Source organism: Umezawaea endophytica (genome assembly GCF_025061645.1).
Lineage (GTDB): Bacteria > Actinomycetota > Actinomycetes > Mycobacteriales > Pseudonocardiaceae > Umezawaea > Umezawaea endophytica.
Genome location: NZ_JANYMP010000041.1, coordinates 1 through 82907, shown reverse-complemented (window position 1 = coordinate 82907; position 82907 = coordinate 1). Strand labels below are relative to the sequence as shown.

Annotated in this window: 80 protein-coding genes, 4 tRNA genes and 2 pseudogenes; 41 read left to right on the top strand and 45 right to left on the bottom strand. The window is 68.6% G+C overall.

Annotated elements, in window-relative coordinates; genetic code table 11:
- Nucleotides 1-123: 123 nt before the first annotated feature.
- The 7 genes and pseudogenes from NZH93_RS51435 to NZH93_RS45535 form a co-directional block, all read left to right on the top strand.
- Nucleotides 124-217, top strand: a pseudogene (locus NZH93_RS51435) (transposase family protein); the annotation flags it as partial.
- Nucleotides 218-307: 90 nt separating this feature from the next.
- Nucleotides 308-622: a hypothetical protein gene (locus NZH93_RS45560; RefSeq protein ID WP_259629595.1), complete on the top strand. Its 315-nt coding sequence runs from the start codon at nucleotides 308-310 to the stop codon at nucleotides 620-622.
- A gap of 1521 nt (nucleotides 623-2143) precedes the next feature.
- On the top strand, nucleotides 2144-2587 hold the full coding sequence (locus NZH93_RS45555) for a hypothetical protein (protein WP_259629594.1): 444 nt from the start codon (nucleotides 2144-2146) through the stop codon (nucleotides 2585-2587).
- 185 nt (nucleotides 2588-2772) lie between these two features.
- Nucleotides 2773-3480, top strand: a complete 708-nt coding sequence (locus tag NZH93_RS45550) for a DDE-type integrase/transposase/recombinase (protein ID WP_372506999.1) — start codon at nucleotides 2773-2775, stop codon at nucleotides 3478-3480.
- A 211-nt stretch (nucleotides 3481-3691) separates the two neighbouring features.
- A complete protein-coding gene (locus NZH93_RS45545) occupies nucleotides 3692-4519 on the top strand; it encodes a hypothetical protein (RefSeq protein WP_259629593.1) in 828 nt (275 codons plus the stop codon).
- A 133-nt stretch (nucleotides 4520-4652) separates the two neighbouring features.
- Nucleotides 4653-5375, top strand: coding sequence for a hypothetical protein (locus NZH93_RS45540; RefSeq protein ID WP_259629592.1), 723 nt, complete (start codon nucleotides 4653-4655; stop codon nucleotides 5373-5375).
- Between the two features lie 95 nt (nucleotides 5376-5470).
- On the top strand, nucleotides 5471-5740 hold the full coding sequence (locus NZH93_RS45535; protein WP_259629591.1) for an integrase core domain-containing protein: 270 nt from the start codon (nucleotides 5471-5473) through the stop codon (nucleotides 5738-5740).
- Nucleotides 5741-6112: 372 nt separating this feature from the next.
- On the opposite strand, the gene NZH93_RS45530 is transcribed toward NZH93_RS45535, so the two are convergent.
- Together NZH93_RS45530 and NZH93_RS45525 are read right to left on the bottom strand one after the other, a co-directional pair.
- A complete protein-coding gene (locus tag NZH93_RS45530; protein ID WP_259629590.1) occupies nucleotides 6113-9481 on the bottom strand; it encodes a P-loop NTPase family protein in 3369 nt (1122 codons plus the stop codon).
- 1138 nt (nucleotides 9482-10619) lie between these two features.
- Complete coding sequence (locus NZH93_RS45525) at nucleotides 10620-10796, bottom strand: hypothetical protein (protein WP_259629589.1); 177 nt, start codon at nucleotides 10794-10796, stop codon at nucleotides 10620-10622.
- Nucleotides 10797-11029: 233 nt separating this feature from the next.
- On the opposite strand from NZH93_RS45525, the gene NZH93_RS45520 reads away from it, so the two are divergent.
- Nucleotides 11030-11626 carry a helix-turn-helix domain-containing protein gene (locus NZH93_RS45520; protein WP_259629588.1) on the top strand — a complete coding sequence of 199 codons (597 nt, stop codon included), beginning with the start codon at nucleotides 11030-11032 and terminating at the stop codon, nucleotides 11624-11626.
- A gap of 361 nt (nucleotides 11627-11987) precedes the next feature.
- Here the strand turns inward: NZH93_RS45520 and NZH93_RS45515 are convergent, their stop codons facing one another.
- Complete coding sequence (locus NZH93_RS45515; RefSeq protein ID WP_259629587.1) at nucleotides 11988-13130, bottom strand: hypothetical protein; 1143 nt, start codon at nucleotides 13128-13130, stop codon at nucleotides 11988-11990.
- Entirely contained in the window at nucleotides 13127-13711 is a 585-nt protein-coding gene (locus NZH93_RS45510; protein ID WP_259629586.1) for an RNA polymerase sigma factor, read from the bottom strand. The genes NZH93_RS45515 and NZH93_RS45510 overlap by 4 nt, the downstream gene beginning before the upstream one ends.
- 737 nt (nucleotides 13712-14448) lie before the next feature.
- Between NZH93_RS45510 and NZH93_RS45505 the strand changes: the two genes are divergently transcribed.
- Together NZH93_RS45505 and NZH93_RS45500 are read left to right on the top strand one after the other, a co-directional pair.
- Nucleotides 14449-14763: a hypothetical protein gene (locus NZH93_RS45505; protein WP_259629585.1), complete on the top strand. Its 315-nt coding sequence runs from the start codon at nucleotides 14449-14451 to the stop codon at nucleotides 14761-14763.
- Between the two features lie 13 nt (nucleotides 14764-14776).
- Complete coding sequence (locus NZH93_RS45500; RefSeq protein ID WP_259629584.1) at nucleotides 14777-14980, top strand: hypothetical protein; 204 nt, start codon at nucleotides 14777-14779, stop codon at nucleotides 14978-14980.
- 636 nt (nucleotides 14981-15616) lie between these two features.
- Here NZH93_RS45500 and NZH93_RS45495 read toward each other — a convergent pair.
- Nucleotides 15617-15886: a hypothetical protein gene (locus tag NZH93_RS45495; protein WP_259629583.1), complete on the bottom strand. Its 270-nt coding sequence runs from the start codon at nucleotides 15884-15886 to the stop codon at nucleotides 15617-15619.
- A gap of 468 nt (nucleotides 15887-16354) precedes the next feature.
- Between NZH93_RS45495 and NZH93_RS45490 the strand changes: the two genes are divergently transcribed.
- The gene (locus tag NZH93_RS45490; protein ID WP_259629582.1) at nucleotides 16355-17980 is read left to right on the top strand and encodes a pentapeptide repeat-containing protein; all 1626 of its coding nucleotides are present in this window, start codon (nucleotides 16355-16357) and stop codon (nucleotides 17978-17980) included.
- A gap of 124 nt (nucleotides 17981-18104) precedes the next feature.
- Here the strand turns inward: NZH93_RS45490 and NZH93_RS45485 are convergent, their stop codons facing one another.
- On the bottom strand, nucleotides 18105-18290 hold the full coding sequence (locus tag NZH93_RS45485; protein WP_259629581.1) for a hypothetical protein: 186 nt from the start codon (nucleotides 18288-18290) through the stop codon (nucleotides 18105-18107).
- Nucleotides 18291-18307: 17 nt separating this feature from the next.
- Between NZH93_RS45485 and NZH93_RS45480 the strand changes: the two genes are divergently transcribed.
- The 6 genes and pseudogenes from NZH93_RS45480 (at nucleotide 18308) to NZH93_RS45455 (ending at nucleotide 25122) form a co-directional block, all read left to right on the top strand.
- Nucleotides 18308-18787, top strand: coding sequence for a hypothetical protein (locus NZH93_RS45480; protein ID WP_259629580.1), 480 nt, complete (start codon nucleotides 18308-18310; stop codon nucleotides 18785-18787).
- Complete coding sequence (locus tag NZH93_RS45475; RefSeq protein ID WP_259629579.1) at nucleotides 18763-19326, top strand: hypothetical protein; 564 nt, start codon at nucleotides 18763-18765, stop codon at nucleotides 19324-19326. Before NZH93_RS45480 ends, NZH93_RS45475 begins: the two co-directional genes overlap by 25 nt.
- Before the next feature lie 353 nt (nucleotides 19327-19679).
- The gene (locus NZH93_RS45470) at nucleotides 19680-21578 is read left to right on the top strand and encodes an ATP-dependent nuclease (RefSeq protein WP_259629578.1); all 1899 of its coding nucleotides are present in this window, start codon (nucleotides 19680-19682) and stop codon (nucleotides 21576-21578) included.
- A complete protein-coding gene (locus NZH93_RS45465) occupies nucleotides 21575-23107 on the top strand; it encodes a UvrD-helicase domain-containing protein (RefSeq protein ID WP_259629577.1) in 1533 nt (510 codons plus the stop codon). The genes NZH93_RS45470 and NZH93_RS45465 overlap by 4 nt, the downstream gene beginning before the upstream one ends.
- Nucleotides 23108-23575: 468 nt before the next feature.
- Nucleotides 23576-23911 (top strand): annotated as a pseudogene (locus NZH93_RS45460) (transposase); the annotation flags it as partial.
- Between the two features lie 89 nt (nucleotides 23912-24000).
- Complete coding sequence (locus tag NZH93_RS45455; RefSeq protein WP_259629576.1) at nucleotides 24001-25122, top strand: tyrosine-type recombinase/integrase; 1122 nt, start codon at nucleotides 24001-24003, stop codon at nucleotides 25120-25122.
- Nucleotides 25123-25229: 107 nt separating this feature from the next.
- On the opposite strand, the gene NZH93_RS45450 is transcribed toward NZH93_RS45455, so the two are convergent.
- The 4 genes from NZH93_RS45450 to NZH93_RS45435 all read right to left on the bottom strand — a co-directional run bounded on the left by NZH93_RS45450 (nucleotide 25230) and on the right by NZH93_RS45435 (nucleotide 26077).
- A tRNA-Val gene (locus NZH93_RS45450) sits at nucleotides 25230-25301 on the bottom strand.
- Between the two features lies 1 nt (nucleotide 25302).
- Nucleotides 25303-25374 (bottom strand) — tRNA-Cys (locus NZH93_RS45445).
- Between the two features lie 56 nt (nucleotides 25375-25430).
- A tRNA-Gly gene (locus NZH93_RS45440) sits at nucleotides 25431-25503 on the bottom strand.
- Between the two features lie 148 nt (nucleotides 25504-25651).
- Nucleotides 25652-26077, bottom strand: a complete 426-nt coding sequence (locus NZH93_RS45435) for an SsgA family sporulation/cell division regulator (protein WP_106189084.1) — start codon at nucleotides 26075-26077, stop codon at nucleotides 25652-25654.
- Between the two features lie 242 nt (nucleotides 26078-26319).
- Here NZH93_RS45435 and NZH93_RS45430 point away from each other — a divergent pair, with 242 nt between their 5' ends.
- The 5 genes from NZH93_RS45430 to NZH93_RS45410 all read left to right on the top strand — a co-directional run bounded on the left by NZH93_RS45430 (nucleotide 26320) and on the right by NZH93_RS45410 (nucleotide 29099).
- Nucleotides 26320-27015: an RNA polymerase sigma factor gene (locus NZH93_RS45430; RefSeq protein WP_259629575.1), complete on the top strand. Its 696-nt coding sequence runs from the start codon at nucleotides 26320-26322 to the stop codon at nucleotides 27013-27015.
- A complete protein-coding gene (locus NZH93_RS45425; protein ID WP_259629574.1) occupies nucleotides 27012-27830 on the top strand; it encodes an anti-sigma factor in 819 nt (272 codons plus the stop codon). The genes NZH93_RS45430 and NZH93_RS45425 overlap by 4 nt, the downstream gene beginning before the upstream one ends.
- Nucleotides 27831-27852: 22 nt before the next feature.
- Nucleotides 27853-28308, top strand: a complete 456-nt coding sequence (locus NZH93_RS45420) for a TIGR02611 family protein (RefSeq protein WP_259629573.1) — start codon at nucleotides 27853-27855, stop codon at nucleotides 28306-28308.
- Between the two features lie 53 nt (nucleotides 28309-28361).
- Nucleotides 28362-28433: transfer RNA gene (locus tag NZH93_RS45415), tRNA-Val, on the top strand.
- A gap of 192 nt (nucleotides 28434-28625) precedes the next feature.
- Nucleotides 28626-29099, top strand: coding sequence for a YybH family protein (locus tag NZH93_RS45410; protein WP_259629572.1), 474 nt, complete (start codon nucleotides 28626-28628; stop codon nucleotides 29097-29099).
- On the opposite strand, the gene NZH93_RS45405 is transcribed toward NZH93_RS45410, so the two are convergent.
- From NZH93_RS45405 to NZH93_RS45380, 6 genes are read right to left on the bottom strand one after another with little or no spacing between them, the layout of a single operon-like run.
- Nucleotides 29048-29383: an antibiotic biosynthesis monooxygenase family protein gene (locus NZH93_RS45405; protein WP_259629571.1), complete on the bottom strand. Its 336-nt coding sequence runs from the start codon at nucleotides 29381-29383 to the stop codon at nucleotides 29048-29050. The genes NZH93_RS45410 and NZH93_RS45405 overlap by 52 nt on opposite strands.
- A gap of 11 nt (nucleotides 29384-29394) precedes the next feature.
- Entirely contained in the window at nucleotides 29395-30132 is a 738-nt protein-coding gene (locus tag NZH93_RS45400) for an SDR family NAD(P)-dependent oxidoreductase (protein ID WP_259629570.1), read from the bottom strand.
- A complete protein-coding gene (locus tag NZH93_RS45395) occupies nucleotides 30129-30449 on the bottom strand; it encodes a TcmI family type II polyketide cyclase (protein WP_259629569.1) in 321 nt (106 codons plus the stop codon). The genes NZH93_RS45400 and NZH93_RS45395 overlap by 4 nt, the downstream gene beginning before the upstream one ends.
- An 18-nt stretch (nucleotides 30450-30467) precedes the next feature.
- The gene (locus NZH93_RS45390; protein ID WP_259629568.1) at nucleotides 30468-31481 is read right to left on the bottom strand and encodes a class I SAM-dependent methyltransferase; all 1014 of its coding nucleotides are present in this window, start codon (nucleotides 31479-31481) and stop codon (nucleotides 30468-30470) included.
- A gap of 5 nt (nucleotides 31482-31486) precedes the next feature.
- Entirely contained in the window at nucleotides 31487-32845 is a 1359-nt protein-coding gene (gene accC, locus NZH93_RS45385; RefSeq protein WP_259629567.1) for an acetyl-CoA carboxylase biotin carboxylase subunit, read from the bottom strand.
- 16 nt (nucleotides 32846-32861) lie between these two features.
- A complete protein-coding gene (locus NZH93_RS45380) occupies nucleotides 32862-33323 on the bottom strand; it encodes an anthrone oxygenase family protein (RefSeq protein WP_259629566.1) in 462 nt (153 codons plus the stop codon).
- A gap of 268 nt (nucleotides 33324-33591) precedes the next feature.
- Between NZH93_RS45380 and NZH93_RS45375 the strand changes: the two genes are divergently transcribed.
- The 6 genes from NZH93_RS45375 to NZH93_RS45350 are packed head-to-tail and all read left to right on the top strand — an operon-like array spanning nucleotide 33592 to nucleotide 40643.
- Nucleotides 33592-34020 carry a cupin domain-containing protein gene (locus tag NZH93_RS45375; RefSeq protein ID WP_259629565.1) on the top strand — a complete coding sequence of 143 codons (429 nt, stop codon included), beginning with the start codon at nucleotides 33592-33594 and terminating at the stop codon, nucleotides 34018-34020.
- Complete coding sequence (locus NZH93_RS45370) at nucleotides 34017-35285, top strand: beta-ketoacyl-[acyl-carrier-protein] synthase family protein (RefSeq protein WP_259629564.1); 1269 nt, start codon at nucleotides 34017-34019, stop codon at nucleotides 35283-35285. The genes NZH93_RS45375 and NZH93_RS45370 overlap by 4 nt, the downstream gene beginning before the upstream one ends.
- Nucleotides 35282-36487: a ketosynthase chain-length factor gene (locus NZH93_RS45365; RefSeq protein ID WP_259629563.1), complete on the top strand. Its 1206-nt coding sequence runs from the start codon at nucleotides 35282-35284 to the stop codon at nucleotides 36485-36487. Before NZH93_RS45370 ends, NZH93_RS45365 begins: the two co-directional genes overlap by 4 nt.
- Nucleotides 36488-36518: 31 nt before the next feature.
- Nucleotides 36519-38957, top strand: coding sequence for a PEP/pyruvate-binding domain-containing protein (locus tag NZH93_RS45360; protein ID WP_259629562.1), 2439 nt, complete (start codon nucleotides 36519-36521; stop codon nucleotides 38955-38957).
- Between the two features lie 3 nt (nucleotides 38958-38960).
- The gene (locus NZH93_RS45355; RefSeq protein ID WP_259629561.1) at nucleotides 38961-39980 is read left to right on the top strand and encodes a methyltransferase; all 1020 of its coding nucleotides are present in this window, start codon (nucleotides 38961-38963) and stop codon (nucleotides 39978-39980) included.
- Nucleotides 39981-40007: 27 nt separating this feature from the next.
- Nucleotides 40008-40643 (top strand): AfsR/SARP family transcriptional regulator, encoded by a 636-nt coding sequence (locus NZH93_RS45350; protein ID WP_259629560.1) that lies wholly within the window; start codon nucleotides 40008-40010, stop codon nucleotides 40641-40643.
- Between the two features lie 62 nt (nucleotides 40644-40705).
- Here the strand turns inward: NZH93_RS45350 and NZH93_RS45345 are convergent, their stop codons facing one another.
- The 12 genes from NZH93_RS45345 to NZH93_RS45290 form a co-directional block, all read right to left on the bottom strand.
- Entirely contained in the window at nucleotides 40706-41140 is a 435-nt protein-coding gene (locus NZH93_RS45345; RefSeq protein ID WP_259629559.1) for an acetyl-CoA carboxylase biotin carboxyl carrier protein, read from the bottom strand.
- Nucleotides 41133-42818 (bottom strand): acetyl-CoA carboxylase carboxyl transferase subunit alpha, encoded by a 1686-nt coding sequence (gene accA, locus NZH93_RS45340; RefSeq protein ID WP_259629558.1) that lies wholly within the window; start codon nucleotides 42816-42818, stop codon nucleotides 41133-41135. Before accA ends, NZH93_RS45345 begins: the two co-directional genes overlap by 8 nt.
- Before the next feature lie 8 nt (nucleotides 42819-42826).
- Nucleotides 42827-43291 (bottom strand): SRPBCC family protein, encoded by a 465-nt coding sequence (locus NZH93_RS45335; protein WP_259629557.1) that lies wholly within the window; start codon nucleotides 43289-43291, stop codon nucleotides 42827-42829.
- Nucleotide 43292: 1 nt separating this feature from the next.
- Entirely contained in the window at nucleotides 43293-43568 is a 276-nt protein-coding gene (locus NZH93_RS45330) for an acyl carrier protein (protein ID WP_259629556.1), read from the bottom strand.
- Between the two features lie 87 nt (nucleotides 43569-43655).
- Entirely contained in the window at nucleotides 43656-44474 is an 819-nt protein-coding gene (locus tag NZH93_RS45325; RefSeq protein WP_259629555.1) for a hypothetical protein, read from the bottom strand.
- Between the two features lie 48 nt (nucleotides 44475-44522).
- The gene (locus NZH93_RS45320; protein WP_259629554.1) at nucleotides 44523-46400 is read right to left on the bottom strand and encodes an AfsR/SARP family transcriptional regulator; all 1878 of its coding nucleotides are present in this window, start codon (nucleotides 46398-46400) and stop codon (nucleotides 44523-44525) included.
- Between the two features lie 166 nt (nucleotides 46401-46566).
- Nucleotides 46567-47841: an FAD-dependent oxidoreductase gene (locus NZH93_RS45315; RefSeq protein WP_259629553.1), complete on the bottom strand. Its 1275-nt coding sequence runs from the start codon at nucleotides 47839-47841 to the stop codon at nucleotides 46567-46569.
- On the bottom strand, nucleotides 47838-48086 hold the full coding sequence (locus NZH93_RS51115) for a ferredoxin family protein (RefSeq protein ID WP_259629552.1): 249 nt from the start codon (nucleotides 48084-48086) through the stop codon (nucleotides 47838-47840). Before NZH93_RS51115 ends, NZH93_RS45315 begins: the two co-directional genes overlap by 4 nt.
- A 13-nt stretch (nucleotides 48087-48099) precedes the next feature.
- The gene (locus NZH93_RS45305) at nucleotides 48100-48729 is read right to left on the bottom strand and encodes a hypothetical protein (protein ID WP_259629551.1); all 630 of its coding nucleotides are present in this window, start codon (nucleotides 48727-48729) and stop codon (nucleotides 48100-48102) included.
- A 229-nt stretch (nucleotides 48730-48958) separates the two neighbouring features.
- The gene (locus tag NZH93_RS45300; protein WP_259629550.1) at nucleotides 48959-49387 is read right to left on the bottom strand and encodes a MarR family winged helix-turn-helix transcriptional regulator; all 429 of its coding nucleotides are present in this window, start codon (nucleotides 49385-49387) and stop codon (nucleotides 48959-48961) included.
- A gap of 10 nt (nucleotides 49388-49397) precedes the next feature.
- A complete protein-coding gene (locus tag NZH93_RS45295) occupies nucleotides 49398-49721 on the bottom strand; it encodes an antibiotic biosynthesis monooxygenase family protein (protein ID WP_259629549.1) in 324 nt (107 codons plus the stop codon).
- Nucleotides 49722-49824: 103 nt separating this feature from the next.
- On the bottom strand, nucleotides 49825-50325 hold the full coding sequence (locus tag NZH93_RS45290) for a MarR family winged helix-turn-helix transcriptional regulator (protein WP_259629548.1): 501 nt from the start codon (nucleotides 50323-50325) through the stop codon (nucleotides 49825-49827).
- A gap of 73 nt (nucleotides 50326-50398) precedes the next feature.
- Here NZH93_RS45290 and NZH93_RS45285 point away from each other — a divergent pair, with 73 nt between their 5' ends.
- The 3 genes from NZH93_RS45285 to NZH93_RS45275 all read left to right on the top strand — a co-directional run bounded on the left by NZH93_RS45285 (nucleotide 50399) and on the right by NZH93_RS45275 (nucleotide 53963).
- A complete protein-coding gene (locus tag NZH93_RS45285) occupies nucleotides 50399-51715 on the top strand; it encodes an MFS transporter (protein ID WP_259629547.1) in 1317 nt (438 codons plus the stop codon).
- Entirely contained in the window at nucleotides 51712-52392 is a 681-nt protein-coding gene (locus NZH93_RS45280) for a choice-of-anchor P family protein (protein WP_259629546.1), read from the top strand. Before NZH93_RS45285 ends, NZH93_RS45280 begins: the two co-directional genes overlap by 4 nt.
- Nucleotides 52393-52568: 176 nt before the next feature.
- A complete protein-coding gene (locus tag NZH93_RS45275) occupies nucleotides 52569-53963 on the top strand; it encodes an alpha/beta hydrolase family protein (protein ID WP_259629545.1) in 1395 nt (464 codons plus the stop codon).
- A gap of 46 nt (nucleotides 53964-54009) precedes the next feature.
- Here the strand turns inward: NZH93_RS45275 and bla are convergent, their stop codons facing one another.
- On the bottom strand, nucleotides 54010-54909 hold the full coding sequence (gene bla, locus NZH93_RS45270) for a class A beta-lactamase (protein WP_259629544.1): 900 nt from the start codon (nucleotides 54907-54909) through the stop codon (nucleotides 54010-54012).
- Nucleotides 54910-55015: 106 nt separating this feature from the next.
- Here bla and NZH93_RS45265 point away from each other — a divergent pair, with 106 nt between their 5' ends.
- Nucleotides 55016-55891 (top strand): LysR family transcriptional regulator, encoded by an 876-nt coding sequence (locus tag NZH93_RS45265; RefSeq protein WP_259629543.1) that lies wholly within the window; start codon nucleotides 55016-55018, stop codon nucleotides 55889-55891.
- On the top strand, nucleotides 55888-56787 hold the full coding sequence (locus tag NZH93_RS45260) for a serine hydrolase (RefSeq protein ID WP_259629542.1): 900 nt from the start codon (nucleotides 55888-55890) through the stop codon (nucleotides 56785-56787). The genes NZH93_RS45265 and NZH93_RS45260 overlap by 4 nt, the downstream gene beginning before the upstream one ends.
- Here the strand turns inward: NZH93_RS45260 and NZH93_RS45255 are convergent.
- Together NZH93_RS45255 and NZH93_RS45250 are read right to left on the bottom strand one after the other, a co-directional pair.
- Nucleotides 56784-57464 carry an alpha/beta fold hydrolase gene (locus NZH93_RS45255; protein ID WP_259629541.1) on the bottom strand — a complete coding sequence of 227 codons (681 nt, stop codon included), beginning with the start codon at nucleotides 57462-57464 and terminating at the stop codon, nucleotides 56784-56786. The two genes, NZH93_RS45260 and NZH93_RS45255, sit on opposite strands and share 4 nt — an antisense overlap.
- Entirely contained in the window at nucleotides 57461-58261 is an 801-nt protein-coding gene (locus NZH93_RS45250; RefSeq protein ID WP_259629540.1) for a DinB family protein, read from the bottom strand. Before NZH93_RS45250 ends, NZH93_RS45255 begins: the two co-directional genes overlap by 4 nt.
- A 54-nt stretch (nucleotides 58262-58315) precedes the next feature.
- Between NZH93_RS45250 and NZH93_RS45245 the strand changes: the two genes are divergently transcribed.
- Both NZH93_RS45245 and NZH93_RS45240 read left to right on the top strand, forming a co-directional pair.
- The gene (locus tag NZH93_RS45245) at nucleotides 58316-59263 is read left to right on the top strand and encodes a helix-turn-helix transcriptional regulator (RefSeq protein WP_259629539.1); all 948 of its coding nucleotides are present in this window, start codon (nucleotides 58316-58318) and stop codon (nucleotides 59261-59263) included.
- A gap of 303 nt (nucleotides 59264-59566) precedes the next feature.
- Nucleotides 59567-60028: a hypothetical protein gene (locus tag NZH93_RS45240; RefSeq protein WP_259629538.1), complete on the top strand. Its 462-nt coding sequence runs from the start codon at nucleotides 59567-59569 to the stop codon at nucleotides 60026-60028.
- Here the strand turns inward: NZH93_RS45240 and NZH93_RS45235 are convergent.
- The 6 genes from NZH93_RS45235 to NZH93_RS45210 are packed head-to-tail and all read right to left on the bottom strand — an operon-like array spanning nucleotide 60000 to nucleotide 67172.
- Nucleotides 60000-60827 carry a sugar phosphate isomerase/epimerase family protein gene (locus tag NZH93_RS45235; protein WP_259629537.1) on the bottom strand — a complete coding sequence of 276 codons (828 nt, stop codon included), beginning with the start codon at nucleotides 60825-60827 and terminating at the stop codon, nucleotides 60000-60002. The genes NZH93_RS45240 and NZH93_RS45235 overlap by 29 nt on opposite strands.
- Complete coding sequence (locus NZH93_RS45230) at nucleotides 60824-61972, bottom strand: dihydrodipicolinate synthase family protein (RefSeq protein ID WP_259629536.1); 1149 nt, start codon at nucleotides 61970-61972, stop codon at nucleotides 60824-60826. Before NZH93_RS45230 ends, NZH93_RS45235 begins: the two co-directional genes overlap by 4 nt.
- Nucleotides 61969-63105, bottom strand: coding sequence for a Gfo/Idh/MocA family protein (locus NZH93_RS45225; RefSeq protein ID WP_259629535.1), 1137 nt, complete (start codon nucleotides 63103-63105; stop codon nucleotides 61969-61971). The genes NZH93_RS45230 and NZH93_RS45225 overlap by 4 nt, the downstream gene beginning before the upstream one ends.
- A gap of 51 nt (nucleotides 63106-63156) precedes the next feature.
- Nucleotides 63157-63921: a sugar phosphate isomerase/epimerase family protein gene (locus NZH93_RS45220; protein ID WP_259629534.1), complete on the bottom strand. Its 765-nt coding sequence runs from the start codon at nucleotides 63919-63921 to the stop codon at nucleotides 63157-63159.
- A 51-nt stretch (nucleotides 63922-63972) separates the two neighbouring features.
- Nucleotides 63973-64914, bottom strand: coding sequence for a glycoside hydrolase family 6 protein (locus NZH93_RS45215; protein ID WP_259629533.1), 942 nt, complete (start codon nucleotides 64912-64914; stop codon nucleotides 63973-63975).
- 47 nt (nucleotides 64915-64961) lie between these two features.
- The gene (locus NZH93_RS45210) at nucleotides 64962-67172 is read right to left on the bottom strand and encodes a glycoside hydrolase family 9 protein (protein ID WP_259629532.1); all 2211 of its coding nucleotides are present in this window, start codon (nucleotides 67170-67172) and stop codon (nucleotides 64962-64964) included.
- A 292-nt stretch (nucleotides 67173-67464) separates the two neighbouring features.
- Here NZH93_RS45210 and NZH93_RS45205 point away from each other — a divergent pair, with 292 nt between their 5' ends.
- From NZH93_RS45205 to NZH93_RS45190, 4 genes are all read left to right on the top strand, one after another.
- Nucleotides 67465-68748: an ABC transporter substrate-binding protein gene (locus NZH93_RS45205; protein ID WP_259629531.1), complete on the top strand. Its 1284-nt coding sequence runs from the start codon at nucleotides 67465-67467 to the stop codon at nucleotides 68746-68748.
- A 64-nt stretch (nucleotides 68749-68812) separates the two neighbouring features.
- Nucleotides 68813-69769 (top strand): carbohydrate ABC transporter permease, encoded by a 957-nt coding sequence (locus tag NZH93_RS45200; protein ID WP_259629530.1) that lies wholly within the window; start codon nucleotides 68813-68815, stop codon nucleotides 69767-69769.
- Between the two features lie 2 nt (nucleotides 69770-69771).
- Nucleotides 69772-70593 carry a carbohydrate ABC transporter permease gene (locus NZH93_RS45195; RefSeq protein ID WP_259629529.1) on the top strand — a complete coding sequence of 274 codons (822 nt, stop codon included), beginning with the start codon at nucleotides 69772-69774 and terminating at the stop codon, nucleotides 70591-70593.
- A 79-nt stretch (nucleotides 70594-70672) separates the two neighbouring features.
- Nucleotides 70673-71674, top strand: coding sequence for a LacI family DNA-binding transcriptional regulator (locus tag NZH93_RS45190; RefSeq protein ID WP_259629528.1), 1002 nt, complete (start codon nucleotides 70673-70675; stop codon nucleotides 71672-71674).
- Here NZH93_RS45190 and NZH93_RS45185 read toward each other — a convergent pair.
- From NZH93_RS45185 to NZH93_RS45155, 7 genes are all read right to left on the bottom strand, one after another.
- Entirely contained in the window at nucleotides 71658-73454 is a 1797-nt protein-coding gene (locus NZH93_RS45185) for a DUF2264 domain-containing protein (protein WP_259629527.1), read from the bottom strand. The two genes, NZH93_RS45190 and NZH93_RS45185, sit on opposite strands and share 17 nt — an antisense overlap.
- A complete protein-coding gene (locus tag NZH93_RS45180; protein ID WP_259629526.1) occupies nucleotides 73451-74419 on the bottom strand; it encodes a hydroxyacid dehydrogenase in 969 nt (322 codons plus the stop codon). Before NZH93_RS45180 ends, NZH93_RS45185 begins: the two co-directional genes overlap by 4 nt.
- A 337-nt stretch (nucleotides 74420-74756) precedes the next feature.
- Nucleotides 74757-75821: a substrate-binding domain-containing protein gene (locus tag NZH93_RS45175; protein WP_259629525.1), complete on the bottom strand. Its 1065-nt coding sequence runs from the start codon at nucleotides 75819-75821 to the stop codon at nucleotides 74757-74759.
- 324 nt (nucleotides 75822-76145) lie between these two features.
- Complete coding sequence (locus tag NZH93_RS45170; protein ID WP_259629524.1) at nucleotides 76146-77117, bottom strand: hypothetical protein; 972 nt, start codon at nucleotides 77115-77117, stop codon at nucleotides 76146-76148.
- Nucleotides 77118-77231: 114 nt separating this feature from the next.
- Entirely contained in the window at nucleotides 77232-77948 is a 717-nt protein-coding gene (locus NZH93_RS45165; RefSeq protein WP_259629523.1) for an HNH endonuclease family protein, read from the bottom strand.
- Nucleotides 77949-78049: 101 nt separating this feature from the next.
- A complete protein-coding gene (locus tag NZH93_RS45160) occupies nucleotides 78050-79291 on the bottom strand; it encodes an alpha/beta hydrolase family protein (RefSeq protein WP_259629522.1) in 1242 nt (413 codons plus the stop codon).
- Between the two features lie 123 nt (nucleotides 79292-79414).
- Nucleotides 79415-80632 (bottom strand): globin domain-containing protein, encoded by a 1218-nt coding sequence (locus tag NZH93_RS45155; protein WP_259629521.1) that lies wholly within the window; start codon nucleotides 80630-80632, stop codon nucleotides 79415-79417.
- A 134-nt stretch (nucleotides 80633-80766) separates the two neighbouring features.
- On the opposite strand from NZH93_RS45155, the gene NZH93_RS45150 reads away from it, so the two are divergent.
- Complete coding sequence (locus NZH93_RS45150; RefSeq protein WP_259629520.1) at nucleotides 80767-81198, top strand: RrF2 family transcriptional regulator; 432 nt, start codon at nucleotides 80767-80769, stop codon at nucleotides 81196-81198.
- Here the strand turns inward: NZH93_RS45150 and NZH93_RS45145 are convergent.
- Nucleotides 81179-82510, bottom strand: a complete 1332-nt coding sequence (locus tag NZH93_RS45145; protein ID WP_259629519.1) for an MFS transporter — start codon at nucleotides 82508-82510, stop codon at nucleotides 81179-81181. The genes NZH93_RS45150 and NZH93_RS45145 overlap by 20 nt on opposite strands.
- A 44-nt stretch (nucleotides 82511-82554) precedes the next feature.
- Between NZH93_RS45145 and NZH93_RS45140 the strand changes: the two genes are divergently transcribed.
- Nucleotides 82555-82907, top strand: a 353-nt coding sequence (locus NZH93_RS45140; protein ID WP_259629518.1) for an ArsR/SmtB family transcription factor, incomplete at its 3' end; no start/stop codon positions are given.

Sequence of the window (82907 nt, the reverse complement as noted above, 5' to 3'; positions counted from 1 at the left end):
CTTCACAATTTCCGAGGACCTCACCCGCCGATGACATCATCTCTCATCACCGCACTGACCGTCACCACCAGCACCCTCACAGTCCCGGCCACCGATGGCGAACAGCATGGCCTGCCACACGCCTTGTCGAAGGTGCCCGATCCGCGTGACCCGCGCGGGATCCTCTACCCACTGTCGGCACTACTTGCCGTCGCCGTCTGCGCGCTCCCGGCCGGAGCATCGTCGTTCGCGGCGATCACCGACTGGCCGCGCGACCTCGACGACCATTGTGCTTGCCGAAAATGCCATCCGCGCAGGTCAAGAAGGCATGGCGGTACACGGTGATAACGCCGCCCAGTCACTGGTGTTGTCGAACATCTCAGGCAATCCCACGCTGAGACAGATCTCGACAACCACGCCACAGACGAACCCGCCCAGTGCCGCCGAAGAAGATCCGGCACCATCGCGGCTGAGAACGTGTAACCCGTCATGCCATCGCGTCGATACAAGGCAGACCGACGACGAAGGGAACAGGGCGGCGAGGCGTGCTCGAGCTGATCGTGTTCTGGCGTTCGCGCTGGGCACGCTGCTGGTATGCGGAGTCATCAACACCGCGCTGGCGATCATCGACCAGACCTTGTGAGCATGGGGCGTCGGCTGTACGTGCCTGACAGCCGTGTTGCTCGTAGCAAGGAGGTGGCTTCACCCTCCGAGCCGCAGACGCTCACCCGAGGTGGCTCCGCCGCAACACACGACCCTCGTCCTGTTTGCCCGCGATGACATCAATGCCGCCGACCGACCTTCGCCCGTCACGACACCGAAGTGAGCGCCCGCCCATGGGACAAGCACACGCCGCCCCCGCCATCGTCGCAGCCAAACACGCACGAGTTCGGGAACCGCACGTAGCACCACTGTCGGAACTGGCGGACAAGATCGCGGCAGCCAAAGGACTCCCCGCAGGTGCGGTCCCCTACCCGGACCCCGACTTCGGTGGCATCCACGCCCGAGCCCTGTTTCTCCTCGACAACCCCGGACCACGAGCCACAATCGGCACCGGCGGATCAGGACTGCTCAGCATCGACAACAACGACCCCAGCGCAGCCCGAGCACACGCCGCCTACCCTCAATTCCACCTCGACTGCAGCCTGTGCCTGCACTGGAACGTCTGTCCCTTCCCCACCACACTCGACCAGTCCAGCACCACCGAACGCACCCGCGCCGCACGCCACACCACAGAACTACTCCGCCTACTGCCCCGCCTGGAACTCGTCGTGCTCCTCGGACGCGCGGCCGAGGACGGATGGCGCCGAGCAGCCGTACACCGTGACGATCTCACCGTCCTCACCGCACCACACCCGTCCAACCGCGGCATCAACTCAGTACCAGGCAACCAAGAGCGCTTCCTGGCCACGATGAAACGTGTCGCCAACGACCTCAGCTACCCACCACAACACCCCGATAAACCCATACCGGCCCCACGTATGTGATCACCTTGGAACGCACCACGACACCGGCGCAGTTAACCGCCGTTACCTGCGGTTTCGCGCCGTTAGACGCAGTTGAGCGCAGTTCGGAAGAGCGCAACTGTGTCAACGTAAATCCCAAAGAGCCCTGACCAGCGGAAACAGAGACAACCCACGTAAACATGGTGCCATAGCAGGACGTTCGGAGCAGTTCAGCACCGTTCAGCGCGTCCCGCTGCTCCCAATCCGCTCCCACAGCCGTGCTCCCACACCAACCCCATCCCACGGTAACTGCATCACTCCACATAGGCCGGGAAACAGAACCGTTGCGCCGCCTGGATTGTGCACGCAGGCCTCGAAGTGCCCTCCCTCAACGTCTATCCACACAGGCCTGCGACCGCTACGAGTCATCGCCTCCACGAGCGAACGAACCCATGTCATCAAGAGCATCTTGAGCGACTCCGCCCAACACCGGATCCGAGAGCAGTCGCTTCACGAGAGCAACATCAACCCGCTGATCGATGGCGCCGTGGAGTCGAGCGACGTACCCCAAGCACGTAGACAAACACTGCCACACCACCTGACCAGAACGGATGATATTTTCGGCTAGCACAAGGTCAGCGAGACCCTCTTGGTCAGACTGATGTGAGACACCCTGTATGAGGGTGGGTTCATGATCGAGGGCGGGATCGGAGATCCTCATGACCGTGACCTCGCCACCCGGCAAGCAGCCTCAGCACTCCCACCACGGCCACCAGGCCGATCCGGCACCACGTCCGTCCCGGCGGGTGTTCACCCCGCGGTACAAGCTGGACATGGTCACCGAATACGAGAGCGCCCCCAACGGCGAGAAAGGCGCAATCCTGCGGCGCGAAGGCCTTTACTCCTTCCACATCATCGAATGGACTAGAGCACGTGACGCAGGACGCCTGACCGGTCAACCCGCGGACCCCGGCCCCTCGACGACACCACCCAGGAAATCCGCCGAACAGATCGAGCTGGAGAAACTGCGGCGCCAGAATCACAAGCTGACCTCCGATCTGACCAAGACCCGGATGGCGCTCGACATCATGGGAAAAGCACACGCGCTCTTGCAGGAACTCGCCGAGAGCGAACAGGACGACAGACCGCCCGGGAAGTCCTGACCACCACGTTCACCGACCTGCGTGCGGTCGACATCCCGGTGACGAAATCCTGTGCCCTGACGGGATTGTCGCGGGCGACGCACTATCGACACCTCAACCCGAGCGGTCCGGTGCACGGGCCGTGGCCGGCACGGAGGCCGCCGCCGCAGGCCCTGGACGCAGGTGAACGCGCCCAGGTACGCGGGATGCTGACCGGGCCGGCCTACCGGAACCTGGCGATCCCGCAGGTGTGGGCACGCGAACTGGACCAGGGCCGGTACTGGTGTTCGGTCTCCACGATGTACCGGATCGCCCGTGCCGCGGGCCAGGTCCGCGAACGCCGCCGGGTGGCCACCCATCCGGCCAGGATCCGATCCGAACTCCTGGCCCGCGGTCCGGATGAGGTGTGGTCCTGGGACATCACCGCGCTGAAAGGACCGGTGAAAGGGGTCTGGTACAAGTGCTACGTCGTGTTGGACATCTTCTCCCGCTACGTCACCGGGTGGCTGGTCGCGGCCGCAGAGGACGCGGTACTGGCCAAGGACTTCCTGGCCGATGCCATCGCCCGCAACGGTGCGCGGCCGCACACGATCCACGCCGATCGCGGTGGTGCGATGGTGTCCAAACCGGTCTCGGAACTCCTGGTGGGCCTGGGTGTCCTGCGGTCGCATTCCCGTCCTCGAACCTCGAACGACAACCCGTATTCCGAAGCGCAGTTCAAGACCTTGAAGTACATGCCCGACTTTCCCGACCGGTTCGGATCCCTGGCCGACGCCCGCGTGTTCTGCGAGGGCTTCTTCCTGGCCTACAACCATGAGCACCGTCATTCCGGCATCGGGATGCACACTCCCGCGTCGGTGCACTTCGGGACCGCGGAGCAGATCCACGACCAACGCCAGGTCGTTCTCGACTAGGCCTACGCCCGACATCCGGAACGTTTCACACGCCGTCCTCGTCCGCCCGAACTGCCCGAGGTGGCCTGGATCAACCAGCCCGTCGAGCAACCACAACCGGTCCCTAGACACCACCTGTCTCATCGAACTTGACAACTACCGAGACAGGGCGCGTGACCACCCGGTTGATAAGTACTGGTAATTCGTTGCTCACTGCTTCACACTGAGCTATATGGAGCGCTCAGATATCCAGGGAAGCATCGTTACCGTGATCCCTCAGCACACGATCTTGTGGGCTGTTGACGCTCTCGTTCAGAACCTGAGTGCCGACGAAATTACAAGCCTTCGCGTTCGATCGGGAGAACATCTGGCCGCGATCATTACGACGGCGTTCATGTTCTCGACACCGACTGAGATAGATAGCTCTGGTGGCGCTGATCTTGTGTTCGACGTAGCGGCTGCCTCTGATTCCTCTACTGCCAAAATGCTGACCGCAGGCGCCAAGCTGGCAGCGTTCGAGGCTAAGTCGATAACTGGCGATTTCAGGCGATTTGACGCCCAGCTTGACCAGATGCGACAACGTGGAGAAGACACGTCCAACACCTGGCACGAGGTCACTGTCAAAAGCGCGAATACGATCCTAAATGAAGCGCGACCGCAAATATTGCGAGCAAGAGATCAGCTACTCAAGAAAGTTGCTCCGACCGATTCGCGCAACGTTTTCCTGCTGGTCCATCCACTAGATCAGCTGGCCATCGAGTGCGTAGACGACAACCCGGTGATCGGCCACCTTCTCGATCCAATTGACTACCTGGACGATGTCGATACCCTGTGGGTTCTATGGGTTCCCGATCATCTCACCGTGTGGTCGACCAAGAGGCAGGCATGGATCAACCTGATCTTTGCTGGGACGCTTGAAAACGAAAGGCCGATCGAGACCGGAGTATTCAGCCTTCTGCAAACCGCCGAGTCAGAGTTCCTTACAAAAACCGGAAACGTCAACGGATCTCCGTACATGTTTGCCTTTTCATCAGGCGAGGACGGTGAGTATGACGCGTAGCAGTATGTCGTCCCCGTCAGCCCTGTGGCTGCCGAAAACCTCATCCATGCAGGTGAAGAGGTCTGCAGGGACCTTGGGCGAACGTGGTCGTGATCTCGCCCTGATATCGACGAGCACGGCATGATGACCAGCCATGCTGCTACGGCTGGCCTACCTCAGCGTGACCAACGCGTTCGCCCTACTGCGCCTGCTGCCCATGAGCGACCGCGACAAGGACGTGGAGATCCTGGTGCTACGGCACCAGATCACCGTCCTGGAACGCCAACTGGGCAAGACTCAACTACGGCTCTTCCCCGCCGATCGGATGTTCCTCGCGGCACTGCTGCACCGGCTCCCCCTGACAGCCCTTCGTCAGCTTCATCTGCCAGTACGTCCGGAAACGGTGCTGCGCTGGCACCGAGACCTGCTCGCGCGCCGCCACGCCGCCAGATCTCGCCCCCAGTGCCCCGGACGTCCACGGACCGTGCGCTCAATCCGGCTCCTGGTACTGCGCCTGGCACGGGAGAACCCCACCTGGGGCTACCGCCGCATCCACGGCGAACTACTCGTACTCGGCATCACGGTCGCCGCGTCCACGGTATGGCAGATCCTCAAGGACGCCGGGGTCGACCCGGCACCCGAACGCACGTCCACCACCTGGGCAGACTTCCTCCGTTCCCAGGCCCAGGTACTACTGGCCTGCGACTTCTTCGAAGTCTCGGCCGTGAGCGGTACCCGCATGTACGTGCTCGCGGTTATCGAACACAGCAGCCGCCGAATCCGCGTCCTGGGCGCCACCGCGCACCCGACCGCGGCCTGGGTCACCCAGGCAGCGAAGAACCTCGTGATGGACCTCGACGACACGGGCAACTCCTGATCCGCGACCGCGACGGAAAGTTCCCCGCCCTGTTCGACGCCGTTCTCACCGATGCGGGCATCCAGGTCGTCCTCAGCGGTATCCGCATTCCACGGATGAACTCGATCATGGAGGGATGGATCCAGACCTGCCGCCACGAACTCCTCGACCGCACACTCATCTGGAACCAGCGACATCTGCTCCACGCTCTGCGGGAGTACAAACAGTTCTACAACGCGCACCGACCCCACCAAGGCATCACCAACGCACGACCACTACACCCACTGCCACCACCGATCACCGACCAAGCCAAGATCACCGACTTGGACGTCCGCCGACGACAACGACTGGGCGGCATCCTCAACGAGTACCACCGAGCCGCCTGATCAGCACGGACGTAGTTTTCGGCAAGCACAGGGCCTCGGCAGACCCCCTGTCACCTGCATGGATGAGGTCTTCGGCAGGTACACCGTTGACGCGGGCGGAAGGACTGAAGATCGCCAGCTTCGCCCGCAAGGCCGCTGACATTGACACTGGTGCAATCATAAGACCCTGCACTCACCCATAATACGAACCATCTGTCGCACCAGAGTAATTGACAGTTCTTTCCCAATTAAGAGCTACTGCAGTGAGAGTCTTCCTTGTTCCGGGAGCAATCCAGAACAGGTATGGGAGGAGGTCATTCAAGTTGCCCTCCGCCAGCGCGCGAGCCATTATTCTTCGCCCACGAGCAGGGGGAACGGCCCGCGCTAGCCGCCCTAGGGCTTCAGCTCGCGCATCCGGTAAGGTGATGTGCTCTGGAAGGCCAGTGCCATGGTCAGATCTCCTGTCTCCAGTGCCGCTTCTGCCAGACTGCTGAGCCATCTAGACCGTTCTCGCTGATCAGCCGGCATCATCCTTAGAGCCTCGCGGCTCCAGGTGGCCGCCAGATGTGGTCTCCCTAGCTTCATCGCCGCATTAATCATGGCTATAATCGCCGTTTCTCGCCAGTACGGCTCGTCAATGCTGCGAACTAGTTCATCGGCGGAATCGAAACAATGATTCCAGGTAAGCGATTCCGCTAGGTACCGCTTTAGCTCCTCTCGCTGCGGCGTGTACCAGAAAAGCCGAGCTAGTTCCTGCAATGACGAGAGCATCTCAGCAGCTCGATATTCAGCTCCACCAAAAGCCGCCACACCTGCGAGTGCCGTCCAGAGTTTGGCCCTGCCTCGTATGGTCGGGAACATTCCAACCAGTTTTTGCGCCCAGCCGAACGCGCGGCGATCGATTGCAGTACTTGCCAGATCTGCAGCTGCTTCGAATCTGTCTTGTCGCTCGCTGAGGCCAAGAAGGTAGGCTTCAGCACGGGCGTAAGCTCCCCTGCTGCCCAGTCCACGCATAATCTCTTCAGTGGCACGCCTTCTCAACCAAGGAATCGCGATTGCTCGCGCAGCCGTTTCGGCTAGCCCCTCCTCCCCTGACGCAACCAGCACTTTCACCTGGCAGCGCTGTACATCCGCCTTCCATTCATGCACGACGGTTCCCCGATTGAGACGTTCGAGCTCTTGCGCGAGGAGCGCCGCCGTACCCGAATCTCCGGCGTCAGCGGCGTCGATCGCAAGTTCAGCTAATATAAAGGCCCGAGACCCCGGAAAAGCATTATCGCGACTATTGCGCTCAGCGGCAGCGGCGAGTGCAGCGGCTCGTTCACGATCGCCGTGGCCAAGCGCAGCCCTTGACATCAAGGCAATTGCCTCGGTGCGGTAGTCCGCGGGCACGCGTGCCAGAAGTGCGTCCGCGCGACTGTGGTGCCCAGCAACTGCTGCAGCTCCCAGTGTTGCGACCAGCAGACTAAAAGCCTCTCCTGGTTTGTCGCCCTCAGCCACGGCGGACTCGTATGCGGCTCCGAGTGTTTGCGATAGCGAGGCAGCCCGCGCCCGGTCTCCGCATGTCCCTAACCCTTCCGTCACCGCGTGAATCAAGGCATTGAACCTCGCCGCATCTCCCCACGCCGGATGAATTGAATCGATCGCCGACCGTTCGATCGCGTCAATCAATCGCGTCAATCGTGGCACATCGCAGGCTGCGATCGCCGACACCACAAGCGGACCCATCTCTTCCATCATCCAAAAAGGCGGCTCCGAAAACCTTTCAATTAAAGCCGAGGCCGCGAAGAGTTCGTCTCCGTGTTTACCGGGGCGCGCCTCAGCGGCCAATGTCAATATTCCCTCAACCGAAACTCGGTCCAATGACGGACTTGTCATTGGAACTAGTCGCCGAAGCATACTCAAAGCAACACTAATGCGCTCTGGATCTTTAGATTCAGCAGCCCTTTTTACATCAAACCCCAATCGGCCGACGTTTCTTTCCCGAGCAACATCCTCAATAAACTCGGCTAGTTCGCTTGCACGCCGTCGATTTCCGGAAGCAGCTGCAGCTTGTGCCTGTGCAGCTAGGACTTCGAGTTTGTAGTGATGATCGGCTTGTGGCAGCAAGTCGCCAATAGCGCACTCCAGAGCGGCAGCACGAGTCAAATTGCCGGCCGCCCCAGTCGCCCTCGCCACGTGAGCTGCTCGACGCGCCTGCGAAACGGCCTCGTAGGAGTCGTCGCCGAGGTGTTCGACGATGTCCGCCAGCCGTGCCGCACGTTCCTGATCATCTGCACCCACCTCTACAGCGATCTCTGCCAACGCGGCGCATACAAGATGGGTGTCACCCATGCTGCGTGCCAACGCTTCAGCACGATCTGGTTGCCCGACGGCGGCCCACACGGCGGGGAGACTAGCCGGGTAAGCGTTGCGTTCCACGAGCCGTTGCCGGTGGGCGGCGAGCAGTACCATCGCATCCAGATCAAGGTCTTCGTTTTCAAAGACGACGACCGCCGCGTGTTCGATCTCGGCAAGCGCAGCGGCATCTCCGCCAGTCGCCTCCCGTAGCCGATTTTGGCGGGCGGAATCGGTGGCGCAGGCTACGGATCGAGACAGGCCGCCAATGGATTGTAGCAACCGACTATAGCCGTACAGCAAGTACTCGGGCGTGTTCTCCGGCCACCCTTGAGCTTGGTATTCATCCGCCCACCTGTGCAGCATCTCACGGTAGCTTAACACCTTGACCCGGCCTATTACGGCAAGAGCCGTCTCTTGCAACTCCTCATGACCCAATACATAAACTTTATGCGTTTCCACCGTTGGTTCGGACAATGATGCGCGACCCGCGCGTACAGTGAAAGTTCTACCAGCGACGGCCGCCAGGTTCTGCGCTATCTCCCACTCGCCGTATCCGGTCAGATCAGCCAGATCAACCGTAGTAAGACCACCGCCAGCGGCAGCCACCAGCCCCAACAGATCCTTTTCTTCCGGGGTGCCACGCATTAAGCGCAGCAATTCACGCTCACAGTCGGCACGGACGGTCGCCGCGTACGGTGATCGAGCTAGGTTGCGGACGATGCCGGGATCGCGCAGCGGGTGATGGTCGGGCACATCAGCTGGTATGGGCGGATCAGGACGGCCAGCCACAATCATGCGTAGCCCAAACGTGGCGTGAGCAGGCAGGAGCGCAGCAATGTTGTACGCGTCCGGTCCGGTGGTAACCCCTCGATCCTCGTCCAGACCATCAACCAGAAGCACCAGCCTCTGACCGCGCTGCTGGTGCCACTCAGCAGCTTGGTTCAACATTGCCAGCAAGTGACCTTCACGTGTTGCCTCGGTGAGATAAGCCGGCATTGGTTGCCCTAGCAGGGCAGCTAGTTGCTCGCCAACTACGTCCGTGAAGGCCGCTCGGTCGCTTTGCCCAGCAAAACGCGCAGTGATGAAGAACGACACGATTGTTACCGACTGCGGCGGGTGAAGCGCGAACCAAGCCATCAGCGCGGTCTTTCCCGACCACGCTCGAGCTCGCCACCAGATGTAAGATTTCTGGTCTTGCGCAGTGCAAAAGGACGCCAATTCTTCGAGTTCTACTTCGCGGCCGATCAGTTCAGTTGGCGCGATTCGGAGAATCTGGTGCCTGTAAGCGCTGCTAGCGACTGGAGTACGCACTATCACGTCACCATGCACAACACCGGTAACTGCCACGCCCCCCTCGCTAGCGTGTGCCTCGCCGCTGTTCTTGACTGTCACCGAGTGCCGCTGCCGTTCATCGGTTCCCACCGAAAATCCGTTCTTTCTAAGCGAGGGTTACGGACCGAACAGGTCATTAAATTTAGGTTCCACATGCTTAAACCATGCGCCTTTACGGAGCCGAGAACCGCGATTCGACTACCGTCGAACACCGGCCTCCACATGGAACGGCTGAGCATCAACGGCCATGAACGCTCAACCCTCCACGCCGCTGTTGGCATCGCCGTCCCGACCCGCACGCGCGTCACCCGTACGACGCGCCTCTGCGGACCTCGGCTTGCCCGCACCGCGCACTCCCGTGTTCGCGCGACCACCGGGCCCTGCTGTCGCGTTGCCGGTGTTCCTTGCAACGAGGCCGGACCTACTACCACCGGAACGGAAACCCGCCCACACAGCAACTCCCACGGCGGCGACTGCGGCCAGTGCCGATGCGATAACCGCCGTCTTGTTCGCCTGATCCCAGGTCGCCACTGCCAGCCACACCCCCAGTGCTGCCACTGCCAGGCAAGTCACGACTACTGCCACACGGCTCTTGGTCATAGTCGGAACATCGCACTCGGAGGAGGTGATGTAACAAGCAGTAGCGCACCGCCGAGATGGCCAGTTCGTCACCAAGCCTTTCTCCGCGTGGCTGCTGATCACCACGAGAGCCTTTGGCTCGGTGGTTCGAACACGATGCGATGCTCGGCCGCGTTCGGAGCAGGAGAGCAAGCAGCGAGAAGCGTGCTGACAGGTGCCAGCCCCCCGCGGCGCCACCGTGCGCCGCTACCGTGACCGGCGTGCCGCCGCGTCCGCTGCCCGTGCGCGACGGGCTCAACCCCACGCGGCTGCAGCTCCGAATGGGCAGACGTCCGGGCAGCGCATCCGCACACTGCGCGATGCGCAGGACAAGTCCCTGACGAAACTGTCTACTCTCCGCTTCTGTGCGAGCTCGTGACACGTCGCGGGCGGCTTCGCCGCGTCGGATGGCCTCGGCGCGGTTGGCTTTCTGAAGACGAGCCAAGACACCGGCGGGTACCTGCTGCTCGATCTTCGTCAGCCTGGTCACCACGTTGGTCAGCCTCGGACGAGCTGCTGCAGCTCATACACGCCCCAGGGCGTCGAACCTCGGCACCGGCCCGAACGCGGGGGAACAATAGGTGTATGAGTACAAGTTGGACGGTGGTCCCTACGCGAGCAGTTCCTCAGCGTCCACCAGTTCGACCTCCACGACGTCGACTGCAGCTGGCGTGAGATAAACCTCGAACGCCAACCATCCTTTGTGGCGGGTCTCCACCCACATGTAGTGGTCGTTCCAGTCGCGGTCCAGGACCGCCGTCGACCCTGTGGTTGCCGAAAACCTCATGCTGATTCGGCTGGCCTACCTCAGCGTGACCAACGCGTTCGCTCTACTACGCCTGCTGCCCGTGAACAACCGGAACAAGGACATAGAGATCCTGGTGCTGCGACACCAGATCACGGTCCTGGAACGCCGACTGGACAAGGCGCGGCCGCGGTTCTCCCCCCGCCGATCGGGTATTGCTCGCGGCACTGCTACACCGACTCCCAACGGAAGTGCTTCGACGGTTTCACCTGCTGATGCGCCCGGAAACGGTGCTGCGCTGGCATCGGAATCTCCTCGCGCGTCGCCATGCCGCCACATCCCGACTCAACCGCCCAGGTCGTCCACGGACGGTGCGCTCGATCCGGCTCCTGGTGCTGCGTCTGGCACGGGAAAGCCCCACCTGGGGCTACCGCCGCATCCACGGCGAACTACTCGTACTCGAGATCAAGATCGCCGCCTCCACCGTCTGGCAGATCCTCACCGACGCCGGAATCGACCCAGCAGACAACCGCACCTTGACCACCTGGTCAGCCTTCCTCCGCTCCCAAGCCAGTGCTCTGTTCGCCTGCGACTTCTTTGAGACCTTCACCCTGAACGGCACACGCCTGTACGTACTCGCGGTCATCAAACACACCAGCCGCCGCATCCGCGTCCTAGGCGTCACCGCCCACCCAACCGCAGCCTGGGTCACCCAAGCCGCGAAGAACCTCGTCATGGACCTCGACGGCGCAGGAAGCTCCGTGCGGTTCCTGCGCCGTGATCGCGACGGAAAGTTCCCAGCCTGTTCGACGCCATTCTCGCCGATGCGGGCATCCAGGTTGTCCCCAGTGGTGTCCGGATCCCGCGGATGAACGCGATCAAGAAACGCTGGATCCAGGGCTGCCGCCGCGAACTCCTCGACCGCACACTCATCTGGAACCACCAGCATCTACTCCCGCCCTGCGCGAGTACGAACAGTTCTACAACACCCACAGGCCTCATCAAGGCATTACCAACAACCGGCCGCTACACGCGCTGCCACCACCGATCACCAACAAAGCCCAACTCGTTGACTTGAACGTCCGCCGACGACAACGACTGGGCGGCATCCTCAACGAATATCACCATGTCGCCTGACCAGCACGAACGTAGTTTTCGGCAAGCACAACGTCGCCGTGTGCCGGTCTGGTGATCGCGGCGACCGGTCGAGCCGATGCCGTTGTCGGTATGCGGTCAGGTCATCGTGATGAGGTGGTCCGTGTCGACGCCTCCTTGGTTGATCTCCCACAGGTCGTGGCCGATCTGCACCGAGTTGAGGTACACCAAGTCCTGCCAGGTGGGTGGCCATCGTGTCGTGCTGGACCACCGAACGCCTCCCAACGGGATACCGGTCAGATCGGCATTCCCTAGATCGGCTCCCACCACGTCCGACACCACCCGATCCATGATCCCGACCGCCTCCAGAAGATCCTCCTCTCGCAGGTCTGTAGCTGCCCGATCCACCTCTACGGCACGGACAAACTCGAACTTCTTCTGCGATACCGAGTGCTCGGAAAATTTGTCAGGGGGATGGTCAAGGTCGAGGGCGAGGTCAAGGGCGTAATCGAGGTCAAGGACGCGGTCAAGATCGACTGCTAGGTCTCGGGTGTGGACACGGGCGCCTTTGAGGGCGCGAGCGAGGTCGTGGACCCGGTCGCGGTCGTGGTCGCGAACAAGGTCAAGGGCGAGAGCGAGGTCGAGGTCAAGGTCGCGGGTGTGGACGCGGGCGCGGTCGAGGGCGAGGGAGAGGTCGCGGTCGAGGTCGACCGCGAGGTCACGGAAGTGGGTGTGGACGCGGGCAAGGGCGAGTTTGAGGCCGCGTGCAAGGCCGTGGGCGTGGTCGAGGGCGTCGGCAAGGGCGTCGCCGTCGTCGAAGGCGACGTCGTGGGCAAGGAGTCGGACGAGGTCGACAGCGCGGACACGCAGATCCTCCCGAGTCGAACGGCCGATGCGGACGAGCAGTCGGATCGTGTAGAGCGCCGTTCGGGGCAGCCAGAGGCGGGCGTGGAGCCGGTCGACCGCAGGCATTGAGGCAAGAGTGCGGGCGAAGCGAAGCAGCGCGGCCTCCTCGCGCGTGTGCGAGATGACCGGTTCGGAATCTGGGTCGTGTCGAGCCGTCGTATCCGGCGCCGGGTTGGTGGGCAGGATGGCGGCCAGGCCCGCGTCTAGGTCCAACACCCGGTCCAAGTCCTCGGCGTAGATCCGTGCGCGGCCGGGCAGGGTTGCGTCGACTAAGCCCGCGTCCAGATCCAGCACCTGATCCAGATCCGCGTTCAGAGCAATAAGATCCTCGGCGAGGCGTCGGTCAAACTCCGGGTCGTCGATGTGCTCGCTCACCGGTCTCCCTCCCCTCGCGAGAGCCATGTTTTGAGAGTGATGCGGGCCCGGTAAAGGTTGGCTCGCACGGCGTCGCCCGACAGACCGAGCTGGTCGGCGATCTCTGCGGGGGTGTGCCCGTACAGGGACCAAGCCATCACCTGGCGCTGTCGGGGTGGTAATCGCGCGATTAAGTCGACCACGTCGTATTGCTGTTCCCAGCGTTCGATATCCGTCGGTCTGGCACGCAGTAGCGGCGAGGACAGCGGCGGCAGCTCGTTGGTGGGGATCTCCCGCACCGTGCTCACCGCCCTCACCAGCCGTTGGGATGCGGTGCGGAACGCCCAAGCACGGGGATGGTCGACCTCCTGCCACCGCCGGTAGAGCACGGCCATGGTTTCCTGGACCACGTCGGCCGCCAGCGCCACATCCGCACCCTGCATGATCAGAAACGCCACCAGCGGTTTCGTCCACTCCCGGTAGAACACGGCAAACTGCGCGTCCCACTCACCGGTCGTTCCCGCGACGTTGAGGGTGGCGTCCGGGGCCGGTGCGGAAAACCGGGTAGGTCGCCTGTGGTCATCCTGTCCCGGTCCGCTCATCGGCGTTGTCCACGCCGCGGGGCGCCGGTCACGACCACCCGCACCCGCAAGCGGCTACCGTCCCTGTCCACGTCGTCGATCTCCACCGCACCGCCGGTGCCGTTGGTGAGGCTACCCGCGAGTTCCCGCAGGGTTTTCTGACGACCCCGCTCCCGTATTGTCCGCCAGCACAACCGGGTCGCCAGCCCTAGCAGCGCCAGCACTTGGGGTGTTACCACCCACAACATCGTCTCCACACGACCACCTGATCTCGACCCGCTCACCGGCACCGTGCCGGTGTCACATCCAAGAGCACGACAACAACTCCGGCGTGAAAACGATCATCGTGATGTCACCCGATTGGAGCAGTGGGTCGATCCAGTGGTCCGCGCGAGGGGTTGGCAGTCGACGCCATAATCGTCCATGTAGCCGCGGCGAACTCGTGCCGCACCAGCACTGTCTCCTTCCCTGCGGTGAGGCTGCGCCTACTGGTCGGCTGCCGAAAGTAACGCGCGTTCCACCGCCACGATGCAGCCACAGGTGCGGCAGTTCATTCAACGCGAACCATGAGCAGCGCCGACGTGGTGATTGGTGAGCATGACGATGGTGGTGCTCGTCGTGATCGAGCCCGCTGGCTGGCAAGGGCGGCGGTGACGACATCACTCAGCGCGCCCAGCCGCACATCGACCTCCTGGATCCACGCGAGTGTATCGGTCCGAGTCGAGCACCTGGTGGATGCGCGCTAGGCCTCCGCGCCGATGCTGACTGGGGGCTTCGGTCGGGGCGGGCTGGTCGTCGGCGTCGCGGCGGCCGAGCTTCGCGCCGACGAGCGTGGCGACGGCGATGATCTCGTCGTCGTAGGCGGTGCGCACGGTGAGGTCATCGACTACGACGTGATCGAGGACCACATCACCGCAGACACAGGCCTACTGCGCGTCACGAACATCTCCTACGACGAATGGTCCGGCGAACCGGTCCGGCAACACATAAAACGCCGGACCGGCGTCCCGATGTACCCGGTGCCGCAGACCTACAAGGGCGTGACTCACGGCATGACCGAGTTGATGACCTGACCCGCTCGCGCTCGTGGTCGCACCACGGCAACCCCGTCGCCGCGTTCTGATCGACTCCGTCGAGGTCAAACACCCACCCGGCGAACCGGACCGCATCCGGCCGGACAAGCCCGAACGCGGCAAGACCGGCAACAGTGCGCCGCCGGGATCCCGTGACGCCGAGGCGCTGGCGTTGCTCGACGTGGTGAGGGCACAGACCGTTGACGCTACGACCTGATTCTTCGTACTCGCGCCGACACCGCTGGATCTGCGTTGCCGATTCCGCCGTCCAGCAGCGCGCGGAAGTCGTTGGTGACCAGATTGCCACCCGCCGACCAGTGACACCCCGCCGCGGTACACGACCCCGACACTCGCGGAGTGCTCCGCACCCGCATCCTCGGCGGACTCATCAACGAGTGTCGACATGCCGCTTGATCAGCAGCGATGACTTTTCGAGCGGCACAGGATCAAGAGCTGCCGCCACGAACTCCTCGACCGCACTCTGATCTGGAACCAAGAGCATCTACTGCACGCGCTGCGGGAGTACGAGCAGTTCTACAACTTGCACCGACCCCACCAAGACATCGCCAACGCACGACCACTGCACCCGCTGCCGCCATCGATCACCGACCAAGCCCAGATCATCGACTTGGACATCCGTCAACGGCAACGGTTGGGTGACATCCTCAACGAGTACCACCATGTCGCCTGACCAGCACGGACGGCATTTTCGGCTATCACAGGGTTCGCGATCGGTGGCGGACTGCTCAGCACCGGGACCGTCACCGTGGGTGGCCGGGCGATCCACCGCAAATGGAAGGCCCGCCGTCCGGGCCGGGCCGCGCTCCGATGAGGAATGTGGGCCGGGCTGCCGTCATACTGCAGACGTCTCCGCCTGCTGGGTCGCATTGTTGTTTGCCCGCGTCGCGGCATCCCGCAGAGCTGACGCCACCGCGGTGAGCTGCGTGCGGTACGAGGCCGCCCAGTCGCCGCGGAAAATGTCTGCGTCAGGCCCAGCCCAGTTCGCCGAGTCGATCTGCGCGCTGAGGGTGGAGGCGATCGTGTCGATCTCGTCCGCCTTTGCGCCCAACTGGGTCGCCAACGCCCGAATCGCGTCGACGTCCATCCCGTAGAAACCACCCATGCCGTCCTCTTTCCCAAGATCCGTTGTTCGTGGAGACCCGCTCGACGGAGCGGGTGGTGCTGTCCTCTCCCTCAGTCGTCGGGCAGTCCGATCTGGACCACGGCTGTCTTGCCTGCCACGACGTGCCGCGCGCATCCCGGCGGGAAGTCCGCTCAGTTGAGGCAGGGCGGGAAGGTCATGCGGAACGCGGTCGACCCGTCGGCGGACCCCAGAACACCTGCGCAAGTCCGTCCAACTGACCGAGATCGGCCCCGAGCACCTACCCCAGCAACGCCTCGACGATCACATGCACAGTCTCGACCTGGGATCGCGGAATTTCGACGACTGTCTAACACCAGCCATGACCTAGTCTTTGATCGCTGGAGGGGGCCTCGACGTTGCATCTCGGGGCAACCGAAGATCAAAGTGATCACTTGCGTACGCAAAGTTGGTTGTAGCACTAGGTGAACACCAGGCGACTGTACTGACATGGCCGTCTCCGACGTGGCTCAGCCAGTCAACCCAGCAACTAGAGTGCACGAGAAGCGCACCGCGTTGCCGCAGTGGACCGTCCCCCTGGTGGCCTTCGGGGTTACCGCCGCGTCCCTGTTGGTATTCATCATTCTGTGGCGATGGGTCAACGGGTTGCGATTGCAAGGTAAAGACTTGGCGTCCGCACAATTGGATGTGGTCAAAGTCGCATCAGGGATCGCGGTCGGCGGTGGCGGCCTGTTCGCGTTATACCTGGCAGCGCGACGGCAGCGGACCCAAGAGTTAGAACTTGACATCCGGCGCGACGAGTTGCGCAACAGAGAGTCGGAACTTGCACAACGCGATCGCGTCCAAGTTCACGCCGAGCAAGTCGCTGAGAATTCTCGACTACACGCCGAACGAACCACTGCCGCCGCGGAAAAGGATGCAGCCGACCGGCGGGTAACTGAGCTCTACGCCAAGTCGGTGGAAAATTTGGGTTCGGACAAGGCCCCTGTCCGGCTGGGCGTTCTGTACGCACTGGAGCGTCTAGCACAGGACAATCCGGCTCAGCGACAGACCATTATCGACGTACTTTGCGCCTATCTGCGCATGCCCTATGATCCCCCCTACGAGCCTGCGAATCTGCCGAGTCCAGGTGACGTAGATATGCTCACCCTAGAGCGGCACACAAAAATGATAGCCGAGCAACGCGAACGCGTCCAAGAACGCGAAGTTCGCCTCACAGCCCAACGGATCCTCGCCTCCCACCTGCGCCCCGATCTCGACGATAGCACCGGAAAGTCGACGAATCTCCGCTTTTGGCCAGGAATCCAGAGACTAGACCTGACTGGCGCAACCCTCATCGAATTTGATCTACGAGGCTGCCACATCGGTTCTGCAGGATTTACCGGAGCCACCTTCGTGGGCACTGCTGGGTTCGGTGGCGCCGTATTCACCGGCATCGCTCGGTTCAACGAGGCCACGTTCGCGAGCAACGCCTGGTTTACGGGAACCAAATTCGCAGGCACCGCCGGGTTCAACAAGGTTACTTTTACGGGCGACGCAGGTTTTAACAAGGCTATCTTCGCCAACACTGCCGGGTTCAACGAGTCCAACTTCACCACTAACGTCTGGTTCACCGGCGCCGCTTTTGCTGGCACTGCCGGATTCAGTGGCGCCACCTTCACGGGCACATCCGAATTCGGCAATTCCACCTTTTCCAGCACAGCTGAGTTCAACAAGACCACGTTTACGGGAAACACGCAGTTTGGTAGAGCGATGTTTAACGACGTATCATTCGGCCGCGCCACCTTTAGTGGTACCGCCGGGTTCGGCGGTTCAAACTTCGACGGCATCACCAAGTTTAACGATGCTTCTTTCAAAGGTACCGCCGGGTTCACAGGGTCCGTCTTCGTCGGTGCAGCCCTATTCGATAATGCAAATTTTGGCCGCAATGCCTGGTTTGACAAGACAATTTTTAACGGCGCCGCCCAATTCGATGGGGCCGTCTTTAACGGCGACTCAGGTTTCCTCAATCTCTCGACTGAGCCGGATTCACAGCAGTCGATGTCACCACCGCCCTCGCCGACGCCACCCGCAGTGGGACCCTGTACCTGCCGAAAACCTCATCCATGCAGGTGACAGAGGGTCCGCCGAGACCCATGCGCGGATGCAGTCGTGATCACGCTGCTGCCGATGAGCACGGCATGACGACCAGCCCATGCCGCTTCGGCTGGCCTACCTCAGCGTGACCAACGCGTTCGCCCTACTGCGCCTGCTTCCCATGAGCGACCGGAACAAGGACGTAGAAATCCTGGTGCTGCGGCACCAGATCACCGTCCTGGAACGCCAACTGGGCACAACTCAACTGCGGTTCTTCCCCGCCGATCGGGCGTTCCTCGCGGCGCTGCTGCACCGGCTCCCGCTGAGAACGCTTCGTCAGCTCCAGCACCGGTACACCCTGAAACGGTGCTGCGCTGGCACCGGGACATGCTCGCGCGCCGCCACGCCGCCAAGTCTCGCCCCAAGCGCGCTGGACGACCGCGGACCGTGCGCTCGATCCGGCTCCTGGTGCTCCGCCTGGCACGGGAGAACCCCACCTGGGGCTACCGCCGCATCCACGGCGAACTACTCGTACTCGGCATCACGGTCGCCGCATCCACGGTGTGGCAAATCCTCAAGGACACCGGAATCGACCCGGCACCCGATCGCGCCTCCACCACTTGGACGGACTTCCTCCGCTCCCAGGCCGAAGCTCTGCTGGCCTGCGACTTCTTCGAAGTCCCGACCCTAAGCGGCACCCTGTGCCTGCCGATAACTCCATCCATGCAGGTTGAAGCCGTGCGAAATGTAATGGGCGAAGTGCTCGTGCGTGCGGCCGAATATCCGCAACGACGTCGACTGACGCGGCATGATGACCGGCCATGCTGCTTCGACTGGCCTACCTGAGCATGACCACCTTGAGCGGCTCCACGGCAGGGAAACAGGCCGGAAAGAAACACGGATCGGGACAACGTACCGACCCGCCGCCGGGCGGGGTGATGACGCCCGAACGCTGCCATGATCGGGCGATGGACGATGACTGCCGCTTGCTCAGGTTGATCTCGCTCGTGGCCTACACCGAACCCGATGACCACGAGTGCGGACTGCGGCTGCGGCGGAACAAGGACGACTACAGGCGGCTCGACGAGAACTTGCAGAGCTTGGGACACGACATGTGCATGCACTACTCCGGCGCGGTGCGCCACCACCGCAAAGACCGCGTTAGCGGCTACGACCAGGACTGGGCGGAGCTGCCGGACTGGGCGTTGCGGTTCGTCACCGCGCTGACCGAGGACGCCGTGACGCTGCTGGGCACGAGCGTCTGCGAGTCTCTGCGCCTGCTGCAGGCGACACCGACCCCGATCGGTCGGCAGTGGGTGGAGGACGTCACGGCGACCTGCTGGCGGCTCAAGCTCGCTCGCGTCGACGAGCGGTTCGGCCTGTGATCGAATCATCACCGATCAGTCCCGGTTGTCGAACCTGGCGTGGCTTCGTCGCCTTGCGCGATAGCACCGCAGGTTCATCGCCGCAAGTGGAACCACGCGGAGTGCTCCACACCCGCATCCTCCACAGACTCACCCATAAGCACAGACACGCCACTTGACCAGCAGCGATGACTTTACTAGTAGCACAGAATGGCTCTGTCGGACGCTTTCATTGCGACGAGCGACACCACAGACCAGGGGAAGCGATGTTGGGTCTCGCTTGGACATGAGGAGACAGCGGTCGGCAAGCGCGTCCTATAGACGACGGCTCTGTGTAACAACAGATCGTTCCGACTCGACCTCCAAGCGTGCACTTGAGCAAGCTCATGATCCGAGGACTCCGCGCCAGCGCAGAGCACGATCTCGAAGTTCGCCTGCCTGGCCGCTTCGCCGTGCTGGTCGGAGCAAACAGCGCTGGCAAGACCACGGTCGCCGAGGCGCTGCAACTTGCGCACACCAAGGTATTTCCCCGGCTGCCCGCGCCGAGCGCGGCCGTCTTGGGAGACGGAGAACGTTCGGTAGAAATCGAGTACTCCTTCTCAAGCGGTGAGCACCGTGAGGGACCGCTGGGTCGGGCCATTCAGGCTCAAGCTGGCACCGCAGCTCCTGGCACGACGGCTGCGGTCTGGACGCGCGAGCTGAGCCGAGACCTGGGGAGAGTAGCTACCAGAACGCTGGTAGCCCACGACATGATGGACTCGTTCCGCCTGGTCTACCTGCCAGCCTGGCGAAACCCGGTCGACGAACTAGCGCGCCGGGAAGCGCGCATCCTGGTCGAACTGCTTCGGGCACAACGCCAGAACGCCGGTCACGGACGCAACTTGGCCGGGCTGCGCGCCCGCGCGTCGGCACTCCTCGAACAGCTCACCGCCGACAGCCTCATCGAGGCCGTGGAGGAGCGGATCGCCGCCCACCTCCAGTCGTTGTCGGCAGGCGTCTCCCGCAACTGGCCCTATGTCCGCAGCCAGGTCATCGACGACACCTACCTCGCCAGGGTCCTGGAGTTGATGCTCGCGGTCCTTGAAGGACGTGAGCACGCAAGGCCGCTTGAAGTCTCCGGGCTGGGATATGTCAACTTGCTGCACATCGCGGTCACCTTGGCGGCCATTCCAGATCAACAGCTCGCGTCTGCGGCCACCGTTGATGAAGCCACTTCCGAGGAAGAGCTGGCCGATCCTGCCGATGCGGGAGCGAGGTTGCTGCAAGCGCGCGCGGAGCGTGACAGCGAGGAGGACTCCTTCTTTCCCTCACGTCCGCTGCATGTCACCGTTCTGATCGAAGAACCGGAAGCACACCTGCATCCGCAGCTTCAGCACTCCCTTGCCCGGTATCTCCAGCGAATCGCACGCGAACGTCCCGAGCTGCAGATCATCCTCTCCAGCCACGCCACCGACATCATCACCTCGTGCTCTCCCGAAGACATTGTCGTGATGCGTCGCTTGCAGGACGGCCGCCGAGTCAGCCGAGGCATCGCCGAACTCGACATCCCAGACCGCGCGGAAGTCATGCGCAAGACGAGACTCCACCTCGATGCGAGCCGGTCCGCGGCACTGTTCGCCGAACGGCTGCTGCTGGTCGAAGGGGTTACCGACGCCGCCCTCGTCCGCGAGTTCGGCTGGGTGTGGGCTGGTGACGACGTGGACAAGCAGTCGTTCGTCGACGCCTTGAGCATCGTCCCCATGGGCACTAAGGTCGGTTCGTGGGCGGTACGTCTCTTGGCCACCCGCGGGCACGAGCTGTGCAGTCGACTGGCGGTGTTGCGCGACAGCGACAAGCCACTCGACGAGTTGCCGACCCGCCCGAAGTGGCTGACAGACGATGCTCACGATCCCAACGTGGTCAAGGTCGTGCACAGTCACCCCACGCTGGAACCGTCCATCACCACCGGCAACGAGGCCTTGATCGTTACCGCACTTGAGGATCTCGAGATCGATCGACCTGACCCGCTCGACGTCGCCGCCGTGCACCTTCTGTTTCGCAGTGCCCGCAAGAAGACCACGAAGAGGGAAGCAACACCTGCGGGTCCTGCCGCATCACGGAAGGGAGAGTTCGCACTCGCGTTAGCTGGACACCTCTCGGACCAACGGCATTCAGGTTCTCCGACGGCGGCGGTACCGGAACACTTCACCGAGATCTTCGAGTTCCTCTACGCGACAGAAGAACCCGCAGTGCAGGAGGAACCTGCGGGGGCCCCTGAGGACGAGCCGGTATGACGCCGAGCGCGTCGACTGGTGACGCCCGCCCCAAGAACCTCACGGACGAGCAGACTGCCGCGAGTGGCAGCCTGGAGCGGCGCTTGTTCATCGATGCGGGTCCCGGCACTGGCAAGACAACCGTTGCGGCTCAACGCTTCGGAGTTCTCCGCTTCGCTCCGGAGTTCAGGGCCGACCACCGAGCAGTCATCGCTGTCAGCTTCACCAGAGCCGCCACATGGAATCTGAAGCAACGGGTGAGACGCATCTGGGGTCCGGCCGCTCTTACTTGGCCGCACCGCATCGTCACTCTCGACACGATCATGTGCGATCTTCTGCACGATCTTCTCCGCGCTGGTCTCCTTCGATGGCCCAATGGGCACACCGCACTCACGGTCATCGACAGCTGGAACGCGCTGGTGCCGCCCACGTGGACTAAAGAGACCTACAAGCTCAATGTCGACGCCCAGGAGGTGAAGCTGACCAAGGTAGTGCTTCGAGAACGTGGTTCGCACGTGCCGCCGCCGGCGATCCGCAAGCGTCTCGCGGAGGGCATCTGCACTCATCAGGATGTGCGTGACGCGCTCGCGGGTGCGTTGAAAGACGAGACGATAGCCGCGCGCGCCCGTGATCATCTGAATGAAAGCGTGAAAGCACTGATTGTCGACGAAGTGTTCGACGCCAATGAACTCGACATCGCTGTGATCGAACTTGCCGCGCAAGCTGGCCTGTCCATCACCCTCGTCGGCGATCCATGGCAGGCGCTGTACGTGTTCCGTGGTGCACGCCCTGACATAATCCCAGCGTTTCTAACTCGGGCCGGCATCACCACCCTGGCTCTCACCGAATCCTTCCGGTGGCGTGACCCAATGCAACGAGAGCTCGCTGGAGATCTGAGGGAGGGCCGTGGCGTCACGCTCGACTTGACGGCTTCCGATGCAGTTGTAGGCAACGTCGATGTTGTCCTCGCGACCGAGTGGAAACCGCTCTGGCAGGCCAGCCACAGCATCCTTCCCCTCGCGTTCCACTCCTTCAAAGGAGGACTGGAGGAAGCAGCTGCAACCCTCCTCCTCAACCACATCACGCGTTCCACGTTCGGCGAGAACGCCACCTACCTCGTAGACTCGTTAATGACGCTATCCATCAGTGACCCGGACGTCGCCATACGACTGGAAAACGAACTACACAACGTCGTCGAAATGCTCTTGGACACCGAAAATGAAACCACCAAGACCGCTTACGCCAGACTGGCAGGGATCATCGCGTCGTTCTCCCCACACGTGCTGCGGCCCGCCCACCGCAACCACACCGCTCGCTTGGCGCTCATCGCAACTCGTCTCGAACAACACGGCAAGCTGATACCCGGCTTGACGACCCATCAGGCCAAGGGCGGCGAGTGGGACACCGTGGGCGTGGTGCTATCGGCTTTCGAGCAAGCTCGACTCCAAGGCGGACTCACTCACACTGAAGACACCGACCGCAAGCTGTACGTCGCCTGCACACGCGCCCGGCTGCACACCGCGCAAGTAAGTACAGAGACTGCGGAGTAGCGTGCGGTTACAGCACCAAACACCCGATGAACCCATACCGAACCCACGTATGTGATCGCCCTGGGACGCTGTACTTGCCGAAAATGTCATCCACGCAGGTCAAGAAGGCCTAGCGGTCACGTTGCTAACACCGACCAGTCGCTGATGTTGTCGAACCCCTCAGGCAAGCCCACGCTGAGACAGTTCTCGACAACCACGCCGCCACGACCAGAACAGACACCGCGCCACATACCGATCTCACCCACCGCAGCCGAAGAAGAACCGGCACCATCGCGACTGAGAAACGTGTGACCCGTCATGCCATCTCGTCGATACAAAGCAGACCGACGACGAAGGGAGCAGGGCGGTGAGGGGTGGTCGAGCTGATCGTGTTCTGGCGTTCGCGCTGGGCACGCTACTTGTATACGGGATCATCAACACCGCGCTGGCAGTCATCGAGCAGACCTGGTGGGCATGAGGCGTCGGCGGCCCACCCGCTACACCTGTGCCAAAGCACGCAAGAACTACGCTGGCACCAGCCCAGTCACCCGAGCCTCTGGCAAGAGCCGCACCGTCCAGGCTCGCTTCGTCCGCAACAACCGGCTCGCCGACGCGGTGCAGACCCAGGCGTTCTCCGCCCTGAAGGCCTCGCCCGGCGCCCGCGCCTACTACAGCAAGCAGCGGGCCCGCGAGGCCGGCTACAACGCCGCGCTTCGACAGGTCGGCAACCGCCTAGTCGGCATACTCCACGGCTGCCTCAAGACCCACACCCTCTACGACGAGACGACCGCCTGGTCACACCATGCCCAACCCCACACCACTTGACATCAAACGGCATGGGATGTCTGACCAGCACGGACGTAGTTTTCGGCAAGCACACCGTCCGGATCGGTTGACACACAAGGGAGAAGTCAATGGCATGGGTCGAGAAGCACGGGCCGGGGTTCCGCGTCCGCTACCGGTTGGCCGACGGGTCGCTGGGCACGGAAACCGGGTTCGACGACATCACCTCCGCGCGTAACCGGGCGAAGGACATCGAGTCGGAGAAGCGCAATGGCCGGTTCGTGGACCCGCGGGCCGGGCAGACTCGGTTGGCCGAGTGGGTGGAAGTCTGGTCCGACGCGCACGACGTGTCGCCGGGGACGTGGGCGAAGTACCGGTCGCATCTGCGGAATCACATCCTGCCGCGGTTCGGGGATGACGCGGTGGCCGACATCAGTCGGATGGCGGTCAAGGCGTGGGTGAAGTCGTTGCGGCGGAAGTTGGCCGAGCCGACCGTCGCCGACGTGGTGACGTTGCTGTCGCAACTGTTGGGTGAGGCGATGGAGGAGAACCTCATCACCGCGAACCCGTGTCGCAAACTGCGGCTCCACTCCGGGGATCAGCCGGAGCGGCCTCATGCTCGGCCGTGGCAGGTCGTGCGGCTGGGTGAGCGGTGTGGTGACAACGAGCGGGTGCTGATCGTCACGGCGGCGTACACGGGCCTGCGGTGGGGTGAACTGGCCGGGCTGCGCTGGCCGAGCCTGCACCTGGGCCACGGGACGATCAAGGTCGACGCCAGGACCGGGGCGCTGCACGAGATCGGCGGGCGCTTGGAACTCGGGCCGCCGAAGACGCCCGCGAGTGTCCGGACGGTGCATCTTCCGGAGTTTCTGATCAAGCTGCTGGTGGAGCACCGGGCCGACACCGATCACGAGCACGTGTTCACCGGGGTCGACGGCGGGTTGATGCGGCGGACGAACTTCCGGCGGCGGGTCTGGTTGCCCGCGGTCGACGGTCACCGGCGGCGTGGGTGGGCGCCGCTGTTTCCCGGTTTGCATTTTCATGATCTACGGCACACGCACAAGACGTGGATGATCGAGGACGGTGTGCCGGAGATCGCGCAGTGCCGGCGGCTGGGGCATCGGATGGACGGGGTGCGGGGCCGCTACTCCCACGTCACCCAGGCGATGACCGATCAGTTGCTGGAGGGAATGCAGCGGCGGTGGGAGCAGGGTGACGCTGACCTCTACCCGGAAAACTCGGAAACGGTGTGATCAAGGGTATGTGGTCTTGATCGTTTGCTCCCATTTTGCTCCCACACGCCAGAAAAGCCGATCAGCGATGATCGCTAACCGGCTTCCTGACCTGCAAATATAACCAGTGGACGATACAGGGATTGAACCTGTGACCCCTACCGTGTCAAGGTAGTGCTCTCCCGCTGAGCTAATCGTCCGAGGCGGAGACGGGAATCGAACCCGTGTACAGGGCTTTGCAGGCCCTTGCCTAAGCCACTCGGCCACTCCGCCATTGTCCTGAAGGCTAGCATCAAGACTTTGGCCTGAGCCCAAGGGGCCCTCTGCCGAGCGGACGACGAGATTCGAACTCGCGACCCTCACCTTGGCAAGGTGATGCGCTACCAGCTGCGCCACGTCCGCACCGCTCCGCGAAATTCTGGAACTTTTTGCCCTTTTGGGGCTTGTTGTTCCGGTCTTCCGTGGTGCTGAGGGAACTTTATTACACACACCGCGTCAGGATCAAATCGGGGTACCCGTAAAGCCGTTACGGGCCCCCGACCTCGGGTTTTCAGGTCAGGTCGTTGGAGATGAGGTGGGTCAGGGCCTCGTCGACGTTGACCCACAGGTGCTCGTTGCCGGGGACCACGACGTCGTAGGTGCGGTCGAGGAAGTCGGCCAGCTCCTGGGCGGAGGCTTCGAACATGGCGTGGCCCGATGGGGAGCTGAGTTCGATCACCACCACTTCCGGGTCGTCGGCGGCGGGCCTGATGCGGACGTCGCCGTCGCCCGCGTCGGCGATGAGGCCGTCCGCGAGGAGGTCTCGGGCGTAGACCCACTCGACCCAGCCTGCGCGGCCGGTGCGGAACGCGGCCACCACCGCGTACGGGTCCTTGGTGTCGTATCGGAGTTCAACCTGCACCGGAACGGCCGGGGTGCGTGGCGCCAGCAGGTCGAAGACCGCTGTCGAACGGAGCGTGACGTGATCGTTGCGCATCGTCGTTACCTTTTCTCCCTTCCCGGTCCAGGAAACGACCGAGCACCCATCTTGTGACGTCTATGTGGTGGAAAACGTATGGCGAGCCAGTTCGGATCACCCGATCGTGGCATCCGCGCTCCGTTCTGCGACTTGATCGCTCCGTTCCGTGCCCGCTCGGGGTCGGCGCCACCCATCTTGCTGGGTTTAACCTGAACCTGGTACCGGCTGTTGTGCGAATGTTGGACGTGAGGACCTCTCTGGTGGCTGACTCGCCCGCTCCACCGCCGCAACCGATGCCCGCCGACCCCAGGTCGCCGGACGTCGGGAGCCGCGATGGCCGACCTACGGACCCCGAACTCGTCACCCGGCTCACGCAGGGCGACCGGGCCGCGTTCGGCGAGCTCTACGACAGGTACGGGAGGCCGGCGTACTCGCTGGCCAGGCGCATCTGCGTCGACCCCGACCTGGCCGAGGACATCGTCCAGGAGGCGTTCCTCGCGCTGTGGCGCAACCCGAGCCGGTTCGACGCGAGCCGCGGCGGGTTCGGGACGTGGCTGATGACCGTGGTGCACCACCGGGCCGTCGACGCCGTCCGCAAGGAGAACACGCAGCGCAGGCGGAATGTTCCGCTGACCGACGAGCTCTCCGAGCGCAACGTGCCGCCCGCGCCGGGATCGGACCTGGAGGCGCTGAACAGCGTCGTCGGGGCCGAGGTGAGGGAGGCGCTGAAGAAGCTCCCGGAGGACCAGCGGCAGGTCATCGCCCTGGCCTACCTGGGCGGGTACACGCAGATAGAGGTGGCGAAGTTGACCGGCGTGCCGCTGGGCACGGTGAAGTCGCGCACGTTCGCGGCCATCCGCAGGCTCCGGGGATCGCTCTCGGCCGTCTGGACGGCCGAGACCGGCGGAGCCGCGGACCTCACGACGCCGAACAACACCAAGGGAGCGCACCGGTGAGCGGGGACCGGAAGACCGAGTGGTGCGACCAGGAGGAACTGGCCGTCGGATGGGCGATGCACGCCCTCGAACCGGACGAGGAGGCGCGGCTGCGCTCCCACCTGCCGGAGTGCGGGACGTGCAGGCGAACGGTGCGGAACACCGAAGCCGTGACGGCCGCGATCGGCGGTTCGGTCGACCAGTTCGACCCGCCCGCGCGGCTGAGGTCCCGCCTCATGGAGGCCATCGAGCACACGCCGCAGGAGCAGCCGGCTCCCGTCGTGGTGAAAGTGCCGGACCGCCAGGAAGTGGCGGCACCGATCTCGCTCGACTCCAGGCGGAACGTCAAGGCCAAGCGGACGCGCGTTCTGCTCGCAGCGGCGGCTGTGATCCTCGTCGCAGTCGTCACGGGGGTGGTGGGCACGCAGATCGGCAGCCTGTCCGATCAGGTCGAGGCGCAGAAGTCCCGAACTGACCAACTGGAACACACGTTCAGGCTGACCACGGACCCCACGACGAGGAAAGTGGTGCTGCGCACACCGGACGGGACCCCGATGGCGGTCCTCTTCTCGGGTGACGACGACGCCGCCGTGATCCCCGAGGGGATGCCCGCGAACGACACGGCCGCGCAGACCTACGTCGTGTGGGGCACCAGCGGTAACGGTCCGGTCGCGCTGGCGACGTTCGACGTACGCCAGGGCTCGCAGGACATCATGCTGGCGTGGAACAAGGACGCGTACGCGCACAGCGGGTTCGCCATCTCGCTGGAACAGGGCAAGGTCGCGCCCCCGACGCCTTCCGCCGTGCTCGCGGCGGGCCAGGTGACGCAGACCTGACCGAGGACGGGAAGATCGGACGATGACGACCGACCAGCACGACGACACCACGTCAGGGACCGAGCGCGACGGGCACGAGCACTCGCACGGTCCGCGGCACTGGTTCCGCCGCAACCCCGCCCTCAACCTCGCCTACCGCATCGGTGTGGGCGTGGTCGGCGGACTCGTGCTGGTCGCGGGCGTCCTGATGATCCCGTACCCCGGCCCCGGCTGGCTGGTCGTGTTCGCAGGCCTGGCCATCCTCGCCACGGAGTTCGAATGGGCGGGCAAGGTCCTCAAGTTCGCCAAGCGCTACTACGACATGTGGGTCGACTGGCTCAAGCGCCAGTCGCTCTTCGTGAAGCTCCTCGTCCTCGCCGCGACCGGCCTCGTCGTGCTGGCGACCCTCTGGCTGCTCGGCGCGTTGGCGCTGGTCGGCGGCTGGTTCGGCATCCACGAACCGTGGTTGGACAGCCCGATTTTTGGGTCCAAGGGTTGATGTTGTAAGCTACGTCCACACCGCGAGAGCGGGGAGTGGGAACAACTGAAGATGGGCGTTTAGCTCAGCGGGAGAGCGTTCCGTTCACACCGGAAAGGTCACTGGTTCGATCCCAGTATCGCCCATGGTTAGCAGATAGTCCCCGGCCTTTGAGGCCGGGGACTATCTGCTTTGTGCGGGTTGACGTTGTGGCGGGCCTTCGGGAGCATGGTTGTGTGATTCGCCAGGAGTTCGTTTCTGCGTAGACCGCCACGGCGGGGTCCTCCGGGGTAGTGGGTGTGCTGGACAGCCGACCCGACTGACCTCTGGAGATGAGCATGTCCGACAGCGTTGTGTTGCGGGAATTGAACGAGCACGTGTGGTTGGCCTACCGGGACGCTTACCAGGCGGGTGACGCGGCGGCGTTCCTCGCGTTGCACGAACCTGGGTTGATCCGTGCCGGTGGGCCGGTGAAACGGGTGGTGGGGTTTGCCGACTACGCGCTTGAAACCACTCAGTGGTTCGACGAGTTGGCGGAACGCGGTGACTCCGTTGTCATCGCGTTCCGGTTCGTCGAGCGGATCACCGACGGTGTGGTGGCCAGTGAGCGTGGTGTCTACCGGTTGGTCGCGGGTCGGGCCAGTGGGGAGAGCAAGGTGCTGTTCGGTCGGTTCCACGTGTTCAGCCGCCGGAGTGAGGGGCGTTGGCGCGTCGTGGTCGACTACGACTCCGATGAGCGGGGCACCGTCACCGTCGAGGACTACGAGTCGGCGACTCCGCTCGACGACGTTTCCGAGTGGGACGTGGGGTGAGGTGTTCGGTTGTCGAAGACGTCCACCTCCGTCATGGTCGTCATGGTGCTGTCTTCCCGCACCTCGCGCATCGCCCCGATCAGCCTGCGGTGCTCGGTGCTGCGTTCGTGCGCCCAGAACGACTCGTCGTCGGCCCAGTCGCTGTGGACGTGGAAGGTGCCCGTGTCGTCCCGGAAGACCCGCTGGCCGCGGTTCGACGGGTTGGCCGCGACCGCGGCGCCGACGGTGCGCACGATGTCCAGGAAGCGGTCCTCGCGGCCGGGTACGACGCGCATGCGCAGCATGACCCGGAACATCAGACGCCGCCGTCCACGTTGAGGGTCTCGCCGGTGATGTAGCCGGCGAGGTCGCTCGCGAGGAACAGCACCGCGCCCGCGATCTCGTCGACGCTGCCGAGCCTGCCGAGGGACGACTTGGCCTCGTAGGCGCAGCGGCGTTCGGCGGGGAGCGCGGCGGTCGCCTCGGTCTCGATGATGCCGGGCGCCACGAGGTTCGCCCTGATGCCCGCGGGTCCCAACTCCTTGCACAGCGCGCGTACGAGGCCGTTGAGGCCTGCTTTCGACGCGACGTAGTGCGCGGCGGAGGGCATGCCCGCCTGGGCCACGCGTGAGCCGATCAGGGTGATCGACGAACCCGCGGTCAGCAGGGGAAGTGCGCTGCGCACCAGGGTGAACGGGCCGGTGAGGTTCGTGGTCAGGGTGTGCTGCCACACCTCGTCGGTCAGCTCGGCGACCGGGTGGTGGCTGACGACGGCGGCGTTGCTGACGAGGGCGTCGATCCCGCCGAAGTGTTCGCCCGCCTCCGCCACGAGGTCGTCCACGTCCGCTCGGACGCTCATGTCCGCGCGCACCACGTGGTGGTCGCCGCCGATCTCCTTCAGTTCCAGCAGCAGGCTGGACGCGGCGGCCTCGTCACCGCGGTAGCAGGTCAGCACGGACGCGCCCGCCTCGGCGAAGCCGGTGACGACGCGCCTGCCGATGCCCTTGGTGCCGCCGGTGACGACGACCCGCTTGCCGATCAGGTCGAGCTTCACCTCGCCTCCCAGGTGTAGAACGGGGTCGCCATCGCGTCGCGGGGGCCGCGCCAGTCCGGCGAGTACGGCTGGACGTACGGGCTCAGCTTCGTGTTCACGTCCTGGAACAGCGGGTGGTCGCGCACCTTCCCGATGTTCTCGCCGATGTCCACAGCGGACTCGATGAGGTGCAGGTACAGGTCATGGAAGCGGAACAGGGTCCGGGACGACGCGCCGAGCAGGTGCGGCATCTCGGTCCGGTCGGACTCGGCGAAGACCTTCGCGATGACGTCCGCGTCCTTCGGGTCGAACCGGGCGACGAGCAGACTTCGGTACATGGCAGGACCTTCCAGCGCTTACGCGCGATCGGCGATGAGCACCCGCATCGGCACTCCGGGCAGGCGGTGGACCTCGGCGGCGGTGAACCCGGCCTCGGTCAGCATCCGGTCGTACGCACGTTCGGAGTGGACCTCGCCGCCCTTCGTCCACGCCAGCATCAGCACCGAGAACAGGTAGGGCGCGGGGTCGGCGTCCGGTGGCTCGTCGGTCGTGGTGAAGCCGACGACCACGAGCTTGCCGCCGGGTTTGATCACGTTGGCGGCCCGCGCCAGCAACGCGGTCGCCCGGTCCTCCGCGAAGTGGTGCAGCACGTTCGTCACGAAGACGACGTCGTACGCCCCGCCCAGCGGCACCTCGAACATGTCGCCCTCGATGAAGTCCACGCGGTCGCGCACGCCGAGCCGCGCGGCGTTCTCCGCGGCGATCGGCACCACGTGCGGCCAGTCGAGGCCCCACACCCGCAACGAGGGCTGCCGCGCGGCGAGGGTGAAGCCGTACATCCCGTGCCCGCATGCGACGTCCAGCGCCGTCGGAGTCGGCCGGGTGTCCAACCAGTCCGCCAGTTCGTCGGCGACCAGACCTGCGGTCGGGCCGGTCGCGGCGGTCGCGAACGTCGCGAAGTCCTGCCAGTACGCGAAGTCGGACGACTCGGCGTTGTCGTCGACCACCACGCCGCCGCGCCGGACCGCCTCGTCGAGCACCTTCAGCGCGTCCCACTCCCAGTCGCTGGCGAGGATGGTCGCCAGGTGGGCGACCGATCTGGGGCCCGCCAACAGCTCGTCCGCCCCGTCGACGAGGCGGAACTCGGTGTCCTTGCGCTCCAGCAGGCCGATCGCGACGAGCGCGTTCAGCAGGATGGTCGCGCCGCGCGGGTCGATGTCCAGGCGGGCGGCCAGTTCACCCGCTTCGGCGGGCCCTTCGGCGAGCGAGGTGAACACCCCCAGCCGAATGCCCGTCCGCAGCAGGCTCGTGTTGCGGTAGCCCTGCATCAGGTCGAACACCCGCTCACGGGTGAGCACTGCGTCTGCCACTCTCGTCACTTCCTCTCGATGTCCAGCACCTGTTCGACCAGTGATGTGGTGTGCTTCCCGTCGCGGAACAGCGGATGGCCGAGGATCTCCGCGAGGAACGGGATGGTCGTGTGGACGCCCGCGCCGCGGACGTGGAACTCGGCGAGCGCGCGCTCCATCCTGGCGACGGCCTGGTCGCGGTCGGCCGCCCAGGTGATCACCTTGGCCAGCAACGAGTCGTAGTCCGGTGTCACCCGCGCGCCGGTGAACCCGTGGGTGTCGACTCGGGTGAACGGGCCGCCTGGCGGGATGAACTCCTCCAGCACGCCCGGTGCCGGGGCGAAGTCGCGGGACGGGTCCTCGGCGTTGACCCGGCACTCGATCGCGACTCCCCGGCGTTCCACCTGGTCCTGCGTGATGGAGAGCGACCTGCCCGCCGCCACCAGCAACTGCTCGCGCACGAGGTCGATGCCGGTCACCATCTCGGTGACCGGGTGCTCGACCTGGATGCGGCAGTTGACCTCCATGAAGGTGAACTCGCCGTCGGGGTCGACCAGGAACTCGAACGTGCCCGCGCCGACGAAGCCCGCCGCGAGCGCGCCCCGCACCGAGGCCTCGCCCATGCGCGCGGTGAGTTCGGGGCTCAGTCCCGGCGCGGGTGTCTCCTCGATGAGCTTCTGGTGCCTGCGCTGCACCGAGCAGTCCCGCTCCCCCAGCCAGATCGCGTTGCCGTGCTGGTCGCACAGGACCTGCACCTCGACGTGCCGCGCGGCCTCCTGGAACCTCTCGAGGTAGACCCGGCCGTCCTCGAACACCGCCTGGGCGGCGGCTCGGGTGCGCTGGTAGTGCTCCATGAACGTGCTCGGCTCGCGCACGACCGCCATGCCGCGGCCCCCGCCGCCCGCCGCGGCCTTGATGATCACCGGGTAGCCGATCTCGTCGGCCAGGTCCTTCGCCTCCGCGGCGCTGTCCAGGGTCTCGGTGCTGCCGGGCAGCAGCGGCAGGCCGGCGTCGGCCATCAGCTTGCGCGCGGTGGCCTTGTCCCCCAGCGTGCGCAGCACCGAGGCGGGCGGTCCGATGAACGTCAGCCCGTGCGCTTCGCACACCTCGGCGAAGTCCGCGTCCTCGGACAGGAAGCCGTAGCCGGGGTGGATCGCGTCCGCACCGGTCTGCGCCGCCGCCTCCATGATCGCGGGCACGTGCAGGTAGCTGCGCCGCGCCGCCGGAGGTCCTATTTGGACGGCCCGGTCCGCGAGCCGCACGACGGCGGAGTCGCGGTCCGCCGTCGAGTGCACCACGACCGTGCGCAGGTTCAGCTCGCGGCAGGTGCGCGCGACGCGCAGCGCGATCTCCCCCCGGTTGGCGATGAGCACAGTCTCGATCACCACGTGGTCCTCTCGCTCACACCAGGAGTCCGACGACGTAGACGTTGATCACCAGTGACAGGATCACCATCACCGCGCGCGCCGCGTTCCAGTTGCGCCAGCGCTCCATCGCCCGTGACTCGGCGAAGTCGGGCGGCAGCGCCTCGGGGTCCAGCTTCGCCAGCCACCTGTTGATCGGCACGTTCTTCGTCAGCGCGATGAGGATCGCCTTGAGCTGCAAGGACGACGAGATGATCGTCAGCACGTGCACCAGCGTGCTGCCCGCGAAGAACCCGGCGGCGCCGGTGAAGATCGTCCCGCCGACCAGCAGGGCGGGCATCCACGGCTCGACCTTGGGCAGCAGGAGCTGGTGCACCTGGACGGAACGGTCGTCCGGCAGGGCCAGCCGCAGCGGCGCGACCCCGATCATCGCGATCAGCAGCGCTCCGGCGGTCAACCCGTTGCACAGCAGGGCCAACGGCAACAGAATCTGAAGCATCGTCCTAGGCACTCCTCGTCCGGCTCGGTCCTGGCGCCAGATACTCGCCGCCGTCGGTCGTGGACGGCTGACGAACGGCTCACCGATCGAGCAGGTCCGCGTTCAGCGGGCCCTGACGCCTTCTTCAGGATTTCCCCACGCCGGTCGGTGACAGTGGCGGCCAGGCACACGACCTCGCCGTGCGACGTGAGGTCGCGCGGGGCGTCGAGGGACCCGACGCCCACCGCGGAGCTCGTAGTCACCCACCGCCGACCACACAGGAGCACCCTTGTCCACGCAGGAGATCGCGAAGGTCGCCGCAGCCGACATCGAGCCGAACCGCCGTCGCGGCGGGGAGCTGCGGGTCGTGCTCGGCCCGAAGACCGCTGGTGCGACCACCGGATTCCTCGGAGTCCTCACGATGGCGCCGGGCGACTACGTGAGCGAGCACTACCACCCGTACTCCGAGGAGTTCCTGTACGTCGTGCGCGGAACGCTCCTCGTGCGGGTGGACTCGGAGCCCGTCGAACTCGCCGCGGGTGAGGGCCTGCTGGTGCCGATCAACGCGCGGCACAGCGTCCGGAACACCTCCGACGAGCCGGCCGAGGCCGTGTTCCACCTGTGCCCGCTGGCGCCGAGGCCCGAACTCGGCCACGTCGACACCGAGTCGCTGCCCCGCCCGGACGAGGCGCAGCCCGGTGTGGGGGCGAGCAGGTGACCGACCGGCGCGCGGTGATCACCGGGATCGGTGTCGTCGCACCGGGTGGCATCGGCACGAAGGCGTTCTGGGACATGATGATGGCGGGCCGCACGGCGACCAGGGCGATCTCGACGTTCGACGCGACCCCGTTCCGGTCCCGGATCGCCGCCGAGTGCGACTTCGAGCCGGACAAGGAAGGCCTGACCCCGCAGGAGATCCGGCGGATGGACAGGGCGACCCAGTTCGCCGTGGTCAGCGCGCGGCAGGCGGTGGAGGACAGCGGCCTGGAGTTCGACGTGCTCGAACCGCACCGGCGGGGCGTGGCGATTGGCAGCGCGGTCGGCTGCACCATCGGGCTGGAGACCGAGTACGTGGTGGTCAGCAACGGCGGCCGGGACTGGGTCGTCGACAACGACTACGGCGTGCCCCAGCTCTACGACTACCTCGTGCCCAGCGTGTTCGCCGCCGAGGTGGCGAAGCGCTGCGACGCCCGCGGACCGGTCGCGACCATCTCCACCGGGTGCACGTCGGGCCTGGACGCGATCGGCCACGCCGCGGCGCTGATCGAGGAGGGCTCGGCCGACATCATGGTCACCGGCGCGACCGACGCGCCCATCTCGCCGATCTCGGCGGCGAGCTTCGACGCGATCAAGGCGACGTCGCCGAACAACTCCGACCCCGAGCACGCGTCCCGCCCGTTCGACCGCGACCGGGACGGCTTCGTGCTCGGCGAGGGCGCGGCCGTGCTGATCCTCGAGGAGCGCGAGCACGCCCGTCGGCGGGACGCGCGGATCTACGCGGAGATCGCCGGGTTCGCCAACCGCAGCAACGCGTTCCACATGACCGGGCTCAAGCCCGACGGGCGCGAGATGGCCGAGGCGATCACCCGGAGCATGCGGGCCGCCCGGATCCGGCCGGAGGACATCGGCTACATCAACGCGCACGGCTCCGGCACCCGGCAGAACGACCGGCACGAGACGGCCGCGTTCAAGCTGAGCCTCGGGCACCGGGCGTACCGGGTGCCGGTCAGCTCGATCAAGTCGATGATCGGCCACTCGCTCGGCGCGATCGGGTCGCTGGAGGTCGCCGCGTGCGCGCTCGCGCTGGCGCACCAGGCCGTGCCGCCGACGGCGAACTACACGACGCCCGACCCCGAGTGCGACCTCGACTACGTGCCCCGCACCGCTCGCGACGCCGACCTCGACGTCGTGCTCAGCGTCGGCAGCGGGTTCGGCGGCTTCCAGACCGCGATGCTGTTGTCCCGGCCGGGATGGACGGCATGAGCGCCGTCGTCACCGGGCTCGGTGTGGTGGCGCCGACCGGTATCGGGGTGGAGCGGTATTGGGCGAACACGTTGGCCGGCCGCAACGGGATCGCGGAGATCACGAGGTTCGACGCGTCGAGCTACCCCGTGCGGCTCGCGGGCGAGGTGCGGGACTTCGACGCCACCGAGCACCTGCCGACGAGGCTGACGTTCCAGACCGACAGGTGGACGCAGTTCGCGCTGTGCGCGACCGAGGAGGCGCTGCGGGACGCGGGCGTGCACCCGCTGGCGGACAGCGGTCTCGGCGAGTACGAGATGGCGGTGGTGACCGCGAGTTCCAGCGCGGGCAACGAGTTCGGCCAGCGCGAGTTGGGCAGGCTCTGGTCGGAGGGGCCCAAGCACGTGACCGCGTTCCAGTCGATCGCGTGGTTCTACGCGGCCACCACCGGCCAGACGTCCATCCGGTTCGGCATGCGCGGCCCGTGCGGCGTGATCGCGAGCGAGCAGGCGGGCGGGCTCGACGCGCTCGGCCAGGCGAGGCGCGTGCTCAACGCGGGCGCCAAGCTGGTCGTCAGCGGGGGCACCGAGGCGCCGCTGTCGCCGTACGCGCTGGTGTGCCAGCAGGCGACCGGGTTGCTCAGCGGGTCGCGCGACGCGGCGCGCGCGTACCTGCCGTTCGACCCGGACTCGGCCGGGTACCTGCCGGGAGAGGGCGGCGCGATCCTCATCGTCGAGGACGAGGCGGGCGCGCGGGAACGCGGCGCGCCGCACGTGTACGGCAGGATCGCGGGCTACGCCGCGACCTTCGACGCCGGAGGCGGATCGGAGCTGCGCGGGGCGGCGGAGCGCGCACTGGCCGACGCCGGGATCCGTGCCGCCGACGTGGACGTCGTCTTCGCCGACGCCGCGGGCCTCCCCGAGTTGGACCGCGCCGAGGCCGACGCGCTGGTCGCGCTGTTCGGCCCGTGCGGAGTTCCCGTCAGCGCCCCGAAAACGGCCACCGGCAGGCTGTACGCGGGCGGGTCCTCGCTCGACGTCGCGGCCGCGCTGCTGACCATCAGGACCGGACTCGTGCCGCCGTCGGTGAACGTCCGGCCCGACAGCCGCTACCGCGTCGACCTCGTCGTCGACGCGCCGAGAGCGCTGCCCGTGCGGACGGCGCTCGTGATCGCCAGGGGCTACGGCGGGTTCAACGCCGCGGTCGTCGTCACCGCCGCCTGACCGGGCCGACCTCTTCGATTGGAGCCAGAAAATGACCTCGACGCTGCTGCGCCCGCTCGACACCATCGGCCTCGCCGACGTCGGCGCCGTCGGCCGGAAGTCCGCGGTGCTCGGCGAACTGCGGGCGGCGGGGCTGCCGGTGCCGGAGGGGTACGTCCTGCCCGCCGAGGTGCTGGACCGGCTGCTCGCGTCCGGCCGGACGGACGGGCTCGAACTGCCCGGTGACCTGATCGCGGAGCTGGACGCACTGGCGCACCGGCTCGGCGGCACGGCGGTCGCCGTCCGCTCCTCGGCCGTCGAGGAGGACCTGCCCGGCGTTTCCTACGCGGGGCAGTACGAAACGGTGCTGGACGTGACGGGGACGGGCGACCTGATCGCGGCGGTGCGCACCTGCTGGGCGTCGGCGTTCTCCGACCGCGTCGCGACCTACCAGGGCACGCGCGCGCTCGGCGCGGGCCGCCGGATCGGCGTGCTGATCCAGCACATGGTGCCCGCCGAGGCCGCGGGGGTCGCGTTCAGCGCGAACCCGGTGACCGGCGACCGGAACGAGGTCCTGGTGAGTGCCGTGCGCGGGCTGGGCGACCGGCTGGTGTCCGGACTGTCCACTCCGGACGAATGGGCGGTGCGCGACGGGGTCGCCTCGCTCGCGTCCGGCGCGGAGCGGGCGATCACCGCGGAGCAGGCGGCGCTCGTCGCCGAGCTGGCCAAGGGGATCGAGGTGCGCTTCGGTTCGCCGCAGGACATCGAGTGGGCCATCGCCGACGGGACGCTGTGGCTGTTGCAGGCGCGGCCGATCACCGCGCTGCCCGAGCCGCGGCCCGAGGTGCCGCCCGGTTTCTGGCAGCGGTCGAACTACGCGACCAAACCGCTGTCCCCCATGGGGCGGTCCACGGTGTTCCGCTGCCAGACCGACGCCATCGATCACCTGCTCACCTACAGCCTCGGCGAGAAGCTGGAGTTCCGCGAGATCGGCGGCTGGCTCTACTCGACGTTCGTCATGGCCGAGGGCATGGAGCGGATCGCGGCGAAGCTGGCCACGATCATGGCGGGCGTGCGTGCCGACGAGCCCGCGACGTCCTGCCGTCAGTGGCACGAGAAGTGGCGGCCGACGCTGTCCGACGAGCTGGCCGCCGAACGCGCGAGCGATCCGGCCGCACTGACCGACGACGAACTCGAAGCACAGCTCGGCCACCTGCTGAGCCTGTCCGCCAAGGCGACGGAGGTCCACTTCCGACTCGGTGGCGCGGGCATGCTGCTGCTCGGCCAGCTCGGCCTCGCCTGCCAGGAACTGCTCGGCTGGGAGGCGGCGCGGACCATGGCGCTGCTCACCGGGCTGCCCGGCAGCACGACGGCGCCGTCCCACGCGCTCGGCGAACTCGTCCGGCTCGCGGAGCGCGACACGGGGGTCCGGAAGCTGCTCCAGACCGGCGGTGACGCCGAGGCGTGCGCCGAGGCCGATCCGGAGTTCGGCGCCGCGCTGCGCGGTTACCTGCGCGAGTACGGCTTCCGGACGGTCGGCATGGACATCACCGCTCCGACGATGGCCGAGAACCCCGCACTCGTGATCTCCCTCGTGCGCGGGCAGCTCGGCAGGGGTTTCGACCCCTCGCGCGACGCGGACGAGCTGACCGCGACCCGCGAGGCAGCGGTCGCGGAGGCGACCGCGGCACTAGCGGACCGGCCGGAGGACCTCAAGCGGTTCGACCGGGTGTTGGAGAACGCCCAGACCGCCTATCCCCTGCGGGACGACAGCATCCTGCTCTCCCAGACCGGTTTCGCGCTGATCCGGCGGGGTGTGCTCGACCTCGGCCGCAGGCTCGCCGAACGCGGGCAGCTCCGCGACGCGCAGGACGTGTTCATGCTCGAACTCCCCAAGGCCCTGTCCGCGCTGCGCGACGGGATCGGGGTCGACGGGCTGGTGAGCCGCCGCGCCGCCGAACTCGCGCTGGCGCAGGCGAACCCCGGCCCGCAGAGCTACGGGCGACCGGCCCAGCCCTCCCGGCCGCCCGGCGAGTGGCTGGGGATGCTGCCGCCGGACGTGCGCGAGGTGGTCGCGGCGGGCATGTGGGTGTGGCGGGAGGCGGCGGGCAACCTGGCCACCTCCGTCAACGGCTCCGACGACGACGCGGTGATCAGCGGGATCGCCGCGTCCAAGGGCACCTACACGGGCCCGGCACGAGTCATCCTCGACGAGACCGACTGGGGTGAGCTGCGTCCGGGTGACGTCCTCGTCTGCCCGCAGACGACGGCCGAGTGGTCGGTGCTGTTCCCCAACGTGGGCGCGCTCGTCACCGACCACGGTGGACTGCTGTCCCACCCGGCGATCATCGCCCGCGAGTACCGCGTCCCGGCCGTGCTGGCCACCGGGGACGGCACCCGGCGGCTGCGCAGCGGTCAGCTCGTCACCGTCGACGGCTCGCGAGGAGTCGTGGAAATCATCGATTCACCAACTGCCGCGAAGGAGCAGTGAGACATGAACAATCCGCGTGAGGAGTCGCGCCCCAATCCCGCCGCCATCCTGGAACTAGGCACCGCGTTCTGGGGCGCGAAAGTGCTGCTGAGCGCGGTGGAAATCGATCTGTTCTCCACTCTGGCGGGTGAACCGCTCACCGCGGACGAGATCCGCGATCGACTCGGCGTGCACCCCAGGGCGCTCGACGACTTCCTCGGCGCGCTGTGCACGCTGGGATTGCTGATCAAGCAGGGCGACCGCTACCGCAACAACGCCGAGGCCGACATTTATCTCGACCGCGCGAAACCGACGTACCTCGGTGGTTTCCTCACGATGCTGAACTGGCAGTACGCGGGCTGGGGCAAGCTCTCCGACCTGGTGCGCACGGGCCGCATGCAGAACGACCGCGCGGCGAACTTCGAGGCGTTCTACCAGAACAGGGAAGTGCTCAAGCGGTTCATGGCGGCGATGGACGGCGCCAGCGCGGCCATCGGCCCCGCACTGGCCCACGCGGTCGACTGGACGCGGTTCACGTCGGTCGTCGACCTCGGCGGCGCGCGCGGCAACCTCGTCGCCGAGGTCGCCAAGGCCCACCCGCACCTGGACGCGGGCTGCCTCGACCTGCCGCCGATCGAGCCGCTGTTCGACGAGCACATGGACCGGTTGAAGCTGACCGGCAAGGTGCGCTTCCACGCGGCGGACTTCTTCGCCGACGAACTGCCGAGCCCGGACGCCTTCGTCTGCGGCCACGTGCTGCACGACTGGGACGCCGAGCACAACCAGCGGCTCATCGCGCGGGCGTACGAGGCGTTGCCCCTGGGTGGCGCGCTGTTCATCTACGACGCCATGATCGACGACTCCCGCCCGTCCACGCGGCGCAACCGGCTGCTCAGCCTCAACATGCAGCTCCTCACCGAGGGCGGCGCCGAGTACCCCGTGGAGACCTGCGAGTCGTGGCTGCGCACCGCCGGGTTCACCGACGTGCGGGCCCAGCCGCTGACCGCCTCGGACACGCTGGTGTCGGGCTACAAGCGGCACTGATCACGAAAGTTCTTCAATTACCCCCGGATGGCAAACCATCCGGGGGTAATTCACTTCGTACCTGGATGTCACGCACCACACACAAATGTTCATATATCATCCCTCCGTTGTTCAAAGCAGGTTCAACTGGGGGTCATAGTGAAATTTTATCTACTTGGACCGCTGCGGGTGACCGACGGTGAGTGCACGGTCACCCCGGCGGCACCGAGATTACGCAGCGTACTTGCGCTGTTATTGCTCCACAATGATCATGTCGTTTCCCCGGAGCTGATCGACGAGGAACTCTGGCCTCACGATCGGCCCGTGAACAGCAGGACCGCCGTGCGGACGTACGTCTACCAACTGGGCAAGTTGTTCAATCGCGCGCACACGCTCTTCACCGTCGAACCGAACGGTTACGCGGCGCACGCGAAATGGCACGAACTCGACATCACCGAATTCGAGTTGCTGGCGTCCAGCGGCCGCCACGCGCTCGAGGAGGGCCGGGTCCGAGACGGTTCCGCGACCCTGCGGCAGGCGTTGCGGCTGCGGTCGGGCGCGACGTTGTCCGACGTGCCGCACGGCCCGGTGCTGGGCCCGCTCGTCGAAGCCGTCGAGGCCGACGTGCACACGGTCGAAGCGCTGACCGCGGCGGCGGTCGGTCCGGCGCCGTTCGCGAACTGAAGGTCGGGGGCGAAGGGAGGCCCCCGGCCTCCCCCAGCCGCTCACGACCCGGAGGGGCGCCGCTAGACGGGTTCCAGCAGCAGCAACGGCTGCCCGTACTCCACCGGCTGGCAGTCCGAGGCCAGCACCCGCACCACGCGGCCCGACATCGTCGCCTCGACCGCGTTCATCAGCTTCATCGCCTCGACGATGGCCACCTGCTGCCCGGCCTCGACCACGTCGCCGACCGCGACGAACGGGGCCGCGCCCGGTTCCGGTGCCGCGTAGAACGTGCCGACGACTGGTGCGCAGACCTGGTGCGTGTTCGGCGCCTGGTCCTCCTCGACGGCGGCGGGCCGCACCGCCGGGCGGTCGTCCGACGGCCGCTCTCCCCAGTCGACCTCGATCCGCGCCGCGCCGAACGTGATGTCGATGCGGCGCGGCGGATGGGCGACGCCGCGCGTCATCTCGCCCACCACGCGGGACAGCGCCGCGAGCACCGCCGGGTCGTCATCCATCTCCGCTCCCATTGTCCACAGCAGACAGTCCATACCGGCGGAACCGCGCACCGCGCCGGACGATCAGGTCGTCCGCGGACGCACCGCGCAGCTCTCGCAGCGCGCACACCACCGCTCGCCGCACCAGTTCGCTGGCCGCGGACGGGTTCTCCTGCGCGCCGCCGTCCGGTTCGGGCACGACACCGTCCACCACACCGGAGCCCAGCAGCCAGCGCCCGTCGATCCGCAGCGCCTCGGCGGCCGTCGACGCCTCGGACGCGGACTTCCACAGGATCGCGGCGCACCCCTCCGGGCTGATCACGGAGTAGATCGTGTTGGCGCACATGAGGACGCGGTCGGCGATGCCCAGCGCGAGCGCTCCACCGCTGCCGCCCTCGCCGGTCACCACGGTGACGATCGGGACCGGCAGCGTGCACATGAGACGCAGGTTCTCCGCTATGGCGATCGCCTGTCCCTGCTCCTCCGCCTCCACGCCGGGGTGCGCGCCGGGCGTGTCCACCAGCGTCACCACCGGCAGTCCCAGCTTGGCCGCGAGCCGCATGAGCCTGGCCGCCTTGCGGTAGCCCGCGGGCGACGGCATGCCGAACTGGCGCGCCACCAGCTCTCGCGTCGTGTGCCCCTTCTGGTGGCCGATGACCATGACCGGCTGCCCGTCGAGCCTGCCGACGCCACCGACCACCGAGGGGCAGTCCGCGCCGAGCCGGTCGCCGCGCAGCTCGACGAACCCGTCCAGCCAGTGGCCGATGTGGTCGAGCGCCGTCGGTCTGCGCGGATCACGGGCGAGCAGCACGGTTTCCCACGCCGGGCGCGTGTCCAGCAGTTCCGGATCGCGGATCACCGGGTCGACCACGTCCGCGCCCCAGCCCGCTCCGGGCCTGCGCCGGGTGGCGAGCAGCCTGGCCAGCAGGACCCGCAGTTCGGACCGCGCCCAGATCGCGTCCACGGCACCGTGCTTGAGCAGGAAGTCCGCGGTCTGGAACCCCTTGGGCAGCTCCTGCCTGATCGTCTGCTCGATCACCCGCGGACCGGCGAACCCCATGCGGGCACGGGGTTCCGCGACGATGACGTCCGCCAGCGTCGCGAACGACGCCGCCACACCGCCGTAGGTCGGGTCGGTGACCAGGCTGACCGTGAGCAGCCCGGCCCGGTCCAGTTCGGCCATCGCGCCGCTGGTCTTGGCCATCTGCATCAGCGACAGCACGCCCTCCTGCATGCGCGCGCCGCCGGAGGCGGTCACCAGCAGCAGCGGAACCCGTGCGGCGAGTGCCCTTTCGGCCGCCGTCGTGATCGCCTCGCCCTCGGCGACACCCAGACTTCCCCCCATGAAGCGGAAGTCCATGATCGCGGCGACCAGCTCGGCACCCTCGACGTGGCCCTCCACGACCCGCACCGCGGTCGGTTCTCCCGTGCTCGCCACCGCCCGCGTGAGCCGATCCGGGTACGCGTGCTGGTCGACGAAGCCCAACGGGTCGTGTTGCGTGTGCGCCGACGAAATCGTGCGGTTGCCTTCGTCCAACAACTGCGCCACGCGTTCGCTCGGGTCGAGCCTGCCGTGCGCGCCGCAGTCGGAACACACGCTCAACAAGCGTTGGTACCGCTTGCGGTAGATCACCCCTCGGCATTCCGGGCAGACGAACCAGTCCTCCGCCCTGGGCTCCCGGCGCGCGGTCGCGCGCATGCCGGCGGTCATCGCGTCCGCGCGGCGCGGGCCGCCGCCTCCACCTTCTGCTTGATCAGCGCGAGCTGCACCGGGCTGTTGGTGTTGATCCGGTCGGTCATGCCCGCGTCGTCCACCGGTGCCTCCGGCTTCATCTCGAAGTCCTGCACCCAGCGCAGGCGAACGCCGTCCGCGTCGGGCAGGTACTCCCAGAAGATGGACATGTACTTGAACGGCCCCGTTTCCACGCGTGCGGCGCGCACCGTCCTGGCCACCGGGTCCGACGTCCGCTCGGACACCCAGCTCCACACGCGCCCCAGTTCGTCGGGGTGCATGACCAACCGGAACACCACCGTCGTGCCGCGGGTGTCGAGCACCTCGGCGGCGGCGTACTCGCTGAACAACCCCGGCCAGCTCTCGACGTCGTTCGTCATGTCCCACACCAGGTCCATCGGCGCGTCGATGGTGATCGAGTTCTCCGAGTGCCCGGTCATCTCAGGCCCCCGCGAGTCGGCTGTTGATCAGCACCACGGCCTCGCCCGGCGTCGGCGCCTCCAGCATGGCGTCGTCCGGGATCGGCACGCCGTACTCGCGCTGCACCTGCGCGGCGACTTCGAGCAGGGCCAGCGAGTCGTAGCCGAGCCCGTCGAACGCGACGTCGGAGATGTCGCTCTCCAGGTCGACACCGGCGTCGACACCCACGTTCGTCCGCATGATCCGGCGCAGGTCGTCCAAGGTGAACACCTGGCGGGTGTCTGGCGTTGCCGTCATCGTCAGTAGCTCCGTTCCTCGGAATCCTCTCCACCGCCACGGTGTCATCGAGGTGTCCAGGAGGTGTCCAGCGCTGCTGAAGAAGGTTTAGAGCCTGCGGTAGTTCAACAGGGTGAACTCCTGGCCCACCAGCACCACGTCCAGTTCCGCGCAGCCGTCGTGCCCGGCGGTCCACTCGCGGCTGCACGCCGCGAGCGACCGGACGGCGGCGACCGAGAGCACCGGGCGCGACACCTGTTCCGGTGGCACGTCGACGGTGTGCGTGCCACCGTCGGCGGGCACCGTCGCGGTGTGCTTCCGCTCGATCCGGCAGTGTTCGACGACCAGCCACGAGCCCCGCAGGACGAAGTGGTCGAAGTAGAGCCGGTCGGCGTGCGCCTCGGCCAGTCCCCAGCAGGCGCGCACGTGGATCCGGTGTCCGTTGTCCGCCACCCGCACCAGCAGCGAGGCCACCGCGGGGACGAAGCGCTGCAAGGAGAACGTGAGCCGGTGGCCCGCCCCCTCGCCGACCACCTGCCGCGCCGCGATGCCGACCAGCTCGATGACGCCGTCCCACACCGCTTCCGGGTCGATGTTGTTCCACACCGGGTTCTGCCACACCGGCCCCACCGGGCCGTCCTCGTCGCTCATCAGCAGACGGCACCGGATCGACAGCGGCACGCCCGCCTGCCCGGTGACCCGGAGGAGCGGCGTCGTCGACCGGGGCCACAGGTGCTGCTGCCACACGGCGAGCGGCGCGGTGATCACGTCCGTCCCCGGCACCGGCGCCCGTTCCGCCATCTCGGCGAGCGCCGCGAGCTCGACACCGACCAACCGGGTGTCCCGACATCGCGGGTCGTCCAGCCCGAAGTGCAGGTGACCTCCGTCCGCCCGCGCCTCGACCCGTTCGCGCCAGCCTGTGATCACATCAGTTCCTCTCTCTCACATCGGGTTCGTGGCGGCGGGGGTAGGACTTCACACCGGAACACCTGTCGCCCGCAGTGTCCGAACGGGCCTCAGGCCGATCGCGGGGGAACCGGGAGGCGCGTCGATCATCGTCGCCGCCTTCCTGAGCACCGGGCGGAAGCGGTAGCGGAAGTTGTCCGGGTGGTGGCCGGCTTCCGGTCCGTCGACCTCCAGCAGCCCGACCTCGACGAGTTCGTCGAGCAGCCCCTCGGCGTCGAACTCCCCGATCGGCAGGGCACCGGCCACGCGCGCGGCGGTGATGTCGCCGTCGATCTCGGCGGCCCGCCGGACGACCAGGAACGCCTCGGGCGACATCGTCCGGCAGGTGCGCTCGACGCTGGCCAGCAGATCCAGCTCGGGCACACCGGCCCTCATCACGAACGCCGACTCCCTGGTGGCGCGGTCGACCAGCTTCCGGATCGGCCAGTACGGCCGCAGCTCCAGCCGCCACAGCGCGGCCCGGATCACCTGCGGGAAACCGTCGGAGAACTCCGCGAGCCGCACCGCCGCCTTCGGCTCCTGCGCGAGCCGTTGCCTGCCGAGCACGTTGACCATCAGCTCCAGCACGTCGACCACGTCGAGCGGGGTGAGGCCGATCGACCGCGTGACCGCCGGGTCGGCGAGTCTTCGCCTGCTGGTCACCAGCACCGCGCAGCCGGGGCCGCTCGGCAGCAGCGCGCGCAACTGGTCGTCGGACACCACGTCGTCGAGGACGATCAGCGTGCGCCTGCCCGCGGTCCAGCTCCGGAACATCCGGACGCGCTCGTCGAGCGACGCCGTCTCGACCTCCTCGGCGGACGCGCGACTCCCCCACGCCCGCAGGAAGTCCGCGAGGACGTCGGCCGGGTCGACGGGGTCTCCGGACGGCGTGACGAGCCGCGCGTAGAGCTGCCCGTCGGGGAACTCGGCGCGCACCCGGTGCGCGGTGTGCACGCCGAACGCCGACTTGCCGACACCGGGAGGTCCGAACGCGACCACCACCGCCGGCGCCGACCGCCCGGACGAGGTCAGCACCTCCGACGTGCGCGCGACCTGGGCGTCGCGGCCGATCAGCAGCGTCACGTCGGGTGGGAGGTGGCAGGGCGGCTGGGCGAACCCGGCCGCGCTCGGCGGCGGCGCGTCCGTCGTCGCGACCGGGTCGAACGAGTCGTCCGCGGCGAGCACCGCCTGGTGCGCCTGGCGCAGGTCGAGGCAGGGTTCGAGGCCGAGTTCGTTCCGCAGCACCGCGCTCGTCCGCTGGTAGACCTGCAACGCCTCGCTGCGCCTGCCCGCCCGGTACAGCGCGAGCATCAGCTTGGTCTGGAAGCCCTCGTGCGTCGGGTTCGCGGTCGCCAGACCGGTGAGCTCGCCGATCAGCTCGTGGTGGCGGCCGAGTTCCAGTTCCAGGTCGATCCGCAGTTCCATGACACCGCGGCAGAGTTCCTCCAGCAGCACGGCCTCCGCCTGGAGGACGGGTCCGCGCCGGATGTCCGAGAGCACGGAGCCGCGCCACAGCCGCAGCGCCTCCCGCAGGGTCGTCACGGCGGCGACGGTGTCCCCCGCCGCGAGGTGGGCGCGTCCCCGCTGCGCGTCGACGGTGAAGCGGTCGACGTCGAGCGCGTCGGGCGGCAGTTCCAGCAGGTAGCCGCCCCGTGACGTGTGCAGCCCGACCGGTCCCGAGTCCCGTTGTTCGACCAGTCGGAGCGTCTTGCGGAGTTGGTAGGCGTAGGTCTGCACGGTCGTGGTCGCGGTGGACGGCGGCCGGTCCTCCCACAGCTCCTCGATGATCTGCTCCATGCTGACCGTGCGGTTCGCCTGGAGGGACAACAATGCGAGGAGCTGTCGAAGCTTCGGTGCCGAAGGGGTCAGCTCCACACCGGACACGACTATTTCGAATGGACCGAGCACGCCAACCTTCATGAAAGCCCCCAATAATCGGCTTGAATCAGCCTTCCGGCGATGCCCCACCCCTGGCACATACACCGCTACCCGAAATTAGTGTGGTTTATTTTCCGACGCTCTTCAAGCAGAATGGAATAATTCCACGCACCGGCGCATACTCCGGCCTCGGATATCAGCCGCAGATGGCCAGCATGGCGGGCAGGTCGGTGATTTTCGCCCGTGCCCGTCCCTGGCGCCTGCCCAGTTCGGCCTCGTGCGCGTCGAGGCGCGTCCACCCCGCCCAGGTCACCGGACGCACGCCGCGCCGTTCGAGCAGCGCGGTCACCGCGGCCGGGTCCGGTTCGGCGGGTCGGGGCAGTCCGGGCAGGTCGGCCAGCAGGGAGGCGACGGTCTCGCCCGCGTCGGCCTTGTTGGTGCCGATCACGCCGGTCGCCCCGCGTTTCAGCCACCCGGCCACGTACGCCCCCGGCACGCCGAGCACCCGGCCGCGCTCGTGCGGGACGGTGCCGGTGACCTCGTCGAACGGCAGCCCCAGCAGCGGTGTGCCGCGGTGGCCGATGGCGTACAGGACGGCGTCCACCGGCAGCCTCTCCCCGCCCGGTTCCAGCAGCAGGGCGTCGACCCGGTCCCGCCCGCACACCTCGACCAGCCGCGTGCGGAACCACAGGTGCAGCCGTCGCGCCGCGTCCCCTCCCGGACGCCCCGCCCACTCGCGGAGGATCTCGACGTTGGTCCGGGCGGCGCGGTCACCGGCGACGACGCCCGCCTCGTCCGCCGACGGTTCCAGGTCGTCGGGCCGCACCAGCACGTCGACGCCCAGTTCTCCCAGCTCGCGCAGCTCGACCGGGGTGAACTTCGCCCGCGCGGGACCGCGTCGGGCGATCAGGTGCACGTCGGTGACCCGGCTGCGGCTCAACGCCGCGAGCACGGCGTCCGGCAGTTCGGTGTCGGCCAGGGCGCGGGCGTCCTTGAGCAGCATCCGCGCGGTGTCGAGCGCGACGTTGCCCGCGCCGATCACCGCGATCCGCCTCGCGTCGAGCAGCTCCTCCGCGCTGACGGCGTCCGGGTGGCCGCCGTACCAGGCGACGAAGTCCGCCGCAGGCGCGCTGCCGGGCAGGTCGTCGCCGGGTACCCCCGGCCGCAGGCCCCGCGCCGCGCCGGTCGCGTAGACCACCGCGTCGTAGTGCCCGCGGATGTCGGCCACGGTCAGGTCGACGCCGACCGTCACGTTGCCCAGGAAGCGCACCGACTCCGCCGAGAACGGCCTGGCGAGCACGCGGGTCACCGACTTGATCTTCGGGTGGTCCGGCGCGACCCCGTACCTGACCAGGCCGTACGGCGTCGGCAGGCGGTCCGCCACGTCGACGCCCACGTCCGCCGCCGCCAGCGTGGCGGCGGCGTAGAGCCCGGCGGGCCCGGCGCCCACGACGAGGACGCGGGGGCTCACGACGAGCCGTCCGACCGGAAGAACGACCGGGCGGCCCCGATCGCGTCGACCTCCTCGGCGGGCACCTCGTCCTCGGTGAAGATCGCGTCCACCGGGCAGATCGGCACGCAGGCCCCGCAGTCGATGCACTCGACCGGGTCGATCATCATCTGCTCGCCCGCGTCGTGGATGCAGTCGACCGGGCAGACGGTCACGCAGGACTCGTCCTTCGTCCCGACGCAGCGACTCGTGATCGTGTAGGTCATCGCGGTGCTCCCGTCACTCCGACTTGGCTGCCACTTGAGCGCCGCGAACCGGCGCGGGGACCCGTCGCGCGGCGCGCAGCCTGCGTCCGCGGTAGATCGCGAACCCGATCGCGGCACCCAGCGTGAGCAGCGGGTACTCCACCCGCGCGAGGTACTCGACGATCGGCACGGCGAGCGCGACGAGGAACACCCGCGCGTCCGGGTTCCACTCGGCCCGCCGCACCGCGGCGCGCTTCGTCCGCTCCTGGCCCGCGTTGCGCCTGCCCCACGGCTTCTCGATCGAGATCCACACCATCAGCGCCAGGGTCGCGAGCGTCCAGCCGGTGCCGATGAACATCGGGGTGACCGACCAGCTCTCCCCCACCTTCGCCGCCTCGACGACGCGCTCCAGCGTCTTGCCGAGGTAGATGCTGCCCAGCAGGATCGCGATCAGCGTCAGCCAGAACTTCACGGTCACCCACCAGTGCCGGAAGTAGCCCCACGGCGTGAGCGCGGACAGCATCAGCCCCGTGTACGCGGTGCTGATCCCCAGCGGGTCCAGGATCTCGTTCTCCAGGAACAGCGAGGTTTCCAGCGTGACCAACTGGTCGTGCGGATCCATGCCGAGCACTCGACCGAGCAGCACCAGTTGCACAATCGCCATCGCGCACCAGCCGACCGACGAGATCACGTGTAACCAGACCATCAGGTGTTTGGCGTTCTTTGCCGTGAAATTCTTCATGTGACAACCTTGCCGAAGGTCGGGAACAGCGACCATCAGGACATTCCCTGACCGTCGGAGAATTCGCCCCCTAAGGGTCGATCAAGGCTTTTTTGGACATCACAAATGGACCGGACATCGCCCGGTCCATAGTGACGCTATTTATTCCTCATCAGCGTTCAACAACGCGCAGAAGAATGGCGTGCAGCTCTTGTCGTTGGGTGTCGTCGAGCTTGCCGAGCACGGGTACGTCCACGGCGAGCCGCTGCCGCAACCGCGTCTGGAGCCGCTTCCCCTCCTCGGTGAGGACGACCTGCTTGACCCGCCGGTCGTTCGGCAGCGGGTTCCGCTCGACGAGACCCCTCGCGTGCAACCCGTCGATGATCCCGGTCATGTTCGAGGCGTCGCAGCGCAGTCGTGCCGCGAGGTCGCGCATCGAGACGGGGCCGTTGATCCTCAGCAGCGTCCTGGCCTGCGGCACCTGGAGTTCGAGCGCTCCGGTGACCACCGCGAACTGCGCCTTGACCCGGTCGGTCAGTTCGAAGAGCAGGTCGACGACCTCGACGACCGGTGCAGGCCGCTGCTGGGATCCAGGGGACATGGCGGCGAGGCTAGCCCCCGGCGACCTCTGCACGTGCCTGGTCACCCTCCTTCGCCACCTCGTACACCCGGCGTTCCAACACCCGCCAGTACGGCCGCATCGGTGTGGTCGTGTCGCGGTGCACCGGGGCGTCCTCCCACGCCAGGAAGTGCTCGGTGCTCTCCCACTCGCTGAGCAGGACGTAGCGCTCCGGCTCGTCGTGGTCGCGCAGCAACTGGTCGCCCAAGTGTCCGGGTACGTCGGCCACCTTGCTCGTCACCTCGGCGTACGCCCTCTCGAACGCCTCCGCGTGCTCCACGGCGACCCGCGCGGACACCATCACCCGTGCAGTCATGCCTCCCCCTCCGTCGGCTCCAGCGCACACCATCCACCAAGATACTGGTTGAGGTCAACTATTGTTAGCGTCCGCAAATGTCAGACGAGGGCATCTGACGACGTCAGCCGGGGTAGTCCGTGTCCGCCGCGGGCACGGTCCGCAGCAGCAACTCGTGCAGCAGCGCCCGCTCGCCCTCGTCCAGCTCCCCCAGCAGTTCGGCGTGGGCCTCCGCCACGAGCCGGTCGGCCAGCGCGAGCGCGCGCTCCCCCGCCTCGGTCAGCCGCAACGCGTACCGGCGGCGGTCGTTGCGGTCCCGCGTGCGGGAGATCAGGTCCGCGGCCTCGGCCTCGTCGGCGATGCCGATCATCGTGGTGCGGTCGATGCGGAGCAGGTCGGCGATGGCCTGCTGGGAGATCGGCTTGCGCGCGTCGACGACGGCGAGCACCGCGTGCAGCCTCGGGCTCAGCCCCTCGACCTCGAGCCTGCGGGCGAGCAGCACCCACCCGCGCTGCACGGCCCTCGACATCACGTACATCGGCCAGCGCGTCAGCTCCTCCGGCAGCCGGGGGCCGCTGGCGTACAGGTCCGCGTCCGACGGTATTTCCCGAACCCGCTTCTCCATCGGGCCATCATCGCGCATACTCACAAACCATCAGCTCAACTGAGGATCAGCCGAACTGATGATTGGAGGACCCGTGCGCCAGTGGGCACCGCTCTGGGCGGTCTGCGCCGGAGCCGCCATGCTCCTGTTCGACGTGACGATCGTGCACGTGGCGCTGCCGAGCACCGGCGCGGACCTGCACGCGTCGCTCAGCGACCTGCAATGGGTCGTCGACGTCTACGCGCTGGTGCTCGCGGCGCTGCTGCTGACCTCGGGCGCGCTGGCCGACCGGTTCGGCGGGCGCAGGCTCTTCACGCTGGGGCTCGGCGTGTTCGGGGCCGCGTCGCTGGCCTGCGCGCTCGCCCCGGAGCCCTGGTTCCTGATCACCGCCCGCGCGGTGCAGGGCGTGGGCGCGGCATGCGTGTTCGCCACCGGTCCGGCGCTGCTGCACCAGGCCTACGAGGGACGGGCGCGGGGCATCGCGTTCGGCGTGTGGGGCGCGGTCAGCGGTGCCGCCGCGGCGGCGGGCCCGCTGGTCGGCGGAGTGCTGACCCACCAGTTGAACTGGCGCTGGGTGTTCCTGGTGAACGTGCCGGTGAGCGTGCTGGCCGTGGTGCTCGCGATGACCGCCTTCACCCGGTCCCCCACCGCCGCCGACCGCGGGCTCGACCTGCTGGGCACGGCGTGCTTCGCCGCCGCCACCGGCTCGGTGATCTACGCGCTGATCCGCGGCGACCGGATCCTGTTCGGTGTCGCGCTCGCCGCCCTGGTCGCCTTCGTGCTGGTCGAACGACGGCACCCGCACCCGGTGCTGGACCTCCGCCTGCTGCGCAGCCCGGCGTTCACCGGGGTCAGCCTGGCGGCGTTGACGCTGTCCCTCTCCGCGTACTCCGGCCTGCTGTACGTGTCGCTGCGACTGCGGGGCGACGGCCTGTCCGCGCTCCAGACCGGGCTCGCGCTCGCGCCGCTCGGCGTCACCGCGCTCGTGGTGTCGTCGCTCTTCGGCCGCGGGCTGCACGACACCTCGCCGCGCCTGCCGATAGCGGGAGGCCTGCTGCTCGTCGCCGCCGGGACCCTGACCATGACCGTCGCGAGCTGGCAGTTCGTGGTCGTCGGCACCGCGGTCGCGGGCACCGGCATCGGCCTGGTCAGCCCGATGCTGGCCAAGACCGCCATCGGCGCGGTCCCCGGCGACCGCGCGGGCATGGCCACCGCCGCCAACGCCGCGTGCCGCCAGATCGGCACGGCCGTCGGCATCGCGATGCTCGGCCCGATCTTCCAGGCCCACGGGCTGCGCGCGGCGTTCGCCGTGTGCGCCGGCATGGCCCTGCTCGGGTCCGCCCTCTCGTTCGCGCTGCTGCGCCACCCGCACAGCGCCGTACCCCGACAACCAGTCAGGAGTTCCCCATGAGAACACCGTCCCGATTACGGTTGCTGGCCGTGACGGTCGGACTCGCCGCCGCGGCAGTGATCGCCGCACCCGCGACCAGCTCCGCACAGGACGCGCCGCGCGCCGGGCTGTTCCTCTGCCAGAGCAGCCTGCTGAAGCTGTCCAGCCAGTCCTGGACGCAGGCCAACCCGCCGCTGAACCCGTGCGCGGACGACTTCCGGGCACTCGACCGGCAGGACATCTCGGTCTCGATCTTCCGGTTGCAGACCAGCCTCATCGACGTGCGCACCGACCAGACCCCCGACGTGCTCACCGCGTCCCCGCCCGCGGCGAACGACCTCGCGTTCGCCAGCGCGCGCGTCGCCTCCATCCGGCTCACCGGCACCTCGATCGGCACCATCGAGTTCGGTGCCGTCCACGCCGACGCGACCACGACGTGCGTGCCGGGCGACGGCGGACTCGTGCCCACGTTCGCCAGCCGGTCCACGATCGCCACGTTGCGCATCAACGGGACCCCGGTCCTGAACCTGACCGGTCCGGTCAACATCCCGCTGTCGTTCGGCACCCTGAGGCTGAACCAGACCGAGACCACCTCGACCGGCCTCGTGCGCAGGGGTGCCGTGTGGGACACCCCGCTGTTCGACGTCATCCTCGCCGAGGCGAAGGTCAGCGTCTCCGGCAACCCGTGCCGGGCCTGAACCGGTCCCGGCGGACGAGCGGGTAGTCCCCGCGAGGTCGGGGGCTACCCGCTTTCGCGCGCCGACGGCGAGAACATGCCCCGTTGAGCACTTCCCATCGACTCCTGATGCTATAGCGTAAATGCTTGCTATAGGTTAATGCGGCCAAAGGCGCCCGCTGACGAAGGAGTTGGGGCTTGAAGACGTCTGGTGGATTTCGACGGCTCTCGGCGGTGGCCGTGGTCGCCGCGGCTGTGCTCACGGGTGTGCCCGCGGTCGCCACCGGTGCCGCGCAGCCCGCGAGCTGTCCGGGTGAGCTGGGTGGGACGGCCAGGTGCTACACGGGCCGGGACGCGAACGGCGCCTACTACGCGATGGCCGTGCCGAAGCGGTGGAACGGGTCCCTGGTGGTGCACGCGCACGGGGGCCCGGACTTCTCGTACGACGAGTCGTCACCCGTCGAGGACCTCGACCGGTGGGCGGTGATGGTCGACGAGGGGTACGCGTGGGTCGGGTCGTCGTACCGGCGCGGCGGGTACGGGGTCCGGATGGCCGCCGCCGACACGGAGAACGCGCGGCGGCTGTTCGTGGAGCGGTTCGGGCGGCCTGAGCGGACGTACCTGCACGGGCAGTCGTGGGGTGGGAACGTGGCCGCCAAGGTGGCCGAGACCCACGACTCCTACGACGGGGTGCTGCTGACCAACGGGCTGCTGGCGGGCGGGTCGCGGGGGTACGACGCCAGGGTGGACCTGCGGGTGGTCTACCAGTACTACTGCCGGAACCTGCCCCGGCCCGCGGAGGCGCTGTACCCGTTGTGGCAGGGGCTCCCGGTGGACTCGGAGATGACGCCGGAGGACGTCCACGCCCGGTTGCAGGAGTGCACGGGGATCGACTCGGCTCCCGCGGCGAGGACCGCGGAGCAGCAGCGGAACCTGGACGACATCGTTGGTGTCACACGGCTTCCGGAGCGGGCGTTGGACGCGCACCTGCTGTACGCGACGTTCCTGTTCCAGGACGTCGTGTGGAAGCGGTTGGGCGGGCGCAACCCGTTCGGCAACGTCGGGGTGCGGTACGACGGGTCGCACGACGACGCCGCGCTCAACGCCGGGGTGGAACGGTTCTCGGCCGACGCCGCGGCCCGTCGCGACCTCTCGTACGACAGCGACCTGACCGGGCGGGTCTCGGTGCCCGTGCTGACGATGCACGCGATCGACGACCCGCAGGTGTTCGTGGAGAACGAGTCGGCGTACCGAGCGACCCTCCAGGGCGCGGGGCACGGCGGGAACCTCGTTCAGACGTACACGAAGGAGAGTGAGCACAGCGAGCTCAGCGACTCCGAGTACGCGAACTCCCTCTCCGCGCTCGACGCGTGGGTGCGTTCCGGGCGCAAGCCGTCGGCGCGGTCGATCGCGGAGTCGTGCGGGGCGTTCGACAGCACGTACGGCGAGGGGTGCTTCTACGACCCGGAGTTCCGGCCCTCGCCGTTCGACGCGAAGATCCGGCCCCGGCCCAGTGGGACGCGCTGGCCGGCGATGACGGCCGCGCAGGAGTGCGCGTGGAGCCGGGTTCCCGGCGTCGGGATCGCCTCCTAGGACCGGGAGCGGGTGCCCGATCCCAGGCACCCGCTCCCGTCAAGGACTACCTCGCGCCCAGCGCTTCCACCACGACCTCCGTCGCGCGGGCCAGGAGCGCGTCGTCGCGGGCGGCGTCGACGGTGCTCCGGTCGGACAGCACGGCCAGCACGATCGGGGCGCGGTTCGGCGGCCAGAGGACGGCGATGTCGTTGCGGGTGCCGTACGCGGCACTGCCGGTCTTGTCGCCGACTACCCAGCCGCCGGGCACCCCGGCTCGGATCGCCTTGTCGCCGGTGGTGCTGCGGCGCAACAGGTCCACCAGCACGTCGCGCTTCTCGGCGGGCAGCACGTCGTCCACGGCGACGGCGCGCAGGTCCGCGGCGAGCACCCGCGGTGTGCTGGTGTCGCGGAGGTCGCCGGGCAACGTGTCGTTCAGCTCCGGTTCGATCCGGTCGACGTGCGTCGTGGTGTCGCCGATCCCGCGCAGGACCTCGCCCAGCGCCGCCGGGCCGCCCAGTTCGCGGAACAGCAGGTTGCCCGCGGTGTTGTCGCTGAACCGGACCGCGGCGTCGGCGATCTCGCGCAGCGTCATGCCGGTGTCGACGTGCTTCTCCGAGACCGGCGAGTTCGACACCAGGTCGGCCGCGGTGTAGGTGATGACCTCCTCCAGCTCGGGCAGCGTGTTCATCCGGATCACGGCCGCGGCGGACAGGGCCTTGTGGGTGGAGGCGTAGGCGAAGCGCTCACCGTCGCGGTAGGACACCTCGCGGCCGGTGCCGGTGTCGATCGCGTGGACGCCCAGGCGGGCGTCGAACGTCTTCTCCAGCTCGGCGAAGTCCGCCGTCGACGGCGCGGCGGTGGACGACGGCGGGGCGGTCGTCGGGGTGGCCGCCGCGGTGCAGGCGGTCAACGCGGTCGCGACGAGCGCCGCCGCGACCGCGCGGCGCACCAGGTGGTTCGTCACCGGGAATCCCTTCGTAGTGATCGGATCCGCAGTCTCCCCACGATCGCCTGATGCCGTCCAAGACGGAAACGACAGGTTTGATGCGTTTTCGGCATAGGCTCCGGTCATGGACCTGGTCGGCGCGTGCAAGGCGTTCGTCAGCGTGAGCGAGCGCGGCAGCTTCACCCTCGGCGCGGCGGCGGCGCGGATCCCGCAGTCGGTGGCCAGCCGCCGGATCGCGGCGCTGGAGACCAGCCTCGGCGGGAGGCTGTTCGACCGGACGGCGCGGCGCGCGAAGCTGACGCCGTTCGGGGTGGACGTGCTGCCCGCCGCGAAGCGGGTCGTGCAGGCCGCCGAGGTGCTGGAGCACGACGCGCGCCGCGCCGGACGACGTCCGCTGGGGCTGGCCGTGCCCGGCTCGTGCGGCGTCCGGACGTTGGCGCGGTTGGACGCCGACGCGCGGGCTCGCGGCGTGTTCCTGGACCTGCGGCCCGCCCCGCCCGCCGAGCGGGCCGAGATGCTGCGGACCCAGGAGGTGCGGGCGGCGCTGACGGCCGTGCCCGCCGAGGAGGGCACGTGGTCGGTGCCGCTGGGTGTGGCGGGGGCGAAACCCGTGGCCACGGCGACCGTCTACCTGGACACGCTGCGACCCGGCCGGGGCCAGCGGACCGCGCGGCGGGTCTGGCTGCAACCGGAGGACGACGTGCCGCACGTGCGGGACCGGATCGTGCGGGCGCGGGACGCGCTGGGGCTGCGGCCGTCGCAGGTCGCGGTGGCGGGGTCGTTGACGTCGGCCGTGGCGGAGGTGCTCGGGTCGGCCGACCTGCTGCTGTGCCCGGCCGCCCAGGCCGACGAGCTGGACCTGCACTGGCGGCCGGTGGGCGGCGTCGTCCTGGCGCGCGGCTACGACGTGACCGCCGGGATCGGCGACGACGCCGACCGCATCCGCACCGCGCTGGCGGGCCCGGTCGCCCGGTGCCTCGGGGCGAAGGTGGACGCGTGAGCGACGACGCGCTGGTGAACGAGCTGCGCGAGGAGTTGGACGACGGCGGGCTCCGCGGGTCGTTCCTGGTGCGCGACCTGCGCACCGGTGACGAGATCGGCATCGACCCCGACGTGGAGTTCCCGTTGGCGTCGCTGGTGAAGGTGCCGCTGGCCATCGCGACCCTGGAGCGCGTCCGCGTCGGCGAGCTGGACGGCGCCGAGCAGGTCCTCGTGCGGCCGGGGGCTCCGGAGTCGCCGGGACCGCCGGGGCTGAGCAGGTTCCGGCACGCGGCGTCGGTCGCCGTGGAGGACCTGGTCTACCTGAGCACGTCGATCAGCGACGGGGCCGCCGCGGACGCGCTGTTCGCGCTGACGCCGCCCGCCGAGGTCGGCCGCCGCCTGCGCGACCTCGGGGTGCGGGGCATCGCCGTGCGGCACCCGATCAGCGACCTCACCGACACCCCCGCCGAGCGCTTCGACCCCGACGAGGTGCACCTGGCCCACACTCTCGCCATCGGCGCGCGCACGGCCGGGCGCGGGCACCCGGTGCCGCAGTTGGACGTGAGCCGCGCCAGCTCCGGGACGGCGCGGGCGGTGGCGGACCTGTTCCAGGAGCTGTGGACGCCGACGAGGATCGATCCCGGTGTGGCGGCACGGGTGCGGGACCTGTTGGCGCACAACGTCCTGCGGCAGCGGCTCGCGCCGGACTTCACGTCCGACTCGTCGACGTGGTCGTCCAAGACGGGCACGCTGCTGAACCTGCGGCACGAGGCCGGGGTCGTGCGGCACGACGACGGCCGGGCGTTCGCCGTCGTCGCGCTGACCGAGTCGCGGGTGGCCGCGTCGGCGCAACCCGAGGCCGAGGCGCTGATGGGCCGGGTGGCACGGGCGCTGCGGGACCGGCTGCGGCTCTAGCCCTCCACGAGGAGCCGGGCCAGTTCGACCGGTTTCGTGAGCATCGGCCAGTGGCCCGAGTCGATGTCCACGAGGTCGAGCTGCTTGGCCGCGGCCAGTTCCGGCACGTCCCCGGAGGCGATCCACTCCCGTGCCTGCGCGGGCGTGAACTCGGGGCACACCAGCAGGACCGGCACGGTGGAGCGGTGTTGGTCCGCGTAGTGCACGACCCCCTTCGCCACTCCCGCGGGCACGGGGATCGCCGCGGCGGTGAAGGACCGCCTGGCGTCCTCGTCCAGGTCGGCGGAGTCCGGTCCTTCGAACGGTTCCCAGCCGGGGAACGGCATGACCCCGTCGACCAGCTCGAAGAAGTCGGCGTAGGGCTTGCCGTCGGAGGTGGGGAACCCGCCGATCAGGGCGACCTTCGCGACCTTGTCCGGTCGGGCGTCGGCGGCGAGCCAGGCGAGGGTGCACGCGGCGGAATGGCCTACCACCAAGGGTTTGCCGGGAGCCGCGTCCACGGCGGCGAGCACGGCCGCGACCTGGTCGTCGAGCGTGGCGGTGGTGGACCCGTCGCCCTGGCCGGGGAGGGTGAGCGGCACGGCGTGGTGCCCCAGCGCCTCCAGCGCGGGGACCACCTCGTCCCACGCCGAGCCGTCCAGCCAGAGTCCGCCGATCAGCAGGATGTCCACGGTCACTTCTCCTCGGTCAGTGCGGTCAGGTCGCGCTCGGCGTAGAGCCGGTGTTCCCACTCCTCGTTGAGGACGATGCGCAGGCACGTCTTGAGGGGGAAGCCTTCCTCCTGCGGCCAGCCGGGTTCGGTCCGGGTGACCTCGGAGGCGAGCTGGTCAGCGGTCAGGGACTCGACGACGTCGCGGACCATCTCCTGCCGGTCGCGGCGGACCGCCAGCACCTCGTCCAGCGACGGTCGGGCCTCGCGGTCCCACGGGATGTCGTCCCAGCCCGGCGCCTCGTCCCACGGCAGGTCGAGCGGGTGCCAGGGCGAGACGACGCCCCGGACCATCCGGCCCACCCAGGCCGCGCCGGCGAAGTTGAGGTGCCGCAGGGTCTGGATGAACGACCACTCGCCGTCGACGCCGACGTGCAGGGCGTCCTCGGGGAACGTCCTGGCCCGCGCCACCGTCTCGTCCCACCGGCGTTCCAGGAGGGCCCACGCCTCGCGGAAGCCGTCCGGGTCGTCGGGGCGCATCTTCGCCCGTTCGGGTGTCCTGCGGTTCAGCTCGGCGTCGACGAGCGGGGCGATGTCGACGCCGTTCACGACGACGTCGCGCAGTTCGCCGCTGATCCGCACGCCGACCAGCTCGACGCCGCGCAGGCGGGTGCCGAGGAACATCGCGCCGTGGACCAGCGCGCCGCTGAAGTCGACCGCGTGCAGGGTGGAGTCGGTGAAGCGCACCTTCGTGAACGCGGAGTCCCGCAGGCTCACGTGTTCGAAGCGCGACCCGGTGAGGTCTTGGTCGAGGAACTCGGTCATGGGCGTCACGCTAGAGCGCATTCCGGACGTTCTACGTCCGGATACCCTGCTCGGGTGACGTCCGACCTCAGCCCCACCGCGCGGGCCCTGCGCGCCCTGGAGGTGCTCCGCGACCGGCCCGGCGTCACGGCCGACGACCTCGCCGCGTGCCTGGGCGTCACGGAGCGCGCCGCGCGCCGGTACGTCGGCATCCTCCGCGAGGCAGGTGTCCCGGTCGAGTCGACCAGGGGCCCGTACGGCGGCTACCGGCTCGGCCGGGGGACGCGGCTGCCGCCGGTCGTCTTCACCGAACCCGAGGCGCTCGGGCTGGTGATGGCGGTGCTCGACAGCGGCCCGGCGGCCGACGACCTGGTCGGGTCGGCGCTGGGCAAGGTGGTGCGGGCGCTGCCCGAGACCGTCGGCAGGCGGGCGGCGGCGCTGCGGGAGCACGCGTCGGCGGTGCCCGACCGGCAGGCGGCCCGGCCCGACGCCGCCACGGTCAGCGCGCTGGTCGCCGCCATCGCGGCCCGGTCCCGCGTGCTGGTCACCTACCGCGGCGAGACCGGTGACGGGTGGGACGCCGAGGTCGACCCGTGGGCGGTCGTCGTCCGGCACGGGCGCTGGTACCTGCTGTGCCACTCCCACCGCGCGGACGCGATCCGCACCTACCGGGTCGACCGGATCCACGCGGTCCGGCGGACCGGGCACGAGTTCACCCCGCCCGAAGGCCTCGACCCGGCCGCGGCGGTGGAGGAGAACCTGGGCACGGGCTGGAAGTTCACCACCCGCGTGGTGTTCGACGCCACGCTCGCCGAGGTCTCGCCGTGGATCAGGCCTCCCATGGGCCGCCTGGAGCCGTCGGGCACCGGGTGCGTGCTCGTCGGCAGCACCAACAACCCCGCGATGTACGCGCAGGAGTGGTTGGCGACCGTGCCGTTCGCGTTCCGCGTCGAGGGCGGGCCGGAACTGCGCGCGGCGGTCGCGACGCTCGTCGAACGCCTCACCGCGGCACTGGACCGGTGAGCCGCTGCTCCACCAGCTCGCCCTCCGTGGAGACCTCCTGGACCAGCTTCGCGATCGTGTCGGGGATCGGCGGGATCGCCTCGCGGACGACACCTCCGTCCGGCGACCAGCGAACCTGAGGTCGAAGGCGTGGGCGAGGTCCTGGAAGCCGAAGAACCGCTGCGAGAGGCGCCTGCCGGCTTCCCGCGCGAACGGCATGCCGTACGTCGATGCCGCGCGCCGCCGGGTGTGACAGGCGGGCGGTGACTCGCGCGTCACACCGGTCGGCGTAACGGTCGGGGCCGAGCGGCCGAACCTGGGGGCATGAGGTTCGCCATCGCGTCACTGCTGCTCGCCGTGCTGGTCACGGGCTGTTCCAGCACCGTCACCGGGACCGGCTCCGGTTCGGGCACCACGTCGTCCGCTCCCCCGGCGACGACCACCGCCGCGGTGGGGACGACCACGACCACGGCGGCGCCCGAACCGACCGCGCCGCCCTCGGTCGACGAGAGCGCCCCGGCCCAGTACTGCGACCGGCCGTTCACCGGCGCGCTGGGCCAGGAGATGTTCGCCGTCGTCGTGGAGACCCCGTCGGGCAGGCTCACCTGCGACCAGGCCGAGGCCGTCCTGGTGGACTACTACGCCCAGCGCTCCGAGCCGAAGACCGGCCTGCCGCCCCTCGCGATCGGGCCGATGTCGTGCGGCCAGGTCCCCGAGGGCTCCCTGCCGCAGGTGGTCTGCGTGGACGACGACAACCTCATCTACTCGATGTGGCCCCAGCGCTGACGTGCTCGGCGAAGGTCCGCGCGACCGTCGCGACCACGGTGTCCGGGTCCTCGCGCCACACGTCGGCGTTGAAGATCTCCACCTCGACGTCACCGGTGTAGCCCGCCGCGGCGACGAGGTCCGCGAGGCGGCGGAAGTCGATGTGGCCGTCGCCCATCATCCCGCGGGCGAGCAGCGCGTCGGCGGGCAGCGGGGTGATCCAGTCGCACACCTGGAACGACGCGATGCGGTCCGCCGCCCTGGCGACCTGCCGTTCCAGGTCGGGGTCCCACCAGACGTGGAAGGTGTCCACGACCACGCCGACGACGGCCGGGTCGTGCTGTTCGGCCAGGTCCAGCGCCTGTCCGAGGGTGGACAGGACGCCGCGGTCGGCCGCGTAGATCGGGTGCATGGGTTCGAGCGCCAGGCGGACACCGCGGTCGGCGGCGTGCGGCACGAGGTCCGCCAGCACGTCGGCGACCGTCGCGCGGGCGGCGGGAAGGTCGCGGCTGCCGGGTGGCAGGCCGCCCACGACGAGCACCAGGCAGTCGGCGTTCAACGCCGCGGTCTCGTCGATCGCGCGCCGGTTGTCGGTCAGCACCCGGTCGCGGTCGGGCGCGGTGAAGAACCCGCCGCGGCACAGGGACGAGACGTGCAGGCCCGCCTCGGCGATGAGGGCGGCGCCCGCCTCGACGCCGTACTCGTGCAACGGTTCCCGCCAGACGCCGATGGACGTGATGCCCGCGCGGGTGCAGGCGGCCACGGCCTCGGGCAGCGAGCACGAGTCGACGGTCTTCTGGTTGAGGGACAGGCGGTTCACCGCACGACCCCGTAGACGTCGAGCAGCGAGGACAGGCGGCGGACGGCCAACTCCGGATCGGGCAGGAGGCCAGCCCGGTCGGCCAGGACGTAGGTCTCGGCCAGGTGGGGCAGGCTCCTGGCGCTCTGCAAGCCGCCGACCATGGAGAAGCCCGGCTGGAGGCCGGAGAGCCAGGCCAGGAAGGCGATGCCGGTCTTGTAGTAGTAGGTCGGCGCGCCGAAGACGTGGCGGGCCAGGGGAAGCGTGGGGGCGAACGCCGCGTCGTAGGCCGCCAGGTCGCCGTCGTCCAGCGCCCGCAGCGCGTGGGACGCGGCCGGGGCGATGGCCGCGAAGACACCGAGCAGGGCGTCGCTCGCGGACGTGCCGTCGCCCTTGATCAGCTCGGGGTAGTTGAAGTCGTCGCCGGTGTAGAGGCGGACACCGGCGGGGAGCTTGGCGCGCAACGACTTCTCGTGCTCGGCGTCGAGCAGGGAGACCTTGACGCCGTCGACGTGGTCGGCGTGCGCGTGCACGAGGTCGAGGAACGCGGTGGTGGCCTCGCCGATGTCGGTCGAACCCCAGTAGCCCTCCAGCGCCGGGTCGAACACCGACCCGAGCCAGTGCAGGATCACCGGCGCCTCGACGTTCGGGAGCAGCCGGTCGTACACGTGCCGGTAGTCGGCGGGACCGGTCGCCAGGCGCGCGAGGTGCCTGCTGGCCATGACGATGACCTGCGCACCCGCCTCCTGGACCACGTCGACCTGCTCGGAGTACGCGCGCACGACCTCGTCCAGCGTCGCCGGGTCGGCGTGGTCCGTGCCCGCTCCCGCGGCGATGCGCGTGCCGAGCCCCTTCGCCTCGGCGGCGCTGCGGCGGATCAGCTCACGGGTGGTGGCCCAGTCCAGGCCCATGCCGCGCTGGGCGGTGTCCATCGCCTCCGCGACACCGAGGCCGTAGGACCACAGGTGCCTGCGGAACCCGAGCGTGCTGTCCCAGTCGACCACGGCGGGCGCGCCGGGACCGTTGTCGCCCAACGGGTCGGCCACGACGTGGGCGGCGGCGAACGCGATCCGGGACCGCGGGGGCCCGGCGGGCCTGGTCCACGCCACGGGCTCGCGCGGCTCGTGGTCGCGCAGCGTCCCGTCGAGCGCGGGGAGGGTGATCACAGCTCGACCCGCCGGTTGGTGCGGGACGACTCCAGACCGGCCTGGGCGAGGCGGATGCCGCGGACGCCCGCCAGGAAGTCGTACGGGTGCGGGGCGTCCTCGACCACGTGCCGCACGTACTGCTCCCACTGCGCCTTGAACCCGTTGTCGAAGTCGGCGTTGTCCGGCACCTCCTGCCACTGCGAGCGGTAGGAGCGGGTCTCCTCCAGGTCCGGGTTCCACACCGGGCGCGGGGTGGCCTCACGGGGCTGCACCACGCACTTGCGCAGGCCCGCCACCGCGCTGCCCCTGGTGCCGTCGACCTGGAACTCGACCAGCTCGTCGCGGTGGACGCGGACGCACCACGACGAGTTGAGCTGGGCGATCACGCCGCCCTCCAGCTCGAAGATCGCGTACGCGGCGTCGTCGGCCGTGGCGTCGTAGGGCTCGCCCGCCTCGTCGACCCTGGTCGGGATGTGGGTGGCGGTCTTGGCGATCACCGAGGTCACCGCGCCGAACAGGTTCTCCAGCACGTAGTTCCAGTGGCAGAACATGTCCACGGTGATGCCGCCGCCGTCCTCGGCGCGGTAGTTCCAGCTCGGCCGCTGCGCCGCCTGCCAGTCACCCTCGAACACCCAGTAGCCGAACTCGCCGCGCACGCTGAGCACCCGGCCGAAGAACCCGCTGTCCACCAGGCGCTTGAGCTTGAGCAGGCCGGGCAGGTACAGCTTGTCGTGCACGACGCCGTTCTTCACGCCCGCCTCGGCGGCGCGCCTGGCCAGCGTCGACGCGCCTTCCACGGACTCCGCGACCGGCTTCTCGGTGTAAACGTGCCTGCCCGCGTCAATGGCGCGCAGGATCGACTTCTCCCGCACGGCGGTCAACTGCGCGTCGAAGTAGAGCGGGCACGAGTCGTCGCCCAGCGCCGCGTCGAGGTCGGTCGTCCAGCGGGTCAGGCCGTGCCGTTCCGCCATCTCGGCGAGCTTGGAGGCGTCGCGGCCGACCAGGACGGGCTCCAGCAGGACCCGTGAGCCGTCGGACAGCTCGACACCCCCCTGCTCCCTGATCGCGAGCACCGAGCGCACGAGGTGCTGCCGGTATCCCATCCGTCCGGTCACGCCGTTCATCACGACGCCCAGGGTCCGCGTGGCCATTCGACCTCCAGTGGAAAGCGCTTTCCAAGTTACCGTACAACAGTTGTCCCACTAGCGGGAGCCATACCTGGCGAACCACCCGGCCGCCGCGCGCAGCGGCTCGTCCACCTCGGCGACCTCCGGGTGCCACGCCTTCTCCCACTCCAGCGACACCCAGCCCGACCACCCGGACAGCAGCTCGCCGCACTCGGCCAGCGGGACCAGCCCCCGGCCCGGCGCCACGGGCGTCAGCTCGACGTCGGCGTCCTTCACCTGGAAGTAGCCCAGGTACTCGCCCAGCACCTCCCGCGTCCGCGCCGGTTCCTCACCGCCGCGCCACGGGTGCAGCGCATCCCACAGCACCGCGACCAGGTCCGGCTCCCCGAACGGTTCCACCAGCCGCACCGCGGCCTCGCCCGTGAGGTGCGAGTCGTGCGTCTCGACCAGCAGCCGCACCCCGGACGACCGGAGGTCGTCCAGCACGGCGCCGATCCGGTCGCGCGACTCCCCGTCACCGCCGGGGAACACCCGCACCGAGGGCGCGCCGATCCGGTGCGCCAGGTCGACCAACGCCCGCAACTCGGCGACCACAGGGCCGTCCGGGCCGGGCGCGCACACCTTCGCGTACCCGGCGAGGCAGGCCACGGCGAGGCCCTCGTCCGCGATCTCGACGCGCGCCCGTTCGACCTCGCGCGCGGGAAGTCCGATGTGGACCTGCTCGTCGGGGTGCGCCCGCACCTCCAGCCCGTGGCACCCGTGGTCGGCGGCGAGCCGCGCGGCCCGCCCGATCGGCGTTCCGGGCATCCCGAGCGTGCTGACGGCGAACTGCCACACCATGTCGTTCCTCCTGACCGGGGCCGGGGCGCCCGGAGCGCCCCGACCCGTCGCTCACGTGCCGTCGATCAGCCGGATGGCCAACGCGGGGTTGAACTGCCCGGCCGGGGTGGTGGGCGCGATGCCGCACAACCCGTCGGAGTTGCCGGGCGTCTTGATCCACAGCAGCATCTCGGCGCCGCCGCCGACCTGCGCGGTGACGCCGAGCTTGCGACCGGCCGGGTTGCACCACTCGCCGTTGTTGCCATTGGCGTTGCGGCTGGTGTCCACGACGAACTTCGCCGCGTGGCCCAACGCCGAGACGACCTGGTTGCCGTAGCTGGTCGACGCGCCGGTGGTGTAGTAGTTCGACACGTTGACCGAGAACCCGCGGACGTTGCGCACTCCGGCGGAGTCGAGCCGCCCCGCCATGGTGGCGGGGGCCACCCAGCCCGCGTTTCCGCCGTCGAGGTAGACGTAGGCGTTGGGGGCCTTCTGCTGGAACATCTGGGTCGCGTAGGTGAGCATGCCCAGCCGGTCCTGGATCGCCGTCGCGCTCAGGCAGGCGAAGTCGCCCAACGCGTCCGGCTCGATGACGACGACGGCGGGTTTGGTCCCGACGCCCGCGGCGAAACCGGAGATCCAGGTCCGGTACGCGGCCACGCTGCCCGCTCCCCCGCCCGAGTGCCCACCGCAGGCGTCCCGTCCGGGGAGGTTGTAGGCCACCAGCACCGGGAGCTTGTCGTTCGCGTCGGCCGCGCCGACGTAGCTCGCGACGAGGCCGCCGATCCCGCTCTCGTTGCCGAACCAGCGGGCGATCGGCTTCGAGCCGATCGCCGACTGGACGCGCGCCGCCCGCGCGTCACCGGGGTTGTTCCGCGCCCACACCGCGGGCGAGGAGTTGGGGTTGACGTAGAAACCGCTGGTCAGGTCGATCGGGCTGGCGGCGTGCGCGGGGGCGGCCGTCAGCAGTGGCAGGGTGACGAGAACCGCCGTGAGGCGGGCTTTCCACGACATTGTGGATCCTCTTTCTCATCTCGGGGTGGGGTACCTCAGTGGTCGGGTCAGCGGGCGTCGACGAACGCCGCCACCCAGGCGAGGGACGAGTTCCAGTTGACGGCCACCTCGTTGGTGGACCAGGAGCCGATGTCGTCGATGTAGCACTTGGCGGGCTTGCAGCCGGGGAGGTTCTGCTGCGCCACGGGGTCCTGCAAGCCGGAGTTGGGGCCGCCCGCGAGCGAGCCGGGCGGTGGACTGGGCAGCGCGGAATTGATCTGGTGCGACCAGTGCCGGTGGTGCTGGTTGTGGCTGGCGCGGTCGCCGTAGCCGCTGATGAACGACTGGTTCAGCCCGTTGCGGCCGAGCAGGTAGTCCATCGACTCCAGCACGGCGTCGCGGTACTCCGACCGGAAGCTCAGGTCGTACGCCATGCCCATGATCATCGCGGCGTTCGTGGTGGCGCTGGTGGAACCCCACGCGTACGCGCCGTCCGTCGGCAGCGACGGGTTCGGGTAGCCCTGCCCGCGCAGGTCGCGCACGTGGCCGTCGGCGACGGCGAGGATCCGCTTGCGGGCGGGCAGGACGCGGTCGACGGGGAAGCGCTCGGGCAGCCGGGCGATGGTCAGGTCGGCGAGCGCGCCGGTGTCCTTCCAGGAGAACCCGGCCGGGGTGAGCTTCGTGGTGACGCGACCGAGGTACGCGCGCTTGCCGGTCGTCGCGTACAGCTCCGCCGCGGCCCAGGAGAACTCGTCGCTCACGTCCGTGTCGTCGTACGGTCCGCCGCCCACGCTGTCCTCGCGCGGCGCGTACACGTCGGGGTGCGCGTTCGCGGCCTGCCACGCGGTTTCGGCCGCCGCCAGGCACTTCCGCGAGAAAGCCGGGTCCCACAGCGCCCAGATCCGCGCACACTGAGCCCCGGCGGCGGCGAGGTTCAGCGTCGCGGCGGTCGACGGGGCGTGCAGGTAGCGGGGCTGCGGGTCGTTGGAGGGCAGCATCGGGTGGCCGGTCCACGCCAGGTCGTGGATCTTGTGGTGCGCCATGCCCGCCAGGGGCTCGTTCGCGGGAACCCGCATCTTGAGCAGGAACTCCACCTCCCAGCGGGCCTCGTCCAGCACGTCGGGAACGCGGTTGGCCTGCTCGGGGATCGCCAGCAGCCCGTCGCGCAGGCCCTCGAAGTCCAGCGTGCGCAGGGATCGCTCGTAGGTGTCCATGAGCTGCCACGCCGCCAGCGCGCCGTTGACGACGTACTTGCCGTGGTCTCCCGCGTCGTACCAGCCGCCGCTGACGTCGAGCGAGTAGTCGCACGTCCCCGGCAGGCAGGGCACCGACGTGTCGCCCTTGTTCGGCGCGACGCCGACGTGCCCGGCGGGCCTGGAGTGGGTGTCGCCGACGTACTTCGCCTCGATCGGGATGCCGCTGCGGTTGTGGTAGAAGTACGCCAGCGAGTCCCGGCGCAGCGCGTCGTACGGACTCCTGGCGATGTCGAAGGGCTCGCTGACGTCCGCCCCGACGACCAGGGTGTAGCCGGTTCCGACGGTCCTGACCCGCGAGAAGTCCGCGATGTGCACGTGGTCGCCGGACATGGCGTCGTCACCCTTGACCGTGGTGCTCCCGGTGGTCACGACCTCGCCCACGCCGTCGAGCAGTCGCCACGTCACCGGCTGGGCGGAGGCGTTGACGATGGAAGCACGCTTGTCCTCCGTCGCGGCGTAACCGAGCTGGTTGACGCGGACCGGGGAGCCGTACGTCCAGCCGTCGCCGGGCCTGATCGCGCCGCCGGTGAGCGACACGTCGTCCAGGCACAGCGTGTACGCCTCCTTGGCGCCACCGGCCTGGATGGCGACCTGGCCGCGCGTGGTGGCCCTGGTGGACGTCCCGGTGAACTCGAACGCCTTGGGCTCGGCCGTGAGCGGGACCGGCTTGGTCAGCGTGGCCGTGCTGGGCGGGTCGGCCAGCGCCACGACGGCGCGGACCGTGACCGGCTTGGTCGCGGACGCGGTGAACCGCAGCGTGTACGGCTGACCGGCTTCGAGCGGGACGTCGTTCTGGCCGATCATCGATTCCCACGGGTTCACCGTGCCTGCGGGGATGTCGGCGCAGAGTCTGCCGGATTCCACTCTGGACGGTGAGTTCCCGCTGCTCCACCAGGGTGTCTTCCCGCTGTCGAAGGTGCCGTTGAGCACCCGTTCGTAGGTTTCGGCGTGCGCCGGGGTCGCGAGACCGACCAGGAGCACGAGGGGCAGGGCGGCTGTGAACAGCCTGGCTGTGGCGGACATACCGGGCCCTCTCGGGTCGTGGGACTCCCGGCACTCCACGGCGTCAGAGCGGAATGGTCACCCCTCGGAGCGGATGTGTCAACGGTCTTACCCCGACCGGACTTCCCCCTTCACAGAAGCGCAACCAGGCGGTTACAGTCCTGTAAGCGCTTCCAATTTCGCTTCCAGTTGAGGCGCCCGCACCGGCACAGCCACGGCGTCACCGCAGCTCACAGGTGCAGCAACCCGGTCTGGAAGGCGTCCAAGATCCTGATAACGCTTCCAGACCAATTGGTTCAACCGGAGGTTTCGCATGGCTGTTCGACCAAGACGGACGCTGCTCGCGGCGGTCATCGCCGGAGCACTGGCGGCCATGGCCGCGTGCGGTGAGGGCGCCGCGGACTCCGCGTCCGGGCAGACGACCCTGATCGTCAAGACCTTCAGCCAGTTCGGCTACGACGAGCTGTACGAGGAGTACGAGGCGTCCCACCCCGGCGTCACCATCAAGGAGGAGAACATCGGGAAGCTGGGCGACTACCTGCCCAAGCTCCAGCAGTGGATGGCCGCAGGGAAGGGCGCGGGCGACGTGGTCGCCATCGAGGAGGGCATCCTCTCCCAGTTCATGGCCGAGCCCGACCGGTTCGTGAACCTCCGGGAGCACGGCGTGGACGCGTTGCGGCCGAACTTCCTGGAATGGAAGTGGAAGCAGGCGTCCACACCGGACGGTTCGAAGGTCGTCGGGCTCGGCACGGACGTCGGCGCGCAGGGCATGTGCTACCGCACCGACCTGTTCGCCGCCGCGGGCCTGCCCACCGACCGCGAGGCCGTCGGCGCGCTCTGGCCCACGTGGGACGACTACCTGGCCACCGGCAAGCGGTTCAAGGCGGCGGGCAAGGACGCCAAGTTCTTCGACTCCTCCGGCAGCATCTACCAGAACATCCTGATGCAGCAGGGCGATCACACCTACTACGACACCGCCAACGAGCTGGTCATCGACAGCAACCCCGGCGTGAAGGAGGCGTGGGACCAGACCGTCGAACTGGTGGAAGCCGGTCTGTCGGCCAACATCGACCAGTGGAGCCCGCAGTGGAACGCGGGGTTCAAGACCGGCAGCTTCGCGACGATCCCGTGCCCCTCGTGGATGCTCGGCACGATCGAGAAGCAGGCGGGCCCGGAGAACAAGGGGAAGTGGGACGTGGCCAGGGTTCCCGGCGACGGCGGCGTCCGCGGCGGCTCGTTCCTCGCGGTGCCTGCGCAGAGCGGCCACCAGGCTGAGGCCGCCGAACTGGTGAAGTTCCTGACCAGCGCCAAGGGCCAGACCGCCGCGTTCAAGGCGAAGAACAACTTCCCGTCCTCACCCCAGGCGATCGACGACCCGGCGGTGCGGGACTTCACCAACCCGTACTTCAACGACGCGCCCGTCGGCAAGATCTTCGGCGACAGCGTCAAGGCGCTCAAGCCGGTGTACCTGGGCCCGGACAACAACCCCATCGGCGACCGCGTCGGCAACGCGCTGACCGCCGTCGAGCAGGGCAAGCTCAAGCCGGACGAGGCGTGGAGCAAGGCCGTCGACGACGCCAAGCGCCTGGTGAAGTGACGCCGGGGCGCGATGGCGCCCCGCCGTCGCGCCCCCTCGTCCCCCGTTCCGCGAAGGACACACGTTGGTTACTGACCTGCGGCCGCGCACGGCCGAGAAGACCGCCCCCGCACCACGTCCGGCGTCCAAGCGCCCCTTCCTGTCCCAGGTCGACGCGAAGTGGTCGCCCTACCTGTTCATCGCGCCGTTCTTCGTGATCTTCGGGATCTTCGGGCTGTTCCCGCTGGGGTACACGGCGTGGGTGTCCCTGCACGACTGGGACCTCGGCGGCGCGGGCGCGTTCGTCGGGCTGGACAACTACACCACCCTGTTCGGCGACCCGGACTTCTGGAACGCGGTCGGCAACACCCTGGGCATGCTCGTGCTGGCCACGGTGCCGCAACTGCTGCTGGCACTGGTGCTCGCGAGCCTGCTCAACCAGAAGCTGCGCGGGCTGACGTTCCTGCGGATGGGCGTGGTGCTGCCGATCGTCACATCGGTGGCGGCCGTCGGCATCGTGTTCAGCCAGATCTTCGACCGCGACGCGGGCATGGCCAACGGGCTCCTCGGGCTGTTCGACATCGCCCCGGTCGACTGGCGGGCCGACAAGTGGTCGTCGTGGACCGCGATCTCCACCATGGTCAACTGGCGGTGGACCGGCTACAACGCGCTGATCTACCTGGCCGCCATGCAGGCGATCCCGCGCGAGCTGTACGAGGCCGCCACGGTCGACGGCGCGTCCAAGGTCCGGCAGTTCCGCAGCATCACGGTGCCGATGATCCGGCCCGCGGTGATCTTCACGGTGATCATGTCCACGATCGCGGGCACGCAGCTCTTCACCGAGCCGCTGATCTTCGGACAGGGCGGTTTCGCCATCTCCGGCGGCAGCCTGCGGCAGTTCCAGACCCTGTCGATGTACATGTTCGAGAAGGCCTTCCGGGACTTCGACTACGGGTACGGCTCCGCCGTGGCGTGGATGATCTTCCTGCTGATCACGCTGCTCGGCGTCGTCAACTTCCTCATCACGCGAAAGGGGCGGTAGCCGTGCGCAAGTCCCACCCCCTCGTCTACCTGACGCTGCTCGCCGGGCTCGCGCTGTCGGCGTTCCCGCTGTACTGGCTGTTCGTCGTGGCGACCCGGTCCAACGACGTCGTCGGCGACTGGCCGCCGCCGCTGCTGCCCGGCGGCAACCTGGGCGACAACGTCTCCCGGCTGTTCGCCGCCGAGGACGCGCACTTCCTGCTGGGCATGGTGAACTCGGCGTTCGCCTCCGTCACGGTCACGGTGGCCGTCGTGTTCTTCAGCTCCCTGGCCGGTTTCGCGTTCGCCAAGCTCAGGTTCCGCGGCCGTGACGGCCTGCTGCTGGTCATCCTGGGCACGATGATGATCCCGGTGCAGATGGGCATCATCCCGCTGTACCTGATCATGGTGGAACTGGGTTGGCAGAACAGGATGGAAGCGATCATCGTGCCGTCGCTGGTGTCCGCGTTCGGCGTGTTCCTCATGCGCCAGTACGCGGAACGCGCCATCCCGGACGAGCTGATCGAGGCCGCGAAGGTCGACGGCTGCTCGACGTTCCGGATCTTCTGGTCCGTCGTGCTGCCCGCGCTGCGACCGGGTGCGGCGGTGCTCGGCCTGTTCACGTTCATGGGCACCTGGAACGAGTTCCTCTGGCCGCTGGCCGTGCTGGAGGCGGACAACCCGACCGTGCAGTTCTCGCTGAGCCAGCTCTCCACGACCTACTACACCGACTACACGCTGATGTTCGCCGGGGCGCTGGTCGCCACGGTCCCGCTGCTGCTCGTGTTCATCGCGTTCGGCAGGCAGATCATCGGCGGCATCATGGAAGGCGCGGTCAAGGCGTGAAGCCGGGATCCCTCTCGTGCATCGGGGCGCGGGGTATCCTCCACCGGGTGCACGACCACACCGGGGAGCGGTCCTGACGATGAGCAACCGGCCGCCGACCCTGGACGAGGTGGCGCAGCGGGCGGGCGTGTCCACGGGGACCGCGTCCCGCGTCATCAACAACGCCCAGCACGTCAGCGCGAAGGCCAGGCAGGCGGTCGAACGCGCCGTCGAGGAGCTCGGCTACGTGCCGAACGTGGCGGGTCGGTCGCTGGCCAGCCAGCGGCGGGGCGCGGTCGTGCTCGCGATCTCCAGCGACGACCCGGCGCTGTTCGCGAACCTGTTCTTCGCCGAGGTGATCACCGGGGTCAACGCGGTCATCGAGGAGACGGACCTCCAGTTGATGCTGGTGCTCGCCGCCTCCGAACGCGGCCGCGACCGGCTCGCGCGGCTCCTCCAGTCGCGCAGCGCGGATGGCGTGATGCTGCTGGCGCTGCGCGAGAACGACCCGCTGTCGAAGCTGGCGGACGAGAGCGGCGTGCCCGTGGTGCACGGCGGGCGGTCGCTCGACCGGACGCCGCGGTGGTACGTGGACGCGGACAACCGCGGCGGCGCGCGGCAGGCCGTGGAGCACCTGATCGGCATCGGCAGGCAGCGCATCGCGACGATCACCGGCCAGCTCGACCTGCACGTGGGCGTCAACCGCTACCTCGGGTACCGCGAAGCGCTGGCGCTGGCGGGGCTGGACGACTCCCGCGTGGCGCACGGCGACTTCGGCGAGGCCAGCGGCGTGGCGGGCATGACGCGGCTGCTCGACGAGCACCCCGACCTGGACGCGGTGTTCGTCGCGTCCGACGCGATGGCCGCCGGGGCGTTGACCGTGCTGCGCGACCGCGGGAAGGCCGTGCCGGAGGACATCGCGGTGGTGGGGTTCAACGACGTCGTGACGGCCCAGCACACCCAGCCCCGGCTGACCACGGTCCACCAGCCCATAGAGGCGCTGGGGCGGGAGATGACGCGGATGCTGGTGCGGCTGGTCAACGGCGAACGGCCGACGCCGCTGATCCTGCCGACCGAGCTGGTCATCAGGGAGTCCGCCTGACGTGCTGGACCTCCAGGGGTTCGAAGGCGATCGTCGTCCGTGACCCGTCCTCCCAGTCCACGTCGACGCCCATCCCGGTCGCGCGCGCGGTAGGCCGCGCGGTGGTCGGGGTGAGCGACGCCAGGGCCGCGTAGACGTCCGTGCCGTGCGTCGGGCCGGTGAGCCGGGGAACGCGCGCTTCCGGCGTGAACGCGGTGGCGGCGGTGGTCTCGCCGTGGCCGGTCCAGCCGAGCAGCGGGCGCAGGGTGGAGTCGGTGGCGGCCCAGCCGGTCTGGTCGACCAGCGCGCCGGGTGGAGCGCCGATCACGCGGTGCACGCGGAGTTCGTCGGCGCCGACGGCCACCGTGACGCTCTCCACCAGCAGTCCGGGAACGGAGGGCGGGCCGGGAGCGAACGCCGGGCGGTGGGAGGACGCCGCCCAGCCCCAGCCGTCGCCGTGCCCCGCGCCGAGCGGGTGGATGCGGCGGCGGACACCGCGGACACCGTCGACCACGACGGCGAAGTGGTTGTCGGACAGGGTGAAACTCGGCCCCGTCGCGGTGGAATAGGCCTGCCTGCCGTAGTGCGGGTCGTCGTCGGTCGCCGCTTCGGCCTCGTTCGCGCGGACGTGGTCGCTGCCGTGGTTGTGCAGCCGGACGACGCCGTTCGAGGACTGGACGAGGAATCCGGGCGCCGGCAGGGAGAACACGTGGTCCGGTCCCTCGCTCGGCGCCTGCCCCTCGGTCGCAGTCCACAGTGGATGGTCGTCGGGGGCGAGCAGGCAGACGAACGCCTTCGACGCCCAGTACGGCGACGCCGGGCCGGAGTAGAACTGGAGCGTCGGCTCGTGCGGACCGTGCCAGCCGAGCGTGAGCAGGCCGTCGGTGCCGACGGCCCCGCGGTCGAGGAAGTAGCGCAGGGACCCGCTGAGGAGCCGCCTGGACACCCCCGGTGCCAGCGGCGTGTGGCCCGTCACCGCGCCCAGCGCCACCGCCGACGCGGCGGCGAAGCGGTAGGTCAAGGACCGTCCGAAGTGGACCGGTGCGCCATCGGCGCCGAACAGGTGGGAGAAGCCATCCAGGTGCTCGCGCAACCGGGCGTCGTGCGCGGTGCCCGTTCCGGCGAGGTGGTTGTCCAGCACCGGGTACAGGTGCAGGGCCCAGCCGTTGTAGTGGTCGAACGCGCGGCCGTCGCCGTCGGTGTACCAGCCCTGGCCGCGGTACCAGGTCTCCAGCAGCTCCAGCGCCCTCGTCCGGGCTCGGACGGTCTCGGCGTCACCCCGGCCGACCGACTCCAGGAAACCCGCCACGGTGAACGGGAACAGGTACCAGTTGTTGGGCCACGGGACGTGCCGCAGCGCACCGCGCAGCCACTCCTCCGCGCGGTCCCTCACACCCTCGTCCAGCAGGTCCCACAGCCACGGGCGGGTCAGCCTCAGGCCGAGCGCGATCGACGCCGACTCGACCATCGGCTGGCCGTGGTCGAGGATCGGCGGCCACGCCTCCGGGCCGCGGCTCGTGCCCGCTTCGAGACCGTCCGCGTACCGGCCCAGCCAGTCGCGCGGGTCGCCGCCGCCCGCGACCCGGAACGCGGCGGCGAGGAACGTCCGGGCGTACCCCTCCAGACCGTCCGAGACCGCTCCACTGGCCGATGGCCACCCTGGCAGGTCGAGGCGCGCACCTCCGGGGCTCGCCCAGCGCCACGCGGCGGCCAGCAGCCCGTCGGCGACGGCTTCCCAGTGCGTGCGGGTGTACCCGGTGTGCGGGCTGAGGTCCCGGTCTTCGGGTGGCAGCAGGATCACGCGAGCTGTCCGAACAGTTCGCGGCGGACCGGGTGGGCGAACTCCTCGCCCCTGCCCCAGCGGCCGACCTCCGCGACGGCGGTGTCCGCGAGGCGTCGCCACTCGTTGCCCTGCGAGCCCGCGAGGTGCGGGGTGATGAGCACGTCGTCGAGGTCCCACAGCGGGTGGTCCGGTGGCAGGACCTCGGGGTCGGTGACGTCCAGGACGGCGCGGATCCTCTTGTCCCGCACGGCTTCGGTGAGCGCGTCCTGGTCGACGACGGCGCCGCGGGCGGTGTTGAGGAGGACGGCGTCCGGCGGCATCGCCGCGATCAGCTCCCGGCTGACCAGGCCGCGGGTTTCGGGGAGCAGCGGTGTGTGGACGCTGACCAGGTCGCTGCGGGTGAACAGCTCGCGCAGGCCGACCAGTTCGACGCCCGGCACGGCTCCCTCCGTGACGAACGGGTCGTGCAGCAGGACGTGGAAGTCGAAGGGGCGCAGCAGGTCCACGACCCGGCGGCCGATCATCGACGCGGACAGGACGCCGATCGTGCGACCGTGGTTGCCGATGGTCTTCGGGGTGCGGAGCCAGTCGTCCGCGCGGCGTTCGAGTCGGTGGTGGCGGGCGCGTTCCAGGACTCGTTTGCCGGTCAGCAGGATCATCGCGAGGGTGTACTCCGCGACCGGCAGCGCGTTGGCCGCGGCGGCGGACGAGACCACCACTCCCCGGTCCCAGCACGCCGGTGTCACGAGGTCGCGAACGGATCCGCCGGTGTGCACGACCGCGCGCAGCCTCGGGGCCTCCGCCAGGACGGCCGCGGTGAGCGGCGGACAGCCCCAGCCGGTGACCAGCACCTCGACCTCGGCCAGCACGGCGTGAGCGGTGGTGAAGTCGTGCAACGCCTCGGTCGACACGAGGTCGCAGACCTCGCCCAGCGCACGCAGGGTGGCCGCGTCGAAGACGGCCTCGGCGGAGTCCGCGCCCATGGCGAGGGCCGTGCGGGGGCGGCCGGGTGTCGGAGCGGCTCGGGGTTGATCGGGCGCCGGAACCACTTGGGGCTGACCAGACACTGGAGCCGCGCGGGGTCGACCGGACATCGGAGCCGCTCGGGGTTGACCAGGCGCCGGAACCGGGCGGGGCTGACCAGACACGGGAGACGCTCGGTGCTGATCGGGCCCTGGGACCGTGCGGGGCTGATCGGGCGCCGGAGCCGTGCGGGGTCGACCGGGCATCGGTGGCCTCCTCGGCTCGGAGCGGGACACCGAAATCCTGATCGGTTGAGCACTACGGGGTCAATAGTTCGCTCAAAAGAAACTCAAACGGTCAAACGATCGCCGTCGACCCGCGAATCGTCAGCTCGGGCAGCAACTCGACCCGCCGGGTCCCCGTCCCACCCGCCAGTCGACGCAGCAGCAACTCCGCGGCCACCCGTCCCACCTCGGTCTTCGGCGGCGCCACCGCGGTCAACGGCGTGCCACCCATCCCGGCCACCACGTCGTCGTACGCCACGACCGAACAGTCCTCTGGCACCCGCACCCCGTGCTCAGCCAGGTGCTGCACCAGCATCAACGCCTCCACGTCACCGTGCAGCACCACACCGGTGATCCCGCGCCCGCGCACCTGCTCGGCGAACTCGGCCACCGGCTCCGCCCCAGGCCCCGGCCCCGCGTCGGCCGCGCTGAGCACCACCTCCCAGTCGTCGATCTCCGGACGGCCGGTCACGATCTCCACGAACGCCGCCCGCACCGCCCGCGCCGTCGGACTGTCGTCCCGCGCCGCCAACAGGATCCGCCGATGCCCCAACGACACCAGGTGCTCAACGGCCAGGTGCACCCCGTACCAGTGGTCCGAGCACACCGAATCCACCGCGTGCAGCGCACCACCCCGCCGCGGCCGCCGCTCCACCATCACCGTCGGCACCCCAGCCCGCGCCAACCACCCGTAATCACTCTCCTCAGCAGCCACCGACCGCCACCGAGGCGCGATCAACAACCCTCGCGCCCCCTCCGCCAACACCCGCTCCACAATCGGCCGCTCAGCCCCCACCACCTGCGGCGCGATGTGCAACGCCACCCGCAACCCAGCCCCCTCCAACACAGCCCGCGCCCCATGCACCGCCTCGGACAGGTACACGTGCCACTCCGGCACCACCAGCGCGACCGCCCCACCGGCCACCGGCTCGACCACATCACGCCCGACGGGAACCACCGACCGCACCACCCCGTGCCCCCGCCGCACCTGCCCGGCCAGCGCCAACTCCTCGACGTCCCGCCGCACCGTGACGACCGAAACCTCCAACTCGGAGGCCAGCTCACTCACCCGCACAGCCCCCCGCGACCCCACCACCCCCAGGATCCGCCTGCGCCGCACATCAATCGGTTCTCGCATGCCGGACCCCGATGTTCGTTTGATCGTTCGAACGAGTGTAGGTCCTGCCTCAGGGCGGCGGCTGCCTACGCCTGAAGGGCGACAAACTGCGAGCGTCTCGGAGTGACAGACCGTGAGCGAATCGGTGATCATCTTCGGCGTGTCGTCGCCAAAACCGCGACACTCCGTGATCAGATTCGCGCTGAGATTCCACGCAGGCAGCCGCATCGGTTTCGAATGATCGGTTCCGGATAAAGGAGCAGGTAAGCACAGTGCATGGTGGCGACAAGACCGACGACGACTGACTCGCTGATCAGCCCGCACGCCAGCCGGGGGTGCGGGCGCTCACCGCAATTCGAGGCGCAGACCGAACTTGTGCTTGGCGGGAACGTCGCGTGCGATGAGGGACACCTCCACCAACCCTGCGGAGTTCTTCGCCATCCTCACCCGGTAGCGCCTGTCTTCCTTCTCGAACCCGATCCGCTCGTACAGCGCGGTTTCACCCTCCGGCAAGACCATCACGTAGCGCACGGCGTCGACGTCCTGGGCGAAGTGCAGGAGGTAGTTGTCGGCGACGCGCTTGGTCATCAGCGGCTCGCACATCCCCGGCCACGTGATGATCAGCATGATCCGCAGGTCGACCCCCACCTTGGCGGGAGAGGGGAGGTGGGCGTGCACCTCCATCCTGCCGTCGGCGAGCCACGACGTCGTGGTGTCGTACTGCGGGCCGCCGTTTCCGCCTCGGACGACGCACACCACGTTGGCTCGCTGCCGCGCTGGCTGATCCCAGGCGGGCCCGATGCGGAAGCGGTAGAAGTGCGTCTCCTCGTCATCGACCCTGGCGACCACCTTGACCGTCTCGACCGCCCCACCCCGCGCGTCGATCACCGTGACGTCGTCCCACATCTTGATGTGCAACGGTGCTCCTCGGGTCCGTTGGATGACGTTGCAGTAGTGCGCGACCAGTCGCCGATTGCGCGACAACTCGTCCCGGACGCGGTTCCTACCGGAGATGAGCATCGCGAACAGGGCCAGCAGGATCAAGATCACCACCACCACGGCAGCGGCCTTCACGGCGGGCCCGCCCAGCAACGCGGCCAGCACCGAGCCGAAAGCCAGGAGGCCGAGCACGACGTCGACGAGACCCGACAGCCCGGCTCTCAGGACGTACTTCTCAAAGTCAGAAAGAAAATCACTTAGCACCGGCGCCTCCTGTCCTCCGAGGCGTCGCTTCGCCGGGTCCACCATGCCGAGGGGCAATTCGGATCCTGCAACGATCGAAAACAGAAGTCCATTCGCCGGGTGCATAAAGTTCATGCAGGTCAGACGGCATGGCGTGGAATGTTCACCATGCTCCGCAAAAATAGTGAACCGCACAATACCGAAATCATCCGAAATGCGGAATCACCCGACTCCGAACGGTCGAACGCCTCAGCCGCAGGTGGCCAGCGACTTGTCCAACGCCGCGCGTTCGGCAGCCCTCACGCTCATCCCGTACTCCGTCTTCACCCCGACGTAGACCCTGGCGTACGAGCAGGCGTACGCGGGGTTCGGGGGCATCCACTCGTCGGGGGTCTTGTCGCCCTTGGACTGGTTGACCTTGCCGGTCACGGCGAGCAGGTTGTTGAGGTCGTTGGCGGCCGCGGCGCGGCGTTCGGGGGTCCAGGCGGCCGCGCCGCTGCGCCACATCTCGGCCAGCGGGACGACGTGGTCGATCTGGATCTTCGACGTGCTGGTCAGGGTGTCGCCGGTGTAGGGGTCCAGGAGGGTGCCGGAGGCGACGGCGCAGCGGCCTTCCTTGCGGACCACGTCGGTCATGTCGCGGGCGAGGACCTGGCTGCGCTGGTCGCAGCCGTCGCCGTCCACGTCGAGCCACGGTTGGCCGAAGACGCAGGCGGCGCCGTTGTCGCAGTCGCGCTCGTAGCCGTCCATCTTGCCGAGCCCGCCCTCGGGGAGCTGGGCCAGTTCGGCTTTCGCGGTGGCGGCGTCCGGTGTCCCGTCGGGCACGCGGTCGACCGTGACGGCGGCACCCGCGCCCCCGACCGGGCCGGTTCCGACGTCCAACGGGTCGCAGCCCGCCAGTAGGAACGCCAGGGCGGTCAACGCAGCGGCGGTGCGCCGGGTCATCGGGGCCTCCAGTGGGGTCACCGTGTCGATCACCTGGTACCCACCGGAGGCCCTGATCAATCCCGATTTCCCTTTCCACCACAGAAAATAGGCCATTCGGCCCAACGTAAGTCCACTGTGGACTAGAGGAACCTGACGTCCGGCGCGTCGTGGTCGAACAGGTGCGTGCGCCTGCCCTTGAGGTGCAGGTCGAAGAAAGCGGCCAGGTAGTCGTGCTGCGCCTTCAGCGACCGCGCCGGGTCGATGGTGCCCACCAGTGCCGTCCGCACCGCCGGGAGCAGCAGGGAGTCGAGCTGCGGCACGACGGCCTGGAGGTCGGTGAAGCCGTAGTGGGTGCTGCCGTCCAGGTGCAGGTCGCGCTTCCAGCCGCGCTGGCGGGGCCAGAAGTCGGCCCACGTGGGGTCGAACGCGGGTTCCAGGTGCGAGTGTTCGGTCTTCGCCCCGGTGGCCGGGTCGACGAAGTCGCCGCCCACCAGCATGAACGGGCGGTCCAGGCCACGCGTGACGACCTCGCCCGGCAGGTACGGGTCCGCGCCGAGACCGTGCCCCATCGCGCCGTCGACGTTGACGCCCGCGTCGAACCGGCGGTCCTGCACCATCGTCTCGCCCGCGGTGTACCCGCCGTAGGAGTGGCCGAACACGCCGACGCGGGACAGGTCGAGCGCGCCCGCGAGGCCGCGGGGCAGCGGGTCGCGTTCGGCGTCCGGGTTGTCGCCGCGGGCCAGCCTGGTCATCTGGTCGAGCACGAACCGGGTGTCGGCGACGCGGGCGTCGATGGCGGTCTTGCGACCGGCCAGGTCGTCGGCGCCGACGAGCCCGTGCTCGACCCGACCGCCGGGGAACTCCACGGCGGCCGACTCGTGGGTGTGGGACATCGAGACGACCACGTAACCGCGGCTGGCGAGGTCGTCGGTCAGGCCCGCGTTCAGCTCGCGCGCGGATCCGAAGCCCGGCGAGAAGAGGACTACCGGCCAGTCACCGTGCCGCCGGTCCACGGGCGCGTTCGACCGCGCGTGCCGCTCGACCGACCGCCAGTCGACCGAACCCCTTGGCACGTCGAAGAAGTACGGACCGGACGTGATCGCGTCGACGGCGTCCGCGACGCCGGGCGTCATCCACGGGGTCCGGTCACCGGGGCCCGCCGCCGGGTACGTGACCGTCGCCATCACCTCACGGCGCGCGCCCGCGACCCACGGGTCCGGCCGGTTCCGGTCGACCAGGTGGAGTTCGACCGTTCCCACCGGATGGCGCCCGCTGAGGGCGGGCAGGTCGATCCTCGCCCCGGCCGCGGTCGCGGGCACCGCGGTGAGCAGGGTCGCGGCGACCGCGATCCCGGTCGCCGCGCCGATCGTTCGTCTGTGCATTGTGGACACCCCCGTGCGGGGACGGCCCGGTGCCGTCCGCAGATCATGCTGGCAGGTCACCGGGTCGGCGCACGTCAGCCTCCGGGCTGCGCCGCGATCCCCCACGAGGGGGAGGCCGTGCGGTCAGGAGGCGCTGCGACTGGGGACTTCCGTACCGAGCCAGGCGTCGGGGCCGAAGACCTCGTAGTGGATGCGCTCCGCGGGCAGGCCGCGGTCGAGCAGGGCGCGTCGGACGGTGCTCATGAACGGCAGCGGTCCGCACAGCAGGGCGTGGGCGGCCGGGTCGACGTCGATCAGGTCGGGGTCGACGAAGCCGGAACGGACGTGCGCGCCGTTGTGCGGCACCGGGTTCCGCTCGTACCAGAGCGCGAGCGAGGCGCCGGGGAGCAGGTCGACGGCGTCGAGCATGTCCGCCCGCAGCGGGTGGGTCTCGGGGGCGCGGTCGGCGTGCACGACGGTGATCGGGCGGTCGGCCGCACCGGCGGCGAGGTGGCGGAGCGCGGCGACGATCGGGGTGCTGCCGACGCCCGCGCTGGCGAGCAGCAGCGGTTCGTCGCCCGACGGGAGGGCCAGGTCGCCGAACGCCGGACTGACCTGGAGGCGGTCGCCCACGCGAACGGTGTCGTGCAGGTGGTTGGAGACCATGCCCGCGGGACGGCCGTCGGCGGCGCGGTGGCGCTTGACCGTGATCCGCAGCGAGGGCTCGTCGGGGGCGGAGCTGATCGTGTACTGCCGGATCTGCCGTCCGACGCCCGGCAGCTCGACGGCGACGCTGACGTACTGGCCCGGTCGGTGCGGGCGGACGGGCGCGTCGGGTTCCAGCAGGAACGAGGTGACGTCGTCGGTGTCGTGGTGGACGCGGGTGACGGTGTGCGGCGCCAGCGGGCGGGAGAAGCTGCTGCCCGCGCGCTCGTACTGGCGTGACTCCTCCGCGACCAGCAGGCAGGCGAACAGCCAGAAGACCTCGTCCCACGCGGCGATCACGTCCGGGGTGGCGGCGTCGCCGAGCACCTCGCCGATGGCGGCCATCAGGTGGCGGCCCACCACGACGTACTGGCTGGGCGTGACGCCGAGCGACGCGTGCTTGTGGGCGATCCGGCCGACGATCGAGGCCAGCGGCACCGGTTTCATCCCGGCGAAGTGCCCGGCCACGGCCGCGACGGACATCGCGAGCGCCTGCCGCTGCTGGCCGTTCGCCTGGTTGCCCCGGTTGAACAGGTCGAGCAGTTCCGGGTGCGCCTCGAACATCCGGTCGTAGAACCGGCCGCTGATCCGCTCTCCGTGGCGCACGACGGTGGCGGCGGTGGCGCGGACGACGCGGACCGAGTCGGGGGCGAGCATCAGGGGTACCTCCAGAGATCGACTGCTAAAAACGTATCAGCGGTACCTCTTTAAAGCCGGCCTCTACCAACGTGATCACCACCTCACGACGCGTTAACCAGTCGATGCCATACTGCTTTGCTAGGCTACCGACCATGCGGCTCACCTGGGGAACGGACATCGCCTTGCGCGTCCTCATGCTCACGGCCGTGCAGGACGGGCAGACCACGGTCGACGAGTTGGCCGCCGCGCTGGACGTCCCCCGCAACCACATCGCCAAGGTCGTGCAGCGGTTGGCGCACAGCGGTTTGCTGCTCACCGTGCGCGGCCGGTCGGGCGGGCTGCGGATCACGCAGGAGGCGCTCGGGTGGTCGGTCGGCCAACTCGTGCGCGACTTCGAGGGCGACGACGAGGTGATCGACTGCGAGGCCCAGCCCTGTCCCCTGCGCGGCGCGTGCAGGTTGCGCGGCGCGTTGCGGCGGGCGCACGGCGCGTTCCTCGCGGAACTGGACGCGGTGTCCTTGCGCAGCCTCGTGGAACAGCCGACCGGGCCGCTGCTGCACCAGCTCAACGCGCCGAAGCGGTAGGCCAGCGGTCGTGGAACTCGTCGATCCGGTACGGGTGCGCGTGCCGCCACCGGCCTCCGACGGGCGCCGCGTCGCACAGGTGCTCGTGGCCGGGTGCGAGCCCGTCGTGCTCGTGCTCGACCACCTCGGGGTCGTGGTGCGGCCACAACTTCACGGCCGCGGCCGTCGCCCCGGCGGTGACCACGCCGAGCACGACCAGCGCGGCGGGCAGGCCCGCGACCGTGGACACCAGGCCCGCCAACGGGTAGCAGAGCAGCCAGCAGGCGTGCGACAGCGCGAAGTCCGCGGCGAACAGCGCGGGCCGGTCCGGGGTGTCGGCTGACCGGCGCAGCAGCCGCGCGCCGGGCGTGAGCACCAGCGACCCGCCCGCGCCGATCGCGGCCCACAGCCCCAGCAGGACCGGCCACCCCCACGAGAGCGCGGGCACGGCGACGAACAGCGTCACCGACAGCAGCACCGCGGCCCGCACCACCACCAGCCGGTCGCCGTACCGGGCCAGCAGGGTGGGCAGGGAGAGCGCGGCGAGCAGCGAGCCGCACCCGGCGGCGCCGAGCGCGACCGCGACGTCGGCCGAGCCGCGGCCGAGGGTGTCCCGGACGTGGCCGACGGTGGTGACGAACACGATCGACCCGGCGGCGGCAGCGGCGAGGTGCACCGCCAGCAGACCGCGCAGCCGGGGTGTCGCGAGGTAGATGCGGACGCCCCTGGTCACGGGCTTGCGGACGCGGCGGCGCGCGGGCCGTTCGGACGGCAGCAGCGCGGACACCACCAGCAGCGCGGAGGCGGCGAACCCCAGCGAGGTGCCGAGGAACAGCCGGTCGGGGGTCACCGCGAGCAGCACCGCGGCGGCCAGCAGCGGGCTGAGCAGGCTCTCCAGGTCGTAGGCGAGCCTGCTCAGCGTCAGCGCCGACGTGTAGTCGCGCTCGTCGGGCAGCACGTCGGGGATGGTGGCCTGGAACGTGGGCGTGAACGCGGCGGACGCGGCCTGGAGCACGAAGATCAGCAGGTACACCTGCCAGATCTCCCCCACCCACGGCAGGACGAGCGCCACGCCCGCCCGCACCAGGTCGAGGCAGACCAGGAAGGCCTTGCGCGGCAGGAGGTCCGCGAGCACCCCCGCCAGTGGCGCGACGGTCACGTACGCGACCATCTTCACCGCCAGCGCGGTGCCGAGGACGATCCCCGCGTCCGGTCCCGCGAGCCGGTGGGCCAGCAGCCCGAGCGCGACCGTGGCCAGCCCGGTGCCGGTCAGCGCCACCACCTGGGCCGCGAACAGCCGCCGGTAGGTCCGGTCCCGCAACGCCGCGAGCATCGTCGTGCCTCCTGGATCGCCCGAAGGTGGCACCATACGTGCTCATGTACGCACGCGACGACGTTGCAACAACCACGAACTGGCAGGAACTCCCGGCGACCGACCACGTTAACACGGCCGTGGACGTGTTCCGGATGCTCGCCGACGGCACCCGCCTGCGCGTGCTGTGGCTGCTCTGCGGCGCCGAGTACGACGTCACCACGCTCGCCGCCGAGGTCGGCACCGCCCGCCCGGCCGTCTCCCAGCACCTCGCCAAGCTCCGCCTCGCGGGCCTCGTCTCCACCCGCCGCGACGGCCGCCGCGCCCTCTACCGCGCCAGGGGCGGCCACGTCCGCCGCCTGCTCGGCGAGGCGATCCAGGCGGTCGACCACCACCTCACCGGAGCACCCGACCACGA

What these genes read in the sequence shown, in the direction of transcription:
- NZH93_RS45205 (WP_259629531.1), top strand. Translation starts at nt 67,465, where the DNA reads ATGGCTGTTCGACCAAGACGGACGCTGCTCGCGGCGGTCATCGCCGGA.
- NZH93_RS45155 (WP_259629521.1), bottom strand. Translation starts at nt 80,632, where the DNA reads ATGCTCGCCCCCGACTCGGTCCGCGTCGTCCGCGCCACCGCCGCCACC.
- NZH93_RS45305 (WP_259629551.1), bottom strand. Translation starts at nt 48,729, where the DNA reads ATGGCGATTGTGCAACTGGTGCTGCTCGGTCGAGTGCTCGGCATGGAT.
- NZH93_RS45220 (WP_259629534.1), bottom strand. Translation starts at nt 63,921, where the DNA reads ATGGTGTGGCAGTTCGCCGTCAGCACGCTCGGGATGCCCGGAACGCCG.
- NZH93_RS45525 (WP_259629589.1), bottom strand. Translation starts at nt 10,796, where the DNA reads ATGAGGTTTTCGGCAACCACAGGGTCGACGGCGGTCCTGGACCGCGAC.
- NZH93_RS45555 (WP_259629594.1), top strand. Translation starts at nt 2,144, where the DNA reads ATGACCGTGACCTCGCCACCCGGCAAGCAGCCTCAGCACTCCCACCAC.
- NZH93_RS45455 (WP_259629576.1), top strand. Translation starts at nt 24,001, where the DNA reads ATGGCATGGGTCGAGAAGCACGGGCCGGGGTTCCGCGTCCGCTACCGG.
- NZH93_RS45290 (WP_259629548.1), bottom strand. Translation starts at nt 50,325, where the DNA reads ATGGAGAAGCGGGTTCGGGAAATACCGTCGGACGCGGACCTGTACGCC.
- NZH93_RS45550 (WP_372506999.1), top strand. Translation starts at nt 2,773, where the DNA reads ATGCTGACCGGGCCGGCCTACCGGAACCTGGCGATCCCGCAGGTGTGG.
- NZH93_RS45240 (WP_259629538.1), top strand. Translation starts at nt 59,567, where the DNA reads ATGAGGTTCGCCATCGCGTCACTGCTGCTCGCCGTGCTGGTCACGGGC.
- NZH93_RS45170 (WP_259629524.1), bottom strand. Translation starts at nt 77,117, where the DNA reads ATGAACTTTATGCACCCGGCGAATGGACTTCTGTTTTCGATCGTTGCA.
- NZH93_RS45535 (WP_259629591.1), top strand. Translation starts at nt 5,471, where the DNA reads ATGAACTCGATCATGGAGGGATGGATCCAGACCTGCCGCCACGAACTC.
- NZH93_RS45150 (WP_259629520.1), top strand. Translation starts at nt 80,767, where the DNA reads ATGCGGCTCACCTGGGGAACGGACATCGCCTTGCGCGTCCTCATGCTC.
- NZH93_RS45365 (WP_259629563.1), top strand. Translation starts at nt 35,282, where the DNA reads ATGAGCGCCGTCGTCACCGGGCTCGGTGTGGTGGCGCCGACCGGTATC.
- NZH93_RS45505 (WP_259629585.1), top strand. Translation starts at nt 14,449, where the DNA reads ATGCTGACTGGGGGCTTCGGTCGGGGCGGGCTGGTCGTCGGCGTCGCG.
- NZH93_RS45280 (WP_259629546.1), top strand. Translation starts at nt 51,712, where the DNA reads ATGAGAACACCGTCCCGATTACGGTTGCTGGCCGTGACGGTCGGACTC.
- NZH93_RS45330 (WP_259629556.1), bottom strand. Translation starts at nt 43,568, where the DNA reads ATGACGGCAACGCCAGACACCCGCCAGGTGTTCACCTTGGACGACCTG.
- NZH93_RS45265 (WP_259629543.1), top strand. Translation starts at nt 55,016, where the DNA reads ATGGACCTGGTCGGCGCGTGCAAGGCGTTCGTCAGCGTGAGCGAGCGC.
- NZH93_RS45510 (WP_259629586.1), bottom strand. Translation starts at nt 13,711, where the DNA reads ATGAGCGGACCGGGACAGGATGACCACAGGCGACCTACCCGGTTTTCC.
- NZH93_RS45380 (WP_259629566.1), bottom strand. Translation starts at nt 33,323, where the DNA reads ATGCTTCAGATTCTGTTGCCGTTGGCCCTGCTGTGCAACGGGTTGACC.
- NZH93_RS45490 (WP_259629582.1), top strand. Translation starts at nt 16,355, where the DNA reads ATGGCCGTCTCCGACGTGGCTCAGCCAGTCAACCCAGCAACTAGAGTG.
- NZH93_RS45175 (WP_259629525.1), bottom strand. Translation starts at nt 75,821, where the DNA reads ATGCGAGAACCGATTGATGTGCGGCGCAGGCGGATCCTGGGGGTGGTG.
- NZH93_RS45215 (WP_259629533.1), bottom strand. Translation starts at nt 64,914, where the DNA reads ATGTCGTGGAAAGCCCGCCTCACGGCGGTTCTCGTCACCCTGCCACTG.
- NZH93_RS45225 (WP_259629535.1), bottom strand. Translation starts at nt 63,105, where the DNA reads ATGGCCACGCGGACCCTGGGCGTCGTGATGAACGGCGTGACCGGACGG.
- NZH93_RS45180 (WP_259629526.1), bottom strand. Translation starts at nt 74,419, where the DNA reads ATGGGCGCGGACTCCGCCGAGGCCGTCTTCGACGCGGCCACCCTGCGT.
- NZH93_RS45560 (WP_259629595.1), top strand. Translation starts at nt 308, where the DNA reads ATGGCGGTACACGGTGATAACGCCGCCCAGTCACTGGTGTTGTCGAAC.
- NZH93_RS45405 (WP_259629571.1), bottom strand. Translation starts at nt 29,383, where the DNA reads ATGCTGCGCATGCGCGTCGTACCCGGCCGCGAGGACCGCTTCCTGGAC.
- NZH93_RS45355 (WP_259629561.1), top strand. Translation starts at nt 38,961, where the DNA reads ATGAACAATCCGCGTGAGGAGTCGCGCCCCAATCCCGCCGCCATCCTG.
- NZH93_RS45465 (WP_259629577.1), top strand. Translation starts at nt 21,575, where the DNA reads ATGACGCCGAGCGCGTCGACTGGTGACGCCCGCCCCAAGAACCTCACG.
- NZH93_RS45540 (WP_259629592.1), top strand. Translation starts at nt 4,653, where the DNA reads ATGCTGCTACGGCTGGCCTACCTCAGCGTGACCAACGCGTTCGCCCTA.
- NZH93_RS45210 (WP_259629532.1), bottom strand. Translation starts at nt 67,172, where the DNA reads ATGTCCGCCACAGCCAGGCTGTTCACAGCCGCCCTGCCCCTCGTGCTC.
- NZH93_RS45250 (WP_259629540.1), bottom strand. Translation starts at nt 58,261, where the DNA reads ATGACCGAGTTCCTCGACCAAGACCTCACCGGGTCGCGCTTCGAACAC.
- NZH93_RS45435 (WP_106189084.1), bottom strand. Translation starts at nt 26,077, where the DNA reads ATGCGCAACGATCACGTCACGCTCCGTTCGACAGCGGTCTTCGACCTG.
- NZH93_RS45420 (WP_259629573.1), top strand. Translation starts at nt 27,853, where the DNA reads ATGACGACCGACCAGCACGACGACACCACGTCAGGGACCGAGCGCGAC.
- NZH93_RS45145 (WP_259629519.1), bottom strand. Translation starts at nt 82,510, where the DNA reads ATGCTCGCGGCGTTGCGGGACCGGACCTACCGGCGGCTGTTCGCGGCC.
- NZH93_RS45395 (WP_259629569.1), bottom strand. Translation starts at nt 30,449, where the DNA reads ATGTACCGAAGTCTGCTCGTCGCCCGGTTCGACCCGAAGGACGCGGAC.
- NZH93_RS45350 (WP_259629560.1), top strand. Translation starts at nt 40,008, where the DNA reads ATGGCAAACCATCCGGGGGTAATTCACTTCGTACCTGGATGTCACGCA.
- NZH93_RS45475 (WP_259629579.1), top strand. Translation starts at nt 18,763, where the DNA reads ATGCTGCTTCGACTGGCCTACCTGAGCATGACCACCTTGAGCGGCTCC.
- NZH93_RS45295 (WP_259629549.1), bottom strand. Translation starts at nt 49,721, where the DNA reads ATGACTGCACGGGTGATGGTGTCCGCGCGGGTCGCCGTGGAGCACGCG.
- NZH93_RS51115 (WP_259629552.1), bottom strand. Translation starts at nt 48,086, where the DNA reads ATGACCTACACGATCACGAGTCGCTGCGTCGGGACGAAGGACGAGTCC.
- NZH93_RS45345 (WP_259629559.1), bottom strand. Translation starts at nt 41,140, where the DNA reads ATGGATGACGACCCGGCGGTGCTCGCGGCGCTGTCCCGCGTGGTGGGC.
- NZH93_RS45520 (WP_259629588.1), top strand. Translation starts at nt 11,030, where the DNA reads ATGCGCCCGGAAACGGTGCTGCGCTGGCATCGGAATCTCCTCGCGCGT.
- NZH93_RS45360 (WP_259629562.1), top strand. Translation starts at nt 36,519, where the DNA reads ATGACCTCGACGCTGCTGCGCCCGCTCGACACCATCGGCCTCGCCGAC.
- NZH93_RS45495 (WP_259629583.1), bottom strand. Translation starts at nt 15,886, where the DNA reads ATGGGTGGTTTCTACGGGATGGACGTCGACGCGATTCGGGCGTTGGCG.
- accA (WP_259629558.1), bottom strand. Translation starts at nt 42,818, where the DNA reads ATGCGCGCGACCGCGCGCCGGGAGCCCAGGGCGGAGGACTGGTTCGTC.
- NZH93_RS45160 (WP_259629522.1), bottom strand. Translation starts at nt 79,291, where the DNA reads ATGCACAGACGAACGATCGGCGCGGCGACCGGGATCGCGGTCGCCGCG.
- NZH93_RS45335 (WP_259629557.1), bottom strand. Translation starts at nt 43,291, where the DNA reads ATGACCGGGCACTCGGAGAACTCGATCACCATCGACGCGCCGATGGAC.
- NZH93_RS45300 (WP_259629550.1), bottom strand. Translation starts at nt 49,387, where the DNA reads ATGTCCCCTGGATCCCAGCAGCGGCCTGCACCGGTCGTCGAGGTCGTC.
- NZH93_RS45545 (WP_259629593.1), top strand. Translation starts at nt 3,692, where the DNA reads ATGGAGCGCTCAGATATCCAGGGAAGCATCGTTACCGTGATCCCTCAG.
- NZH93_RS45190 (WP_259629528.1), top strand. Translation starts at nt 70,673, where the DNA reads ATGAGCAACCGGCCGCCGACCCTGGACGAGGTGGCGCAGCGGGCGGGC.
- NZH93_RS45410 (WP_259629572.1), top strand. Translation starts at nt 28,626, where the DNA reads ATGTCCGACAGCGTTGTGTTGCGGGAATTGAACGAGCACGTGTGGTTG.